This window comes from Alistipes sp. Marseille-P5061, assembly GCF_900290115.1.
Taxonomy (GTDB): domain Bacteria; phylum Bacteroidota; class Bacteroidia; order Bacteroidales; family Rikenellaceae; genus Alistipes; species Alistipes excrementigallinarum.
The window spans coordinates 483957-599299 of the sequence record NZ_LT985749.1 but is presented as its reverse complement, the minus strand read 5'-3'; the positions used below and the strand labels follow the sequence as shown (position 1 = coordinate 599299).

Sequence of the window (115343 nt, the reverse complement as noted above, 5' to 3'; positions counted from 1 at the left end):
ATTATTGGCTTGGAAGGAAAGTGGGGGTCTGGAAAATCTAATGTGGTAGAGAAGATAAAGAAAGACCTTGAAGGAGAAGGATATTATACTTTTACATATGATGCGTGGGGACATCAAGAAGATCTACAGCGTCGATCCATTCTGGAAACACTTACTAATGCCCTTATAGAGGATAAGGTTCTGGAAGGGAGGGTTGAAATAAGGATGAGAAATGGAAAGGAAAATAAAGCAGAGTGGAAAGATCAACTTTCATTATTACTATCAAATAAAACGACTATAATTACCAAACCTCAAGCGAGGCTTACAGGTTCGGCTATTTGGGGGATTGTTCTAATAGGCTTATTTACTGTACTGAATATAATTATTAATCAATTGATTGATAATAACTGTATCTCGTTATCATGGGGGTGGATGCTACTAGAATACTCTCCCATTATTGTGGGGCTTTGTGTGGCGGGCTATTATAGATGTAAAGATAAAAATTGGAAAAATGTTTTTACATTATTAACGCGAAAGAGTGATGATGTAATTAATGAGCAATTTACATCCAGCGAAGAGCCCTCTGTAATGGAGTTTAAGAATTGGATGCATGCCATTTCGTCTCATCTCGGTAACGCAAAGAGAAATGAGATAAAGAAAGTTATTATTGTTTTTGATAATATGGATAGACTGCCATCTGAAAAGGTGATGCAACTTTGGTCAGCCATATATACATTTTTTGCCGGTAGTGATTTTGAAAATATATGGACCATTATTCCATATGATTATATGCACTTATGTGACGCAATTTATGAAAGAGGAAATAATGGTGAAATTAAAGATAAATCAAAGTTCAAACGTTTCATCAATAAGACATTCCCCGTAGTATATACTGTTCCGCAACCTGTAATAACTGACTATAATAAGTTATTCAACAAATACTTTGAGGATGCCTTTGGCCCAGAAGAACATGACCAAAAACACATATGTCAGGTATTTATGCTGTTTCATGTTAATCCTAATCCTCGGACTGTGATATCATTTATCAATGAGCTTGTAGCTATGCGTTTACAGTGGCCTGCCACTGAATACAGATTACAAAATATAGCTCTATTTGTCCTTAAAAAAGATGAGCTCCTATATGGGAAAAATACTTTAGAAGAGAATTTGCTAAGTGATGCTTTGTTTAAAGATGTATCTTCTTTTTATCCAGACCAAGATTCTGTTAGAACTCAACTATGTCAGTTTGCTTATGGGCTGCACGATAAATCATTGGCCGGAGAGCTGCCTTTAAGAAGATTGCTATCCACTGCTATCAAATCGGGTGATTCGTTGGCCCGCTTTGTTGACAAACCTCATTTTATATCTGTTTTGGTAGATATTCTTGCAAAAGAAGTGACGGCAGAGTCACTAGATAAAGCCGTAAAAAGTTTGTCGACATTGGATATTAGTGGCTTGTCTGAAGACGATAAAGAGGAAATTCAGAAGAAATGGGACATGTTGGCAAATCTGAGATCTGAAGCCACATGCGATAGTATGCGATTCGATGATGCTCTTGGAACAATCATATATCATGCGTCTAGCTTGCGTGTGAGAAATATGTGTAAATCATATATTAAAACCATTCAAGAGTGTAAGATTGAAACTGGTTCTGCCTATTTCATTGTCTTAAACAAACTGAAGACATGTTTGACTGATTCAGAAAAGGGTGTTAAGTTTGAGGAAGTTATAAAGTCTATTAAGCTCGAACCTAAACATTTTGTTGAGTTTGTGGTTGCTGCTGGAAAGGAGTATAGTATATATAAAGTGGGGGCTGATAATGCGAATCTCAACGAGTATGTATTCTCAGAAATAGAGAAAGAATCAGAGGGTATAGAGGAATTTGTAGAATTGGTATATCAAGATGTTGCATACGATTTCTCAAGTTTAAAAAACAATGTCTCTAATTATATAAAAGCTGAAACTAATATTGAAGAGCCTAGAATTGTATCTTATGTAAATAGACTGCTTGATAATGGTGATGGTAGAATTACAACCCGCTTTACAAGTAGTTTTATTTCTCAGACTATTCAGAAAATAGATGCAAGTACAGAGAAACTAGGTGTTGAGGACTTATTTGCCATGTCTTTGGCTGATGGCCATGATATTGCCAATATAAATGAAACAATAATACCTCGAATAGCTAGTTGTTTTGAGAAATATATGGATTATGACTATCTGCTTAAACAGGCTGGTAGCCAGCATTCTGCATGTAGATTACTGAATGTGTACATCATAAAAAATAAATTAGGAAAAACACTGGATGTTAAATATGCTGCTCAAAATATCAAGGCAATTAAACAGAATTTTGGTTTAGATTATCCCGAAATATTTTCGCAATTTAATAGGTGGGCACCAGAATGGAGTGACTCTGACGAAACATCGTATACTTCATATTGTTCGCAAGATTTGTTCGATACTTATAAAAAATATCCGGGTCTATTTACAAATGGTATAATAACTTGAGTTCAACTTATAAATGCAACTTTTTGGGTGCGGATAATAAGCAATAAAAACATTTATTTTTCAGAGAGGAAAGAGAGACAATGTCCCCCTTTCTCTCACTCTGAATGGATAAAGTTTGCTATCTTTGCTTTAATTGTCCGTCCAAAGAAAAAAAAGTTGCAGATGAGCAAACATATAACCGAGGAACAAAGGTATGCAATTTCTATGATGTTGCAAATACCGATGAGCAAAAAAGCAATAGCGGAAGCTATCGGAGTAGATAAAAGCACTGTTTACAGGGAGATAAAGCGCAATTGCGACGCCCGAAGTGGTAGCTATAGCATGGAGCTTGCCCAGCGAAAAGCAGACAGGCGCAAGCAGCAAAAACATCGCAAGGAAGTGCTTACACCGGCAATGAGAAAACGGATAATAAAGCTGTTGAAGAAAGGATTCAGCCCGGAGCAGATTGTCGGCAGGAGCCGCTTGGAGGGAATTGCGATGGTATCTCACGAAACGATATATCGCTGGATTTGGGAGGATAAGCGGCGGGGTGGCAAACTGCACAAATATCTTCGCAGACAAGGTCGCAGGTATGCCAAACGTGGTTCTAAAAATGCAGGGCGAGGATTTATCCCAGGCAGGGTGGATATTGATGAGCGTCCCGAGATAGTGGAACTGAAGGAGAGATTTGGTGATTTAGAGATAGATACAATTATTGGTAAGAACCACAAAGGTGCCATTCTTACCATTAACGACAGAGCAACAAGCAGGGTCTGGATACGCAAGTTGTCGGGAAAAGAAGCCATCCCGGTAGCTAAGATTGCAGTATGGGCACTGCGGAAAGTGAAAAACTTAATACACACAATTACGGCTGACAATGGAAAGGAGTTTGCAAAGCACGAGGAAATTGCGCAAAAATTGGAAATAAAATTCTATTTTTGCAAACCATACCACTCATGGGAACGTGGTGCCAATGAAAACACCAACGGGCTTATCAGGCAGTATATCCCAAAGGGTAAGGACTTTAGTGAAGTAACCAACAAACAGATTAAGTGGATTGAAAATAAACTCAATAATCGACCTCGTAAAAGACTTGGATACCTCACGCCAAACGAAAAATTTAAACAAATTATTAATCAGAATTCTGTTGCATTTGCAAGTTGAATTCAGCTAAATTTAGGGGTAAAGGTATTAAAGAAGCAGCCCAAAGGTTTTTTATATAGTCCTAATAACAGTCCTAATACTTATTGGAGCCGGTTTGTTCAATCATTTTTAGGAACTAGTTTTTTGCCCGAATTAACGGATAACTTATATGGAGAGCTGGAAAGCCTTTTAGATCGAGTTATAACTGCCAATGGTGTTGAATATCCAGACTTATTGAATAAATTATTATCTGTATCTAGCAAGTCGTCATTGATTGAATATTTAAATAATAAGTTAGATTACTTTGCCAAACAACGGTGTCAAGTTAATGTATTTAAGGTGTTTGGTACGTTGTTACCATGTCTGGGTAATAGTATGGATAATCATACGGCAAGAGGACTTATGTCAAATTTTATTAAGCCTGTTGTGAATGATTCCGAATGTGCACAGATTATTGTTGACAACAAAGATTTTTACTTAGGTGTAATGGTGCATTGCAAGGAGATGTCCCAGGATATTCTAAAAACCATGAAAACCAATGCCAATGTGAAAGATATTTATTCTACTATTATGGCAGATATTGACCGATTGATTATTTCTGATGGAGAGGAAAATGAAGAGTAAAGAAATATTAACTATATAATTAGATACGCAGTCTTTATGATATTAAACGATGATCTGGTATGTACAATTTTATAATATGCGGAATGGATATATATTAACGAGAAAGGTGTTGTAATGAACTAATTTTATGCGTGTCGTACTACTCGTGGTATTGTAAAAAAGCGCATGATACTGTTCCAAAGAGTGTGTCTGTGGAATAAATAGAAAAGTCTACGGATTTTTTAGATTTGAGAGGCAAACTAACAAAAAACTAAAAAAGGAGTAGACTTATGGTGGTGACAAAGGAACAACTATCCGAATTAATATGCAAACATTCGGAGCGAGAAAACGGCCTTTAGAATCTGTTGGAGATTTTGCTGGAGAGTATGATGGTCTCGGAACGCCGGGAATATTTCCGGGAAAACACCGCGTCAGGGAACAAATGCAACGGCTTCCGACCGGGTCATAGTTACGGTCATGACCGTACGCTGACGTTCCGGATACCCCGTAATCGCTATGGGAATTTTCATCCACGGATCCTGGCGATCTTGCGTCATCGGGAGGATGAATGTAAGCGCCTTGCCGGAACGCTTTATACGAAAGATCTTACATAGAAACAAGTTGGCGAGGTATCCAGGATATCTATGGCGAGCGCTACAGCAAGGCGAGCATTTCGCGCCTGCTGAAGTCCCTTCGTGAAGATGTTTCGCAATGGCTCACGCGCTCTCTGGAGTCTTATTACCCGATTGTCTTCATCGATTGCATACACATGAAGATCCACCGCAAGCAGGGCGTGGAGACCGAAGCTTTTTACGTGGTGCTCGCCGTGCGTGAAGACAAGCGGCGTGAAGTGCTTGGAATTTTCAACAAGTCTACGGAGAGAGCCCTGGGCTGGAGCGAGATGCTCGCAGAGCTACAGGAACAAGGTGTGCAGAAGATTTGTTTGGTGTGTGCCGACGGGCTGAAGGGTCTGGAGAATGTCATCAGTGCGGTCCTCCCCGGAACCCACTGCAACGCTGTACGACACACCTGAAACGCAATCTACTGGGCAGCGAGCACAACGGCGACAAGGAAGAGCTGGGCGAGGAGCTGCGGCAAGCCTTTCGTACGGGAGACCGCAGCTATACGGTAGAGAGAGCCTGGAAACAATGGCAGGCACTCTGTGAGAAATTTGGGGCAAGATTATCGTAGGGACAGTCGTTTAATTCCGTCATTATGAGTCAATCGGCAGACTGTCCCGGTAATTTTTCCGATCGAACTCATCTTTTTATATTTTCGGCTCCGTTTCGGAGCCCCTTTTTTCATTTTTGGACCCAACTGGAGCCAATACTCCAGTGAAAGGGCCGTTTCTCACTCACCTCGAACATCAGGCAGCCTGAGCAATTTCGTTGACTTCCCGCCGGACGAGCTGTACTGCATTCGCCGTGTGGATGCCAAAGAAGATGTACAGGATTTCGGTCAACTTCGTCCTTGCCTTGATGCGTTTCAGGCCATAGTGTTCCTTCTGCGTTCCGAACGAGCCTTCCATCCTCGTTGCCCTCACCCTCGCCAGCTCGTTGCGGATGATGTCGTTCTCTTTCTTTTCCAAGGACGGACGGCCACGCTTGACGAATGACGTCTGTATTCCTCTATCCTTGCAGTACCCCCTGTTGGCGCTGCCGGCATAGCCTGCATCTCCTCCGACCTTCTTCGCCTCCACACCGAAGAGCTTTCGGTGCATCTTCAGGCAGTGCGTAAGCCTGGTTCCCTCGTTGAAGGCATTGAATGACAGCTTCTCGATGAATGAGAGTCCGTCAACCTGGATGTTGTTGCACTTCGCACCAAACTCTACGCTCTTCACTTCCTTGCCTCTCACGATCGGCATCACATACGGCTTGCTGATGCTCACTATCCTGTCCTTGACACTCTCGCGAGGATTGTTGTTCTCGAAGTGGGCCTTCTGCTGGCGGTACACTCTTGTGATGATTTCAATATCGCTCTTCTGTCTGGCTGTCAGCAATTTCTCCGCGCCTGCATTCTCCCTCTCCAGTGTGCGGGTCTGCTTCAGTATCTTCCCCAAAAGGTTGAGCAGGCGTCTGGTCAGTTTCCTGGTCTGGACTTTCGTATGCCTGCGCCGCTTCCTGTACGACAGGTTGGCCTTCTCTACGTCTACGTACTTCGTCCTCGGACGGTGCACATTCAGCTTGGCACTCAGAGTGCACATTATCTCATATGACTTCTCTATTCCTTCCCACAGAAGCTTCGCATCCGTAGGATAGCGCATCTCGCTCTCGTAGCAGGTCGCATCCGTATACATCGTGTCCAGGTCCTTCATGTACGGTTTCCAGGCTCTTGCCAGTATCTCCTGCAGCTGTTGGATCTTCAGCCCGCGGGCCAGCTCCGAAAACACGTCGTCCAGAAGTTTGTAGTTCGTCAGAGGATGCATCGGGTCTATTCTCACATCGCAGAAGAGCTGATAGTGGACGTTGCCGTTAAGATGCTCCATCAACCTCGGGCTGCTCAGACCTGTGTACATCTTCAGGAACATCAGCGCAACCTTGCCCTCCGGGGTGAAGTATGTTTTTCGCCCTTTCTTCGCTCTCATGCTCTTGCTTATCAGTCCAAAGTTCTCTGCCATCTCACCAAGCGGCAGCCTCTTCCTGATTTTTCCCAGCTCGCTAGTCTCGAACGTCCGCCTATACAATTCATAAAAATCGAACTCCGTGAAAGGAAGATTGGGTGATATTTCAGAGAAATTTTGTACCTTAGCCATGCAGATTAATTTTTGCGATACCTCCAAATTTGGCTTTTCTAGGGCAATTGGAGGTATTCTTTTATCTTTAGCTAAGATACAAATTTTATATTACATTGGCAATCAATTCGTTATAAAGTTTTATTCTTTTTACGACAGTCCCTATCGTAGTTTTCGACGGGTCACACGCATACGGAGAGCCATGCCCAGCGAGGAGTCAGTTCTGCTGCTGATTGGTAAAATGGCCCTGGATAAGAAATCCTACCTGAGGCCGGTGCGGCGAATCGATCTGGAGCGAGAATTGCTCCCCGATTGAAAGTGAAAAAGAAAGATAACATCAGATCAATCTGTCATGGCAGGTTGATTTGAAAGCCGAAATCGCTATATTTACATATCTGAAGAAAAGGTCCAGTTAATCTGCATGAAACAGAAGAAAACTGCGTTTCGGAGGAAGCATCCAGCGGTACGTTGTCAATGGAACAAATGCATTGATGATTGTGCGGCGTTGCACTCGATGAGGAGGGTGTATGTCCGAAGTGCGGGTATCGCAAGAAGAAGTAGCCGTCACACTCTGTGGATAGGGTAGTCGGGTTCCGAAAATCGGGGCCCGACTTTTTTATTCTATTGGGAACCTCTAAATGATATATTTTGCGCAATATAGATTGCTATTCGAATAAAAAATAGTAAATTGCATTAGAGCAATATTATGGAACGTGGCTTTGTGTGATCGAGGCCTCTCCTTGGGCGATAAGACGATCATTGGGATGGTCTTTGAAAAATCGGGTTTTTCAGAGATCTATTCGCCGGTCAAATACGTAATAGTGAAAGTAAATAGAGTCAATCTCAGAGTTGTAAATGTATGGATGTCCTGACGCATTTTAGGAGCATAGAGGAGTTGACCAAAACGCTCTCACGTGAGCAAGGGTTGCTCAGTGAGATGTTTGAGAAACGGAAACTCATGAGGTTCCCGGTCGCACTTGCTATTGATCTTGTCGGAGGAAATGAAGCCAGGCTGCGGAAGTTGATTGACTATGGTGTGCTGGTGGAAGCTGGCAACATGGTAGAGATTGAGAGTGACTACCTGAACTTTTTCGAAGAGGTACTGAATGTCAACGAGGAGATCAACGTGCTGAGTGTACAGGAGTGTATCAATACGTTGAAGGAGAATATCGGCTATTTTCTGCAGGAGACCAATCCCAGCCGTAAAGCGGGGTATCAGGATAATGTCCGGCAGCTTCTCAAGAAGACCGGCTTCAGAACCTTGAAAAATGTGGTGGATTTGAAGCGTAATATGGATCATGCCTATAAGCAGGAGCCAAATTATGTCATCAAAAAGAAGAAACTGCAGAATCTGGACGAGAAGAGTCATAGCATTCGCGCCATGATACGCGAGTGTGAAAAGCTGATGGATAATGAGCATGCTTTTTTCATCATGGCCAATGACCCGCACATGGCCAAGACCTGTAGCGATGTGAAGCATGATTTTGTTGAGGCCTACCATGCGCTGATGGAGATTGACCGGCAGATCATCTCTTACATCAATCAGATAGACCAGCAGAATGAACTCTACAGAAAGATCCGGAAGCTGAAATATTTGCAAGATCAGCTGCTTATCAAGAGTGAAACGAACCTCTCGAAGGTGCTGGAAGAGCGGAATCCGGTTTGGATGGAGTCCCGTCAATACAGCCGGATCCGCCTCTCCCTGGAGATGTTGCGGGGAAACAATCAGATTATCAAGCTGCTGAAGCGTGTCGCCGAGCGTAATGGAATCCAGAAAACGGCAAGAACCGCAGCCGAGCCTTTGACGGATGATGATTTGCAGGACCATGTCCAACTATTGAAGGAGGTGAATCTTGCCGAAATATGGAATGCGTTCCTGGCATCAAGCTATAATCTGTTCGATTTCATCCTGAGGTACGACTATAAGGTAAAACATAATATTGAGGAGTATGCCGCAATCTTCTGTCAGCTGGTTATCCTGCATCCTGATGAATGCCGGATGACCGGAGAATATGCCATCTACCAAAACATTGAATATCCGATCATTTATGCGAAATAATACCCAAAGAATATACGAGCGTTTAAGCCGGGGCGAATTCCTCTCGGTCGACAGCATCGACACCTCTACCCGCCATCTGTATGAGGATATAGAGGAGAACCTGGAGGATTACACGGATTATTTTCGGGAGATTGGACTGCAACTCGAAGCGGGGAATGGTTACTTCTATTTTTCCCGAATAGGAGAGAGTAAACAGTCCATTGAGCAGAAGTTGGACAGCTTCTCCAAATGGCTGGACTATCTGGACTTTCTGAAGTGTTATAATCAGTCCTTTACGGCCGGGTATCAGTTCCGTAAGAGTCATTTGATGGAGCAGATCAGCCTGGATATCGAAATGAAGGAGAAGGCGAACCATCTTTTCAAGAAATACGGCGCGGGGTCTCTTGTCGAGATTGTGAACAAGCTGCTTCTGGAGATGCAGAGTATGGGCTTTGCGGAGTGTGTCAATGAGCTTGACGAGACCTATAAGGTCACTTCGGCATTCCGCTATGTAGAGGAGTTGGTGGACATCATTCAAATTGCAAACGAAGATGAAGTACCTGAATAAAGTCATTTTTATAAATAGCGCGAATATCCCCTATGCCGAGATCGCTGTAGACGGGAATGTGCATTTTACGGGAACGCAGGGTGTGGGTAAAAGCACCGTGTTGAGAGCGCTCTTGTTTTTCTACAATGCCGACAAGCATCGTTTGGGCATTCAGCAGGGGCAGAAGCCATTTGATGAATTCTATTTCCGCCAGTCGAACTCGTATATACTTTATGAAGTAATGCGTGAGAATGGTGCATATACAATCCTTGTCGGTCGCTACCAGGGACGAGCTTCGTGGCGGTTTATTGATGCACCGTATAAGCGGGAATGGCTGATTACCGAGGACAAGCAGGTGTTGAGCGACTGGATTCGGATTCGGGAACGCATCGACAAGAATGTGGCTGTCTCCGCAAGAATCGAATCCGGTGCCATGTTCAAGGATATTATCTTCGGTAATGCCCGCGATTCCAAATACGCGCGTTATGCCCTGGTGCAGAGTTCGCATTATCAGAATATTCCACGAAGCATCCAGAATGTTTTTCTGAATACGAAGCTGGATGCCGACTTTGTGAAGAACACCTTGATACAATCCATGACAGAGGAGGATCTGCCGATTGACTTGCAGACCTACAGAAGACTTGTTACGGACTTCGAACGGGAGTATGATGAGATAGACTGCTGGTTCCGTCAGTCCCGTGATGGTAGTTTCCCTGTGCGCCAGCAAGCGATGAAGATTGCAGACCAGGGGCGCAAGATTATCGCGCTCAATCAGCAATTGCTGGACGTGTGGCATATGCTGAATGAAGCGGTTGCATATAGTGAACAACAGATTCCGCTTCTGGAAGATAAGGCAAAGGAGGTAAAGAGCAGCATTGAGAAAGAAAGGACTCGGGAGCGGGAATTGACGGCAGACTACGACAAGGAGAAAGCCCTGCTCAATCAGGATCTTGGTGCCAAAAAGGGTAAATTGGCAGATATAGCGAAGGCTAGAAAAGAGTTTGATGCACTGGGTATTGGCCCGATCCTCGCTCTTGCCGACCGGGAGACTGCTATTCGGCAGGAGAGGACGGATAAACAGACGTTGTTGGATGGTTTACTGAGGACCCATGCATCGATAGAGGAGAAATACAAGGTATTAAAGGGGAATCTGGAGAATGCCCGACAAGCATTTGAGAACTCCCAGAAAGAGGCATATTATAACAAGCAGGCCGAACTTCAGCAGCAGCGCGTTAAGCTGGATGAGGACCGCACCCAAAAACGAAACCGGGTCATTGAGGTTTCCAACAGCTGGAGGCATGACTCGGACGAGCGGTGGCAAATGTTGCTGGCGGACCAGAATCGGGCAGAAGCTGCGCTGCGAGAGGTCCGTCAGTGGCATCCTATGGCTGATGCAATCAAGCAGGTGGATGAACGACTCCTGCAATTGAATCTGAAAGAGAGCGAGAATTCCGCCCAGCAGCGTGCGGTGAAAAGTCAGATTGAGCAGCTCGCCGCCGAGTACAAGATGCAAGAAGCGGACGTAAAGCAGACCTTTCAACGTGAGCAGGAGCATCTAGAGGCGGATTGTTCCAAAATCCGTGAACAAGTCGCAAGGATTGATGGCTTGCTTGCTCACCTGGACGGCTCTCTTTACAAGTGGCTTTGTGAAAATACGGAAGGCTGGGAGAATACGATTGGTAAGGTCGTTGATGAGGAGCGGGTTTTATACGCAGAAGGGCTTGAGCCTCGGCTGTCCGGTGCCAGCGATGGGCTGTTTGGCATCCAGTTAAACCTGGATAATATCGACTCGGTCCATCGTACTCCCGACGAGTACAGGGCGGAGAAGAAGCGATTGGAAGAACTGGTGCAGCAGTTAGAGCGTCAGTTGGCACAGTTGCTTGCTACTCATGAGGATGAAATAGGAAAACTCCGTAAGAAATATGCCGCGCTGATAAATCCTCTTCGTCAAAGTGCAACCTTATTGAAGGTGGAGGAGGAACAGCTCCCCGGCAAACGTCAGGAATTGCAAATCCAGCGGCATAAACTGGAGATGGAGGAGCAGGAAGAGATTGCTCGGGAGACCGAAGTCCGTCAACGTGCTTGCAACGAGGCAGTTTTGAAGGTACAATCGGAGAAAGAGGCCCGTGAGAAGAATGAACTGAAGAACAAGAAAGATTTGAAGGACCTTGATTCGGCATTCGACAAGGCTTCCAAAGCTCTTGATGCGGAGTTACGTGTCTTCAAAGCGTCACAAAACGTGGAGACCGCCGCGCGCAATCAGGAGTTTGCCGATCAGAAGAAGCAACTTGACAAACAGCAGAACGAGGAGCTTGCCGGAAAAGGCGTTGACACGCATCTGCTTGAGCAATATCGTAAGGAGCTGGAAGATTTGCAGGGACTGTTAAAAAGGATTGATAAAGAACGACCGATTGTTATCAGATATCGGGATGCCGAAAAAAATCTCTTTGCCGTGGAACCGGAAATCAAAGAGAGCATGAAAGCTATTGAACGGCAGCTCTCCTCGATCCGGCAGCACTATGATGACAAACGGGAGCGTATTTTGAGGCGGTGCGCGGAGCTGGATGAGAGCCAGAAAAAACTCCTAAAGGAGCTGGAGCATAGGCGTGAGGGGTTGGAGCGTTATCATCAGATGCGCAATAACGAGCATCTGGTGCCGGATACTTATCTCACGGATGATAGAACGATGAAGACACAGCAGGATTGTCAGCAGCTCTTGAGCCAATTGCGGGGAGTTGTCAATCAAAAACGGGAATCAATCGAGAAATTGAAATCCGTCGTTGTCAGCTTCAATCGGAACTTCAAGCCTCAGAATGCTTTCCACTTCAACACAATGCCGGTGACGGATGCTGACTATATGCAAATTGCGGTCGATTTGCAGGACTTCATGGATAATAACAAAATCGAGGAGTTTCGCCGACGGACCAGCGAGCATTACAAAGATATCATGGGGCGTATCTCGGCCGAAATCGGGTCCCTCATGAAACGAAGGTCGGATGTGAATGAAGTGATACAGGATATCAACCGGGATTTCGTGGAGAAGAATTTTGCCGGAGTCATCAAGAGTATTGAGCTCCGGGCCGATGCATCGAGCGACAAGCTCATGCAGTTGCTAATCTCTATTCACGATTATACGATGGATAATGCGCTCACCATTGGCGAACTGAATCTTTTCTCGGACAATAACCAGGATGAAGTGAACCGTAAGGTTGTCGATTATCTGAAGAGTCTGTCGCATCAGTTGCAGAACGAGCCCAATCGTGCGACGGTATCCTTGGGAGATGCCTTCCGGCTACAGTTCCGTGTCAAAGAGAATGACAACGACACGGGCTGGGTGGAACGTATCAATAACGTCGGATCGGATGGTACGGATATTCTTGTGAAGGCGATGGTCAATATCATGCTCATCAATGTCTTTAAGAAAAAGGCGGCCAAAAAGAGTGGTGATTTCATCGTCCACTGCATGATGGATGAGATTGGGCGTCTGCATCCCAACAATATAAAGGGGATTCTGCAGTTCGCCAACTCACGCAATATCTATCTTATCAATAGTTCGCCTACGTCGTACAATCCTTACGACTATCGCTATACATACCTCCTCAGTAAACATGGCGTGAAGACGAGGGTCGAAAAATTGTTGCAACGAATCAATTAGTCGGATGATATGGCGATAAATGCATCTATACAGGCATTGTTGGCCGGTGAACAAGTTGCAGGTTCGAAGCTAAACAGTCGGCTGCTTGACGAGCTGCTGGCGGAAGGTCTGCTATTGGTCCTGTCTCGCGGCTCAAGAAAATCGTATCGGGCTCGTGACCCGGAGGCTCTTAAACGGTTTCTCATAGACCGGGATGAAAGCTATCGAATCCTCGAAGTGGATCAACCGAATTCCCGTGCTTCGATGGCTGCGGAAACCGGGAACTCCAAACTCGTTATGGTTCGTTCCTGCCCGGGGTTCCCGGTGAACAGCTATGAACCGATTGCGTGTCTTCTTGACGGGAAGCCTTTCGTGGTGAATCCGCCGGAGGGGAGCTTCCTCTTTGTCGCCGATTGGGGGCGTTTTACAATCCCGGAGGATGTGGTGGTGATTGGTGTCGAGAATATGGAGAACTTCCGGATGATTCGTCAGCAACGAATATTCTTTGAACAATATCTTCAGGCGCATGATCTCTCAACCCGGGTGCTCTTTGTTTCCCGATATCCGCAATCCACAGATTTAAGGAGATGGCTATGCACTATCCCGAATCATTATCTGCATTTTGGCGATTTTGATCTGGCAGGGATAAATATATTCCTGGTTGATTTTCAGCAGTATTTGGGGAAAGAACGCTCTTCGTATCTGATCCCCGACGATGTGGAATCGCGCCTGAAATCGGGCTCCAGGAAAAGATATGATGAACAGTATAACCGATTTAAGAATATTAAATCCGAAGTGCCTGAATTGCAGCACTTGATAGATTTAATCCATCGCGAGCGAAAGGCTTATGATCAAGAGGGGTACATCTGTGAGAATTAACCCTCTTAATCTCTGACAATAGGTCTTTTGTTTGAAGATTGACTTCAAATCGAAAAACGTCCCGTCGCTCAGTGCTATTCCTCGTGTTCGCAACGGGCTCGGAGGTTGCTCAATAGCTCGCCTTTATAGGTGAAATACTTTGCTCCTTGATATGCCCCCGAAGTATTGCGGCGCTCTTCGGGCATAAAGGTCCCGACGAAGGGCGAGAGTTTGTAGAGGCGGCCTTCGTATTCGATGTGGTCGTCGTCCGCGACCGTTACTTCAATTCCGGTCGGCACGAAAACCAGAGTTGCGCCAATCGGAATGTGAACCATGCTGAACTTGAAGCGAGCTCGTTTCTTCCCGTTCTCGGTGGGCTCCTCCGGCTCCGCTTTCTTATTCCTAAGATGAACTTCATCAATCTCGGCATCGTCGAGCGTGGTCGATATGTCGCGCAGGATGTCCAACGCTTTAGCAGGAGGCACGTTGAAGAATTCCCGATTCTGACGAATCCGCAAATCGGTCAGCCGGTCGATGGTCTTGTGAATCAACTTCTCGACCTCTTCGTATTTCGAGGTTTTGAGTGTCGCATAAATCTCGAACGGCATAGGTACGGCCGTATTGTCCAACTCTTTCGAGCGAACATCTACCGGGCGGGAACTCTTGCCGATTTTCACCCAATCCTCCTTAAAGCTCGGATTGGTCAGAATGTATACGTATCCTGCTTCTTTTTTCATTGGGAGCGTGTTAATATGCAAAGATAGTAATTTCGAATGGATTGGACGGATTTTTAGCCATAAATTCCTCCAGCAGCTATCTCTGTAAGAGTTCGGTTAATTGCGTGTGGATCTTGGCCTCCTCGTCGGTGCCCGTGGTCGAGAGGCGCAGCAGCGGTAGGCCGTAGCGATCGAGGATGCAATCCTTCATCCGGTCGCGTTCGGATTGGCGGGTTCCTTGTTTGTGGAACTGGTAGCCGTCGGTCTCGATAGCCAGGATGGGCCGTTTGCCCACCCGGTTGTAGATCAGGAAGTCGAGGTGCGTGGCTCCGTTCGAGGCATAGCGGCGCTCTTCGTCATTGAGAAGCGTCCAGTCGCGGATCAGTTGTCGCAGCGGTTGGTGGCAGAGGACGCCCAGATGCCGGAATGCCGGGTCCGCCTCCAGCACCCGTTCCAGCAGGGTATAGGTCAGATTCTCGGAGTCGAACTCCGAGATCCGGCGGTGCCGCTTGAGAAACTCCCGTCGCGCCTCGGCGTAGGGTTCGTAGAGCAGGTCGAAAACCGAATGGATGGCGCTCTCCGTGATCTTGCAGCCGTTGTAGTCGATGTAGGCCAGCAGGTCAGCGATGTTGCGGCTGTTGGGCTGTTCGTTGCTCGAGGTGACGAGCGTGAATTGCCGCTTGGCCCGCGATACGGCAACGTTCAACAGATTGGGATCATCCGTGAAGACGGTAATCTGATCGTCGACGGTCGACAGGATGATGGCCTCCTTCTCCCGCCCCTGGAACTTGTGGACCGTAGCCACATCAACGCTTCCGCCCAGTTCGCGGTGGAGCGCATTGACCTGCTCGTTGTAGGGGGAGATAATGCCAATCTCGGCCGGCTCGCAGGGGAGTGACGGCAGCACCTCGCGCCGGATCGTCTCGATCTCGCGGGGATTGAACGCTCCCCGCGCGTGATGCCCCGGGGCAGTCCGCCACGCTGTGATGACGTCGGGTTCGCCGCGATCCTCGGTCATGATCAGCAGGCGCCCGCCGTAGAAGCGCTGGTTGCAGAAGTTGATAATCTTCGGATGGCAGCGGTAGTGTTCGCGCAGCAGCGTCTGCGGCGCTTCGGGAAAGACCCGACAGACGGACTCCAGAAAACTCAGCGCGGCGCAGTCGTAGCGGGGATCGATCGCGTGTTTGGCGGCGATGGCCTGCATGCGGAGCCGGTCGGCGTCTGTAATGACGTTGGGCAGCTGCATCGAATCGCCGACAATCACTGCATTGCGGGCGCACATCAATGCCAGCGTCCCTGTTTCGGACGACACCTGCGAGGCTTCGTCCATAATCACGTAGTCGAACAACGTCTCTGCCCGGAAATTCGATCGTGAGGAGAAGGTCGTGCTCAATACGACGGGGTACTCCTTGAGCAGCTCGGGGGTGATGTGCTGGAAAATGGGCCGTTTGTGTCCCTTGCCATAGCGGGCGGCCAGTCGGCTGCGAAGGTAGCGCATCGAGTCGTCGCTCAGACGGGCCACCATCGCCGGAGCATCCGACGTGGCAAGTTGCTTTTCAATTTGGTCGATCTCCGCCGCGAGCTCCTCTTGCCGGACCTGGTAGTAGCTGCGCTGGAGGAGGGGGATCAACCGCTGGAGATCCTGCCGCTCCGGGTGGCGGGGCAACCCGTCGAACAGACGGCGGATCCGGCGTTTGAGCAGAAACCATCGGACTGCTTCGCTCCATCTGTCGAAGAGCCCGTTCGGCTGCCACTCGACAGCGGCCTGCAATTCGTTCCACAGCATCAGCAGACGGGCCGATGACATCTGCCGACGAAGCGTCACGGAGGGATCAATCGTTGTCTCCTGCTCGAAATGGAGCTGTTCGGTTTGCAGCCCCGTCAACTCCTGTCGGGCACGAGCCAGCCGCTCCTGTCGTTCGAAAACCGTCTGCAACGATTCGGCCTCGGACTGAATGGCGCGGAGAAACTCCGGAGAGTCGGTTTCGGCCGAATACCACGAGTCGATCTCGGCCGGAATGGACTTCTCGATAGCCTGTGTTTCGACGAAGGCTGTCTTTCGCTCACGGCTGCCCAGCAGGGCGGTGAGAAATCCCAGCCTTTGCTTCGCCAGCTTCTCGACCACATTTTCGATGGCCGAGTTGTTGTTCGAGACGACCAGCACGGTCTTCTCCTGCACCACAAGGTTGGCCACGATGTTGAGGATCGTCTGCGTCTTGCCGGTTCCCGGAGGGCCTTGGATGATGCTGATCTGATTCCCGAAGGCTGCCTGGATAGCTCTCTGCTGGCTGGCGTTGCACCCGAAGGGGTAGATGAGCTGCGGCACCGGGAATTGTCGGGGCGAGTCCTTGCCGGGATTCAGGTAGAGGGCCGCTGCCGAACGGTCGGAGACGAAGTCGATCTTCTGGTACTGCATCAACAGTAGTTTCTGTCCGTCGTCGGTCTCCAGTGGGTTGAGCTCCGCTACGTCGCGCAGATAGGCAAAGCGATCTTGTGCGGGTGGTTCCTCCAGGCACGACCGAACCAGTTCAACCTCCGATCCCTTGTAGTGGGCTCCGGTGCCGTTGGCGTATTCCACATACCAGAATCGCCGCGAGCCTTGTTGGAAAGCGGCGATGTAGGAGAGAGGCTCTATCCGGCGGCCTTTGTGAAGCAGGTGGCAATGTTGCGGATCAAATACTACGGGATCCTTCAGCCATAACACTTTGCTCGGGACATAGGAGTAGGTCTTCGGAAAATGGCAGAAAATAACATGGCAGCGGTTGGGCCTTGAGGTGTACCAACAGCGTTCGACGGAGTCGGTTTTGTCCTCTCCGTCGATGATAATCCGATTTTCCCGAGGGTCGTACATCCTGAATAGCGACGGGTCTTACTATTTTAGTTTCTTGCCGCAGGAGAAAGCCTTGTCGACCGTAGCCCCCAATTCGATATATTCGAGATGGATGGGGTCGAAGCTGATCGGGCGCAACTTGCGCAGGTCGATTTGCCCGTCGGTCAGAATGCTTTCGTCGGCCGAGATGTTGACGATACGTCCTGTCAGATGGCAGCTTGCGGGATCATAGGATAGTAGTTCGCACTCGAGCGTCATGGGCAGTTCGTCGATCATCGGGGCATTGACGTGCGCCGAAGGAGTAGCATGAAATCCTGCCCGGGCGAATTTGTCGGGGACTTTATTCCCGGAGACGGTACCCACATAGTCGCAGGCTGCCACTTGATTGACCGTGGCCATGCTGACGGTGAAGGCACGTGTTGCAAGGATATTTTTCGTGGTTTTATGCCCGGCGGAGAGACAGATTCCGATTGTCTCATCGGTAAATATGCCACCCCAGGCGGCATTCATGATATTGGGCACACCTTGCTCGTCGTAGGCTGCCACAATCAGTACGGGCATCGGGTAGAGCCAACTCTTCAATCCAAAGTCTTTCTTCATATTGCTTTGTGAAATTAATCCGTAAATTTTACGAAAATTACAAGAATTTAACGACTCATCAAAATTCGAATCTTAATTTGAAATGGATCTCGCGACGTAATTTTCTTGAAAACAGGCGACTCATGGATATTGTTGGCAGATTTATATAAAAAAGAGAAAATGGTTAAAATTATGTTGCCAAGGTCATTGTCTCACTTTTCTGATATAATCAGTTTATATTGATGATTACAAGTGTTTTATCATTTTAATTGATGCGAATTGTTTTTTACAACAATACGAATAGTACTTATAAATACATCTTGTTGGCAATCATCACTTTTGGTATATGTTCTGTGCTTATTCTGATAAGAACTAAATTGAGGTGGCTAATATCGAATTATTACTATATTTACATAATAACAATACTTAGTTAATTTTTAGTTTAGAGACTCATTTATAATATATTACGTCATATATACAGCACCTCTGACAGGAACTTGTACACCTGTCAGACAACCATAAACAACGAATCTTAAAATAGATGNTGAAACAATGTAACAATACTTAGTTAATTTTTAGTTTAGAGACTCATTTATAATATATTACGTCATATATACAGCACCTCTGACAGGAACTTGTACACCTGTCAGACAACCATAAACAACGAATCTTAAAATAGATGGGAATAATAGCCTGAAAGACTGAAAATAAGCGTCTAAAAAAATTGGCCAAGTCGCTAAAAATTAGTAAATTAGCAGTTGCCAGACAAACCAATTTGCTAATGGAAATTCAGCCACTTGACCAGCTCACCAAGATCATCAATGATGCCCTTGATGGCACTGCAAAGTTACGCAAAAGTTTTAAAACTTTCTTCGTCATTACTTCAATTCTTTTCCTAAGCATGACGAAACGTAAGAACTTCACCCAAATGGCGCTGTCCAGCGACTGCTGCGAGAGCCGTTTCAGACAGAACTTCCGGAAGAAGTTTGACTGGGTGGGATATAACCTTGCGTACTGCAGGGAGAAACTCCAGCACAGGATTGCCATCGCCATCGACCCGAGCTACATTCCCAAGTCGGGAAAGCACACTCCCGGCACGGGATACTTCTGGAGTGGATGCGCATCTGCCGCGAAATGGGGGCTTGAGATTCTGGGCATAGCGCTTGTTGATGCCGATGAGCGTGATGCCGTACATCTCAGGGCTGTGCAGACGGTGGACATCGTGTCCAGAGGCCGTCCTCCCAAGTACCTTGCGGGAATGGATGATCCAAATTCACTGCTGGCATGGTATCTTAAGGTCATTGCCTCTCAGAAAGATGCACTTTGGAAAGTCTGCAAGACGGTAGTTGCTGATGCCTATTTCTCGAAGAAACCTTTTGTGGATGGTCTCATTGCTTTGGGATTCAACCTTATAAGCAGATTCAGGAGCGATGTAAGACTGCGTTATCTTTATGATGGTCCCAAGACCGGCAAGCGTGGAAGACCTAAGGTCTATGGTGACAGGGTGGACATCAGGAATCTCGACATGAATGCGTTTGTGAGTGAAGACATCACCTCGGATGACAAGGTGGTAACACTCTATTCTGCGGTTGTCTGGTCGGCAGGTCTCAAGCGCAAGGTCAAGGTGGTCATTGTTGACTGCCTCGAGCCAGGCAGGAAGACTCAGGAGAGGAAGGTGTTCTTCTCTACAGACACCTCGATGTCTGCCAGAGACATCATGGACATCTACCGAACCCGATTCCAGATTGAGTACCTTTACCGCGATGCAAAGCAGTTTACCGGACTCGCCCACTGCCAGTCACGGAAGAGGGAATCACTGGACTTTGCGTTCAACATGTCGCTCTCCTCTGTCAACGTGGCAAGGGCTTTTGCCCGGAGTTGCGGCGTGCATCTTTCTGTCTCCAATGTAAAGACGCTGATTCATAATGCGGATATGATACAGAGATTTATTCGTATGTCTGGAAAGCACCCACACAGGCTATTAAATACCAACGATTTCAAAGAACTCTTATATTATGGCGTCTCGGACGCTGCGTGATTATCCAAAATTTAACGAACTATTGATAATAACTGATTTAATTACATTGATACTGATTTTTATGAGATTTTTAATCCCCCAAAAACTATAAATTACCAAATTCTCAAATTCTCAAAAAACATACGATTAGTGGATTATATGAATTAATTGTGCTTTTTTTGTGAAAACAAAATTTAATAGTTATGATAATCGGACGAAAAGCAGAGCAGAAAATACAGTTTTCATCGGTACAATTGGGGTACTGAATTGATAACAATTATGGCCGTTGACGTGTATGTAGGTCATATCTTATGCGTGCCTTCTACTATAAGTTTATATTTCAGCATACAGGTTTGGCCAATGTCAAGGCCAAGACCAAGCCCCGCTGTTCAGTTTTGCAATTTCACTTTGTGATGTCGATTGCGATGATTGTCCGATACAGCAGTTGAGACTAGAGGCATTTAGTCTATTATTTCTTTTTTGAAGAACTTGACTGGTGAGAAGAGAAATAACATTGAGTTTGAATAAGTAACTATAATTTTATTATCTAATAAAAAGTCTAACATGGAATTAAGTGATGAACAAATCTTAGAAGCTATCAGAGGACAGTATAAATTGTCTTTCATGCAGATAGAATTGTCCTTCCCTATTAAATACAATTTAGCAACTGATGAAAGCGATGAGTATTCGGACAAAGATTTTGCGACCTTTGTGCATGAGTATATTCATTATTTGCAAAATATATCTACACCTTGGGGGTTGTATAATTCAATGATAAAGTATGAAAAAATAAGCTATGATTTTGCTTATTTACAAACAAGGAAAGAGTGCAGGCCCCCAATTAAAGTGACTTATCCTGATTCATTGAATAGGAAAAATATAAGACAACTTATATCTCTTGGCAGATGGTGCAGGTTTGACAATAAAATTGTTGTTGATGAATCTCAATTAATTACGATCTCAGAAAAATTAATCTCCTACCAAGGCATTAGAATGCCTATGAAGATCATATCTTTCACTGATCAAGAAGGCATACAATATCAGGTGCCGCTTGGTGCTTGGGTAATAATGGAAACAATGGCTGCTATATTTCAAGAATTTATAGATCCATCTTCAAAGAATAACCACTCAGATGTCCCGTATAATATTGTTAGTAAATTTGTAAAAAAGAATTATCCCGATATCTTCAAAGAGAAGGGTAAACTTGTTGCACTATTGTATTCCTCATTATTCTCTACAAATCCTGGAATATTGTTTGTTGACAGATTGGAGTATGCAAATTCGAACCAAAGTCGTACTGCAGCACAACTGTTTGATGACTTGGTAAATATGGCTTCTATCCATACAGAAACAGAAGATATGAATGTACACACATTCTATAACAATATAGAAAAGAAATTCAGCAATATCTTGCAAAAATTATTAATGATTAACTTGGATTACGTTGCTGAAATACTAAAAAGGGTTAATATTAACAACGGTTTTGTCCCTATTGTTACAATAATATCAGATGGAATCTTTGACAGAGAAAGAGCAAAGAGTTTAGTATCATATTTAGGCATCCCTTATGTATATTCTAAACTAGGAGGCGTTCTGTATCCAGATTCTATAAAACAACCGGGAAAGGCTGCCGATGATATTATAGCGCTAATTGGAGCAAGAGCTTTATCATATATTATGAATAATGGCAAATGCGAATTATCGTTCAGTTGTGATAAAGGCGAAAATACAAAACCTGAATGTAAAACTATACCATGGAAAGGTGCAGAGTGCCCAATTACAGCGTTTTATAAAATAATTAATGGTGAAACAATAGAGTAGCAAGTTCATAATATGAGAATAAGAACAGACATCCCGATCTGATCATGTCTCTTTGATTTTACTCTTAAAAGGCTAATATCTCAAATGCAAGAAATGTCTAGATAAGATTGATAGCAGGCAGGGCTGTAAATTGGATATTGATCTAGCCTTTTATGCGGTAGTAATTATGTAGGGCTTTGTTGTTGTTTTGTGCGGTGAAACTAGTGTCATGCAGATACTCCCAGATTGTCTAGTATTGTTGCAGGTCACAATCATATAATATTTTCAACTTAATGATGAACAGTACGATCCATTCACCAGACGTCCATTGAATATAGGTTTGCTGCTTATGCGGATGCTTGTTCTAGGTAGTGTCTCAAAAAGTGTATAGAAAAAGACGCCATCAGCTTTCTCTGACAGATAGATTATTACTTTCTGATCAACACGCCATAGCGTGGTTAATCTTATTTTCTTTTTTCTTCTTTCTCACATTCAATCGATAATTCCCGTTCTAGGTCGGACCGAGAGATAGACCTCAAATACGATTTCTTATTCATGACTGTTTGCCCACCCACAGCAGAACCGACTCTTCGTTGGGGCATGGCTCTTGTAACTCGCCGAAGATCTTTCTGCTGCCGTTCGATCCAGTTTGTCGTGTTGATCATCGGCTGAAGCCGTACCTCGTAGTTCAAATAGGTGAAGAAGGTCTTGTAGACCGGATCTTCGCCCCGTCGTTGAAAATTGTGATAATCCTGGCCCCATTTCTCACAGAGTGCCTGTACCGTATAACTGCGATTTCCTGTGCGGAATACCTGCCGCAAATTCTCAGTCTATCCTCACTTGTCTCCGTTACGCATGCTGCCCAGCAGATGGCGTTTCAGGTGCGTTGTGCCAGGGGAAACGCACTGATGACCTCCAGACACTTCAGTCCGTCAGCGCAGACTTGGACGATTCCCCGTACGTCTCGTTCTTGCAGTTCTACAAGCATTTTGCTACAGCCCAGGGCGCTCTCCGTGGGCTGTGGCAAGATCCCCATCACCTCACAGCGCTTGTCTTCATGCACGGATACTGTTCCAAATAGTGTGTCTAGGGAGGAATAAATAAAAAAGTCTACAGATTTTTTAGATTTGTAGAGGCAAACCAACAAAAACTAAAAAAGGAGTAGACTTATGGTATTGACAAAGGAACAACTTTCCGNTGCGGATACTGTTCCAAATAGTGTGTCTAGGGAGGAATAAATAAAAAAGTCTACAGATTTTTTAGATTTGTAGAGGCAAACCAACAAAAACTAAAAAAGGAGTAGACTTATGGTATTGACAAAGGAACAACTTTCCGAATTAATATGCAAACATTCGGAGCGAGAAAATGGCCTTCAGGATCTGTTGGAGATCTTATTGGAGAGTATGATGCTTTCGGAACGCCGGGAATATCTTCGAGAAAACGCTACGTCAGGGAACAAATGCAACGGCTTCCGACCGGGACATAGTTACGGTCATGGCCGTACGCTGACGTTCCGGATACCTCGAGATCGCTACGGGAATTTTCATCCCCGGATTCTGGCGATCTTGCGCCATCAGGAAGACGAATGCGAACGCCTTGCCGGAACACTGTATACGAAAGGACTTACGCAGGAACAGGTTGGCGAGGTATTCCAGGATATCTACGGCGAGCACTACAGCAAGGCGAGTATTTCGCGGATGCTGGACTATCTTCGCGAGGATGTCTCTCAATGGCTCACGCGCTCTCTGGAGGCGTATTACCCAATCGTCTTCATCGATTGCGTACACATGAAGATCCACCGCAGGCGGAGCGTAGAAACAGAAGCTTTTTATGTGGTACTTGCCGTGCGTGAAGACAAGCGGCGTGAAGTGCTGGGGATCTTCAACAAGCCCACGGAGAGTGCCTTGGGTTGGGGCGAGATGCTCACAGAACTGCAGGAACGAGGTGTTCGGAAGATTGGCCTGGTGTGTGCCGATGGGCTGAAGGGTCTGGAGGACGTCATCAGTGCGGTTTTCCCCGGAACCCCGCTGCAACGCTGTACAACGCACCTGAAACGCAATCTGCTGAGTTGCGTGCGCAACGGCGACAAGGGAGATCTGGCCGGGGATCTGCGGCAGGTCTTCCGTACAGGGGATCGCAGCTATACGGTGGAGAGAGCTTGGGAACAATGGCAGGCGCTCTGTGAGAAATGGGGGCAGGATTACCGCAGTTTTCGACGACGGGCGGAGGATCCGGCCTACAAAGCCTACTTCACCTATCTGAACTACGAGGCAAGGATTCAGTCAATGATCTACACGACGAACTGGATTGAGCGTCTGCAGAAGGATTTTCGACGGGTTACACGCATGCGGGGAGCCATGCCCAGCGAGGAGTCGGTACTGCTGCTGATGGGTAAAACGGCCATGGATAAGAAATCCTACCTGAGACCGGTGCCGCGGATCGACTTGGATCGGGAATTATTCCCCGAGTGAAGACTATAACACAAAAATTAGATCCACACGCCGCGGCGTGTGGATCTAAAAACAAGAATTGTTATATTTGCATATCTGAAGAATCTGAAGGCTCCTTCTCAGACACACTTTTTGAAACACTACCCATGCAACGGCAAGCATTGTGTAAAAAAGATTCAGTTTTTACGCTCCGCTTGCGGTGGATCTTCATTTGTATGCAATGAAGATGATTAGGTAATAATATGTGAAGGCCTGGACGGAATGCTTTAGCTTTACGCAGGAACAGGCGAGTGAGGTTATCCAAGATATCTACAATGAATCCTACAACAGCAAGGCTAGTATCTTAGCATGCCAGATACCTTTGTGAAGATGTTTCATAATGGCTCACATGATCTCTGGAGGCATATCCTTCTGATTGAGCAAGATCGTTAGGATTCGTGGATGAAAATACCTGTAGCGATCTCAAGGAATTCGAACATCAGTGTCCGTCTATGGCCGAACCAGCGGTCCGGACGACCCTGTTGCATTTATTCCCAGACGCGGAGCCCCCCCCAAGGATATCTCCGTCGCCCCGAGAATGTCTCTACCCAATTCTCAGTAAATCCTGAAAATCGTGCTTTAGCCCTGAATACGAACATGTCGAATTTAAGAGAGGAGCAGTCTCTCCTCTCTTAAAATTATGATCTTTTATTTTTTTGTTTTTTTCTCTTTGATTTCTGTTTCGTTTTGGTAGTGGTGATATTTTTGATAACCCGTATTTTATTTTCTCTATTAGCTTTCTCCAGCCTGCTAATTTTCTCATTAAGAGCTGCAATAAGAATCTCTTGCTCTGATATCTGAACATCTTTCGCTTCTATAGTCTTCTGTGCTGTTAACAAATCATTAGCAAATGTGTAGCCTCGCTCTGTTAATCGTTGAGCCTCAACTACCTTTTCTTTTAGCGTTTCACAGGTAAGTATTCTATCAATATTAGCATCAACATCTATGCGTAATCTATGAATCTCTTTATATTTTAATTGTGCCCCAGCCTCCAGCAAAGGCTTTACTTGTGGCCAAAGAAGTTCTGCAGTATATGTTAAGAATGGATTCTCAAATAAATTTATAAGGTCAAATTTCGAGTTCTCGATTAATCCGATTTCTTGCAATATCGGAGCTAATGCAAGAGGGTTACATATGATATTCTTATCATATATCTTTAATTTTTTTGCGCATTCAATTGTTTTTCTGGTTGTTGTCAGCAAATATGCTTTTCGACTAAGAGGTTTATTATTCCCGTCGCCGTCTCGATTTAATTTCTGTATAGTTAAATATAATAGCGCGTCAGTTTCTGCAATTTGGGCGTTCTTCTCTGAATCTCGTTTAACCCCTTTAGCAGACATTATTGTCAGGCTCTCAATTTCATCAGCAAGTGCGGTTTTTATTTCATCATTTATAGGGACCATTTCATCTTTGTCCATGATATGGAGATTTTGGCCACAAACTGCTTTTAACTTATTAATTAATAGTTGAGGATTGTTGTCATCAGAAAGGTTATCAATATATGTCTGAAATCGCAAATCCTTTTTTCCACTTCTAAGCAATTTGACATAGTCCTCAACAAAGACATTTCCGTCTTGAGTTTCTAGAACGTCATCCGGGATAAAAGGCCATTGAGTCCCATTATACGAATAACGTTTTTTTGCTGCATTAATGTGATCCTGAATTTCATCAATAACAGTACTCGGAATCGATATTGTGCAATTTGCCTTATTAAGAGATTTTATCATCTCTCGATATATTACACTATATTTTGCCTTATTAGCCAATGCATTTAACGCTACATCGGTATCGATAATAAAAGTCTTCGTACAAAGTTTTGTAAGCTTAAAATTTCGTAAAGAAGGATCTAAATTTAATACTTCCATAGCGACATATGCGCGAGCCCATTTTTCTAAGATCTCTTTTTCTTGTTTATTCGGATTATTAATGACGTCAGCCAGCGCTCCAACTAATGCTTGCCCTAATTTAGTTGACAATCCTTTACGAGCTACATCTACTGCATTAGGGATGTCAACATCTTCTTCTTGCTTTAATCCCCAAAAGGAGTATCCATATAATTGAAAATATATTGATAGTGCATTTCTGATATTTTTTTTAACTTTAGGAGTCTCGCCTGAAATATCAAAATGCCCAATTTCTGTTATTCGAGCTATAATCCCATTGATTAACTTCTCTGTTTCTGTTTCAATATTCGTAAAGAAGTCTTTACCGGATGAACTGCAGTCTTTATATTTGTTATTCTCTATGGGTACAATATATTTTTGAGCTATCAGCTGGCTAATGTGCGGTAGTATATCTTTAGTCGTATAATCTAAAGCAAATCGTTCCCTCAGTATTTCCAGGATATTCTCAATGGTATACTCGCCTCCTCCGTAAATTAGGGACAGTCGTTTAATTCCGTCATTATGAGTCAATCGGCAGACTGTCCCGGTAATTTTTCCGATCGAACTCATCTTTTTATATTTTCGGCTCCGTTTCGGAGCCCCTTTTTTCATTTTTGGACCCAACTGGAGCCAATACTCCAGTGAAAGGGCCGTTTCTCACTCACCTCGAACATCAGGCAGCCTGGGCAATTTCGTTGACTTCCCGCCGGACGAGCTGTACTGCATTCGCCGTGTGGATGCCAAAGAAGATGTACAGGATTTCGGTCAACTTCGTCCTTGCCTTGATGCGTTTCAGGCCATAGTGTTCCTTCTGCGTTCCGAACGAGCCTTCCATCCTCGTTGCCCTCACCCTCGCCAGCTCGTTGCGGATGATGTCGTTCTCTTTCTTTTCCAAGGACGGACGGCCACGCTTGACGAATGACGTCTGTATTCCTCTATCCTTGCAGTACCCCCTGTTGGCGCTGCCGGCATAGCCTGCATCTCCTCCGACCTTCTTCGCGTCCACACCGAAGAGCTTTCGGTGCATCTTCAGGCAGTGCGTAAGCCTGGTTCCCTCGTTGAAGGCATTGAATGACAGCTTCTCGATGAATGAGAGTCCGTCAACCTGGATGTTGTTGCACTTCGCACCGAACTCTACGCTCTTCACTTCCTTGCCTCTCACGATCGGCCTCACATACGGCTTGCTGATGCTCACTATCCTGTCCTTGACACTCTCGCGAGGATTGTTGTTCTCGAAGTGGGCCTTCTGCTGGCGGTACACTCTTGTGATGATTTCAATATCGCTCTTCTGTCTGGCTGTCAGCAATTTCTCCGCGCCTGCATTCTCCCTCTCCAGTGTGCGGGTCTGCTTCAGTATCTTCCCCAAAAGGTTGAGCAGGCGTCTGGTCAGTTTCCTGGTCTGGACTTTCGTATGCCTGCGCCGCTTCCTGTACGACAGGTTGGCCTTCTCTACGTCTACGTACTTCGTCCTCGGACGGTGCACATTCAGCTTGGCACTCAGAGTGCACATTATCTCATATGACTTCTCTATTCCTTCCCACAGAAGCTTCGCATCCGTAGGATAGCGCATCTCGCTCTCGTAACAGGTTGCATCCGTATACATCGTATCCAGGTCCTTCATGTACGGTTTCCAGGCTCTTGCCAGTATCTCCTGCTGCTGTTGGATCTTCAGCCCGCGGGCCAGCTCCGAAAACACGTCGTCCAGAAGTTTGTAGTTCGTCAGAGGATGCATCGGGTCTATTCTCACATCGCAGAAGAGCTGATAGTGGACGTTGCCGTTAAGATGCTCCATCAACCTCGGGCTGCTCAGACCTGTGTACATCTTCAGGAACATCAGCGCAACCTTGCCCTCCGGGGTGAAGTATGTTTTTCGCCCTTTCTTCGCTCTCATGCTCTTGCTTATCAGTCCAAAGTTCTCTGCCATCTCACCAAGCGGCAGCCTCTTCCTGATTTTTCCCAGCTCGCTAGTCTCGAACGTCCGCCTATACAATTCATAAAAATCGAACTCCGTGAAAGGAAGATCGGGTGATATTTCAGAGAAATTTTGTACCTTAGCCATGCAGATTAATTTTTGCGATACCTCCAAATTTGGCTTTTCTAGGGCAATTGGAGGTATTCTTTTATCTTTAGCTAAGATACAAATTTTATATTACATTGGCAATCAATTCATTATAAAGTTTTATTCTTTTTACGACAGTCCCTATAGTAGTCTTGGGTGAACGTGACCACCGTGATACGGTACAATACGACTTCATTCACGACATCCTGGCCGACCCTCGTTTTGCCGAACAGATAGGATACGTCTATACCGAAGTCGGCTCGTACAACATGAACGATGATGTAAACCGCCTGCTGCAAGGCAGTTATCCAACGGATGCGGCCTTCATGGACAGCCTGTATGCCTATTATAGAAAGTCGGAGACCTTCTATCCGATTTGGGAGAAATACAACCGCATTAAATTTCTGAAAGGTATATATGAAATAAACCGTACTTCTCCAAGGAAAATCGAGCTCGGACTGACCGACCGCGAGTTCTCATGGGACGAGATTCGTACTGTAGAAGACTACAAGAAATTTTGGGAATCTCGCACAGTGAACTATCGCGACAGTTTAATGGCTGCCCATATTTCGGAAATGTTTGCCCGCCAGATACCCTTGAATGGGAAACGCAAGGCCTTGGTGATAACCAGTCAGCCACATGCCATCAACGATTCGATGATTCTCAAAAAGATAAATACTGTTTATGGGACACAGGGCTGGTGGATGAAGAAAATCTTTGGAGAAGAAAAAGTCAAAATCGTGGTACTGAACTGGTTTGATTACAACCTGTTTAACGGAAGTAATTTCCCGATGACTGGAGAAGGACATTGGGATGCTGCCTTTGAACTGATGGAATGCCGCCCGTTCGCTATTGATTTGAAAAATACACCTTACGGAGAAACAGCTTACAACGGTCTCGTCGGAGGTACCACGATTAATGTAAAGAACAAGAGTTGGCAAGATGTGGCCGATGGGCTTATCTACTATGTACCGCTCTATGATCATGTTGCTGCATGGGGTATTGAAGGACTCGTAACCAAAGAGTTTGAACCTGAGATAAAGCGCCGTCTGACTATATTCTTCCAGGCAACACAACCAGGCGCAGAAATACCCATGGAGGCTGCCATCGATGAATATAATGTTTTTCACACTTATCCGGCCGCTATTAAAAGTAGAAATGAGGTAAAACAGTTGATTCAGCAGGTGCTGGAAACGACTCGATAGTGAATATTCTAAAAACAAGGCGCTCCTCCGAAGCGCCTTGTTCGTTTTTGAGCCGATATAGCTCTTATTTGCCAATACAAAATTTTGAGAAGATATTTCCAAGAATCTCGTCCGTGGTGATTTGACCCGTGATGGTGCCCAGATGGAAGATGACCTGGCGAATCTCCTCGCTCAGCAGGTCGGCCGTGAGCATCGCGTCGCAGCCCCGCAGCGCCTCCTCGAGCGCTCGCTCGGCCGCCGTCAGCGCCTCGTAGTGGCGGCCGTTCGAGACCACCGTGTCGCCCTGTTCGAGTGCCGCCGTGTCGACCTGCTCCCGCAGCCTGTGGCGCAGAAGGTCGATGCCCTCGCCCCGCTTGGCCGAGATGCCGATGACCCCCTCGGGCAGCGTCACCCCGGGGCGCATGTCGAGCTTGTTGACCACCGTGAGCAGCCGCTGTTCGGGCCGCAGCGTGAACTCGGGCTCGGGAAGCCGCAGCGTGGCCCCGTCTTCGTGTGCGTCACGGGCGGTGGCGGCTGTCGTTCCTTCGGGTGCGGTCTGGCTCCCCGCCGCAGGGGCATTGTGTGTGTCGGAGATGGCGGCTGTCGCGATGTTGTCCGCCGCAGCATTGACATGGGTGCCGGCGGCTGCCGTGTTGTCGCCGGCCGCGGTGGCTGAATGTGTGTGGGGAGGATTGGCCGCAGCCTCTGTCCGGGCGGAGTCGGCCGGTGCCAGTGTGGTGGCGTCGACAAGCCGCACGACGATGCGGGCGCGGGCGATGCCGGCACGGGTGCGTTCGATGCCCATCCGTTCGAGCCGGTCGTCCGTCGCGCGGATGCCCGCCGTGTCGATGAAGCGGAAGCGGACGCCGTCGATGACGGTCTGCTCCTCAATCAGGTCGCGTGTCGTTCCGGCAATCTCGGAGACCATCGCCCTGTCCTCGTTCAGCAGCCGGTTGAGCAGCGTGCTCTTGCCGACGTTCGGCGCGCCGACAATCGCCACCGGAATGCCCTCTTTCAGGGCGCTTCCCAGCGCGAAGGAGCCCCTCAGACGAAGAATCTCAGACAGAATCTCCTCCATCGTGCAGCGCAGCTTCCGCCGGTCGGCGAACTCCACATCCTCCTCCGAGAAGTCGAGCTCCAGTTCGAGCAGCGAGGCGAGGTGCAGTAGCTCCCCGCGCAGATGGTCGAGCCGCTTCGAGAAACCGCCCCGCAGCTGCCCTGCGGCGAGCGTATGGGCGGCCCTCGACGAGGAGGCAATCAGGTCGACGACCGCCTCGGCCTGCGCCAGGTCGAGCTTGCCGGCCAGGAAGGCCCGCAGCGTGAACTCCCCGGGCGTGGCCATGCGGGCCCCGGCGTCGAGCAGCAGCCGCAGAATCTCCGAGACGACGTAGGCCGAGCCGTGGCACGAAATCTCGACCGAGTCCTCGCCCGTGTAGGAGTGCGGGGCGCGGAAGAGCGAGACCAGCACGTCGTCGATGAGCCGTGCGCCGTCGCTGATGGTGCCGCGGTGGAGCGTATAGCCGGCCGCCTCGCTCAGCGGGCGGCGTCCCCGGAAGATGCGCTCCACCGTCTCGATGGCCCCGCTGCCGCTTACGCGGACGACGGCAATCGCTCCGCCGGTCGGGGTGGCCGGAGCGACAATGGTATCGTGGTCGTGAAGCATGGTGTTACCTCCCTTCGATGCGGAGCCGCTGGCCGATGCGCAGCTTGTGGGCATTTCGGATGCCGTTCCAGCGCATCAGCTGGGCCGTGGTGACGCGGTAGCGGCGGGCGATGGCCCCCAGCGTGTCGCCCCGCTTGACGACGTAGACCGTGCCGGTGCGCTGCTGGCGCTTCTTGTCGAGGTTTGCCGGATTGATGTACTCCTTCAGATAGGCCGAATCCTTGGCGAAAATCTCCTGCTCGTGGGCGATGTAGTCGGCCACGCTGCGCTGGGGCAGCGTGAGCGTGTAGCTCTTGGTCGTGGCCGGGATGATGTCGAGCTTGTACTGCGGGTTGAGCTCGCGCAGCGTCTCGAGCGGGATGTCGATGGTCGAGGCAATCTGCCCCAGGTGGAGGATGCGGTTGACGTGGAGCGTGTCGGTGGCCAGCGGCAGCGGCGTCTCGGCCGGTTCGATGCCGTGCTGGCGGTGGTAGGCGTAGCCGTAGGTCGCGCCGATGAAGGCCGGAACGTAGCCGCGCGTCTCGCGGGGCAGATAGTTGTAGATGTCCCAGAAGGTCTTGCCGCCCGAGCGGGCGATGGCCTTGTTGACGTTGCCCGGGCCGCAGTTGTAGGCCGCGATGGCGAGCGTCCAGTCGTGGTAGATGTTGTAGAGGTCCTTCAGATAGCGGCAGGCGGCGCGGGTGGCCAGCAGCGGGTCGCGCCGCTCGTCGACGAGCGAGTTGACCTCCAGTCCGTAGCTCTTGCCCGTCGTGGGCATGAACTGCCACAGTCCGACGGCCCCCATGGGCGATACGGCCGTCGTCGAGAGGGCCGACTCGATAATCGGCAGCGCGCGCAGCTCGATGGGGAGCCCTTCGCGCAGCAGCTCGTCCTCGATGAGCGGAAAGTAGTAGCGCGACATGGCCAGGATGCGGCTCATCGTGCCGTACTGCGAGCTGGTATAGCGGTTGATGTAGCCCTTGACGATGGCGTTGAAGGGGAGCTCGATGGGTGAGGCCAACGCCCGCAGCCGCTCGACGTAGAGCGAGTCGCCCGGCGCCTCTTCGCCTGCCGGCACGTCGGCGACGAACTCCCGGAAGAAGCTCTCGAAGGCCTCCAGCCGCCGCTGCTCCTGCCATACGGCCGCCAGCGAGTCGATTTGCTGCGGGGTGAGGTCGCGCGATGCCGTCGTGTCGCACCACGTGCGCGGGGTGCGCTTTGCCAGGGACGAATCTTCGGGTTCGGGCTCCGCGGGGGCAGGGGCGGCCGGCCGGCTCTCCTGGGCGGGCTGCGGGGTGGTCTGCTCGGTTTTCGTGGAGCGTTTTCTGCGGGGTTTGCGGTCGAGGGTGTTTGCGGTTGCGGTCCCGGCCAGCAGGCCCAGCAGCGTCAGTGTTGCGAAGATTCTCATGGATTAGAAATTCAGGCTCAGGTTGAATCCGAAGACGGGGCGGTGGCCGCTTGCCGTCGGAACGTATGTATAGTCGACCATCGGCTCGAGGTTCATCGAGAGGTCGTCCGAAATGTCGTAGTCCTTCAGGTGGGCATCCACGTGCGCGTCGATAATCTGGAGCACGTAGAGACCCGCCGTGATGATGATGCAGAGGTCGCGGTTGCGGCGGTAGCTGTCCTTGAGGTTCTTGAGGAAGGTTGCCGAGTAGCGGCCGCCGAACTCGTCGGTCGAGCCGTTGGGGTAGGCCTCGGGGTGGTTGTCGTAGTCGGCGCGCAGGCTGTAGGCCTTCTTGAAGCGCTGGTAGCCGCGGTTGTTCCAGTCGATGCAGTAAATCAGCGTGGCGAATCCGCCCACCACGAAGGGCACCTTCCAGTAGCTCTTGTTGTAAATCTGGCCGGCACCCGGACAGATGCAGGCCAGCGTGGTCGCCTTCTTGACGTTCGAGACCTCGTTGGTCGAGTAGTTCACCGCCGCGTCGCCGATGAAGTAGATGTAGGAGGCAATCGTGATGCCGAGGTAGAGCTGCCGGCGTGTGTTGCTCCGTATCATCTTCTGCTGCAGTGCGTTGAGCTCCGGCGTGCGGACCATGCTCACGTCGGTGATGGCGTCGAACTTGCGGCGCAGGGGCTTGTAGGTGCGGCTCTCGTTGATGTAGAGCGCCAGACCGCCGCCCACCAGTCCGTAGAGAATCGGCAGCTTCCAGTACTGCTTGTTGTAGATTTGGCCGTATCCGGGCAGCACGGTCGAGAGCCAGCAGACCTTCGAGAGCGACATTGAGTCGCTCATCAGCCAGCCGCGACGGCGTGTCGAGTCGGCGGCCAGCAGCGAGCGGCGGCCCGAGAGCGAGTCGCGCAGCAGCGAGTCGGTGCGGGCGATGTCGTCGGTGCGCAGCGCCGTGACCACGAGCGAGTCGGCCGTGAAGTCGGCGGCCAGCATCGAGTCGATTTCGCGGGCCAGAGCCGCCCGGGCGAGCGAATCGGCGCGCAGCTGCAGCGAATCGGCGCGTTGGAACATGCCACCGCGCACGATGGTGCGGGGGCCGCGCTTGCTTCGCAGCGGCGATTGGGCCGCGGCCGTCGAGCCGAGCAGGAGTGCGAGAAGCGCCAGCAGCGCCGTTTTGAACCGAAGTGCCGCCATGGGGTCTCAGGAGCGTTTGCCGAAGCGTTCGAGGAAGTTTTCGATGTCGCGGTCGTCGGCAAAGCCGATGACGATTTTGCCGCCGCCGTTTTTCGAGCGTTTGATGCTGATGTCCTCCGTGAAGAGCTTCTCGAGCTGCTCGACCAGACGCGAGTAGCTCTCGGGATACTCCTCCTCGTCGGCCGCCGGCTCCTTGCTGCGCGATGCCTCGTCGCAGAGCGTGCGCACGAGCTCCTCGACCTGGCGCACCGAGAGCCCCTTCTTGACGCAGCGCTTCAGCACGCGCAGCTGCTCTTCGGCCGGCGCCCCGGCGATGGCCTTGGCGTGGCCCATCGAGATGAGCCCCTCCTTGAGGGCGAGCTGCACCTCGTCGGGGAGCTTGAGCAGGCGCAGGTAGTTCGACACCGAGGAGCGCTTCTTGCCCACCTTCTCCGAGAGGGCGTCCTGCGTGAGGTGGCACTCGTCGATGAGGCGCTGCATGCCCAGCGCGATTTCAATGGCGTTGAGGTCCTGGCGCTGGATGTTCTCCACCAGGGCCATGGCGTGGAGGTTCTCGTCGTCCACCTCGCGGATGTAGGCCGGCAGGGTGGCAATGTCGGCACGCTGGGCCGCACGCCAGCGGCGCTCGCCGCTGATGAGGATGTATTTGCCTCCCTCGGCGCGCTTGACCGTCACGGGCTGGATGACGCCCAGCTGGCGAATCGAGTCGGCCAGTTCGTCGAGCGCCTCCTCGTCGAACTGCGTGCGGGGCTGCGTGGGGTTGGGAATGATGTCCGCGACGGCGATTTCGGCCATCTCGGTCATCGGTTTGAGTTTGACGTCGAGCTTTTCGGCGCCGAAGATGGCGTCCAGCCCGCGTCCTAATCCCTTCTGTGGTTTCATTATCGTCTGTTTTCTGTATTCGGTACTTCTTGCGGCGGTACGGCGCCTCTGTACGGGCGGTGCGGCCTTATCCGGTGCGCGGCCCTCTCTGCGGTGGGCGTCTTCCGGCTCCGGCTTTCCTCTCTGCGCGGGAGGTTCCCGCCTCCGGGCTCCGGCCCCTTCCGGGCGGGCTATTGCTGCTGCGCGGCCTCCTCGCCGGATGGCTCCGTGGCAGCCTCCTGAGCCGGACGGTTGCGCTTGAGGAACTCGCGCGCCAGCGTCAGGTAGTTCTCCGACCCCGTGGCGCTCGCGTCGTAGAGCATGACGGGCTTGCCGTGCGAGGGGGCTTCTCCCAAACGGATATTGCGCTGGATTATTGTGTCGTAGGCCAAATCGCCGAAGTGCTGCCGCACCTCGTTCACCACCTGGTTGTTCAGCCGGTTGCGCATGTACATCGTCAGCAGGAAGCCCTCGATTTCGAGCCCGGGGTTGAGCCCGCTCTTCACCTTCTTGAGCGTGTTGAGCAGTTTGGAGAGCCCCTCGAGCGCGAGGTATTCGCACTGCACGGGGATGAGCACCGAGTCGGCGGCCGTCAGGATGTTGACCGTCGTGTAGCCCAGCGAGGGCGAGCAGTCGATGAAGATGTAGTCGAAGCGGTCGCGCACCTCGTCGACCACCCGCTTCATCACGTGGTGGGCATTCTCCATCTTCGGCAGCTCGGTGTCGGCCGCCACCAGGTCAATCGACGAGGGGAGCAGCCACAGCCGCTTGATGTCGGGGCTCTGGAGGATGACCTCCGAGGCCTTGCGCGAGCCGGTGATGCACTCGTAGATGCCTTCGAGGTCGATGTCGAAGCCCAGCCCCGAGGTGGCGTTCGCCTGCGGGTCGGCATCCAGCAGCAGGACGTTCTTGCCCAGCAGGGCCAGCGAGGCCGCGAGGTTGATGGCCGTGGTCGTCTTGCCCACGCCGCCTTTCTGATTGGCCAAAGCGATTACCTTTCCCATGTTTCCGTTCACAATTACAATCGGGCAAATTTAGTGATTTTCCGCGGAATTCCATCACCGTGCCGTAAAAATGCGTCGCACGCCGGCTCCAATACGCTGAGAATCATCCGCGAGCCCGGAGCGACCCCGCTCCCGGCGGGGCGCGACGTCTTCGGCGGCTCTCCCGGAGGCGTGCCGCTGCGCCCCTGCGCCGGGGACGCTGCACCCTCTGTGCCGGGCATGCCGCCGGGCTGCTGCCGGTGTTCCGAGCGGGGTGTCCCGCCGGGACTCTGCACCCCACTGCGCCGGGGACGCTGCACCCTCTGTGCCGGGCGTGCCGCCGGGCTGCTGCCGGAGTTCCGCGCCGGACGTGCCGTTGGGGTTCCGCGCCAGGCGGCTTGTGGCGCGCCCCGACACCACCGACGGTGCGGTACGAGATGCCGCAAATTGAGAAAAGTGCTTGCTTTTGCCCGCGACTTGCATTATCTTTACCCGAAAAATTCCATACAACCATGGCAAAAACCGAGCACGGGGCTCCGGCAGGCGAGCCGCAGAACCCCCGGACGACGACCCGCTCCGACGCCGCCCCGCAGACCTCCGTTCCGAATACCGGCGCCGCGCAATCAGCCGCGCCGGCCCCCGCATCCGGTCGCCGTTCGACCTTCCCCACGGTGGTCGACCTGCTGGTCTTCTTCGGCATCTTCTTCATCGCCCAGGCCGTGGCGCTCGGCGTGGCGCTGCTGGCCGGTGTGCCGATGCCCGACACCTCGCTGCTCGACTCGCCCGACGAGGCGGTGCGCGTGGGCGAGCAGATTACCGTCTCGCATTTCAACGCCCTGACCTACGGCGTGGCAATGGCCTTCACGCTGGTCGCCTTCCTCATCTACCGCGCCCGCCGGGGCGGTCCGCGCATCGTGGCGCGCTTCTCGCTGCGGGGGCTGGACCCCGTGCTGCTGCTCTGGGGCGTGCTCTTCGTCTTCGCCACCTCGCTGGTCATCGAGCCCCTGCTCGAGCTGCTGCCCGCCGTGCCCAACGTCTACGGCCGCGGCGTATGGTCGCTGCTGACGCTGGTGGTGATGGCGCCGCTCTTCGAGGAGGTGATTTTCCGCGGCGTGCTGCTCGAATCGGCCCGCGCCCGCTACGGCGTGGTGGCCGGCTGGCTCATCTCGTCGCTCATCTTCGGCGTGGTGCACATCTACCCGGCCGTCATGGTCAACGCCATCATCATGGGCCTCATCCTCGGATTCGTCTACATCCGCACCGCCTCGCTCTGGCCCGCCATCATCCTCCACGCCTTCAACAACGGCGTGGCCTACCTCATGCTGGCCATGGGACGCGAAAACCAGATGCTCTCCGACATGATTGGCAACCGCACGGTCTATGCGCTGCTCTACACCCTGGCGCTGCTTGTCTTCCTCGTCTCGGGTTTCATGGTCTGCCGGACCCTGTCGATGCTCTCGCGCGAAGAGAAAGAGGAGCGTGCGGAGAAAAAACGGAATGCGGCGTAATAATCTGTGCGGCGCGTGCGTTAGTTACGGGTAAAAACCGTATCTTTGCCTTCTCGATGAAACGTTTGACCGTCAGAACGGCGCTTTGTGCGCTTCTTGTTGTCTTCGTCGCGGGCTGTCAGGAGACCCCCGGGGTCTTCAACCGCGATGCCGTGCTTGCCCGTGCCGGCGAGCACGAACTGCGTATGCGCGAAGCCGTTGCGAATCTTCCCCAGGGAGTTTCGGGCGACGACAGCGTGGCGTTCATGAAGCTCTTCATCGACCGCTGGGTCAAGCAGCAGCTCAAGCTGGACGAGGCCGAGGTGCTCTTCTCCGACTCGGTGGGGGGCATCGAGAAACAGGTGGAGGCCTACCGCCAGGCGCTGCTCATCCGCAAGCTCGAGCAGCACTACGTCGACCGCAACCTCGACACGGCCTTCACCCCCGAGGAGATAGCTGCCTACTACAACGCCCACAAGGGTGACTTCCGGCTCGACCGTACGCTGGTACGCGGCCGGATTGTCCGCTTCCCGACGGGCTACCGCCAGGCGCAGAAGCTGCGCAGCCTCATGTCGTCGAGCGGTCCGGCCCAGCAGCAGGACTTCCGCGACATCTGCGCGAAGAACGAGTTCGAGGTGACCGACTTCAAGGGCGATTGGGTTGACTACCAGGAGTTCCTGAGCCATCTGCCGACGCTCCGCACGCAGAACTACGATGCGCTGCTCTCCTCGAACGGCGTGCAGGAGATGCGCGACAACCGTTCGCGCTACTACTTCCAGCTCGAGGGGGTCTGCCGCGCGGGCGAGACTTCGCCGCTGGAGCGTGTCCGCGCTACCATCCGCCGGATTCTCTTCACGCAGCGGCAGGGTGAAATCATCCGCCGCCACGAGGAGGAGCTCTACAAGCGCGCCTCGGAGGAGGGCGAACTGCACCTGCCCGAAGCGGCGGCGGACGAGTGACCCGCTCCCGGGGGGCCTGAGGGAAAGGAACACCGGTGAGGACCGAATGCCGCGGCAAAGCGTTTGAGGACGGGGCTGCGGTAGGGGCAACCCGGACGAAATGGCGGGAGGCCCGGTGCAACCCGGACGAAATGAAGAACGAAAAAATGTACATGCAACATATGGTGAAAAAGGTTTTCTTGCTGACGGTCATGCTCTTTGCCGCAGCCGGGCTCAGGGCCCAGAAACAGCAGGTCATGCTCGACAAGGTGGTGGCCGTGGTGGGCAGCTCGTCGATTCTCTATTCCGAGGTCGACGAATATGCGCGCAACATGGTCGCCCAGCGTCTGGCCGAAGGCTACACGACCGACCGCGACCCCCACAACGAGGCGCTTGAGGCGCTGCTCACCCAGAAACTGCTCTACAACCAGGCGCTCATCGACTCGGTGGACATCAGCGCCGCCGACATCCAGACGCGCGTCGAGGAGCAGCTGCAGAACATGATTGACGAGGAGGGCTCGATTCCCAAACTCGAGGCCAAGCACCACATGCCCATCTTCAACCTGCGCGAGATTCTACGCCAGCGCTACGAGGAGCAGGCCTACGCCAGCAGCATGCAGGCCGAGGTGGTCAACAAGGTGTCCATCATCCCGGGCGAGGTGGAGCGCTACTACAAGCACATCGACAAGGACAGCCTTCCGCTCATCGCCGACCAGTATGTCTATGCGCAGATTACCCGCTTCCCCCGCACGATGACCGAGGCCAAGCAGCGTACGCGTGAACGGCTGCTCGACCTGCGCGAGCGCGTCATCACCGGGCAGGCCAAGTTCGAGAACCTGGCCCGCATGTATTCGCAGGACCCCGGTACGGCCATGCGCGGCGGCGAGATGGAGCCCACGCCGCTGGCCAGCCTCGACCAGGCCTTTGCCGACGCGCTGGCCGAGCTCAAGCCGGGCCAGATATCGGAGGTGGTCGAGACCCAGTACGGCTTCCACATCATCCAGTCCCTTGAGAAGCGTGGCAACATCTACCGGTTCCGCCACATCCTGCTGCGTCCGGTCTATACGACTGACGAGCTCTCCACGGAGCTCAACTTCCTCGACAGCCTGGTGACGGAGATTCGCCGCGACTCCATCACCTTCGAACAGGCCGCGCTGCGCTACTCGGACGACGCCTCGTCGAAGATGAACGGCGGTATCGTCTCGAACCACGACGTGCTGGAGCGCTTCAACGCCTTCGACGCCAAGCTCACCGTGACGAAGTTCCTCAAGGAGGACTTCGGCCGCTACAAGAGCCTCGACGACTACAACGCCCTGAGCCGCCTGCACGTGGGCGAGATTTCGGACGCCTACCTCACGGAGGACATGATGGGCAACCAGATGGCCAAGGTGGTCAAGCTGGTGCAGATTATCCCGACGCACGTCGCCTCGCTCAACGAGGACTACCTGCGGCTGGAGGAGATGGCCCTCACGGCCAAGCAGGAGAAGGCCTTCCGCGAGTGGCTGACCAAGAAAATCGACGGCATGTACGTCTACATCGACCCCGAGTTCCGCGGCGGGGCCTTCGAGAACAAACACTGGGTAAAATAACTTCGCGACCGTGCGCACGTTTCTCTCCATAGCAGCGGCGGTCGCCGTCGTGGGACTCCTCTTCGCACAGGGGGGCGCTCCGTCGCAGCCCGCCCCGCAGGGCGAGATGAAAATCATCAACCTCAAGTCCGACGTCTCGGGTCCCGTCTCGCCGGGCGACTCGGTCATCTTCCTGGTGGGCAACTTCGCCGCGCAGCACAACGGCGCGGTCATCACCTGCGACAGCGCCGTGCGCTATTCGGACATGCGCATCGAGTTCTTCGGCAACGTCCTCATCAACAAGAACACGACCTACATCTACGGCGACCGCGCCCTCTACGACGGCGAGGTGAACGAGGCACAGGTCTTTTCGGACATCATCAAGGTGGTCGACGGCGACGCGACGCTCTATACCTACAGCTTCCTCTTCAACACGCTCGACAACGTGGGCGAATTCGACGGCGGCGGCGTGCTCGTCAACCGCGAGAATCAGCTCGAGGCCGAGCGCGGCTACTACTACGCCGACACGAAGGAGCTGGTCTGCGTCGACCGGGTCGAGATGCGCAACGACGAGTACGAGCTGCGCGGCGACTCGGTGGTCTACAACATGGCCACCGACAACGCCTACTTCTTCGACCGAACCCACATCTGGAACCGCGAGGGGGACTACCTCTACGCCGACCGGGGCCGCTACGAGCAGGCCGACACGCTCTATGCCGTCACGCGCAACGGCTACATCCTCACCGAGAAGCAGGAGGTCTGGAGCGACAGCATCGACTACTACCGTCCGCATGGCCACGCCATCCTGCGGCACGACATCCAGCTCGACGATACGGAGCACAAGAACCTCGCCTTCGGCGACTACGGCGAATACTGGAAGGAGCCGGGCAACGCCTTTCTGACGCGGCGCCCCGCGCTGGTCAACTACGACCTCTCGCAGGGCGACTCGCTCTTCATGCGCAGCGACTCCATCTACCTCTTCACCCGCACCCTTTCGCAGGATGCGGCCGACGCGGCTGCTGCCGCCGAGCGGGCGCGCCTCGATTCGCTCGCCGCGCTGCAGCAGGCTGCCGCTGCGGCCGACTCGATGCGTGCGGCCCGTCAGGGTTCGGTCAAACGCCGTACGGAGGCCCCCGATTCCCTCTCGACGGCTCCCGGCCGGGGCGGCTCGCGCCGCGAGCGCGCCGCTGCACAGGTCGAGGAGCAGCTCGGCGCCCTCCGCGATTCGACCGCCGCTGCGCCGGCTGCCGAGGTGACGGCTGCTTCGGAGACTGCTCCCGATGCGTCGGCCGCCGGGAACAAAGCCCCGGCCTCCGATTCGCTCGTCGCAGCGCCGGGTGCCGACTCGCTGACTGTCGACTCGCTGGTGACCGATTCGCTGGCGGCCGATAGCGTGCAGCTTACCCCCGAACAGCTGAAGGCGCAGCGCAAGGAGGAGGCCCGCAAGGAGCGCGAGGCGCGCAAGGCGGCCGCCGACGAGGCCAAGCAGAAGATTCTGGACGAAATCGCCGCCAGGCGCAAGGCCAAGCGGGTCGAGATGGTCCGCGCCCAGGAGGAGAAGGAGCGCGAGCGGCTGCTCGCCCGCCGCGAGAAGGTCGAGAAGAAGCTGCGCGAACGTGTCGAGCGCGCCGCCCGCAAAGGACGTACGCCGCGCCTCGACTCGACGGAGCTGCTGCATCTTGACTCGCTGCTGGGCATCTTCGAGAAGAGCGTGGACTCAACGGGCGGCAGGGGGGCCGACTCGCTGCTGGTCGATTCGCTTCCGCACGGCAGGGAGGAGGGGCTGCCGGCCGATTCGCTCGCGTCGGAGGGCGCCGACTCGGTGGCCGTCGAGGTCGACAGCATGTACCGCCTGGTCAAGGCCTTCCACAACGTGAAGATTTACCGCACCGACTTCCAGTCGGTCTGCGACTCGCTTACCTCCATCAGCCGCGACTCGACCATCCACCTCTACCTCTCGCCCGTGCTCTGGAACGAGAACAACCAGGTGGTCTCCGACGTGATGGATGTCTATACGGCCAACCGGCAGCTTACGCGCGCCGAATTCATTGGCAGCCCCATGATGTCGAGCGAGCTCGACACGCTCCACTACAATCAGGTGGCGGGCAAGGAGATGACGGCCTTCTTCCGCGACAACCAGATTTACCGCAACGATGTCAACGGCAATGCCCAGACCATCTACTACATGCAGGATGGCGAGGGGGGCGAAATCACCGGCGTGATGGTGCTCGACAGCGGCAACATCTCCTTCTTCTTCGAAGAGAAGCAGGTGGTCAACATCATCTACCGCATCAACCCCGTCTGGACGCTCTACCCGCTGGACAAGGTGCCCGAGGAGCAGTCGCTCGAGCTCAAGGGCTTCAAGTGGGAGGGGGCGCGGCGGCCGACGCAGCGCGACGTCTTCGACCGGCACATCCGTCCGTCGCGGCGTGCGGCGTGCGGTGAGCTTCCGAAGCCCGACTTCCCCATCCACCGCGCCCTCGAGGAGCACAAGAGGCGCCTGATTGAGGAACGGCGGTGGATTGACCGCAACGACCACGTCGATTCGGAGACCGTCGACTGGATGCGCACGCTGGGTTACGAGGTGGGCCAGCCCCGCGAGTCGGGCCCCCGTCTGTAGTCCGCAGCGGCAGGGCTGTCGGCACGGATGCGCGCTCCGGCGTCGTGTTCGTGCCGTTCCCGTATCCGGCGGGGTGGGGGGGGAGAGAAGGAGAGAAAAAGCCGTCGGGTAGAGCGTGTACCCGGGAAGGTAAAAATAACCGTCGAGCCGTTTCCGGATTCGGCGGGGGAAGCGGAAAATAGCCGTCGAACGGAGCGTGTCCCCGGCGAGGTAAAAATTGCCGTCGAGTCGTTCCCGGGGGGCCGTGAAGAGGTGCTCCACCCGGCCGAGGCGGCGCGGTGGACGGGAGCCGGGCTCGGGTGCGGCGGCTGTGCTGCAGAGGCGCTGACGTTGCAACTGACGGCGGATACCCGGCGGGCGGTGTGGAGATAATAACCAGTAAAGACGATGAATACGAAGATTGATACGGACCTGAACCCGGAGGCGGAGCATGCGGCCCCGGGCGTTGCTGCACAGGCGGGTGACAACGGCGATGAGCTCTTCCCCGTGGTCGATGCCTCGGGGCGCGTCATCGGCTCGGCCCGGCGGCGCGAGTGCCACGGCGGCTCGATGCTGCTCCATCCGGTGGTCCACCTCCACCTGTTCGACGCCGACGGACGGCTCTACCTTCAGAAGCGCCCCGCCTGGAAGGATATCCAGCCCGGACGGTGGGATACGGCCGTGGGCGGCCATGTGGCCTACGGCGAGACAATCGACGAGGCGCTGCGGCGCGAGGCGCGCGAGGAGCTGGGGCTCGAGTCGTTCGAGGCGGAGTTCGTGCGGAGCTACGTCTTCCGCTCGGAGCGCGAGCAGGAGCTGGTCTACGTCCACCGCTGCCGCTACGACGGTGAGGTGCGGCCGAGCCGCGAGCTCGACGGCGGCCGCTTCTGGAGCCTCGACGAACTGCGTGCGGCGATGGGGCGGGGCATCCTGACGCCCAACTTCGAGTCGGAGGTTCCGCTGCTGCTCCCCTGCCTTGCGCAGCGGTAGCCCGACACGCCCGTGGACGGGGCGCCGCACGGCCGCGGGGCCGAGAAAAACATAGCCCGGTTTTTGCCGGGCGAGGGATAAACGAACAACTATGGAACATATCATCAAACGATGGGTCGACGCGCTGCTCGTCCGACTCGGATTCGCACCCGAAGCCGGGGCCGAACAGTGGGCCGCCTTCCTGCTGATGGTGGTGCTGGCGCTGCTCTTCTACCTGGTGTGCCGGCTGCTGCTGGTGGGCGGCGTGCGCCACATCGTCTCGCGCACGCGTGTCGAGTGGGACGACGTCCTCTTCAGCGGCCACGTCATGGGGCGCCTCTGCCAGCTTGCGGCCGTCATCCTGCTCTACAGCGTCACCCCGGCGGTGCTCATCGGCCACGACGCCGAGCGCCTGACGCTGCGCGTGCTGGAGATACTCATAGTGGTGGCCTTCTTCCGGCTGGTCAACGCGCTCATCGGAGCCGCCTTCCACATTGTCTCGCACCGCCCCGCCTGGCAGAACAAACCCATCAAGGGGCTTCGGCAGACGGCTCAGGGCATCGTCGCCATCATCTGCGTGATTCTCATCGTCTCAATCCTGCTTGACAAGTCGCCCGCCTTCCTGCTCACGGGACTGGGCGCCTCGGCGGCGGTCATCATGCTGATTTTCCGCGACAGCATCCTCGGTTTCGTCTCGGGCATCCAGCTCTCGGCCAACGACATGCTGCAGGTGGGCGACTGGATTGCCATGCCCAAATACGGGGCCGACGGCCGCGTGGAGGAGGTCTCGCTCACGACGGTCAAAATCCGTAACTGGGACAACACGATTGTCACGCTGCCGCCCTACCTGCTGGTGAGCGACTCGTTCCAGAACTGGCGCGGCATGCAGCAGTCGGGTGGCCGGCGTGTGATGCGCTCGGTCAACATCGACATGACGAGCGTGCGCTTCTGCACCCCCGAGATGCTGGCCCGCTACCGCGAAATCGACCTGCTGCGCGACTACATCGACTCCACGCAGCAGCGCGTCGAGGAGTACAACGCCGCACACGGCATCGCCCCCGGCTCATGGAAAATCAACGGCCTGCACCAGACCAACCTGGGGGTCTTCCGCGCCTATCTGGAGCGCTACCTGCGCGCCGAGGTCCCCGTCAACCGGGGCATGACGCTCATGGTGCGGCAGCTGCAGCCCACCGAGACGGGCCTCCCCATGCAGCTCTACTTCTTTACCGACACGGTCGAATGGGTCACCTACGAGCGGATTCAGTCCGACGTCTTCGACCATGTGCTGGCCGTTATTCCCGAATTCGGGCTGCGGGTCTTCCAGAGCCCGGCGGGCAGCGATATCGGGCGGCTCGGCGAGGAGGTCTCCCATGCTCGGGAGGAGTCTGCGGAGAACTCCCCCGCACCGGCCGGCGACGAATCGCTCGGCAGCTGACCCGGTCCCTCGGCCCGGGAGGCAGACACCATACGGCCCCGCTCCTCATGCAGGAAGCGGGGCCGTGCTGTATTCGTGTATGCCGGTCCGTCAGAGGAAGAGCATCAGGATGACCTGGGCGATAATCACGCGCAGGAACATGCAGACGGGGTAGACCGTGGCGTACGATACCGAGGGGTTGTCCCCCTCGATGGTGTCGTTGGCGTAGTTGAGCGCCATGGGGTTGGCCATGCTGCCGCAGAGCAGCCCCGAGATGGAGCCGAAGTCGAGCCGCTGCACGCGCAGCGAGAAGATGGCCACCAGAACCGTCGGCACGAAGGTGATGGCGAAGCCCAGCGCCAGCCACAGCGCCCCTTCGGGACGCATGACCGTCTCGAAGAAGTGGGCCCCGGCGTCGAGCCCCAGGCAGGCCAGATACATCGAGAGCCCCAGTGCGCGGAGCATCAGGTTGGCGCTCTGCGTGGTGTAGGTAATCATGTGGAGCCGCGGTCCGAAGGTGCTGACGAGGATGCCCACGATGATGGGGCCGCCGGCCAGACCCAGCTTCACGGGGATGCTGATGCCCGGGATGCTCACGGGGATGCTTCCCAGCACCAGACCGAGAATCAGTCCGATGAAGACGGCCGCCAGATTGGGCTCGTTGAGGCTCTTGACGGCGTTGCCGAGGATTTTCTCGACGTTATGGATGGCCGCCGCCTCGCCCACGACCGTCAGACGGTCGCCCAGCTGGAGCGTCAGGTCGGGGGTGGCCAGCAGCTGCACGCCCGAGCGGTAGACGCGGCTGATGTTGATGCCGTAGTTGTTGCGCAGCCGCAGCGAGGAGAGCTTCTTGCCGTTGATTTCGGGGCGCGTGACCAGAATGCGCTGCGAGATGAGCTGGCTGTCGATGGCGTTCCAGTCGATTTTGCCCGTATTCCAGTCCTTCTGCTCCTGCTCGCCGAAAATCATCCGCAGCGCATCGACGTCGGCCGGCGAGGTGACCACCAGGATGATGTCGTTCTGCTGGAGCGTCTTGTCCGAGGTGGGAATCGAGACCTTGCCCTCGCGCCAGATGCGCGAGATGACGAAGCGGTGGTGGCTGTGGGCCGCCACCTCGTGGACGCTCTTGCCGAAGATGGCGGGGTTGGTGACGTGGTAGCTGGCGATGAAGACATCCTTCTTGTGCTGAGCGTCGGGTTTGGGCAGGTCGGAGGGGCGCACGAAGAGCTTCCGCACGAAGACAATCGCCAGAATGACCCCCACGACGCCCAGCGGATAGGTCAGTGCGCAGCTCAGCGCCGCGCCGTTGGCGTCGAGCCCCAGCTGCTGGAGGGTCTGCTGCGCGGCGCCGAGTGCCGGGGTGTTGGTCGTCGCACCGCAGAGAATGCCCGACATGTCGGGCATCGAGACTCCGAAGGCGTAGCTCATCCCCACGGCCAGTGCCGTGCCCAGCAGCGCCAGTCCGACGGCCGGCAGCAGCAGCCGCATGCCGTCGGCGCGCAGCGAGCTGAAGAAGCCGGGGCCGACCTGCAGTCCGAGGGCGTAGACGAAGAGAATCAGTCCGAAGCTCTCGGCGTAGATGAGCATCGAGGGGTCGAGCGAGAGGCCGAGGTGGCCGGCCAGAATGCCGACGAAGAAGATGAAGGCCGTGCCGAGCGAGATGCCGCCGATGCGGATTTTGCCCAGTCCGATGCCGAGGACCGAGATGAGCGAAATCACGACGACGGCCTGCAGCGCCGAGTGTTCGACGAACAGATTAGTGAGCCATTCCATGCGTTGCGAATTTGTTGTCTGCCGCAAAAGTAGGGCAAATTTTCGGGAAAGTGGCGTTTTTTGGTCCGTTTTTCTGCGGACGGAACATTGCCTGTATGCCGGATTGCGCTCTGTGTCAATGCGTTGTTCTGCGTTCGGTCCTGCACGCAAGCACCGCTTCTTTTTTAGCCGCATGCGGGGCCAATAGGCATTTTGTGGGAGTGCCGGCGCCGCAAATACCCGATTGTGGGGATTGTCCGCCCCGGACGGGCGGCCTACTTTTGCACCCGGAATGGGAGCCGTGCATCCCTCCCGCATCACCCCGGCAGCCGAATCCGGACCGGGAGGCGCGGAGGCGGGTGGAGCTCCTCGCAACGTGTGCCTCATGAAACGGAACAGACTCTTGCCGATGCTCTTCGCCCTGCTGCTTCTGGCCCTCCGCCCCGCGGCGGCCGGGGCACAGCAGGTCGACCTCTCGGGTTGCGTCCGCTCGGCGGGCAGCGGCGAGCCCGTCGCCCAGGCGGTGGTCGAGCTGCCCGTCTGCGGGCTGTGGGCCGTGGCCGACAGCGAGGGGCGCTTCACGCTGCGGCGCGTCCCGGCGGGACTCCAGCGCTTCGCGCTCTCGTGCCTGGGCTACGTCGCCGTGCAGTACGACATCGAGGTGGGGGAGTCGACCCCCGAACTCGACCTGCGGATGGAGGAGGAGAGCCTGCGCCTCGAGAGCGTCGTGGTGACCGCCACGCAGGAGCAGGAGGCCGTCACCACCTCGCGCCGCATCGAGGGGAGCGCCATCGACCACCTCCAGATGATGAATGCCGCCGACGTGGCGGCGCTGCTGCCGGGCGGCAAGACGGTCAACCCCGACCTGACGCAGGACCTCCGCTTCTCGCTGCGCGACGGCGGCGTTTCGAGCGGCAACGCCGGCTTCGCGACGGCCGTCGAGGTCGACGGCCTCCGCCTCTCGACCAACTCGTCGTTCGACGGGATGGCGGGGGCGCCGACGCGCAACATCGCCTCGACCTCCATCGAGGCGGTTGAGGTCGTAACGGGCGTCCCGTCGGCCGAGTACGGCGACCTGGGGTCGGGTCTGGTGCGCATCACCACGCGCAAGGGGCTGACCCCCTGGATGCTGCTCCTCTCGTCCAATCCCCACACCAAGCAGATTGCCGCCTCGAAGGGCTTCGACCTCGGGGGCGAGCGGGGCGTGGTGAACGGCAGCGTCGAGTATACGCGCGCCACGAAGAACCCCGTCTCGCCCTATACGGCCTACTCGCGCACGGGCCTTTCGCTCTCCTTCCGCCGCACCTTCGCCGGGGTGCTGCGCCTCGACGCCGGAGTGACGGGCAACATCGGCGGCCTTGATACGAAGGACGACCCCGATGCCGAGATGGGCGAGTGGCAGCGGGCTCGCGAGAATGCCCTCAGGGCTACCGCCTCGCTGCGCTGGCTGCTCAACCGCCCGTGGTTGACCGACCTTGAGCTCTCGGCCTCGCTCGACTTCGAGGACCGCCTGGACCGGACGCACAGCTACGAGTCGAGCGCCACGCCGCAGCCGGCCGTCCACGCCACGCAGGAGGGGTACCACCTGGCCGTGATGCTCCCGACGAGCTACTACGCCACGCAGTGCGTCGACTCCAAGCAGCTCGACTACGCCGCCTCGCTCAAGGCGACGTGGGTCCGCCGCTGGGGACGGCTGCGGAGCCACGCCAAGGCGGGCCTCGCCTGGCGGGCCGACGGCAACGTGGGGCGCGGCCTCTATTACGCCGACGAGGCGCTCTCGGCGGCCGACTACCGCCCGTGGCCCTTCTCGGAGGTCCCCTACATGCACAACCTCGCGGCCTACGTTGAGGAGCTCCTCACCCTGCGGCTGGGCGAGCGCTCCTCGCTGCAGCTCATGGCGGGGCTGCGCGCCGAGAAGACGTGGGTCCGCACCTCGCGCTACGACCGTGCGCAGAGCCTTTCGCCGCGTCTGAACCTCACCTTCCGGCTGGACGACCGCCTGACGCTGCGCGCCGGCTGGGGCACGACCGAGAAGCTCCCCTCGTTCAACATCCTCTACCCGCAGCCCCAATACCTCGACACGCGCGTCTTCAGCGCCACCACCTCCGCCGGGCAGAACATCTACCTCTACCATACGCACCCCTATGCGGTACTCTACAACGAGTCGCTCCGCTGGCAGCGCAACCGCAACATCGAGCTGGGCGTCGACCTGCGTTTGGGGGCCACGCGGCTCTCGCTGGCCGGCTACTTCAACCGGACGAAGTACCCCTACGAGCTGGTGACGGGCTACGAGCCCTTCTCCTACCGGATGAGCACCCTCCCGGCCACCGATGCCGACGGCAACCCCTACACGCTGCCCGTCCATCCGCTCTTCAAGGTCGACGAGCAGACGGGCGAGCTCTTCGTCCGCGACGCCGACAACCCCGCGTCGGGGTGGGTCGCCATGCAGAGCTCCTCCGTGCGCCGCACCTTCGCCCGCACGCTCCGCCAGGAGAACCGCTCGCCGGTCGACCGTGCGGGGCTAGAACTGGTGGTCGACTTCCCGCAAATCAACCCCCTGCGCACGCAGCTGCGCCTCGACGGCGCCTACGTCCATACGCGCTATGTCGACGACCTCGAGGCGGCTTACTACCCTTCGGTTACCTCGGGCGGGGAGTTCTACCCCTACGTGGGCCTCTATGCCGGTACGGGCGGCTCGGCCGTGACGACCTGGAACGGCCGCGAGACCGACCGCCTCGACCTGAACCTGACGGCGACCACCCACATCCCCGCCATCCGGCTGGTGGTTACGCTGCGCCTCGAGGCGACGCTGATGCGCCGTTCGCAGAACCTCTCCGAGTACCTCGGCCGCGAGTACGCCTACAACGTCACCGAGGAGAAGAGCCCCACGGGTGGCTCCATCTACGACGGAGGGAGCTATACGGCCGTCCGCCCGATTTACTACCTCGACCTCGAGGGGCGGCGCCACCCCTTCACCGACGCCGAGGCCTCCGACCCCGCCTTTGCCAGCCTCATCCTCCGCTCGGCCAACACGCGGAGCTACGACGCGGACGGCTACGGCCCCTACTTCTCGGCCAATCTGAGCCTCACCAAGGAGATTGGCGACCACGTCTCGGTGTCGTTCTACGCCAACAATTTCACCAACTCCCGCCGCTATGTCACCTCGCGGGCCACAGGCGTGAAGTCCATCTTCACCCCCGAGTTCTACTACGGGCTGACGGTGCGGTTCAAATTCTGATGCTATGATACGACGCACTTCACTTCTTCTTCTGCTCTGCGGCCTGCTGCTTGCAGCCTGTACCGCCCTCGATGAGGCAAACCCCTACGAAGGGGTGCTGGGCCGGCTTACCGTGCGCCTCCGCTACCCCGGGGAGCATGCCTCCTGGTGCCGCGAGGGGGTCGAGGTGACGGCCACCGACCGGCAGTCGGGCAACCGCTACACGGCGCGGACCGATGCGCAGGGCGAGGCGAGCTTCCGCATGCCCAACGGCCTCTACGCGCTGGCGGTGAGCGACCGCGCCGACAGTCAGACGCTCTTCAACGGCGCCGTCGAGCAGCTGCGCCTGACGGCCGGCGGTGAGGCCGTCGCGGAGCTCGAGCTGCGCTGCGTGCGCCCCGGCGGCATCGTTATCCGCGAAATCTATACGGGCGGCTGCCCGGCAACCCCCGCCACGGGCTCCTACGTCTACGACAAGTACGTCATTCTGCACAACAACGACTCCGAGACCCGCTACCTCGACGGCCTCTGCCTGGGGATGGTCGACCCCTACAACTCGAAGGGCGCCTCGGGCAACTACTGGACGAGCCTCGCCCCCGACGGAGGCATCCTCTTCCGCGACTACGCCTCGGTTCCCGACGCCGTGTGGCAGTTCCCGGGCTCGGGCCGCGACTTCCCGCTTGCGCCGGGGGCCGATGCCGTGGTGGCGCTCAACGGGGCGGTCGACCATACGGCCACCTACCCCCTCTCGGTCAACCTCAACGGCGAGGGCTACTTCGTCTGCTACAACGAGACCTACTACCCCGACCCGCGCTCGCACCCCGTGCCGGGCGACCGCATCGACCCTGCGCGCCACCTCCGCCTGCTCAAGAAGACGGGGCTGGCCAAGGTCTACGTCATCTCGAACAACTCGCCGGCCGTCATCCTCTACCGCGCCCCCGAGGGGTTCGACCTCGAGGGCTACCTGGCCGACGATGGGCAGTCGCTCATCGTGCGGGGGAGCCTCTCCTATACCAAGATTCCGTGGGAGTGGCTCATCGACGGGGTCGAGGTCTTCGACGCCACGGGCACGACCAACGCCAAGCGCCTGCGCTCGGACATCGACGCCGGGGCGGTGACCTTCGTTGGCCTGCCGCTCGGGCGGACGCTCCACCGCCGGCTCGACGAGCAGGCCTCCGAGGCGGCCGGCTACGCCATCTATCAGGATACGAACAACTCGTCGGACGACTTCTACGAGCGTGCGACCCAATCGCTGCGTGACGAGCCATGAGACCGCTTCCGCTGCTTCTTCTGCTGCTCCTCCTCGCGGCCCTGCCTCCGGCCCGGGCCCAGATGCGCTACGGGGATTTCGAGCGCGACAGCCCCTGGCTCACGGGGGTCAACGCCGCCGGCGTGCGGTGCGACACGGTGAGCCGCTCGGTGGCCCGACTCCGTGTCGGGCACGAGTCGGGGGCGCTGGTCGACCGCTCGGGCTCGGACAACTGCTGGCAGGCGGGCGCCGCAACGCGCTCGGTGCGCCACCTCGAGCGCATCTCCTTCTTCGGCGGCTTCGGCTACGACTACTTCGACGGGCGCAACATGTCGGGCTCGATGTTCATCCGCCCGGGCTATTATCCCGTCGACCTGGTGGAGTTCACCCCCGGGCGCAAAATCCGTGAGTGCTACGACCTGACGGGGGGCGTGGCCGTCCCCGTGGGGGAGCGGTGGGTGGTCGGCCTGCGCGCCGACTTCACGGCGGCGAACTACGCCAAGCGCAAGGACCTGCGCCACAAGAACAAGCGCCTCGACGTGGAGGTGGCGCCCGGCATCCTCTACCGTGCGGGCCGCTTCGCCGCGGGTGCGGCGCTCCGCCTGGCCAAGAACAGCGAGCGCATCGAGGCCGAGGAGGTGGGCAGCTCGGCCGCCTCCTACGAGGTCTTCCTCGACAAGGGGCTCGCCTACGGCATCCGCACGCAGTGGGAGAGCGGCGATTTGCACCTCACCGAGGAGGGCATCTCGGGCTTTCCCGTGCGGGAGATGCTGCTCGGAGGCGCCCTGCAACTCAGCTACGGCGCCCTCTTCGTCGAGGGGGAGGCGGGCCGCTCGCGCGGCGAGACGGGCGAGAAGGGGGTCCTCTGGCACACCTTCGAGGGGGAGTGGATGAAGCTCCGCGCCGTGGTGCGGTTCGACCGCGGGGCGCACCGCCACCGCGTGCGGGCCTCGTTCGGCCGGCGGCTGCAGCTGAGCCGCGAGAACATCCTCGTCCGCGAGAGCGAGGGCAACATCACCACCACCCGCCTCTACGGCTCGATGCCTCTCTATGGCCGGCGGCTGCTCGAGGCGGGGCTCGAGTACGAGCTCTTCGCCCCGCGCACCGAGCTGCGCGCGACGCTCGGCTGGGAGGAGCTCTCCGAACGCTCGACGCTCATCTATCCCGAGGTGCGCCGGGAGCGCCTCCGCCGCCTCTCCCTCTCGCTGCGCGCTCTGCGGCGCTTCGGACGCTGGGAGCTGCTGGCGGCGGCCGACGTGAGCGGGGGCGACTCCTCGGCCGGGGAGCTCCGTCTGGAGAGCGACCTCGTCTCGGGGAGCTACCCCGACCGGCAGGAGGAGCTGCGCGCCTGGGAGGTCGAGTACCGCACCGCACCGCGGCTCGGTGTCGAGGCGGGGCTCCGCTGCAACATCGGCCGCTGCTACGTCGACCTCGCGGGGCGCTACGAGCGGGGCTTCGCGCTGCGGACCATCCCGCAGCCCTACCGCCTGCGCTGCGTTTTGAGCGGGGGCGTCAACTTCTGAACTGCGCATGTTTTGACAAATACCGAATATTGATTAACTTTAAAACGAATCCACATGATGAAACGGATTTACACCTTCGCGCTGCTGGCCGCACTGATGCTGGCCGGCTGCGAGCGGGAGGAGCAGCGAAGCGACTCCCCGAAACGGATGGTCATCGACCCCACGATGGTGGGCATGCCGCTCCCGACGTCGCGCGCCACCGAGACCGATTTCGAACAGGGCGACGCCATCGGCCTCAGCGTGACCACCTCCGGCGGCGAACGCTACGCCTCCAACGCGCGCTTCCTCTTCGACGCCTCGCAGGGACGCTTCCTTTCGGCCGACGGGCTGCTCTGGTACGAGGATGTCAACGCCACGTCGACGCTCTTTGCCTGCTATCCTTACCGTGAGGGCGATGCGCTCCCCGCTTCGTTCACGGTGGCCGAGGACCAGAACGGCGGGGGATACGCCGCGTCGGACCTGATGACGGCCCTCAAGAGTGACGTGCGGCCGACCGCATCGGCCGTCGGGATGACCTTCCGCCACCGCATGGCGCGGCTTATCGTCAACGTCGACAACCGGAGCGGGTCGCCCGTTGACGGGATTGTGGTGCGCAATGCCGTGGGGCGGGGTCTGCTCGACGCTGCGGACGACACCTTCCGCGTCGACCCCGACGGATCGGCCGTGGCGGTGAAGGCCCGCGAGCTGACGGCCGACGCGAAGTACTACGTGCTGCTGGTGCCCCAGTCGGTGCGGCTGGAGGTCGAGGTGACCACGGCCGAGGGGCCGCGCACCTATACGCTCGGCGAGGCCGAGCTGCAGGGGGGCAAGAACCATACGCTCAACGTCCGCATCCTGCCCGCCGAGATGGAGGTGGTGCTCGAGGATGAAATCACGGGCTGGGAGGATGGCGACGAGCTCTTCCCCGAAGAGAGCCTTCCCGGCGGCGACGACGGGGAGCAGGAGGGCTGGCTCGAATACGGCGGCGAGCGCTACCGCACGGCCACCCTCGCGGACGGCCGCACGTGGATGGCCGAGAACCTGCGCTACGTGCCCCAGGGGCGGAGCGTCTCGAGCGACCCGTCGGACGGCAGCGGCATCTGGTATCCGTGCGACCTGAACCGTACGGCCTCGCCCGGACTGGTGGCGCAGAACGGCCTGCTCTACAGCTATCCCGTGCTGCTGGGGCTCGATGGACCCCTCTCGGCCGAGAACTACAACCGCAGCGAGGGCGCCCGCGGCATCTGCCCCGAGGGGTGGCACATCCCGACGATGGCCGAGTGGCTGCGCCTGGCGGGTGCCGGCAGCGGACAGCTTTCGGACCCCGAATCGCCCTACTTCGACCAGTCGCAGGCCGGTGCGCCGCTCGATGCGCTCAACGCCGACGGCTTCAACCTGCAGAACTGCGGTGCCATCAACGCCGCCTCGGCCACGGCCAAGGCCGCCTACCTGGCCAGCGCCTCGGCGGCCGACCCGACGCAGTTCGGCATGGGCTACTTCGCCAGCTCGACGGGCTACAAGCTCTTTTACAACACGACCGACGACCCCTCGAGCGGGCTGAAGAACATCCAGTTCTACGCCGGCATGACGATGTGGAACACCACCTACAAGCGTCTGACGGTGGCCTACCAGGGGGGCTACGGCGCGGCGGCTGTCCGCTGCGTCAAGGACCTCTGACGGGGCGCCCGGCACACGACACACACCAACAACGATAACCGATGAAACGAAAACCCAACCTTCCCAAACTCCTGCTGCAGTGGGGCGTGCTGCTCGCCCTGGCGGGGACCATCCTCCGGGCGAAACTCTCGGGCGAAGGGGTGGATGTCGAGGCCTACTGCCCCTTCGGGGGGCTGCAGGCCTTCGGCTCCTATCTGGCCCGCGGCTCGCTGGCCTGCTCGATGTCGATGCTCCAGATTGCCATGGGGCTCGCGCTGGCCGCGGGGGTCGTGCTCCTTGCCAAGCTCTTCTGCGGCTACCTCTGCCCCGTGGGCACGGTCGTCGGATGGCTCGGAGGGTTGGGCCGGAGGCTCAGGCTGCGGCGCGAACTGCGGGCGGGGGGCGCTGCGGACCGGCTGCTGCGCGGGGTGAAGTATGCGCTGCTCTTCGTGGTCTTCTACTTCACGCTCTCGTCGAGCGAGCTCTTCTGCCACAAGCTGGACCCCTACTACGCCGTCGCCACGGGCTTCGAGGGTGAAATCGTCCTCTGGATGTCGCTCGTGATGCTCGTCGTGCTGCTTGCGGGGAGCCTCTGCGTCGGGATGTTCTGGTGCCGCTATCTTTGTCCGCTGGGGGCCGCCAGCAACCTCTTCCGCCGCTGGCCGCTGCTCCTCGCGGCGGCACTTGCGGCCTGGGCGCTCGGCGCCTGGGGCGTGCCGCGGGCATGGCTCTGGGTGCTCGTCCTCCTCTGCGGCGGCGGGGCGCTGTGGGAGATGGCCTCTCAGCACGACCGCCTTGTGCCGCTGCTCCACGTGCGCCGCGACGTGGCGCGCTGCAACGGCTGCGGCCGCTGCGAACGCCACTGCCCCTGCGGCATTGCGGTCTGCGCCGAGGCGAAGGTGCGGCACATCGACTGCACGATGTGCGGCGACTGTCTGGCGGCCTGCCCCGTGGGGGCGCTGAGCGTCGGAGGGCGCCGCTCGCTCAGGTGGCTGCCGGCCCTTGCGGCCGTGGCGCTCCTGCTGGCGGGGATGTGGGTCGGCGTGCGCTTCGAGCTGCCGACCATCGACGAGCAGTGGGGCAGCGCCGCGTCGGAGGCAACTCCGCTGCAGCGCTACGAGCTCGAGGGGCTCCGGAGCATCAAGTGCTACGGCTCGTCGAAGGCCTTTGCCGCCCGCATGCAGCGTGTCGAGGGGGTCTGCGGCGTAAGGACCTTCGTGCGGCGCCACGCCGTCGAGGTGACCTACGACCCGACGCGGACCGATACGGTGAAAATCCTCGAGGCCATCTTCACCCCCGTGCGGCAGAAGTTCGCCGCGCCCGCGCCCGGGGTCGGGGAGCTGGAGTGCTACCGGCTGGGGGTCGAGGGGCTCCACGACCGGACGGACATGGCGTGGTTCGGCCTGGCGCTCCGCCGCATCGGCGGGCTCTGCGGCTTCGAGTCGGAGTTCGCCTGCCCGGTGCGGGTGACCCTCTACGCGCTGCCCGGCACGGCCCTCACGCGGGAGCAGGTGCGCGAGGCGGTCGAGGCACGGGAGCTGGTGCTGACGACCCGCGACGGGGAGCGGCACATCCCGCTCGACTATGAGTTGCGCAGCTTCGAGCGTGCGGGCACGCTTCCGCGCGGCGAGTTCCTCGAGCGCATGTTCGACCAGGTGTCCCGCCTTTCGGGACCCTTCAGCGTCAACAGCGAGCGCTGGGGCGACGACCGGCGCTACCCCAAGGGCATCTACGAGTTCGCCTGCCCGGGGCTCGAGAAGCTCCCCCTGAGGCAGCAGATTCCCTACTTCCGGAGCTACCTCTCGTGTGCCGACGGCATCGTTGCGGTCGACTTCGCCCTGCGCGATACGCTGCCCGTCGTGCGGCTGCACTACGTGCGGGAGCTCTGGGACGACGGGCGGCTTTGGCGCGAACTGCTCCAAGCCCCCGAGTGGCGCGTGCGCATGAGCGACGGCAGCGAGCAGCGGATAGCTCCGCGGCTGCGCTTCACCCGCGAGGGGCGGAGCATCGACTCCGTGCCGGCCGCCGAACGATAATTGCGGACGGGGGCGGAGGCTCCCGCCCCGGCGAATGAAAACGAAATCTACCGAATGAAACGATGGTTTATATGCGTCGGCCTGCTGCTGGGGCTCTCCGCCCCGCTCCGGGCCGACGAAGGAATGTGGATGGTCCACGCGCTGGACGGAAGGCTCGCCGCACGGCTCGACTCGGCCGGGCTGCGGCTCGACGTGGGCGAGCTCTACGACGAAGGGCGCCCGTCGCTCTCCGATGCCGTGGTCGCCTTCGACGGCGGTGTGGGGAGCGGAAGCGTCATTTCAGACCGTGGACTGGTAATCACCAACCACCACGTCGCCTACGGCGACATCTGCGCCCTCTCGACCTCGGAGCGTGACCTGCTCCGCACGGGCTTCTGGGCCCGTACGGCCGAGGAGGAGCTTCCCGTCGAGGGGCGGAGCGTCTGGTTCCTGCGCCGTACGCTGGACGTGACGCGGCAGGCGCGGCAGCTCCGCGCGCGGATGGAGGCCGAGGGGCGCTGGGGTCCCATGTCGCTGCGCAGGCTCTATGCCGAGCTGGAGCGCCTCTACGGGGGCGACTCCACCCTGGAGGTGCGCTGCACGTCGCTCTGGGGCGGCGAGCGCTACCTGCTCCACTTCTACGAGGTCTACCGCGACGTGCGGCTGGTGGGCTGTCCGCCCGCCTCCGTCGGGGCCTTCGGCGGCGATGCCGACAACTGGAGCTGGCCGCAGCACAAGGGCGATTTCGCCCTCTACCGCGTCTATGCCGACTCGGCGGGCCGTCCGGCCGACTATTCGCCCCGCAACCGGCCGCTCAACCCCCGCCGCGTGCTGACGCTCTCGAGGCGCGGGGTGCGGGAGGGTGATTTCACCCTGGTGCTCGGTTACCCGGGCCGAACGGAGCGCTACGCCCCGTCGTATGCCGTGGCCGAGAAGCAGCAGGTGGAGAACCCCGTGGTGGTGGCCAACCGGCAGCTTCGGCGGCAGCTCCTTGCCCGGCGGATGGAGCGCAGCGGGGAGGTGCGGCGCGCCTATGCCGACGAATACTTCTCGCTGAGCAACTTCACCGACCTGGCGCGGTGGGAGAACCGCTGCCTGCAGCGCTTCGACGTGGTTGCACGCCGCGCGAAGGAGGAGCGGCGCCTTGCGGCGTGGCTCCGTGGCGACTCGGCGCGAAGGGCCGCCTGGGGTGATGTCTGCGCCGAACTGCAGCGCCTCTATGCGGCGCGGCGCACGGCGCAGCGGCAGCTGGTCAACATGCGCGAGTCGTGGTTCGGAGCCAGCCGCGCGTGGCTCGTGGCCAACCGTCTGGCGGCCCTCGCGGGGCGTCTGGAGCGGCAGGGGCGCGACTCGCTTCGTGCGGGGGATGCCGAGCTGCAGAGCCTGCACCGCATCGCCGCGCCGCTGCAGGGCGGATACGACGCCGCAACCGACCGTGCGCTGCTGAGCGCCATGACCGAACGCTTCACCGACAGCATCCCCCGCGCGTTGTGGGGCGAGGCGATGGCGGCACGCTTCGATGCAGCGGGGGGCGACGCCGCACGCATGGCGGCCGAGGCCTTCGACCGTTCGGTCTGCTCCGACGCCCGGCGCTTCGAGGCCTTCTTCGCAGGTGGACGCTCCCTTGCTGAGATTCGCCGGGATGCGCTGGTCGAACTCGTCGGCTCGGTCTCGGTTTCCCGCTTCACGGGGGCGGTACGCGAGGCCGAACGCCGCGCCGGGGGCGACCTGCACGAAGCCAGGGCGCGCTACGCGCGGGCCCTCTACGCCTTCCGCCGTGCCGAGGGGCGGCTCCAGTATCCCGATGCCAACTCGACGATGCGCCTGAGCTACGGCCGTGTCCGTTCGCTTGCCCCTTCGGACGGGGTGTCGCTCTCGTGGCGGAGCACGGCGGCGGGTCTTGTCGAGAAGTACGACCCGGGGGATGAGCGCTTCCGCCTCGATTCAACTCTGCGGCGGCTGCTCTCTGAGGGCGCGTGGGGTGCGTGGGGCGAAGAGGGGGTGCTGACGGTCAACTTCCTCACGGACAACGACATTACGGGCGGCAGCTCGGGCAGCCCGGTGCTCGACGCCCGGGGACGGCTCGTCGGTCTGGCCTTCGACGGCAACCGCGAATCGATGGCCGGAAACTTCTGGTACCATCCCGACCTGGCGCGCACGGTCTGCGTCGATATCCGCTTCGTGATGTGGACCATCGAACGCTATGCCGGCGCCGATTGGCTGCTGCGCGAACTGCGCTTCGAGTAGTGCGCCTTAAAACCGCGAGGGGGCCCTCCGACATCATCGGACGGCCCCCTCTGTTCTCTTCCGGAGTGCGTTCTGCAGGTCAGCGGCCGGTCAGCAGCCGGCTGAGCTCCCCGACGTCGGCGACGATATGACCGGCGCCTGCCGCCTCGAGCTCCTCGCGCGAGCCGTAGCCGTAGAGCACCCCAATCGATTCGATGCCCACCGAGGCGGCCCCCTCGATGTCGAAGCGGCGGTCGCCCACCATCACCGCCCGGGCGGGGTCCTGAACCCCCAGCCCCTCGACGGCCAGACGCAGCACCTCGCTCTTGGTCGTGCGCGAGCCGTCGAGCGTGCTCCCCTCGATGAGGTCGAAGTAGCGGTCGATGGCGAAGTGCTCCGCAATCTGTCGGGCGAAGGGCGAGGGCTTCGAGGTGGCCATCGCGATGCGGGCGCCCCCGTCGTGCAGCTCCTCCAGCAGCTCCGTGATGCCGGCGTAGAGCTCGTTCTCGAAGATGCCCTTCGGGGCGAAGTATTCGCGCGTGAGGGCGATGGCCTCTTCGGCTCGGGCGTCGTCCATGCCGTAGAACTCGCGGAAGGAGTCCTTGAGCGGCGGCCCGATGAAGGGGCAGAGTGTGCTCAGGTCGGTCACTTCGATGCCGAAGTGGCGCAGGGCGTACTGCACCGAGCGGGTGATGCCCAGCATGGGGTCGGTCAGCGTGCCGTCGAGGTCGAAGAAGATGTATCTCCAGTGCATGGCTCTCTTGTTTGTTCTCTGTTGTGCGGTGCAAAGATAGGAATCCGGCTCCGATTTTCGAAACCGGCTGAGTTTTTCCGGCAGACGGGCTTTCCTCCATCCCTTTTCCCGGCAGTCGGTCTCCCCTCCGTCCCTTTTCCGTCCGGCGGGCTTCCTCCGTAGGCCGGTCGGCGGCGCTTCCTCCGGCAACGGACCTTGCCGGAGGGGGTCGGCGGAGGGGTGTCCTCAGCGATTCAGCCTTCCCTCTCCTTCTTCTCGTGCGGCCCTCCGGAAAAAGAGTGGGGGAGCATCGGCCCGTATGGGGCGATGCTCCCTCCCTTCGTGGTTTGCGCGGGCGCGGAGCCTCCTGCCGTTCAACCCGTCCGTGCACACCGGACGCTCCGCAGTCCCGCTCAGTGCTTCAGCCGCAGGAACGAGTAGCCGTAACGCTCGGCCGCCGCCCGCTCCAGCTCCTCGCGCACCGAGGGGTGGGCGATGTCGATGAGCGCACGGGCGCGCTCGGCAAGGTTGCGGCCGCGCAGCTGCGCCACGCCGTACTCGGTGACGATGTTCTGCACCATGTGGCGCGTGGTGACCACACCGGCACCCGGCGTGAGCAGCGCCTTGATTTTCGAGGCCCCCTTGGGGGTGGTCGACGGAATGGCGATGAAGGTCTTGCCCCCTTCGGAGAGCGCGCCGCCGTACATGAAGTCGTGCTGCCCGCCGACGCCCGAGATGATGCGCGTGCCGACCGAATCGGCGCACACCTGACCGGTGAGGTCCACCTCGACGGCCGAGTTGATGGCCATCACCTTGGGGTTCTGACGGATGCGGAAGGGGTCGTTGGTCCAGGCCACATCCTTCATCACCAGCTCCTTGCAGTAGTCCATGTAGTCGTACAGACGCCGCGAACCCAGCGCCAGCGACGCCACGCTGATGCCCGGCATGACGCTCTTCTGCGAGTTGTCGATGACGCCGCTTTCGATGAGCGGCAGCACGCCGTCGGTCATCGCCTCGGTGTGCAGTCCGAGGTGCTTGTGCCCCTTGAGCGCCGCCAGCACGGCGTTGGGAATGCCTCCCACGCCAATCTGGAGCGTCGCTCCGTCGGGAATCATCTCGGCGATGTAGTTGCCGATGCGCCGTTCGGCATCGCTCGGCACGGCCGTCGGCACCTCGACCAGCGGGTCGTCGACCTCAACGGCGGCGGCCAGCTTCGAGATGTGAATCACGGCGTCGCCGTAGGAGAAGGGCATCGCCTTGTTGATTTGGCCGATGAGCGTGTGGGCGCACTCGGCGGCCGAGACGGCCAGGTCGGCCGAGACTCCGAACGAGCAGTAGCCCTCCTCGTTGGGCTGCGAGAGGTTGAGCAGCGCCACGTCGACCGGCAGCGTTCCGTCGCGGAACATGGCGGGAATCTCGCCCAGGAAGGCGGGGATGCTCTGTCCGTAGCCCTCGGCGAGCCAGCGGCGGATGTTGTTGGCCACGAAGAGGCTGTTGACCAGGAAGCTCTCCCGGTTCTCGGGCTTGCAGTAGGGGGCGTCGAAGGCACCCACGGCGAAGGCCGAGTAGACCTTCACGTCGGTGAGCTCCCCGGCGCGGTCGGCCATGGCGCGGACCAGCGTTTCGGGAATCGAGGTGCTTCCCTGGATGTAGACGCTGCTGTGGGATTGGATGAGGCGCACCGCCTCGGCGGCTGTCGTGTATTTCATGCGGATGGTTTTCTCTTGCTGTGTGTTATGGGAGTTGACGGCGGAGGCGGGGGCCCGGATGGACGGGGCTGCCCCGCCTCCGCGCGGTCGTTTTTATCGATGGTCGCGCTCGAAGAGGGCCAGACGCCGGTCGAGCTCCTCGAACTGGTCGGGTCGGTTCATCTGCGAGATGCAGACGCGGATGCCCGGCTGCTGGCTGCCCGTCGAGGTGAGCGAGATGGCGCAGACACCGTAGAGCAGCAGTTCGCTCAGCAGCTCGGCGCTCGACATCGAGCCGTAGCCGATGGTGTAGAAGAATCCGTCGCTCACCGGTTCGCCCAGGTCGTGGTCGTAGACGATGCGGAAGCCGTGGCGCGTGAAGGCCTCTTTGGTCAGGTGGGCGCGGCGGGCGTACTCCGAGGTCTCCTCGACGAAGTTGAGCCGGCCGTCGGCCGCCGCGCGGAACATGGCCGCCAGGGCGTGCTGCGCCGAGTGGCTCGTACCGGACGAGGCGGCGTAGAGGAACGTCAGCACGTAGGCGTCACCCAGCCGTGCGATGCCGTAGCGGCGGCGCAGCTCGGGGTATTCGCGGTGGAAGAGGCCGTCCGAGATGGCCGCGATGGCGATGCGCTGGCCGGCGTAGCTGAAGATTTTCGAAGCCGAGAGCATCAGGATGTAGTTCTTCGTATAGCGGGCCACCGTCGCCTGGAAGGGCGCCTGGAAGGGGTGTCCCAGCGGCTTGCGGAAGTCCATGCAGAGGTAGGCCAAATCCTCGATGACCACGGCGTCGTACTTCGTAGCCAGCTCTCCCACCGTGCGCAGCTCCTCCTCCGTGAGGCAAATCCACGCCGGGTTGTTGGGGTTCGAGTAGACGATGGCGGCGATGTTGCCCTCGCGCAGGAAGCTCTCGAGCTTGGGCCCCAGCTTCTCGGCACGGTAGTCGTAGATGTCGAACGAGACGCTCGGAATGCCCAGAATGCGCGTCTGACTGCGCTGCACGGGGAATCCGGGGTCGATGAAGAGAATCGTGTTCCGCTTGGGGTCGAGCTGCGAGCAGAGCTGGAAGAGGGTGAAGCTCCCCTGCATCGAACCGACGGTGGGGATGCAGCCGCGGGGGCTCACCTCGATGTCCAGGAAGGCGCGGATGAAGCGCGAAGCCTCCTCCTTGAGCGGCTCGATGCCGTACATGTTGGGATACTGCGACGCCACGCCGCGGTGCAGCGCCTCGCATTCGGCCTCGACGCCCACCTTCTCGGGCGGAAGCCCCGGTACGCCCATCTCGAGGTGGATGAACTCCGTTCCGGTGGCCTGCTCCATCAGGCGTGCGATGTCGCCCGACTGGCGGATGGTCGCCTGGGCGATGTCGGCGATGTCCATGCGCTCCAGCGCGGAGTCGAGCACGGAGTGTTCAAAGGGGATGTTCATCGCCGGGCCGTTTTGAGTGCGTGTTCGTATCCGGCGCGGAAGGCGGCGAGGTTCGTCTCGACCACCGCGTCGCCCTTGCGTGCGAAGATGTCGCGGATGCCCTGCTCGAGCTTCTCGGCCTCCAGACCGAGGAAGGGCGCGGCGGCGCCCAGCAGCACGATGTTGGCCGCACGGGGCGAAGCCGCCTGGCGGGCCAGTGCGTCGACGTCGAGTGCCACGACGTGGGGCAGACGCTTCAGTTCACCCTCCAGCGCCTCGTTCTCGGGGTAGTTCGGGATGTTGACGAAGGGGGTGGTGTTGGTGATGACCCAGCCGTCGGCCGAGAGCCAGGGCAGGTAGCGTAGCGCCTCCATCGGCTCGAGCGAGATGATGATGTCGGCCCCTCCCTGCGGAATGAGGTCCGAGGCGATGGGCTCGGAGCTGATGCGCAGATTCGACTGCACGTCGCCGCCGCGCTGGCTCATGCCGTGAACTTCGGCCTGCTTGATGCGGAGCCCTTCGTTGAGGGCCGCCTTGCCGATGATAGCGGCGATGGAGAGGATGCCCTGTCCGCCGACGCCCGAAAGTATGATGTCTTTTTTCATGGGATGCTCTTCGTTTTGTTCCGGGGAGCCGCACCGGATGGAGTTGCCGTCCGGTGCGCGCCTCTCCGGATGCGGTTTATTTCTTGGCGTTGTGACGTTTGGCCGTCTGGATGCACTCGCGGCGCGGGATGATGACCGACACGCCGGGGTAGGCAATCTCCTCGCGGATGATGCGTTTCATCTCCTCGCGGTTGCGCGGCAGGGGCACCACCACGCGGATGTGCTCGGGCTCGACGCCGATGCCGGCGCAAATCTGCTCGAGGCGTCCCGTGCCGGCCGAATCCTGACCGCCCGTCATGCCGGTGGTGAGGTTGTCGGAGATGATGATGGTGATGGGGCTCTTCTCGTTCACGGCGTCGAGCAGACCCGTCATGCCCGAGTGGGTGAAGGTCGAGTCGCCGATGACGGCGATGGAGGGGTGCTGTCCGGCGTCGGCGGCACCCTTGGCCATCGTAATCGAGGCGCCCATGTCGACGCAGGTGTCGATGGCGTGGAACGGGGCGAGCCAGCCGAGCGTGTAGCAGCCGATGTCGCTGAAGACCTTGGCATGGTCGAACTCCTCGACCACCTCCTTGAGTGCCGTGTACATGTCGCGGTGGCCGCAGCCTTGGCAGAGGGCGGGCGGACGCGGAACGACAATCTCACTGGCGGCGTGGGCCTCCAGCGGGGGCAGTCCGAGCGCTGCGCGTACGCAGTCGGGCGTCAGCTCGCCCGTGCGGGGCAGTTCGCCCGTCATGCGGCCGCGGATGGGCAGCGGTGCGGGCAGGATGCCGCGCAGCGACTCCTCGACCAGCGGCTGACCCTCCTCGATGACCAGGAGCGAGCGGCACTTCTCGGCCATGCGGCGGATTTGCTCCGCGGGCACGGGGTATTGCGAAATCTTGAGCACCGGATAGGGGCATCCGTCGGGGTAGTTCTCCATCAGGTAGTTGTAGCCGATGCCGCAGGCAATGATGCCCATCGAGGTGTCACTCCCCTCGGTGCAGGGGTTGAAGCGGCTCTCGACGGCTTCGCGCTCACAGGCCGCATACTCCTCGAGGAGCTTCTTGTAGCGGTTGCGCGAGTTGCCCGGCATGAGCACCCACTGCCGCGTCTGGGCGGGGTAGTGCAGTTCGTTCTGGGCCTTGGGCTCCCTCACCTCGACCACGGCGCGCGAGTGGGCCATGCGGGTGGTCAGGCGCATCAGTACGGGAATGCCGTGGCGCTCCGAGAATTCGAAGGCCTCCTGCACCATCTCGTAGGCCTCCTGCTGCGACGAGGGCTCGAAGACGGGGATGAACGAGAACTTGCCGTAGAAGCGCGAGTCCTGCTCGTTCTGCGAGGAGTGCATCGAGGGGTCGTCTGCCGCCACGACCACCAGGCCGCCGTTGGCGCCCGTCATGCCGGAGTTGACGAAGGCGTCGGCCGCCACGTTCATGCCCACGTGCTTCATGCAGACCAGCGCCCGCTTGCCGGCGAACGACATGCCGAGGGCCTCCTCCATGGCGGTCTTTTCGTTGGTCGACCAGAGGCAGTGGACGCCCCGCTCCTTGGCGAGGGCGCTGCCCTGGATGTATTCGGTGATTTCGGTCGAGGGGGTACCCGGGTAGGCGTAGACGCCCGACAGACCCGCGTGGAGGGCTCCCAGCGCGAGAGCTTCGTCTCCGAGTAGTAGTTCGCGATGTGTCATAGGTTGAGTTTTTAGCCAGATGCTACAAAATTAGCAATTTTTTGCAAAATGGCAACGTCCGATGACAAATTATTAGAAATAGACCCCGAATTGTTTAAAAGTAGCAGGAGCTCCGGCCTTATTCGTTAAAGGCGCCCGACGGATGCGATGGGGCGTGCGGCTCTTCATGGACGGTTTCCCGCCGCGGCGCCGCTCTTGCTTCTCGTTGCGCCGCATTCGCTCCGTGCCGTTGCCCGGCTCGATGGGATACAATAAAAAAAGTCACCACGAAACCGTGGTGACCACCCCCTGAATACAAGAAGGGAAACTTTTCATGAGCTCCCCTTCCTTGTGACGCCGACAGGACTCAAACCTGTAACCTTCTGATCCGTAGTCAGATGCTCTATTCAATTAAGCTACGGCGCCTTTCCTTTATTGCGAGTGCAAAGATAAGGCGGATTTTTATTCTGTGCAAATATTTGGTGAAAAAATATTGAAATTTTTGAATAAACCTTTTTCCCGGGCGTTTGTCCCGGCGAGGTGCTTCCGGCGCAATGTCTTGATTTACAATATTCAGCTGCTGGTTTCCGGTTGCAGCGGGCCGGTTCCCGGTTTTTTGCCCTGCAGGCGGGTCGTTTGGCCTTTTCGCGGTTTTTTGCGTGGCCGGCCGTCTCGAAGCAGCCTCGAAACCGCCTCGAACTTGCCCCGATGCCTCTTCGGGCTCCCTTTTGCTGCGCCATATCGCCGCCTTGTGTGACCCGCCCTTCGACGACCTGGCCGCAAGGGGGCCCGCCGGCTCTGCGGAGCGGCCCGCGCTCTGTGGAGCGGCTCCGGCGCTTCGCCCGTTCCGCGAACTGCCTGTCCGGTTGCTGTCGGCGCTATAATAATAAAAGGAAGGCGGCACCCGTGTGGGGCCGCCTCCCGAAGCGATGTGCCGACGCGGGCGCTATCGGATGACCTCGGCCAGCTTCTCGGCCAGCGCCTCGCCCCGCAGGTCGCGGGCGACGATTGTCCCCTCGGGCGAGAGGAGGAAGTTGGTCGGTATCGTGCGGATGCCGTACTGCTCGGCCGCCGGGCTGCTCTTGTCACCCTCGACGGCAATCACATTGGTCCAGGGCATGTCGTGCGTCGAGACGTAGTGCTTCCAGCGTGCCTGGTCGTTGTCGAGCGAGACGCCGTAGATTTCGAATCCGCGGTCGTGGTAGGCGGCGTAGGCCTCCGACAGATGGGGAATCTCCGCAATGCAGGGCGGGCACCACGTGGCCCAGAAGTCGATGAGCACCCACTTGCCCGGACCCACGAGGCTCGACAGCGAGCTCTGCTCGCCGGCCGTGTTGCGGAGCGTGAGCTCCATGTAGGGCTTGCCGATTTCGGTATTCTCGGCCGCCTCGATGCCGCGGAGCGCCTCCTGCATCATGGGGTGCGCCTGCATCGCCTCCGAGAAGCGGGCCATGCGCTCGCGCCCCTCGGCCGTCGTCAGCTTCGGCAGTTCGGCGTTGGTGAAGAGGTAGACGCCCAGCAGGTTGTCGAGGTTGGCATCGACGCTCTGGCTGACCAGCCGGTCGAGCCGCTGCTGCAGCGCGGCCGTCTGCACCGAGTCGGGCTGGGGCCCCAGGGCGAAGAACTCCTGCTGGAGGGCGGCCATCTGCTCGTTGAAGCTGTTGAAGCGGTCGTTCGAGGGGGTTCCCTCGGCGCGGTAGCCGGCCTGCGAGCGGGTGACGGTGATGTCGCCCGGCTCGACGAAGAGCATGAGCATCGGCGCGCGGAACTTGTTGGTCAGCATCGCTATGGCGGGCTCGGCCGCGCGATGGCGGATGGTGAAGCTGCTGTCCTGCTCCACGAGGGCGTAGCCCAGCTCCGTGCGGTCGCGGTCGGCCGCCACGAGGAAGAGCGAATCCCCCGGCGTGAGCTCCAGCTTGCCCGTGAGCGTGCAGGTGGAGCCTCCGCAGCTGCTCAGCAGCACGGCGGCCAGGAGTGCAAAAAGGGTCTGTTTCATCGTGATATCATTTTTGTGTTCTCGGTTCTCTACTTTACCTTGCGCTCGGGATGTTCGCGCAGAAACTGCTCCCAGCTCTCGGAGCCCCGCCGCGAGGCGGCCTTCTTGCCGCCGCCGAGCCCCTTGACCCGCTCGTCACCCATGGCTGCCAGCAGCGGGCTGGCCGAGGCGAAGTAGTGGCACAGGGCGACGGCCATGCCGTCGGTGGCGTCGAGCCGGCTGGGGATGGTGTCGAGCCGGAGCGTGCGCTGCACGATGGCTGCGACCTGCTCCTTGGTGGCCGAGCCGAGCCCCGTGATGCTCTGCTTGATGCGCGAGGGGGCATACTCGAAGACCTGCAGCCCGCGGCTCAGCGCGGCGGCCATCGCCACCCCCTGGGCCCGTCCCAGCTTGAGCATCGACTGCACGTTCTCGCCGAAGAAGGGCGACTCGAGCGCCACCTCGCGCGGGGCGTACTCGTCGGCCAGCGCCCCCACGCGCTCGAAGATGTAGCGCAGCTTGACGTAGGGGTCCTCCATCCGGTGCAGGTCGATGGCGCCCAGCACCACCGAACGCAGCTGCCGCCCCTCGACCTCGAGGATGCCGTAGCCCGTGTAGTTGGTTCCCGGGTCGATGCCCATGATGCGGTATTTCCCGACCGGCGGCATCGTCATTCGCCCTTTGCCTCGGCCGGGGCTTCGGTGGCGGCTGCTGCCGGCCCGTCGAACAGCTCGGCCAGCTTCTCGGCCAGCGCCTCGCCGCGCAGGTTGGTGGCAAGGATGGTGCCCTTCTTGTCGAGCAGGAAGTTCGAGGGGATGCCCTGCACGGCGTAGTCGCGTGCGGCGGGGTTGTCGAAGCCGTTGAGGTCGCTCACGTGTACCCAGTTCATCCCGTTGTCGCGGATGGCGTCGAGCCACTTCTGCTCGTTGTTGTCGAACGAGACGCCGTAGATTTCGAATCCGCGGTCGTGGTAGGCGGCATAGGCCTGCTTCAGATAGGGCACCTCACCCATGCAGGGACCGCACCACGAGGCCCAGAAGTCGACCAGTACGTAGCTGACCTCGGGACGCTCGAGCACCGACGAGAGCGAGACGATTTCGCGCTCGGGGTTGCACTGGATGATGTTGATGTAGGGCTGTCCGGGGTCGGTCTTCGACTTCTTGAGCGCCTGCTCGTGCAGCTTGACGAGCATCTCGGCCTGCTGCAGCGGCTGGGGGAAGGCGGCGATTTTCTCGAGCAGCTCGGCCCCCGTCAGGTCGTACTGCATGTCGTTGAGCAGCACCGCGCCGAAGAGGTTGTCGCCGTTGGCGGCGAAGCACTCGCGGTTCAGGGCGTCGTACTCCTGCTCGATGGCTGCGCGGCGCTCTTCGGCCGTGGCGGGGTTGCGGTACTCGTCGAGCAGCGCGCGCTGGCGGCCCGTGTAGGTGGCGTAGCCGTCGTTGGCCGGGGTGCCCGTGAAGAAGGGCGCCTCGGGCGTGCCGCCCAGGCGGATGTCACCCGGCTCGATGAAGAGCGGTGCGAGGAAGGTGGCCTGCGCCAGGTCGCGGTTGTCGGTCAGGTAGAGCGCCTGGGGCGTCGTGGCCTTGCCCTCGAAGCGGAAGGCCCCCTCCTTGACGGCCGTCGAGTCAACCACCGTCTCGCCGTTGCTCAGGTAGAGGTAGCCCTCGGCTCCCTCGATGTTGCCCTGGATGGTGTATTTGTCCGTGGAGCAGGCGCATGCAAGCAGTGCGGCTGCGAAGATGAGTGTTTTTTTCATGGCGTTTTTCGTGTTGTTTTTTCTTGGTTCGTGTTTGGGCGGAGCCGGGGTCAGTGCTGCCCCATGAGCTCCTCGAGCCGCCGCTCGAGCCGCTCGCCGCGCAGGTTCCTGTCGACGATTGTGCCGCTCTGCGTATCGATGAGCAGGTTCGACGGGATGCTCCGGATGGCGTAGTCGTGCGCCGCCGAGTTGTCGAAGTGTTTCAGTTCGCTCACCTGGAGCCACCGCAGGTCATGCTGCCGGATGGCCCCGAGCCAGGCGTCGCGGTCGCGGTCGAACGAGACGGCGTAGATTTCGAGCCCCAGCGGGCGGTAGCGCTCGTAGGCCTGCTTCAGATAGGGGACCTCCTTCATGCAGGGACCGCACCACGAGGCCCAGAACTCGACCAGCACGTAGCGGTTCGAGGGCTTTTGGACCGTTTCCCGCAAGCTGAGCGGCGTGCCGTCGGGCGCCGGCTGCACGATTTCGGTGTAGGGCTCGCCCGGCTCGCTCTTCAGCGCCTGGAGCGCCCGCTGCTTCAGCTCGGCGAGCAGCCGGTGCTGCTGCATCCGGGCGGGGAAGCGGTCGATGCAGGCGAGCACTTCGCGCGGCGAGAGCTCCTCGGCGATGTTGTAGCTCAGGAGCGTAGCCCCCAGCAGGTTGTCGCGGTTGGCCTCCATGCAGCGCCGTTCGAGGGCCCGGTAGGCCGAATCCTGCCGTTCGAAGGCGAGGTGCGAGATGAGCGTCACGCTGTCGCGCAGACGGCCGAGCGCCTCGTTGGCCGGCGTCCCCGCGGGGCGGATGCCCATCGGTTCCGAGGCCCGGCCGCTCAGCTCAATCGAGCCCGGCTCGAGGAAGAGCCGCGTGGCGAACCGTCCGTCGGCGGAGCGGAGCAGCGCCGGGGCCGCCTCGCTCAGCCGCCCCTCGAAGCGGAAGCGCCCCTTCGGGTCGACGCGGGCCGAATCGACCTCCGACGTGCAGAGGTTCGTCAGCAGAAGCACCCCTTCGGCCCCCTCCACCGAGCCGCTGAGCCGGTAGCGCTCTCCGTCGGCGCAGCCGCAGAGTGCCGCGGCCGCCAGCAGCAAGCAGAGCATGCGTTGCATGGCTACTCCTCCTTTCGGGTGAGCGCGGCGAGCTCCTTTTCGAGCGTGCGGACCCGGCTGTCGAGCTCGGGCAGACGCTTGAAGATGTTGGCCGCACGGTGGTACTGCATGCCCGGGAGGGCCGGGTAGCCGAAGCGGATTTCGTTGTCGGGCACGTTCTTGTCCAGACCGCTCTTCGAACCCACCTTGACGTTGTTGCCGATGGTGACGTGGTCGGCAATGCCCACCTGCCCGGCCAGGAAGCAGTTGCTGCCCACCTTCGAGGTGCCGGCGATGCCGGTCTGGGCCGACGATACGGTGTTCTCGCCGATTTGGACGTTGTGGCCGATTTGAATCAGGTTGTCGAGCTTCACGCCGCGGCGGATGATGGTCGAGTCGGTCTTGGCGCGGTCGATGCAGGTGTTGGCGCCAATCTCGACGTTGTCCTCGATGATGACGTTGCCCAGCTGCGGAATCTTGTCGAAGCCCCCCTCGGCGTTGGGCATGAAGCCGAAGCCGTCGGCGCCGATGACGGCACCGGCGTGGAGGATGCAGTTGCGTCCCACGACGCACCCCTCGTAGATTTTGACGCCCGGGTAGAGAATCGTCCCCTCGCCGATGCGGACGCCGTCGCCCAGGTAGACCTGGGGGTAAATCTGGCAGCCGGCGCCGATTTCCACGCCGCGCTCGACGACCGCGAAGTCGCCGATGTAGCACTTCTCGCCCACGCGTGCGCTCTCGGCGATGGAGGCCAGGCGGCTGATGCCCTCCTTGCGGGGCTTGGCGGCGTTGTACATCTCGAGCAGCTTCAGCACGCAGGCTCCGGCGTCGTCGACGCGGATGAGCGTGGCGGCGACGGGCTGCGAGGGGGTGAACGAGCGGTTCACCAGCACGATGCTGGCCTGGGTCGTGTAGAGGAAGGGCTCGTATTTGGGGTTGGTCAGGTAGGCGAGCGAACCGGCCTTGCCCTCCTCAATCGATGAGACGGTGTGCACGGTGGCCTGCTTGTCGCCCACGATGTCGCCTCCGAGGAAGCCGGCAATCATTTCGGCGGTAAATTCCATCATAGTCTATTTCGGTTTATTGGTTTTGCTGTTTTGTGTTTTGTGCTTTGTGCGGTTTGCGGCGCCTCCTGTGCGCCGGGTGCGCCTCCGGGGCCGGTGTTGCGGGGCGCGGCCGGTTGCCCGGGCCGCACCGCGGTGCTCAGAGGTAGTCGGCGATGTCGATTCCTTCGGGGAGGAACTCCTCGACCGAGCGGCCGAACGAGAGCACCTCGCGCACGGTCGACGAGGCGATGTCGGCCACGGGGGCCGGCGTAAAGAGCATCACGGTCGTCAGCGCGGGGTAGATGCGGTGGTTGGTCGCCTCCATCGTCCGCTCGTACTCGAAGTCGGTCGTGTTGCGGACGCCGCGGATGATGGCGCAGGCACCCACCTGCTCGGCGAATTCGCCCGTCAGTCCGGTGTAGATGCGCGCCTCGACGCGGTCGTTGCCGCGGTAGATGTCGTCGATGAGGCGCTTGCGGTTCTCGACCTTGAGCAGCCCCTGCTTGGCCGTGTTGTTCCCGATGCCGATGACGATGCGGTCGAAGAGGTTGAGGGCCGTCTCGACCAGCGCCGCATGGCCGCGGGTGAAGGGGTCGAAGGACCCCGGGAAAATCGCTGTCCGTTCCATATTCCGCAAATATACACAACAATATGGAAAGCGCAATGCCCGCCGGCCCCCGTGGCCGACATCGCCTCGTCGACCGTGCGCGAGGTGCTCTCGTTCGGCCGCTCGGTCGAGGAGTTCCTCCCCGAAGGAATCGACATCGCCGACTACCTCNTGGGTGTGTTGTTGGGCAAGCACGAGTCTGCCTACGATTTCTTGTACGAGCAGAAGACGGCATACGAGTGCTAGTACGGTCGCGTGGTCTCGGCGATGTGTATAAGAGAAAGGAATTGCAACCCCGGAAGGAGGCTTCCGGGTGTCGGTCCCCGGGCGTGTCTCCGGGAAGGCCGGGCCGGTGTGGGGTGGCGTGCGGAGCGGGTGCCGCGTTCGGCCTCCGGCGTGGAAGAGGCGGCGCGGCGGGCAACCCGGGGCTTCGGCTGCCGCGGCAAGACGGCAGGGTCGGGCTTGGGCTTGGGGGTTCGGGCGGCAGTTCCTCAGCGCTCGATGCGGACCTGCTCGGTGTAGACAATCCGCGTGTGGGGGTTCGACGAGACAATCTCCTGCCGCAGCGCCTTCGTACCCCAGCGGATGAAGAGGAAGCGGCGGGGGATGCGGTGGACGACCTGCCGCAGCGTGTCGACGCTCTCGACGCGGCAGGCGACCGAGTCGTCGCGGAGCATCCCCTCGACCGTCACCCAGGCGTCGCGCCAGCGGAAGAGGCGCACGGTGTCGCGCACGACGAGCGTGTCGCGCAGGGCGACGCGCACCGTCTCGCGCAGCGGGGCGTGGAGCTCCAGCCGCGTTGCGGTGACGCTCTTCGAGGCGGCCTCGAGGCGGCGGATGCGGATGCCCATCTGGCGGATGCGCTCGGCATCGGCGGCGCGCAGCTCCTCGAATTCGGCGGCGCGCAGCCGCAGCACCTGGGCCGAGGCGGCCTCCTCGTCGAGCCGCGTGCGGTAGTGGCCCACCTGGCTCGCCAGGGCACTCTGATTCTGGGTCAGGCGGCGGATTTCGGCCCGCTGGCGGGGCCACAACAGGAGTACGAGCCCCGTCAGCACCAGGGCGTAGAGCAGCAGATAACGATTCATGGAGGGTTGGTTTTCCGCAAAGGTAGGGTCGCCGGCGCCGCTTCGGTTTCCACTTTTTTCAGAAAAAATGAAGGTGCCGTGCCAGGCGTACGGCGGCATGTGGCGGCCCGGGATGGGATGGTCCGGGATGGCCCGGGGCTGCGGAAATTTCCTCCCGGGCCGGGAAGATGTCCGCCCGGGACGGCGGGTGCAGATGTGCCGGCGGGTCGCCGGACTACATGGGATAGCGGGCCTCCATCGCCTCGGCGATGCGTTCGGACAGGAGCGTCATGAAGGGCTCTCCGTCGCAGTGGGCAAGCGAGGTCACGCCGCGCCAGTCGACGTAGAAGAGCTCGTCGAACATCGGCAGCATGCGGCGCGGCAGCGGCTCCTCTACCACCTCGAAGCCCGCCCTCCGGGCGGCATCGAGTGCCGTCTGCCGCTCGACGCTCTGCGGCGCGGGTGCCGTGACGAGCGTATGGCCGCGCAGGGCGAAGAGCGGCGCATCGTCGGCCGTGAGCGCCCGGTCGGCCTCGTCGCAGCGCACGGCCACCTGCGCACCGGCCGCCTGCGCCTGCTGACGGGCCAGCGCCGCGGCCGCCTCGCGGGCCGAGGTGGGCCCCTCGCCGAAGGGAAGCGCATAGCGCAGCGTCACGGCGTCGGGCGTGATGCTGCGGTGGGCGTAGCCGCGGTAGAGCGAGATGCCGCGGAACGAACAGTCGACCTCGCCGCTGTCGTCCACCGCCAGACGGACGAAGAGCGAGCGGTCGCACCCCGCGGGGGCGTTGCGCCGGGCCTCCTCGCAGAGCATCCGCCGGGCCTGCTCCTCGTCGAGCGGCACACTGAAGCCGAAGAGGCTCCGCGCCCAGCCGTCGAGCAGGGCCAGATGTTCCGCGAGGTTGCGGCAGAAGCCGTCGAGCAGGTGGATGGTCTGGTAGAGGTATACGTCGGTCACAGCAGGAAGATTTTGAGCAGCAGTTCGCGCAGCAGTTCGCCGTCCGGCGCGCCGCCCGTGTTGATGCCCTTGCTTTTGGCGTCGTATTCGCGCAGCAGCCCCAGGATGCGGAAGACCTTGCGGTTGTCCCACGCGGCGGAGAACTGCTTGATTTCGTTCACGGCGTAGACGTTGCTCTTGCGCAGCGTCCGCATCAGCTCCGCATCCGACGGGAAGGGCTGCCCGCGGCGTCGGCTGAGCCAGCGCAGGTAGTTGACCGTGAAGTAGTCACGGAACTGCCCGAAGAGTGCCATGACGGTCAGCAGCAGCGGGTGCTCCTTGGGGTTGCGGGCGAAGTTGTCGGCAATCATCAGCGCCCGGGCCATGTCGCGCGAGGCGACCGCCTTGCAGAGTTCGAAGTTGTTGAATTCCTTCGAGATGCCGATGTTGGCCTCGATGTCGGCGTCGGTGATGCGGCGCGTCCCCTCGGGCAGCGAGACCACCAGCTTGTGCAGCTCGTTGGCGATTTTCGTGATGTCGGTGCCCAGATGGTCGGTCAGCATCGAGAGCGCCTTGGGGTCGATGGCGAGCCCCCGTGCGGCGATGAACTGCTGGAGCCACGGCCCGATTTCGTAGTCGCGCGGGCGGACCGATTCGAGCACCGCACCGTTGGCCGCGCAGCTCTTGTAGAGGGCCGAGCGCTTGTCGACGCTCTTCTCCTTGTGGCAGATGACCAGAACGGTCGTCGGCGAGGGCTTCTGCGTGTAGAGCGCCAGCTTGTCGAGCCCGCGGAGCTGCTGCGCCTCGCGGACGATGACCACCTCGCAGGCCCCCATCATCGGCATCTGGCGGCAGAGCGTCACCACCTGCCCCGCATCGGTGTCGCGGCCGTAGACCGTAATCTGGTTGAACGAGCGCTGGGCCTCGTCGAGAATCGTCGTTGCGAGCTGCTCGCACAGCGCGTCGATGAAGTAGCTCTCCTCGCCCATGAGCAGGTATACGGGGGCGAAGCGGCGGGCGGCCACCTGGGCCGTCAGCCGTTCGAACTCGGTGGCCGAGTCGCGGAATTTGATAGCACCCTTGGCCATGTTCAGACAATTTCCTTGGTAATGCGCAGCACGTTCTCCGTCTCGCGCGTGAGGCGGTAGCGGTCGTCGATGCGGCGCCCCACCACCCAGACGATATCGTCGCCCGAGAGCAGCACGAACTGCCGCCCCTTCTCGGCCACTGAGACCTTGGCGTCCTTCAGGAAGTCGCTCAGCTTCTTGCGGCCGGTCATGCCGAAGGGGATGAACCAGTCGCCCTCACGCCAGCGGCGCAGCGTGAGCGGGAAGCGGAGCTTGTCGACGTCGACCTGGGCAATGTGCTCCGGCACGCCGAAGTTCTCGATGGTGTCGATGTCGCAGTATTCGAAGTAGAGCACCGAATTGCCGCAGTAGCTGCGCGGCGCCCCCCGCTCGACGGTGGTCATGCAGTCGTCGCCGGCCGGGATGGGCCCCACGACGATGTTGCCGCGGTCGGTGCAGGCGACATATTCGCGCGAGTAGAAGCGGCGCCCCGTCGTCCCGTGGTCCAGGGCGTGGCAGAGCGAGTCGATGACGTCGCCCTTGAAGCCGTAGGCCGAGCTGAGCAGCTCGTAGACCACGAAGTTGCGCGGGAAGGCCGGGTCGATGCGGTCGAGAAGAATCGTGTCGAGCCCGTCGGCCGAGGTGACCGCCACGGCGCGGATGCGCTCGATGCCGTGGTTGATGAAGAGCTGCGCGTCGGTCAGACGGGCGATGTTGCTCCGCATCAGGCTCGTGAACTTGGGGTTGATTTCCCGGATGCGGGGGATGAGCCCCAGCCGGATTTTGTTGCGCAGGTATTTGGTCGAGCGGTTCGACGAATCCTCGCGGAAGGGGATGTGCTCCGCTACGGCGAACTCGAGAATCTCCTTGCGCGAGGCGAAGAGCAGCGGGCGGATGACGCGGCCGATTTGGGTCGAGATGCCCGTCAGCCCGCGCAGCCCCGTACCGCGCAGCAGGTTGATGAAGAAGGTCTCAATCGAGTCGTCGGCATGGTGCGCCACGGCGATGGCCGGATAGTTGTACTGACGGCTCAGCTCGTCGAACCAGGCGTAGCGCAGGCGGCGGGCCGCCATCTCCATCGATTCGCCCGTACGCTCCATCTCGGCGGCCGTGTCGAAGCGGCGGTTGTAGCAGGGGACGCCGTAGCGGGCGGCCTGCCGGGCTACGAGCACCTCATCCTCGTCGCTTTCGGTGCCGCGCAGCTGGAAGTTGCAGTGGGCGACCCCCACCTCGTAGCCGCTGCGGATGAAGAGCGTGAGCATGACCATCGAATCCACGCCGCCCGAGACGGTCAGCAGCACGCGTCCGCCCGGGGGAAGCAGTTCGTTTACGGCGATGTAGCGTTGAAAGGAGTCCAGAAGATGTGCCATAGGCAAAAGGGTTCGGTTGCAGGTGTGTGGCGCGGAGCCTCGGCGCCGCGTCGGGATTCGGTAGTGGGGCGGGCCGCCGGGGCGGCCCCGCCCGGTGTCTTGCTCAGAGGATGTTCACCTCGGTGTCGATGGCCACGCCGAACTTCTCGTGGACCTTGGCCTGCACCTTGCGGGCGAAGGCGAGCACCTCGCCGCCCGTGGCGCCGCCCAGATTGACGAGCACCAGCGCCTGGCGGTCGTGCACGCCGACGCGCCCCTCGTGGTACCCCTTCAGCCCGGTGCGGTCGATGAGCCAGCCGGCCGCCAGCTTCACCTTCGTCGGGTCGGCGGCGGGGTAGAGCGGCATGTCGGGATAGCTCTCGCGCAGCCGTTCGGCCACGGGCTTCTCCACGACGGGGTTCTTGAAGAAGCTGCCGGCGTTGCCCGTCACGGCCGGGTCGGGGAGCTTCGAGCGGCGGATGGTGCAGACCGCCTCGCGGATGTGCTCGAGCGTGGGTCCGCCCAGCGCCTCGACCTCACGCTGCAGGTCGCCGTATTCGAGCCGCGGACGCGGCGTGCGGCTCAGGCGCAGCGTGATGGCCGTGATGATGACCTTGCCGCGCAGCGCATGCTTGAAGAGGCTCTCGCGGTAGCCGAAGCCGCAGTGCGCGGCATCCATCACCAGCATGTTGCCCGTCTCGACGCAGAACATCTCGACGCTCTCGAGCGCATCCTTCACCTCGCAGCCGTAGGCCCCGATGTTCTGCACCGGCGCGGCCCCCGCCTTGCCGGGAATGAGCGAGAGGTTCTCCAGGCCCCAGAGCCCCCGTTCGACGCTCCAGGCCACCAGCACGTCCCACTCGACGCCCGCCTCGACGCGCAGCCGGACCGTGCCGCCCTGCTCGCCGAGCGTCGTGATGCCCTCGCCCACAGGGCAGAAGAGCACCCCCTCGTAGTCACGCGTGAAGAGTATGTTGTTGCCGCCGCCGAGGACGTACCACTGACGCGGCGCGCCGGCGGAGAAGAGTTCGCGCAGCTCGTCCGGCGTCTCGAATTCAACCAGACGGGCAGCCGTTTGCGCGACGTGGAAACTGTTGCGGTCGCGCAGGTCGATATGCTCAAATTCTCGAATCATGATGTGCAAAGTTAGGAATTATTTTATAACTTTGATACACGGAACCCGATGACCGGTCCCCAAACACCGAAAACGAAAACCAAAACCCATAAACCCATGTTTACCTCCGAAGACCTGCTTCAAATACAGCAACACGGACTCACGACCGAGGCCGTGGAACAGCAACTCGAAAATTTCCGCCGGGGATTCCCCTTTCTGAAGGTCGTCCGCGCCGCCTCGCCCGGGGACGGCGTGCGCGTGCTCTCCCGTGAGGAGGCTCAGGCTGCGGCCGAACGCTACGACCGCGCGGCCGAAGGCCTCGGCGTGGTGAAGTTCGTGCCGGCGTCGGGCGCCGCGACGCGCATGTTCAAGGAGCTCTTCGAGTTCATCAACGAGGACAAGCGCGGCAAGGGCATCGACACGCTGCTCGACAACATCGAGAAGTTCGCCTTCTGGCCCGAACTGAAGGCCGTGCTGCCGGCCGGCGCCGACGACAAGACCATCGTCCGCTGCATCGTCGGCGAGGGGCTCGGCTACGGCTCGAAGCCCAAGGGGCTGGTCACCTTCCACGCCTATCCCGAAGGGGCGCGCAAGGCGGCCGAAGAGCATCTGGTCGAGGGGGCCGCATACGCCTCGTCGCACGGCGTGGCGCGCATCCACTTCACCGTCTCGCCCGAACACATGGAGGAGTTCAAGTCGCTGCTTGCGGCGCGGATTCCCGCCTACGAGAAGCGTTTCGGCATCCGCTACGACATCTCCTACTCGGTCCAGAAGCCCTCGACCGACACCATCGCCGTCAACCCCGACAACACCCCCTTCCGTCAGGAGGACGGCTCGCTGCTCTTCCGTCCGGCGGGCCACGGCGCGCTGATTGAGAACCTGAACGACATCGACGCCGACCTCATCTTCATCAAGAACATCGACAACGTGACCACCGACGCCCGCCGCGGCGACACGGTCCTTTATAAGAAAGTGCTGGCCGGCCTGCTGCTCGAACTGCAGCAGGAGACCTTCGCTCACCTGCGGGCGCTCGATGCCGGCACGGCCGACCTCACCGCCGTAGCCGGCTTCATCGAGCAGCGCCTCTGCGTGAAGTTGCCCGCCGAATACGATGCGGCGCTGCTGCGTGCGGTGCTCGACCGCCCCATCCGCCTTTGCGGCATGGTCCGCAACGAGGGCGAGCCGGGCGGCGGCCCCTTCTGGGTGGGCAACCCCGACGGCACGCAGTCGCTGCAGATTGCCGAGTCGAGCCAGATTTCGCCCGACGACATGCCGCTCATGAAGCAGGCCACGCACTTCAACCCCGTGGACCTGGTCTGCGGCGTGCGCAACGTCTCGGGCGGGAAGTTCGACCTGAGGCGCTACACCGACCCCTCGACGGGCTTCATCTCGTCGAAGTCGAGCGGCGGCCGTCCGCTGCGCGCCCAGGAGCTGCCGGGCCTCTGGAACGGAGCCATGGCGCGCTGGAACACCATCTTCGTCGACGTGCCCATCACCACCTTCTCGCCCGTGAAGGTGGTCCAGGACCTGCTGCGCCCCCAGCATCAGCAGTGACGGGACGGCGTGCGGCTGCCGGAGAGGTATCCCCGTAACGCTCCGGTGCTCCTCGTCTGCACCTTGTGCGGAGCTCCGCGCGAGGCCTCCCGGAAAATACCCGGGTAATATCTCGGACCGCATGAAGTTCGGGCGGCGGAAGTTGCTTCCGCCGCCTTTTTCGTCCCCTGCAGGCCGCTCCGTCTTGCGGTTCGACAGCTTCTGTGACCGAATTTTGTCGATTTGCAGACGATATTGTTCCTTTGGAGAATAAATTGTTACATTCGGATGCGGTTTGTGGAGAAACTTTTCTATATTTGTGTGCGCAAAATGAAAATCGACGATTAAACTGTATAACAAAATGGAAAACAAACTTCAACAATTGACCCAGAAACTCTACGACGAGGGGCTGGAGAAAGGTCGCGCCGAAGCGGAACGTCTGGTCGCCGAAGCCAAGACACAGGCTGCCGCCATCGTGGAAGAGGCCCGCAATCAGGCGGCCGGCATCGTCAAGCAGGCCGAGGCCAAGGCTGAGGATGTCGCCAAGAACACGCTCACCGAGATTTCGCTCGCCGGCAAGCAGGCCGTCTCGAAAATCAAGGCCGAGCTGAGCGGCGCGATTGTCGCCCGGAGCATCTCGAAAGGGGTGAAGCAGAGCGTAGCGGACCCCGCCTTCCTCAAGGAGATGCTGCTGGCCGTAGCCCGCAACTGGAACGGAGCCGACGCTGGCAAGGTGGAGCTCCGCGCCCTGCTGCCCGAGGCTCAGCGCAAGGAGTTCGATGCCGCCTTCGCCGCAAGCGTCAAGGAGCTGCTGGCCGCCGGCATCGAGGTGGGTTATTCGAAGGATGTGAAGAGCGGATTCAAGGTGGCGGCCAAGGACGGCGGCTACTACATCTCGTTCTCCGACGCGGATTTCGACGCGCTGCTGGGCGAGTACCTCCGCGACAAGGTGTCGGAACTTCTCTTTAAGGCCGAATAGTCATGTCCTCGCGGAACTATTACAGTCTGGTCGCCGGACTGCGCGAGTATGCGCTCGACGCCGACACCAAGGGCTTTGATGCGAAGGGCATCGTCGAGGAGATTCTCGACGGGGTCTGCGCGTCGGACGCCTCGGAGGTGCGTCTGCTCTACGGCTACTACGACTGCGAAAACATCCTCGCGCTGCGGGCGGGCCGCTCGGCCCACAACCCGCTGGGCAACCTCTCGCGCGAGGAGCTCGAGCAGGAGCTCAAGGCGCCGTCGCGTCTGCCGCAGGGCATCGCCCGCGTGGTGAAGGCCTACGCCGACCCCGAAGGCGAGGAGGCCGAGGAGGTCGATACGTCGCGCCGCTTCGAGACGACGCTCTTCGCCGCCTACTACTCCGCCTGCCGCCGCTCGCGGAGCCGCTTCCTGCGTGCCTGGTCCGAATTCGACCGCACGCTGCGCAACGTTATGGCCGCACTGGCCGCCCGCGCCGCCTCGCGCCCGGTCGAGGAGGTGGTCGTGGGGGGAGGCGACGTGGCCGAACAGCTGCAGCGCAGCTCGGCCGCCGATTTCGGCCTGCGGGGCGAACTTCCCTTCATCGACTCGGTCATCGCGGCGATGACCGACGAGGCCAACCTCATGGAGAAGGAGCGCAAAATCGACCTGGTCCGCTGGGAGGAGGCCTCCGAGCTGGCGACGTTCGACTATTTCAATATAAACGCCATACTCTCGTATCTGGTCCGCATCAACATCGTGGCCCGCTGGGCGCGGCTCGATGCGGCGCGCGGTCGCGAGATGTTCAACCGGCTGCTGGCCGAGCTGGACGGCAAGGAGTTGATAAATAAGTAAAAACAATCATACGATGAAAACTACAGGACGTGTAAACGGTATCATCTCCAATATCGTGATTGTCAAGGCCGACGGACCCGTGGGCCAGAACGAAATCTGTCACGTGTACGTCGGAGATACCAGAATGATGGCCGAGGTCATCAAGGTCGTGGGCGACAACGCCTATGTGCAGGTGTTCGACAGCACCCGCGGCCTCAAAATCGGCGACAAGGTCGAATTCGAAGGCCACATGCTCGAGGTGACGCTCGCCCCGGGCATGCTTTCGCGCAACTACGACGGTCTGCAGAACGACCTCGAGAAGATGGACGGTCTGTTCATCGCCCGCGGTTCGATTACCGACCCGGTCGACTTCGAGGCGCTGTGGGAGTTCAAGCCGCTGGCCAAGGCCGGCGACAAGGTCTCGGCCGCATCGTGGCTCGGCGAGGTGCAGGAGCAGTGGGTGGCCCACAAGATTATGGTCCCCTTCACGATGACCGAAACCTATACGGTCAAGAGCGTGGCGGCTCCCGGCAAGTACAAGGTGACCGACACGGTGGCCGTGGTGACCGATGCCGAAGGGCATGACCACGACATCACGATGGTCCAGAAGTGGCCCGTCAAGCAGGCAATCCGCTGCTATACGGAGAAGCCGCGCCCCTCGCGCGTGATGGAGACGGGCGTGCGCGCCATCGACACCTTCAACCCCATGGCCGAGGGCGGTACGGGCTTCATCCCGGGCCCGTTCGGCGCCGGCAAGACGGTGCTTCAGCACGCCATTTCGAAGCAGGCCGAGGCCGACATCATCATCATGGTGGCGTGCGGCGAGCGTGCCAACGAGGTGGTCGAGATTTTCAAGGAGTTCCCCGAGCTGGTCGACCCCCGTACGGGCCACAAGCTCATGGAGCGCACCATCATCATCTGCAATACGTCGAACATGCCCGTCGCCGCGCGTGAGGCGTCGGTCTATACGGGTATGACCATCGGCGAGTACTACCGCTCGATGGGTCTCAAGGTGCTGGTCATGGCCGACTCGACGTCGCGCTGGGCCCAGGCGCTGCGTGAGATGTCGAACCGTCTGGAGGAGCTTCCCGGTCAGGACGCCTTCCCGATGGACCTCTCGGCCATCATCTCCAACTTCTATGCACGTGCCGGTCTGGTGAAGCTCTACAACGGCCAGACGGGTTCGGTAACCTTCCTCGGTACGGTGTCGCCTGCCGGCGGTAACCTCAAGGAGCCGGTGACCGAGTCGACCAAGAAGGCGGCGCGCTGCTTCTACGCCCTCTCGCAGGGCCGCGCCGACTCGAAGCGCTACCCGGCCATCGACCCGCTGGACTCCTACTCGAAGTATCTGGAGTATCCCGAAATCCGCGAGTACCTCGACGAGCACATCGGCAAGAACTGGGTCGACATGGTCTATGCCGGCAAGACGATTGTCCAGCGCGGCAAGGAGGCCAACGACCAAATCAACATCCTGGGTGACGACGGCGTGCCCGTGGAGTACCACGAGCGCTTCTGGAAGTCGGAGCTGCTCGACTTCGTCATCCTGCAGCAGGACGCCTTCGACGACATCGACGCCAACTGCCCCATCGAACGTCAGAAGATGATGTACGAGATGGTGCTTGACATCTGCCGTAAGGACTTCGGCTTCGCCGATTTCGAGCAGTGCTCGCAGTTCTTCAAGGGACTCATCAACCTCTTCCGCCAGATGAACTACTCGGAGTGGAAGTCGGAGAAGTTCGAGAACTACCGCAAGCAAATCGTGGAGTATGTGAGTGAACAATCCAAATAAAGCGGAAGAATATGACAACACGTGCATTTCAGAAGATATATACCAAAATCGACAACATCACCAAGGCCACGGTGACGCTCAAGGCGTCGGGCGTCGGCAACGACGAGCTGGCCACCGTCGGCGGCAAGCTGGCTCAGGTGGTGAAAATCATGGGTGAGAACGTCACCCTGCAGGTGTTCGCCGGCACGGAGGGCATCGCCACCGACTCGGAGGTGATTTTCCACGGCGAGCCCCCGAAGCTCCGCGTCTCGGACAACCTCGCCGGCCGCTTCTTCAATGCCTACGGCGAACCGCTCGAGGGCGGCGAGCAGCTGGAGGGCGAGGCGCGCGAAATCGGCGGCCCGACGGTCAACCCCTTCAAGCGTATCCAGCCTTCGGAGCTCATCGCCACGGGTATCGCTGGCATCGACCTGAACAACACCATCGTGACGGGTCAGAAGATTCCCTTCTTCGCCGACCCCGACCAGCCCTACAACGCCGTGATGGCCAACGTGGCGCTGCGTGCCAAGGCCGACAAGATTATCCTGGGCGGCATGGGTCTTACCAACGACGACTTCCTCTACTTCAAGGCGGTCTTCGAGAACGCCGGTGCGCTTGACCGCATCGTTTCGTTCGTCAACACGACCGAGAACCCGCCCGTCGAGCGACTGCTCGTGCCCGACATGGCGCTGACGGCCGCCGAATACTTCGCCGTGGACAAGGGCGAGAAGGTGCTGGTGCTGCTCACCGACATGACGCTCTACGCCGACGCGCTGGCCATCGTCTCGAACCGTATGGACCAGATTCCCTCGAAGGACTCGATGCCCGGTTCGCTCTATTCGGACCTGGCGAAAATCTACGAGAAGGCCGTGCAGCTGCCCAACGGCGGTTCGATTACGATTATCGCCGTGACGACCCTCTCGGGCGGCGACATCACCCACGCCGTGCCCGACAACACGGGTTACATCACCGAGGGTCAGCTCTTCCTGCGCAACGACTCCGATACGGGCAAGGTCATCGTCGACCCGTTCCGTTCGCTGTCGCGACTCAAGCAGCTGGTTATCGGCAAGAAGACGCGTGAGGACCACCCCCAGGTGATGAACGCCTGCGTGCGCCTCTACGCCGATGCGGCCAACGCCAAGACGAAGCTCGAGAACGGTTTCGACCTCTCGGACTACGACGAGCGTACGCTGCGCTTCGCCCACGACTACTCCGAGAAGCTGCTGGCCATCGACGTGAACATCAGCATCACCGAGATGCTCGATACGGCCTGGACGCTCTTCGCCAAGTACTTCTCGCGTGAGGAGGTGGCCATCAAGGAGGAGCTCATCAAGAAATACTGGAAAGCATAAGCTACGGAGCAATGGCAATCAAGTTTCAATACAACAAGACTTCGCTCGGCGAACTCGGCAAGCAGCTGAAGATGCGGCAGAAGGCGCTCCCTACCATCAAGAGCAAGGAGTCGGCCCTGCGCTCCGAGGTCAAGAAGGCGAAGGACTCCGCCGGCGACTACCAGCGGCAGTTGGAGGCGCTCAAGCAGCGCTACGACTACATGGTGTCGCTGTGGGGAGAGTTCGATACGGACTTGTTGCGCATTGCGGACATCGAACTTTCGGTTCAGAAGATTGCGGGCGTCCGTACGCCGCAGCTCTCCGAGGTGAAGTTCGAACAGAAGCCCTACGACCTCTTCTCCTCGCCGGTGTGGTATGCCGACGGAGTGGAGATTCTCAAGAGCCTGGCACGTCTGGGCATCGAGTACGAGGTCTACAACCGCAAGATGGAGCTTCTGGATTTCGCACGTCGCAAAACCACTCAGAAGGTGAACTTGTACGAAAAGGTGCAGATACCGGGGTACGAGGACGCCATACGTAAAATCAAACGCTTCATGGAGGATGAGGAGAACCTCTCGAAATCCGCCCAGAAGATTGTGAAGACCAAACAGCAGCAGGCCGGGGAGGGCTCGATGTTATGATAGCGAAAATGTCGAAATACGACTTTGTGCTCTATGCGGCACAGAGCGAGGACTTTATCGAACGGCTGCGTGAACTGGGTCTGGTCGACATCACCACGACGGGCTGGGAGCCCTCGGAGGAGGACCGCCAGTTGCTGCTCGACATCGAAGGCCACGCCAAGGCGGCCGACTTCCTGCGGACGTTCCGCGAGGAGAAGGAGCGCTTCAAGGCCGACGCCGAACCCTTCTCCACGGGCGAGGAGGCCTACCGCCACTATGCGGCCGCCTCGAAGCAGGCTGCGGCGCTCAATGCCGAAATCGCCCGCCTCGAGAAGAGCGCCGACGAGCTGCGCCCCTGGGGCGAGTTCTCGGTCGAGAGCCTGCGCCGCCTCTCGGAGCAGGGCATCGTGCTGCGTTACTTCTCGGCACCCGCCTCGGCCTACGACAAGTATGCCGCCGAGTGGGCCGAAGAGTATACGCTCGAGCTCATCCACCGCGGTGAGTCGACGGCCTACTTTGTAGTGGTCGCCGCTCCGGGCCAGGAGGTGAACCTCGACGCTCAGGAGATGAAGGCCCCGACGATGGACATCCGCGAGGCGGAGCGCCGCATCGCCGAGACGCGGGCACGGCTTGAGGCCCTCGACGCCGAATTCTCGCGCGTCGCCGCCTCGGAGCAGCTGCTCGCCGAGCATGCCGCGTCGCTCAAGGAGCGTCTGCAGTCGCTCCGCGTGACGGAGACGGCCCGTCAGGAGGCCGACGGCACGCTGCTCGTTCTGGAGGGATGGGCCGAAAAGGCAACCTCCGAGCGGGTGGACGCCCTGCTGGAGCAGTATCCCAACGTGGTCTACATCAAGTCGGACCCCACGCCCGAGGACAACACCCCCGTGCAGCTGCGCAACGGTTGGTTCGCCCGCATCTTCGAGATGGTGGGCGACATGTACGCCCGTCCGAAGTACGGCACCATCGACCTGACGCCCTACTTCGCCCCCTTCTACATGCTCTTCTTCGGCATCTGCCTCAACGACGCCGGCTACGGCCTGGTGCTGCTGGCCATGGGCCTCTGGATGCTTCACAAGAACCGCAAGCCGGGCATGATGCGCCGCGCCGCATGGTTCGCCACGATGTGCGCCATCGCCACGGTGCTCTTCGGCGGCTTCTGCGGGTCGTTCTTCGGCGTAAGCATGCAGAGCTGGGTGCCGACGGGTGCCGACGGTGAACCGCTGTTCCGCTTCTACGACTTCCAGAACAACTTCTTCTCCGTGGCACTGGCCATCGGCATGGTGCAGATTCTTTTCGGCATGCTCATCAGCATCGTCACCACGACGCGCACCTTCGGCATCAGCCACGCGCTCGGCTCGCTGGGATGGTTCCTCATCCTGCTGGGCGGTTCGGTAGCCGGAGGTCTTCCGATGCTCAACGAGGCGTGGGTCATTCCGGGCTTCACCACCTCGTCGCCGGCCTTCTACGCCGTGCTCGGCATCGGTGTGTTCCTCATGCTCTTCCTCAATTCGCCGGGCCGCAACCCGCTGCTGAACCTCGGAGCAGGTGTCTGGAACTTCTACAACAACGTGACGGGTCTCCTGAGCGACGTGCTGTCGTACATCCGCCTCTTCGCCATCGGCCTCTCGGGCGGTGTGCTGGCGCTGGTCTTCAACTCGCTGGCCGAGGGCTTCGTGCCCGACGATGCAGGCATTGTGGGCCGGATTCTCATCATGCTGCCGATTCTGCTCATCGGTCACGGCATCAACCTCTTCATGTCCACCATCTCGTCGTTCGTCCACCCGATGCGTCTGACGTTTGTGGAGTTTTACAAGAATGCAGGCTTCGAAATGGGCCCCCGCTCGTTCGACCCGCTGCGCAAAATGGATAAGTAAAAAACAACAATAACAACAAAACTCATTCTAAAACTATGGAAACAACAGCTTTGGTATTGGCCTACGTCGGTGTGGCCTTGATGGTAGGTCTGGCAGGTATCGGTTCTGCCATCGGTACTTCGATTTGCGGCCAGGCGGCGGTCGGAGCCATGAAAAAGAACAACTCGGCTTTCGGTAGCTACATGATTCTTTCGGCGCTTCCCGGTTCGCAGGGCCTTTACGGATTCGTCTGCTTCTTCATGGTACAGGGCTTCCTTTCGAGCCCCTCGATGGTTCAGGCCTGCGCCGTTCTGGGTGCCGGTATTCTGGTCGGCATCGTGAACTTCGCCGCTGCCATCTATCAGGGCAAGGTCTGCGCCAACGGTATTGCAGCCGTGGGTAACGGTCACGACGTGATGGGTAAGACGCTGATTCTGGCCGCCTTCCCGGAGCTCTACGCCATTCTGACGGTGGCTGCCACCTTCCTGATTGCCAACATCGTACGCTAATCGCACGACGCGGCCTGACGGCCGGAACCCGCTTGGGGTTCCGGCCGTTTTTTTTGTGCCGCTGTTGCCGCCGTTTTTTGTGCCCGTCGCTGCGCCGCTGTCCATTGCTCATTTTGCTTCCGTCGGTTTCACCCCTTTTACTACCGGTGTCCCCGGTTCCTTGAGCTCGTCATTCCTGGTCCTTTTTGCCGGCGTTTTCGGTTCCTTGAGCTCGCTGTTTTCGGTTCCTTTTGTCAACGTTCTCGACCCCTTGAGCTCGCCGTTCCCAGTCCCTTGTGCCGGCGTTTTCCGGCCCTGTCTCCCGTCTGCCGCTTCTTGACCCAGCCGTTCGTCGGCTTTTGTTCCTGCCTCCTGACTCTCTTGACCTCTGTTCGCCGCTGCACTGTCCATTCTTAGGATTCCCGCCTCAGCGTCGCCTGTCTCCCTTGGTTTGGGGCCCGCCGCATCCATCTCCTCCGACCATCTCCTCCGCCCATCCCTTCCGCTCATCCCCTTCGCTCATCCCCTTCGTCCATCTCCTTTGCCCATCCCTCTTGCCCATCCTCTCCGTCCATCCTCTCCGTCCATCTCCTTTGTCCATCCCCTTTGCCCATCCTCCCCGTCCATCTCCTCCGCCCCCCCCTCACCATGCTATTCGTTGCCTTGCACTGGTTGAGCCGGCAGCATGGAGGTGTTAGTCCATATTGGTCGAGAGTCTGTGTGGGGGGCGGGGCAGTTGAGGACGGGGTGCACTGCCGGGAAACGGGCAGGACGCCGATGCCGAAGTCGGCCGGTTGGAGGAGCTAGGTGAGGGGAGAAAAGTGGAGGAGAGAAAAGTGGAGGAGAAAGGTGAGGAAAGGAGAGGAAAAGGAGGAAGAAAGGTGAAGGGGGAGGTGAGAAAGAAAGGTCGGGGAGAAAGGTGAGGAAAAAGTGAGGGGAAGAGAAAGGTGAGCCGGCATTCGCTCTCCTCCGCCGGGAGCGTAAGGAGGGGCTAATCGCCCGGATAATATACCGCGGGGAGTGGGGCCTGCGCGTGGTCAACGGAGACAAAAAAGAGAGGAGCGGCAATCCGTGAAGGATTGTCGCTCCTCTTTGATTCGTTGAACGCGGCGTTGCGCCTCATTTGTAATAGTCAAGACTTGTTCTGACATTTTCTATACTATCGGACAAAAAAAGTGTCTGCGGGTGAGCATGCGGCTCGGGGACATTGTCTGACCTGAATTAGTCAAGACTTAATCTGACAGTTACGCATAAAAAGAGTAGATTTGTAACATAAAAGCAGATTAAGCGACAAAGTAGGCCTTACCCTTGTCAGGGTTACCGATGGCATTCTTGTCAATTGATATCTTGATGCAACCCTTGACATCCTTGCCGCCATCGTGGGCAAGCTGGCTTCCCTCGACATAGAAGTCGGTGGGACCGTTCCACTCGCCCTCATCGGCGATGAGGCTGTAGGTCTTGGCGTTCATGTCGATGTTGTACTTGGTCTCCTGACCGTCGCAGGTCAGCGTAACGATGCCGTCGGAGATGGTGTAGGTACCCTCCTTCGTGCCAATCTTGCCGCCGCCGAAGCCGTCGAGTACCAGCTCGTCACCCGAGCCGCTTGCAGGCTTATAGCTGCCGGCCTCCTTGCCCTTCTCGATGAGGTTCGTCGTGCTGCCGTCATAGGTGTACTGGAGCAGCTTCTCGCCCTCCTTCATAACGAAGCCCGTTGCCGAAGCGTCGCCGAGCGATTCTCCGTTGGTGAACTCCATGTCAACCTTGGTGAGCTGGTAGCCCTCGCGCTCGAAGAGGTAGTATGCGGTGCCCGTCGACGTCTTGACCTCGAGCAGGTACTTGCTGCCGCCTGCGTTGCCGGCCGAGATGAAGCTCGAAAGGTCGTTCTTGCTCATGATGTAGAAGCGGACGTTGTCCGGCATATCCTCGAGCAGGTTGCTTACCCATGCGACGGTCATCTCATCGTCGTAACGGCCCGACAGACCGTAGAACTCGCACGATGCTGCGTCGTATGCGAACTGCTTGGTCGACTCGTCGTAGCTAATCATGCCCTGGAAGTCGAACTTGTTTGCGTCGGTGGTTTTCACCGAGAATGCGGTGTTCGACTTAATCTCGGCCTCGAGTGTCGTGGCGTCGTAGCGCTCCAGCTTGCCGAGCTGGGTCGTGTTGATGAAGAAGCCCTTGTAGTTGCCGACCAGTGCCTTGCCTACGAAGTCGTTCTTCTCGCTCGATTTGATGGTCATGGTGAGGGGCTCGGCCGGCATGACGAGCGTCCAGTAGCTGTTGAAGTCCCAGCCGTTGTCCTCGAAAATCGTCTGGTCTTCGTAGTGGGTGCCGGTGCGCTTGCCGACGATGGTTACCGAGTAGTTGTAGCCCAGGTCGACCTCATAGGTGAACTGTACGACCTGATTGTAGAAACCGCGGTACATCTTGTTGCCGTCCTCGTCGAGCACGGGGTCGCCGTTGTCGTCCTTTACCAGGGCGTTGAGCATGTTGATGTAGGCGTGATCGTCGCCTTCAAGCGTGATGTCGTTGTACTCGGTAGCGGTGGTAACGTCCAGAGATACGTCGTGAGCCGGCATCGTGAACTTGAAGGTGTACTGCTTGTAGTCGGGCTGCAGCTTCACGTCGCCCTCCTGCTTGCAGAACTCGCCCAGCTCCGAACCGTAGGCTATGCTGGTGATACCGAGCGAAAGGTCCGTGACGTTGACGTAGAAGGTAATCTCGGTTCCCGAAACGGCCGACTGGGGAACGTTCACGAAGTTGAAGGTGTCGGAGTTGTCGTAGTAAATCGAATACTCGGTCGGGGCCATTTCACGCACCTCGATGTTGAGCGTCACGTCGCTGGCCGGCATCGTGAAGGTGTAGTTGAAGGTGTTGGTCTCGGCATCCGAGGAGACGAACGTGCAGGGCTCCTCGTTATAGTGGACCGTAACGATTTCCATGCCTTCGGCCGGAACAATGCTCAGGGGAACTTCGTCGCCGGCTTTGGCCGATTCAGCCACGGTGACCTGATAGTTTTCGGACGTCGGAACCGTGATGGCGAAGCTTGGTGCCGCACCTTAGGTGTTGTCCTCCGAGCATCCTGCTGCGCCTGCGAGCAGGGCGCCCATCAGCAGAAACTTGAGAAATGGGTTTTTCATAAAAGGTACTTAAGGGGGTTAAACAATTGCGGAGGATTAAATGGCCCCTCGTTCGGCCATTATCGTTGGGTTACTCTATGCTGGTTGGTTTATAAAACGAAACCCGCTCCTGCGAAACGGGGGAGGGGGCGTCGGCTCTCTCCGGGGCGGTATACGCCTGACCGACCCGGTCTTCAAACAACACGGCCGCAATAATATTACGAAATTTTTTTCAAAACGGCAATCCCGAATTTTATCTTTTTTGACTGAAAACTTTTTTTCTCAATACAGTGCGTGTCGATGGACGCTTTTGTGTATGTTGACCGATTTCGGATATTGGCGCAGGCGGAGTGTAAGGAACGGTTGCCCTGATTTTGAATAACTTTCGAATAGCTTTCGAATTCGACCGTGTCGGAACTCCCGGCCGGTGCGGGAGCGGTGCAGACAAAGCGGGCGGGAATCCGTATGTGCCGGATTCCCGCCCGTTGCCGAACCCCGTGGTCCCTGGCGCAGAGCCGCTTTGCCGTCGGGGTGTATGGTTATAAATAAGGTATGCGCTCAGTGTCTGCGGTGCGGACGGCGTCCGTGTGAAGCCGGAGCCTGGTGCTCGTCCGAAGGCGACGGCCCGCCCGGAGCGGCCTTCGGTGCCGCATCGGGCAGCACCAGCTCGAAGTCGAGCTGACGCTTGCGCAGGTCGGCGCTCTTGACGCGGATGCGCACGGCGTCGCCCAGCGTGAAGCGGCGGCCCGTCGAGCGCCCCACAATCTCGTAGCGCTGCTCGTCGAAGGCGTAGTAGTCGCCCGGGATGTCGCGCAGGAAGGACATACCCTCGATGTGCGTCTCGTCCAGTTCGACATAGACGCCCCACTCGGTCAGCCCCGAGATGTGTCCGTCGAACTCCTGCCCGATGCGCTCCTTCATGAACTCCACCATCTTGTACTTGATGGAGGCTCGTTCGGCCTCGGCGGCTATCACCTCGCGCTCCGAGGCATGCACGCAGAGCTTCTCGAGCGTCTCCTTGTCGGCCGAGCGGCCCCCTTCGAGGTAGCGGGCCAGCAGCCGGTGGACCATCATGTCGGGATAGCGGCGGATGGGCGAGGTGAAGTGCGTGTAGTAGGGGAAGGCGAGGCCGTAGTGGCCGATGTTGTCGGTCGAGTAGTAGGCCTTGGCCATCGAGCGGACGGCCATCGTCGTCACGGCGTTCTCCTCGGTCGTGCCCTTGATTTGGGCGAAGAGCTTGTTGAGCTCCTTGGCTACGGCGCGCCCCTTGGTCGCCTTGAAGATGTGGCCGAAGCGGAGGATGAACTGGCGGAAGCGGTCGAGCTTCTCCTCGCTCGGCGTGTCGTGGACGCGGTAGACCATCGTACGCTCGACATGGCGCCCCTTTTCGGTCTTGCGGCGGCCGCAGAACTCGGCCACGCGGCGGTTGGCCAGCAGCATGAACTCCTCAATCATCTGGTTCGACTCCTTCTGCTCCTTGATGTAGACCCCCAGCGGCTTGCCCGACTCGTCGAGGCGGAACTTCACCTCCTCGCGGTCGAACGAGATGGCGCCGTGCTTGAAGCGTTCGCGGCGCAGCGCCTGGGCCAGCCGGTTGAGCGTCAGAATCTCCTCGGCATAGTCGCCCTTGCCGGTCTCGATGACCTCCTGCGCCTCGGCGTAGGTGAAGCGGCGGTCCGAATAGATGACCGTGCGGCCGAACCACTCGTCGAGCAGCTCGAGGTTCTCGTTGATGGTGAAGACGGCCGAGAAGCAGAGGCTCGCCTCGTGGGGCCGCAGCGAGCAGAGCTCGTTCGAGAGGCGCTCGGGAAGCATCGGAACGGTGCGGTCGACCAGATAGACCGACGTGCCGCGCTCCTCGGCCTCGGTGTCAATCGTGTCGTGGGGATGGACGTAGTGCGTCACGTCGGCGATGTGGACGCCCACCTCCCATACGCCGTCGCTGATGCGGCGGATTGAGAGCGCGTCGTCGAAGTCCTTGGCGTCGGCCGGGTCTACGGTGAAGGTGGTCACGCGGCGGAAGTCGCGTCGGCGGTCAATCTCCTGCTGCGTGATGCGGCCGTCGATGGCCTGGGCCGCCTCCTCGATTTCGGGCTCGAAGCGGTAGGGGAGGTCGTATTCGGCCAGGATGGCGTGCATCTCCGTGTCGTTGTTGCCCGCAAGGCCCAGCACGTCGACCAGCTCGCCCACGGGGCTCTTGCTGCCGAGTGCCCACTCGGCGATGCGGACCACCACCTTCTCGCCGTCCTTGACCTGGGGATACTTCTTCTTGGGCAGGAAGATGTCCATGGGCATCTTGCGCGAGTCGGGCTTGACGAAAATCTGGTGGGCCCCCACCTCCGCAACGCCGACATAGGGCTTGCGGCTCCGCTCGACGATGCGCGTCACCTCGCCCTCCATCTTGCCGTCGCGCGACTTGTGGAGGACGGCCACCTCCACGCGGTCGCCGTCCAGGGCGTTGGCCGCATGGCGCTGGTTGACGAAGATATCCTCCTCGAGCCCCTCGACGCGGATGTAGAGCGAGCCGCTCGAGGTCATGTCGGCGATGCCTTCGTAGTGGGGCAGGTGGGAGTTCGTCAGGCGGTACTTGCCGCGCGAGCACTCCTCGACGATGCCCTGGTCGAAGAGCCGCTCGAGGATGTCGAACGTCTCGCGGCACCCCTCCTTCGAGGCGCCTCCCGAGACCGAAGCCAGGTGCTTGAGCGTGAACTTATTGTTGGGAAACTCCCGGAAGAGGCCCAGAATGACGGCCTCGCGGTCTTGCTTTCCGCCACCCTTGGCGGAGCGGGTTTTCGTCTTTCGTGTCATCAGTTTTCGAATATTTGCAGGGCGAGACGTTTCATGAAGTCGATGCCCGCGGGAATCGCCCGTTCGTCGGGGCAGAAGGTGCCCGTATGGGGACGTCCCGCATCGGGACCGACGCCCAGCCGGTAGAAAATCGCCGGATACTTCGTGCAGTAGAAGCCGAAGTCCTCGGCCGTGGTGCGCAGCGGGAGCATCTCGACCCGGAAGTCGGGCTTGGCCGCCAGCACGGCCAGCCGCGTGAGCACCTCGTCGTTGACCACGCAGGGGTAGCCGCGGTTGATGTCGACCCCGGTGCTCACGCCGTGGCGGGCATCGATGTCGGCGGCGATGTTGCGCAGCCGCTGCTGGATGATGGTGCGCTCGCGCTCGTCGAAGGTGCGCAGCGTCCCCTCCATGTAGACCTTGTCGGGGACGATGTTGGTGGCGCCGTCGGCCTCGACGCGGCCAATCGACAGCACGCACTCCTCGCTGTTGAGCGCCAGCAGCCGCGTCACCAGCTCGGCGGCCGCCGCCACGGGGTCCTTGAGCTGCTGCCGCATGGCGCCGTGGCCGCCCGTGCCGTGGAGCGTGAAGCGCAGCTCGTCGCTGGCGGCCATGTACTTCCCGGCGCGGAAGCCGAGCGTGCCGACCGGCATGCGCGCCTCGACGTGTTCGCCGATGAAGGCGCGCACGTCATACCCCTCGAAGGGGTTCTCGGCCAGCACGAGCGATGCGCCGCCCGGGTTGCACTCCTCGCCGGGCTGGAAGAGCCCGAAGAGGGTACCTTCGAAGTCGGGCGCGGCGGCTAGCTGCTGCAGCACGCCGAAGAGTACGGCGGCGTGCACGTCGTGGCCGCAGGCGTGCATCACGCCGGGGTGCTGCGAACGCCACGCCACGTCGCACTGCTCGTCGATGGGCAGTGCATCGATATCGGCGCGCAGCACGACGGCGCGCCGCAGGTTGCCGTGCCCCTCGATGCGGGCCAGAACGCCCGTACGGGCGATGGGCCGGTGCTCGATGCCCAGCTTCGTGAGCTCCTCGGAGATGAAGCGGGCGGTCTGGCGCTCTTCGAACGAGAGTTCGGGTTGCGCATGCAGGTGACGGCGAAATTCGACGGGGGTCATGTCTCTGTTGTTGAAATCGGCTTGAAATACAAAATGTTTGTGCGCTGCGGAGCCTCTCCGGCGCAGATGCATCCGCGGCGCAGAGGGGGTCGTTGCGACCGCCGCCGTGCCGAAGGTTGCGTAAAGATAGGGATTGTTTCCGAATTAAGGAAACATCCCGCGGCTCTTTTTTCGGGGCGGATGGGGCCGCAACCGCCTCCGGGCAGCGTTTCCGAGGTCTTTGGGGTGGCGCTGCCGGAACTCCGGGGACGACAAGGTCGGGGTCTTCGGGTGGCGGCGTTGCCGGGGGCTCCGGGACGGTGGGGTCGGGCCCTTTCGGGCGTCCGGCTGCGGCGGCCCGTCGTCAGAAGATGGTCCGGGCTATCTCGATGATGTTCTCGGCCTTGCCCATCGGGTAGTAGTGGAGCACGGGGACGCCCGCCTGCTTCAGCTCGCGGCTCTGGGCGATGGCCCACTCGGTGCCGATGCGCCGCACGGCCTTCGCATCGTCGCGGTGGGCGAGCACCTCGCGCTCGAGCTCCCACGGAATGTGGCAGCCGAAGGTCTGGGGCAGCAGCGTGAGGTGGCGTACGGTCGACAGGGGCTTGATGCCGGGGATAATCGGCACGGTGATGCCCGCCTGGCGGCAGCGCTGCACGAAGTCGAAGAAACGGGCGTTGTCGTAGAAGAGCTGCGTGACGACGTACGAGGCGCCGGCGTCGACCTTGGCCTTCAGGAAGGCGATGTCGCTCTCGGGCGAGGCGGCCTCCTGATGGGTCTCGGGGTAGCCCGCCACGCCGATGGAGAACTTCGAGTGGTGGCAGACCTCCACCTCGCCGTCGACGAACTCGCCGCGGTTCATCGCCGCAATCTGGCGGACGAGGTCCACGGCGTGGGCGTGGCCCTGTGGGTGGGGCATGAAGTGACGCTCGTTCTGCGACTTGTCGCCGCGCAGCACCAGCACGTTGTGCAGCCCCAGGAAGTCCATGTCGATGAGCGCATCCTCGATGTCGTACTTCGAGAGCCCGCCGCAGATGAGGTGGGGGACCGTCGTCACGCCGTAGCGCTTCTCGATAGCGGCCGAGATGCCCACCGTTCCGGGACGGCGCCGCACGACGTGCCATTCGATGCCGCCGTCGGGGCGCTGCGTCTGCTTGATGCCCTCGCGGTGGAAGGTGATGTTGATGTAGGCCGGGTCGAACTCCATGAGCGGGTCGATGGCCCCGAAGACGCCCCCCATGCCGTCGCCCTTGAGGGGAGGCAGCAGCTCGAAGGCAAAACGGGTCTTCCGCTCTTCGAGCGCCCGGTTGATGATGTCGGTAACGTTCATTTCTGCTTGTTGTCTGTCTTGTCGTGTCGGCCGGCGGCTCAGAGGTTGTTGGGCAGCAGCCGGCGGAGCGTCTCCTCGTCCAGGCCGCGGCGTGCGGCGTAGTCGCGCAGCTGCTCCTGGTCGATGTGCCCCACCGAGAAGTACTCGGCATCGGCGAAGAGGAGTCCGCAGAGCGCCTCGCCGGGGTCAATCATCCAGTTCTCGGTCAGCCGCATGCCCGTCGTGCGCTCGACGGCCAGCAGGTCGAACGCCTCGCGCTTGAGCGAGTGGTCGGGCGAGGCGGGGTAGCCGAAGGCCATGCGCCGTCCGCGGTAATGGCCGGCAATCACCTCCTCGGGCGAGGGCTGCTCGCCGCCCTCGTAGCCCCACATCCGGCGCCGTACGAAGAGGTGCACCACCTCGGCGAAGGCCTCGGTCAGACGGTCGGCCAGCAGCTTGGCCATGATGGCCGAGTAGTCGTCGCCCGCGGCGCGGAACTTCTCGGTGAGCTCCTTGAGGCCGATGCCGGCCGTCACCGCAAAGCAGCCGAGCCAGTCCCCCTCGGGGGCGATGAAGTCGGCCAGCGAGCGGTTCTGCTCGCCGCGCGTCTGGTTGCGCAGCATGGCGAAGCGGTAGTTGCGCCCCTTGGCGTCGGTGGCGACGATGTCGTCGCCCTCCCTGTGGGCGGGGAAGATGCCGACGACGGCCTGGAGCGTCAGCAGATGCTCCTCGGCGATGCGGTGCAGCAGTGCCTGCGCGTCGTCGAAGAGCTTGCGCGCCTCGGCGCCCTTCTCGGGGTGGTCGAGGATGGCGGGGTAGCGCCCCGCAAGCCCCCAGGCCGGGAAGAAGAAGTTCCAGTCGATGTAGGGGGCGGCGTCGGCGACGTCGAAGTCGGGGAAGACCATCCGCCCCGGGTGGAGCGGCTCGACGGGCCGGTGCGGCTCCTCCTCGAGCGCCCGGCGCTTCACCTCGGCGTAGGGGAGCAGCCGGCGGGCCGCCTCGGTGCGGCGGTATTCGGCGCGCAGCTGCTCCTGGCGGCGCTTCACCTCCCCGGCGTAGGCTTCGCGGTCGGGACCGAGCAGGCGGGAGAGGATGAGGCTATTGCGGCTGGCGTTGAGCGAGTGTGCGACCACGCCCGAGTAGAGCGGCGCAATCTTCACGGCCGTGTGGAGCTCCGAGGTGGTGGCCCCGCCGATGATGACCGGGATGCGCAGTCCGCGCCGCTCGAGCTCCTCGCAGACGTGCGCCATCTCGTCGAGCGACGGGGTGATGAGTCCGCTCAGGCAGATGCAGTCGGCCGGCCAGGCCTGCGCCTCGTCGACGATGCGCGACGGCTCGACCATCACCCCCAGGTCGCGGATTTCGTAGCCGTTGCAGGCCATCACCACCGAGACGATGTTCTTGCCGATGTCGTGCACGTCGCCCTTGACCGTGGCAATCAGCACGCGCCCCGCCTTGGCCGAGGACTGCTCGCCGCTGCGTTCGATGTAGGGGGTCAGCACCGCCACGGCGCGCTTCATGACGCGGGCGCTCTTGACCACCTGGGGCAGGAACATCTTGCCCGCGCCGAAGAGCGTGCCCACCTGCTCCATGGCCGGCATGAGCAGCGTGTCGATGACCGCCATGGGGCTGCCCAGCGTCCTTAGCCCCTCGAGCGCATCCTCCTCGATGTGCTCCGTGATGCCCTTGCGCAGCGCATGGGCGATGCGTTCGGCCAGCGGCTCCGCGCGCCAGGCGTCGTCGGGGGCCTGCTGCCCCTGCCCGGCCGTCTGGTGCACCTGCTGCGCATACTCCGAGAGCCGCTCCGAGGCGTCGGGACGGCGGCAGAGAATCACATCCTCGACCCGTTCGAGCAGCTCGGGCTCGATTTCATCGTAGAGGCGCAGCATCTGCGGGTTGACGATGCCCATGTCCATCCCGGCGCGGATGGCGTGGTAGAGGAAGACCGAGTGCATCGCCTCGCGCACGGCATTGTTGCCGCGGAAGGCGAACGAGAGGTTCGAGACGCCGCCCGAAACCTTGGCGTAAGGCAGGTGAGCCTTAATCCAGCGCACCGCCTCGATGAAGTCCAGCGCATAGCGGTCGTGCTCGGCGATGCCTGTCGCCACGGCCAGGATGTTGGGGTCGAAGATGATGTCCTCGGGCGGGAATCCCGCCTCGGTCAGCAGCCGGTAGGCCCGCGCCGCCACCTCGATTTTGCGCTCGTAGGTGTCGGCCTGCCCCCGCTCGTCGAAGAGCATCACCACCACGGCGGCGCCGTAGCGGTGGATTTCGCGGGCGCGCCGCAGGAAGGACTCCTCGCCCTCCTTGAGCGAGATGGAGTTGACCACGGACTTGCCCTGCGTCACCTCGAGCCCCGTGCGGAGCACCTCCCACTTCGACGAGTCAATCATCGTCGGCACGCGGGCGATTTCGGGCTCCGAGGCCATCAGGTTGAGGAACGTGCGCATGGCCTCCACGCCGTCAATCAGACCGTCGTCCATGCAGACGTCGACAATCTGCGCTCCGGCCTCGACCTGGGCGCGGGCCACCGAAAGGGCCTCCTCGTAGTTGTGTTCGCGGATGAGCCGCGCGAAGCGTGCCGAGCCGGCCACGTTGGTCCGCTCGCCCACGTTGATGAAGTTCGCCTCGGGGACAATCCGCAGCGGCTCCAGACCGCTCAGCACCGTCTCGTGGCGCGGCGCGGGGAGCGGACGCGGGGCGTAGCGGCCCACAATCTTCGAGAGCTCGAAGATGTGCTCGGGCGTGGTGCCGCAGCAGCCTCCCACGATGTTGAGCAGACCGCGGCGCAGGTACTCCTCCACGTCGGCGGCGAACATCTCGGGGGTCTCGTCGTAGCCCCCCATGACGTTGGGAAGTCCGGCATTGGGGTGGGCCGAGACGCGCACCTCGGCCACCGCCGCCAGCCGCTCCAGATAGGGGAGCATCTGACGCGCGCCGTAGGCGCAGTTGAGCCCCACGGAGAGGAGTCGCGCATGCGACACCGAGACCCAGAAGGCCTCGACGGTCTGCCCCGAGAGGGTGCGGCCGCTGGCGTCGGCCAGCGTCCCCGAGACCATCACCGGAAGCTGCCGCCCGAGCTCCTCGCCCAGACGGTCGACGGCATAGAGCGCCGCCTTGGCGTTGAGCGTGTCGAAGACCGTCTCGATGAGTAGCACGTCGGCGCCCCCTTCGACCAGTCCGCGGGCCTGCTCGCCGTAGGCCTCGGCCAGCTGCGAGAAGGTCACCTCGCGCGCGGCGGGGTCGCTCACGTCGGCCGACATCGAGGCCGTGCGGTTGGTCGGCCCCATCGAGCCCGCGACGAAGCGGGGCTTCGAGGGGTTGCGCTGCGTATACTCGTCGGCCGCCGCACGGGCGATGGAGGCCGCCGCGCGGGCAATCTCTCTCGCGAGGTCGCTTATGCCGTAGTCGGTCAACGAGATGGCGTTGGCGTTGAACGAGTTGGTGGTTATCAGGTCGGCGCCGGCCTGGAGGTAGCGCGTATGGATTTCGCGGATGATGTCGGGCCGCGTCAGGTTGAGCAGGTCGTTGCAGCCGCGCAGCTGTCCGGGCAGCTCACGGAACCGCTCGCCGCGGTAGTCCGCCTCGGAGAGCCCGTAGCGCTGGACCATCGTGCCGAAGCCGCCGTCGAGCAGCAGGATGCGCTCCTGCAGGGCGTCGTTGAGTCTGTTGTGCGTCATCTTACCGTTCGTGAATCTCTATTTCGAAGATTTTGTCCCAGTTCTTGCCCGTGACGAAGATGCGTCCGCCCGCCTGGTCGTAGGCGATGCCGTTCAGTACGTCGGTCTCGGGCCCCACCTCCTCCTCCGGAAGCAGCCCCGTGAGGTCGACGACCCCCTCGACAACCCCCGTTGCGGGGTTGATGATGACAATCTGGTCCGTCACGTAGACGTTGGCCCAGATGCGGCCGTCAATCCACTCCAGCTCGTTGAGCATCCCGACGGGGGCTCCCGCGAGGGTCACGGCCGTGCTCTTGAGCCGCTTGAAATTCTCCGGGTCAACCGTGTGGATGTACTCCGAGCCGTCGCTCATGTAGAGCATCTTCCCGTCGGTGGTGAGCCCCCACCCCTCGCCCGGGTAGCGGTACTCGCGCAGCTTGGCGCCCGTGGAGGCATCCCAGACGTAGGCCTTGTTCGACTGCCAGGTGAGCTGGTAGACCTTGCCGTCGAGCAGCGTGATGCCCTCGCCGAACTCCGAGCGCGGAAGCCGCGCGACGACCTGCGAGCGGTCGGTCGCGAGCTCCGTGCGGCGCAGCAGCGACTGCCCGAGCTGGCCGGTCCCCTCCCACAATTCGCCGTCGGCGAACTGCAGCCCCTGCGTGTAGCTTTGGGTCGAGTGGGGGTAGGTGTTGCGGACCGTGTAGGTGTAGTGCTTCGGCTCGGGGGGCGTCTCGACCTGCTGCGCGCTGCGCGTGCGGCCTCCGCAGCCGCCCAGGAGCGCCGCTGCGAGCAGAAGTTCGGCTATTGCTTTCATCGTGTGTCGGTTTTGTCTCGTTACAGCCCCGACGCGGAGCCGGGGTAAATTGTGCACAAAGGTACGAAAAAGCGCGCATATTCCGGTTCTTTTTTCTCGGCTTTTCGGCTTCCGGCAGCGGCCCGGCAGCCGGTCGGTTGGTGACGGCACGGGGTGCGATGCGCCCCGCCACGCGGGCCATACATCTTTTTATTGTGAAAAAGCTATTGCTTTGTTTCAGATTTTCACTATCTTTGCAACCCGATTTCGACAAACGGAAAACGAATACAGAAACCATATCAGTATGAAAATCGTAAGAGAACAACGCGAGCAGAATACGTCGCTCATCCGGGTGACGGTGGGCCAGGAGGATTACCGCGAGGAGGTCGAGAAGGCCCTGCGCGAGTACAAACGCAAGGCCAACATTCCGGGCTTCCGTCCCGGCATGGTCCCCATGGGCATCATCAAGAAGATGTACGGCAAGGGCGTCCTGGCCGAGCAGTCCTACCGCAAGGCGTCGAACTCGGTATTCGAGTACCTCCAGAAGGAGAACATCGACTACCTGGGCGACGTGATTCCGTCGGAGGAGCAGGGTGCCTTCGACTTCGACGGCGGCACCGAATTCGAATTCGTCTTCGAAATCGGCGAGGCTCCCGAGCTGAAGCTCGACCTCTCGGAGAAGGACAAGCTGACCTACTACAAAATCAAGATTGACAAGAAGATGCACGAGGACTTCCGCTCGAACTACCTGCGTCGCTACGGCCGTCTGGTCGACGCCGACGCGGTGACTTCGGACGAGGCGCTGTCGGTTACGCTCGACAACGGCGAGATGAAGGTCGAGGATGCCTACGTGGGTCTGATTTCGATGCCCGAGGAGGAGCGCAAGCCCTTCATCGGCAAGAAGGTGGGCGACAAGATGACGGTCAACGTCAACGAGCTCTACCGCACCCCCTCGCAGCGCGCCGCCGTGCTGCAGGTCAAGGAGGGCGAGCTGGAGCACATCAAGCCCGAATTCGAGCTGGAGATTACCCGCATCCGCAAGTTCGCCGAGCCGGAGCTCAACGAGGAGTTCTTCAAGATGGCCTTCCCCGCCGGCAACGTGACGACGGCCGAGCAGTTCGAGGCCTTCATCGACGAGCAGATTGCATCGGAGCTCCGCCGCGAGAGCGACTACCTCTTCACGCTCGAGGTGCGTGACTACCTGGTCAAGAAGGCCGACCTGAAGATGCCCGAGGCATTCCTCAAGCGCTGGCTCTACACCATCAACGAGGGCAAGTTCACGATGGAGGAGATTGAGAAGGACTTCGACCAGTTCCTCAAGATGTTCACCTGGAACTACATCCAGAAGCAGATTATCAAGCAGGAGAACATCACCGTCTCGGCCGACGAGGCTACTGCCGAGGCCAAGGCCTTCGCACAGGCTCAGTTCGCACAGTACGGCATGCCTTCGGCTCCCGACGACATGCTGGCCGGCTACGCCAAGCAGATTCTCGAGAACAAGGAGCAGGGCCAGAAGATTTACGAGAAGCTCTACGAGACGAAGGTCGTAGAGGCTGTCAAGGCGAAAATCAAGGTGAGCGAGAAGAGCGTCTCGGCCGAGGAATTCGCCAAATTGGCCAAGGAACTTTAGGAATTGCCGAAAAATCCTTATCTTTGAACTTTGCAGGCGTGATGTTTGCAAAGTTCTTTTTTTTGAAACGCCCGCGCGGGGAGACTCCGACCGAAGAGGCTCCGGCCGGTGCGCGGAAAAGGTGGGAGGAGGCCCCTCCGGCACTCCGGCGCGGGGTGCGTCGTCCGTCGTGCGCCTGCGGGACACGACGGAGGTGGTTGCGCCGGGACGCGGGGTGCAGGCCGGGGAAATTCTCCCGAAACGAGCATCAAAACTTATGTCAGAATTTGAAAAATACGCCCGGAAACAGTGCGGCATCAGCTCGCTGAAGCTGCACGACTTCCAGTCGGTGAGCGCCGCCTACGTCTCGCCGACCATCATCGAGGAGCGGCAGCTCAACGTCGCCACGATGGATGTCTTCTCGCGCCTGATGATGGACCGCATCATCTTCCTCGGCGCCCCCATCTACGACGATGCCGCCAACATCATCCAGGCGCAGCTGCTCTTTCTCGAGTCGGTCGACCCCGAGAAGGATATCCAGATTTACATCAACTCGCCCGGCGGCTCCGTCTCGGCCGGACTCGGCATCTACGACACGATGCAGCTGGTGAGCCCCGACGTGGCCACCATCTGCACGGGACTGGCCGCCTCGATGGGCGCCGTGTTGCTCACGGCCGGCGCCCGGGGCAAGCGCTCGGCGCTGCCCCATTCGCGGGTGATGATTCACCAGCCGCTGGGCGGTGCCCAGGGGCAGGCCTCCGACATCGAAATCACGGCCCGTGAAATCCTCAAGACCAAACGCGAGCTCTACGAAATCCTCTCGGCGCACTCGGGGGTCTCGCTCAAGAAAATCGAACGCGACGCCGACCGCGACTACTGGCTCACGGCCGCCGAGGCCCGCGAGTACGGCCTCATCGACGAGGTGCTGGCCAAACGAGAGAAGAAATAGAACGATGGCTCAAGGAAAAAACAATAACCCGCATACTCCCAAGGGGGGAGACCGCTGCTCGTTCTGCGGCGCCTCCCGCGAGGAGGTGGAGATTCTCTTTCAGGGCGCCGACGGCGCCAACATCTGCAACCGCTGCATCGAGAACGGCTACCGGATTCTCACCGAAAACGAGGTGGAAGGCAGCCGCCAGCAGGCCGCTCCGCTCAAGGCCGAAGACCTGCTCAAACCTGCCCAAATCAAGGAGTTCCTCGACCAGTACGTCATCGGTCAGGAGGAGGCGAAGCGCTACCTGTCGGTGGCCGTCTACAACCACTACAAGCGGCTGCTCTGCGCCGCGAAGGGGGCCTCGAAGGAGGACGACGTCGAAATCGACAAGTCGAACGTGGTGCTCGTCGGCCCCACCGGTACGGGCAAGACGCTGATGGCCCGCACGATTGCCCGTCTGCTGAAGGTTCCCTTCACGATTGTCGATGCCACGGTGCTCACCGAGGCCGGCTACGTGGGCGAGGATGTCGAGAGCATCCTCTCGCGGCTGCTCCAGGTGGCCGACTACAACGTCGAACTGGCGCAGCGGGGCATCGTCTTCATCGACGAAATCGACAAAATCGCCCGCAAGGGCGACAACCCCTCCATCACGCGTGACGTCTCGGGTGAAGGGGTGCAGCAGGCGCTGCTGAAGATTCTCGAGGGTACGGTGGTCAACGTTCCGCCCCAGGGCGGGCGCAAGCACCCCGAGCAGAAGTTCATCCAGGTCGACACGCGCAACATCCTCTTCATCTGCGGAGGCGCATTCGACGGCATCGAGAAGAAAATCGCCCAGCGGCTCAACACGCGCGCCATCGGCTACGGACAGTCGGGCGCCGGCCATATCGACCGCAGCAACCTGATGCAGTACGTCACGCCGCAGGACCTCAAGTCCTTCGGTCTGATTCCCGAGCTGGTGGGACGTCTGCCGGTGCTCACCTACATGCAGCCGCTCGGCCGCGACGCCCTGCGCTCGATTCTCACCGAGCCCAAGAATGCCATCATCCGCCAGTACAAGCGGCTCTTCGAGATGGACGGCATCGAGCTGGAGTTCGAACCCGCGGCGCTCGACTACATTGTCGACAAGGCGGTCGAGTTCAAGCTCGGCGCACGCGGCCTGCGCTCCATCTGCGAGGCGGTGATGATGGATACGATGTTCGAGCTCCCCTCGTCGGGCGAGCGCAAGTTCACTGTGACGGCCGACTACGCCGCCGCGAAGCTCGAGAAGGCGAAGAGCCTCGCCCAGATGAAGGAGTCCTGAGCACCGCAACGTACCCTCCGGAAAACGAAAACCTTAAATCTTTGAGATAATATGTCTACCAATTCCAAACTTTCGCGAGTAGCCGACAACATCCGGATTCTGTCGGCCGCGATGGTCGAAAAATCGAAATCGGGCCACCCGGGCGGCGCCATGGGCGGCGCGGACTTCATCACGGTGCTCTACGCCGAGTTCCTGCGCTACGACCCCTCGAACATGCGCTATCCGTTCCGTGACCGCTTCTTCCTCGACCCGGGACACATGTCGCCGATGCTCTACTCGACGCTCTCGCTGGCGGGCTTCTATACGACGGAGGACCTCCAGTCGCTGCGCCAGTGGGGCAGCATCACGCCGGGCCATCCCGAGGTGGATGTCCTCCACGGCGTGGAGAATACCTCGGGCCCGCTGGGCCAGGGCCATGCCATGGCACTCGGTGCAGCCATTGCCGAGCGTTTCCTGGTAGCGCGCTTCGGCGAGTGGATGGCCCACAAGACCTATGCCTACATCTCCGACGGCGGCGTTGAGGAGGAGATATCGCAGGGCGTGGGCCGCATCGCCGGCCATCTGGGTCTGAGCAACTTCATCATGTACTACGACGCCAACAACGTGCAGCTCTCGACCAAGGTCGACGAGGTCGACACGGAGAACGTGGCGATGAAATACGAGGCGTGGGGCTGGAACGTGCTCACCATCGACGGCAACAACATCAACGAGATTCGCGAGGCGCTCGTGGCGGCCAACTCCGAGACCGAGCGTCCGACGCTCATCATCGGCCGTACGGTGATGGGCAAGGGTGCCGTGGCAGCCGACGGCAGCAGCTTCGAGGACCGCGTCTCGACGCACGGACAGCCCCTTTCGGCCGCCGGCGCCGACTTCGCCGCCACGGTCAAGCATCTGGGCGGTGACCCCGAGCACCCCTTCGCCGTCTTCGAGGAGAGCCGCGAGGTCTTTGCCGAGCGGCGCGCCAAGCTGACGGAGTGGGCCGCCTCGCAGGCCGAGGCGGAGCGCTCGTGGCGCAAGGAGAACAAGGAGCTCTCCCTGAAGCTCGACCGCTTCCTCTCGGGCGAACTTCCCGACATCGACTACAAGAGCATCGAGGTGAAGACCGACTGCGCAACGCGTGCCGCCTCGTCGTCCGTACTGGCACACTTCGCCGGCCGAATTGAGAACATGGTGGTCGCTTCGGCCGACCTCTCCAATTCGGACAAGACCGACGGCTTCCTCAAGAAGACCAAGGCCTTCACGCGCGGCGACTTCTCGGGCAACTTCTTCCAGCCCGGCGTGGCCGAGCTGACGATGGCCTGCATCATGAACGGCATGGCGCTCCACGGCGGTGTGATTCCCGTCTGCGGCACCTTCTTCGTCTTCTCGGACTACATGAAGCCGGCCGTACGTCTGGCGGCGCTCATGCGTCTGCACGTGATTTACGTCTGGAGCCACGACTCGTTCCGCGTGGGCGAGGACGGTCCGACGCACCAGCCCGTCGAGCACGAGGCTCAGATTCGTCTGATGGAGCACCTGCACAACCACCGCGGCGAGCGCTCGATGGTGGTGCTGCGCCCGGCCGACGGCGACGAGACGGTGATGGCCTGGAAGCAGGCCGTCGAGGAGCAGCGCCCCGTGGCACTCATCCTCTCGCGCCAGAACATCAAGACGCTCCCGGCGCTGGGCAGCGGCAGCCGCCGTGAGGAGGCCGCACAGGTTGCCAAGGGCGGATACGTGGTCTACGACTCGGCCAAACCGGTGGTGGTGATGCTCGCCACGGGCTCCGAGGTGGCCACCCTCATCGAGGGCGCCGAGCTGCTGGCCGCCGAGGGCATTCCCGTCCGCGTGGTCAACATGCCGAGCGAGGGTCTCTTCCGCGACCAGCCCCGCTCCTACCAGGAGAGCGTCCTGCCGCAGGGCGTCATGCGCTACGGCATGACCTCGGGTCTGCCCGTCAACCTGCTGGGTCTGGTGGGCGACGAGAGCCACATCCACGGTCTGAACCACTTCGGCTTCTCGGCACCCTACAAGGTGCTCGACGAGAAGTTCGGCTACAACGGCGCCACCGTGGCCGCCGAGGTCAAGAAGCTCCTCGGCCGGTAGTCCCCGGACTGCATTCCGACACAAAAAAACCTCCGACACCGCAGTGTCGGAGGTTTTTTTGTTGAGGTGTTTGCTGCGGCGCGCGGCGCTCCGGACCGCGGGCCCGGGCCGACGCCCGCCGGCTCAGAGTCCGAACTCCTTGCGGATGAGCTCCACCGCGTCGAGCTTCTCCCAGCCGAAGAACTCGATTTCGCGCTCCACCTCGCGGCCGTTCTCCCACAGCTTCTCGACCCGCTTGAAGGGGCGGTTGCCGAAGTGTCCGTAGGAGGCTGTCGCCTCGAAGATGGGGTTCTTCAGTCCGAAACGCTTGACGATGGCGGCCGGGCGCAGGTCGAAGAGCTTGCCGATGCGGCGGGCAATCTCGCCGTCGGTCATGCCGGCCAGCGCGGCCGGACGCTCCGAGCGGTAGGTGTCGACGTAAATCGAGAGCGGCTCGGCGATGCCGATGGCATACGAGAGCTCGACGAGCACCTCGTCGGCAACGCCCGCAGCCACCAGGTTCTTGGCGATGTAGCGTGCGGCATAGGCGGCCGAACGGTCCACCTTCGAGGAGTCCTTGCCCGAGAAGGCGCCGCCTCCGTGGGCGCCGCGCCCTCCGTAGGTGTCGACGATAATCTTGCGGCCGGTCAGTCCGCTGTCCCCGTGAGGGCCGCCGATGACGAACTTGCCCGTGGGGTTGACGTGGAGGATGTAGTCGTCGCCGATGAGGTCGGCGAGCTTGTCCCCGGCACGCTCCAGACGCGCCTTGACGCGCGGGATGAGAATCGTGCGCACATCTTCGCGAATCTGCTCCTGCATCAGACGCTCGGCCTGCTTCTCGCTGCGGCCCTCGCCCGGGAGGATGAATTCGTCGTGCTGCGTCGAGACGACAATCGTGTGGACGCGCAGCGGCTTGTTGGTCTGCTCGTCGTACTCGATGGTCACCTGCGACTTGGAGTCGGGACGCAGATAGGTCATCACCTTGCCTTCGCGGCGGATGGCGGCCAGCTCCTTCAGGATGACGTGCGAGAGGATGAGCGTCGCGGGCATATACTCGCGCGTCTCGTTGCAGGCGTAACCGAACATGATGCCCTGGTCGCCGGCGCCCTGCTCCTCCTCTTCGGCGCGGACTACGCCCTGGTTGATGTCGGACGACTGCTCGTGGATGGCCGAGAGTACGCCGCACGAGTTGCCGTCGAACTGGTATTCGCTCTTGGTGTACCCGATGCGGTTGATGACGCGGCGTGCAACGCCCTGTACGTCGACGTAGGCGTCCGAGCGCACTTCGCCGGCCACAACGACCAGACCCGTGGTGCAGAGCGTCTCGCAGGCGACCTTCGAGTTGGGGTCGTGGCGCAGAAATTCATCGAGGATAGCGTCGGAAATCTGGTCCGCCACCTTGTCGGGATGTCCTTCGGATACCGATTCCGAGGTAAATAAAAAGCCCATTTTGATACATTTTTAATGGTTAAACGTATAAAATGGGAAAAATCGGCTGATGGAATAAAAAAGCTGTTTTAGCGATTTTTTATTGTGGTTGCAATCAGTCAAATCTTTCCACATTCTCCGCTTTTCATCGAAGCGGACCGCAAATATACGCAATATTTCCGGTTCGGCAAATTTTTTTGGCGAAAATTGCTTCCGGCCGAAGCGTCAGGGTTCGTACGGGACCGGAAAGGTGGAGCAGAGACAGCGGCCTTCGGCACAGAGCTGAAGGCCGCTGCCGTTCCCGGAGGGACTTTCCGGGGTATCACTCAGGGACGCAATACGAAGACAATCCGGTATTCGCCCTCGTGCTCGAGCACCGGGCCAATCTGCTCGGCCCATAGCGCGATGCTTCCCCGGTCGTTCCGGATGACGAAGGCCTCGCTGCCGTCGGCAAGACGTTCCCAGCTGCCCGCGCCGCAGCGGTCGGCGATTGCCTCACAGCGGCGGAGGAGCTCCCCGCGCAGAGCCTCCCTGGTGGGGTAGCAGTCGGTGAAGCAGCCGCTGACGGTGTGGACGGTCCCGCCCGGCGTTGCGGTGTGGAGCGTGATTTCGCAGGGCGCCCCGTCGAGCCGTCCGCTCATCGTCACCTGGATGTCGGCCGCTCCCAGGGCTCCGCCCAGTGCGGCGTTGTATTCGTCCCAGACCTGGTCGACCGCGGCGTCGGCCAGCTCGACGAAGCCGTGCCGGTCGAGCACCTCGAAGGCCTCCTGGAGCGAAGCCCCGAGGGGAATATCCTCCGGCAGGATTCCGACCGACGGCTCAGGTTGGGGAAGGTATTCGTCGATGTCAAACGCCACCAGCGTCACGAAGTTCACCCGTCCGGTTCCCTGCTCGACGCAGGGGAGGTCGTCCGTCCGGTAGAGCACCGCGAAGGTGAGGTCGTGCGTGGTCCAGAGCGTCATCCGTACTCCGTCGGTATGCTCGCCCGAGTGTTGGTATTTGGTCCCGACATAATCCGGCTCCACGCCAATTGTCGCGCGGGTCTCCTCTCCGGGGCAGGTCTCGAGGGGCGTGTCGCCCGCCCGCATGAAGCAGGGCTGGCTGAAGCCGAGGTGTTCGTATTGGCGGTCCTGCTCGGAGAGTCCGTAGCAGAGCGTGAGCCACCAGTTCAGTTCGGCGATGGCTTGGGCGCGGGTGTAGCGCATGGTGGATTTTCTGTCTGGCGAGACGCCGTAGAAGAAGCGGCCGCCCGGCCGCTTCTGGAAGATGATGTTGCCGTCGTCGAGCCGGAGCAGTACCCAAACGTCGGCACCCTTCCAGGCGGCTTGTGCTACGTTGAGTTCTCCGCGGGAGTCGAGTGCGTCGGCCAGGTCGAGGTAATAATGTACGCGCGGAGAGTGAAGGTCGAGCTTCACTTCGCGGTTCTGCGCTGCCAGTTGGGCCGTGAGGAGCAGCATCAGGGCGGTAAGGATGCGTTTCATGGGAAGATTTTTTTAGGGTATCTTTCGGCGCTGCGGCTCCGGACGGGACTTTTGGCCCGAACCGGACCGGGGCTATACAAATATAGCGATTTGCAGCGCATATCCGTCCTGTTTGAGATTGATTTCTATCGTTTGCGGCTCCTTCCCCCCGGATGGACAAACCGATTCGGTGCACCGTTTTGCGGAGCCGGCGGCCGGCATTCGGCCCCCGGAGTGCGGTTGCGGCCTGTTTTTCTCTACGGCCAACGTCTCCGTAAGGGGCCGAAACAGCGCGCTACAGCCGTTTTGCACGGTAGATGTTTCGGCGATATTTCGTAACTTTGGATGTTTCGGCGATATTTCGTAACTTTGTAGGTGCAGCCCCGTCTGGAGCACTCCGGAGCAGGGTTGACGAAGCCGCTTCGGCGGCCTGTTCCTGCGGCGCTGCCTCCCCCGGGCGTGCGGCGACATTGCCGAAGCCCGTAAGCCGAGACCCCGACGCGCGGAAGCCGATACCTTTGATACTTTTACCTGTTTACCAACCAAAACCTACCTATGAAGAGACTACTCTTGCCCGCCTTGCTGCTCTTTGCACTTGGCCCGACGGGCGCCAGGGGGCAGCAGACTGCTCCGCTCTACCTGCAGCAGGATGCCCCCATCGAGGAGCGCGTCGAGGATGCCCTGCAGCGCCTCACGCTTGAGGAAAAGGTGGCCCTGTGCCACGCCCAGTCGAAATTCTCCTCGCCGGGTGTCGCCCGGCTCGGCATTCCCGAACTGAAGATGAGCGACGGCCCCCACGGCGTGCGCGCCGAGATTGAGTGGAACAGCTGGCGCCACGCCGGCTGGACCAACGACTCGATTACGGCCTTCCCGGCGCTGACGGCCCTCGCCGCCACGTGGAATCCCCGGATGGCCGCCCTCTACGGCCGTGCCATCGGCGAGGAGGCCCGCTACCGCGGCAAGGATGTCCTGCTGGGTCCCGGAGTCAACATCTACCGCACGCCGCTCAACGGCCGCAACTTCGAGTACATGGGCGAGGACCCCTGCCTGGCCGGCGCAATGGCCGTTCCCTACATCCGGGCGCTTCAGAAGAACGGTGTGGCTGCCTGCGTCAAGCACTTTGCCCTGAACAACCAGGAGCAGTGGCGCACGTCGGTCGACGTCGTTGTGAGCGAGCGCGCCCTGCGCGAACTCTACCTGCCGGCCTTCCACCGTGCGGTGGTCGACGGCGGTGTGTGGAGCATCATGGGCTCCTACAACCGCTATCTGGGGCAGCACTGCTGCCACAACAGCGCGCTGCTCAACGATATTCTGCGCGGTGAGTGGGGCTTCGACGGCTGCGTCATCTCCGACTGGGGCGGAACGCATGACACGCGCGAGGCGGCGCTCAACGGGCTTGACATCGAGATGGGCACCCATACCGACGGCCTGACCACGGAGAGCCGCTCGGGTTACGACGCCTACTACCTGGCTCAGCCCTATCTGGAGTTGCTGCGCAGCGGCGAGCTGCCCCTTGAGACCGTCGACGAGAAGGCCCGCCGCATCCTGCGGCTGATTTTCCGCACCGCGATGAATCCCCGCCGTCCGTGGGGTTCGCTCTGCTCCGAGGAGCACTACGCCGCGGCAAAGGCCATCGGCGACGAGTCGATAGTCCTGCTCAGAAACAACGGCATCCTGCCCCTCGAGACCGACCGCTACGAGCGGATTCTGGTCGTGGGCGACAACGCCACGCGGCGTCTGACCGATGGCGGCGGGTCGTCGGAGCTCAAGACCAAACGGACCATCTCGCCGCTTGAGGCCCTCAAGACGCTCTACGGAGACAAAATCCGCTATGCGCAGGGGTACACCTGCGGCAATCCGCTCTATGGCAAGGTTGAGGAGGTGCCGGCCGCCACGATGGATTCGCTCCGGAGCGAGGCTGTTGCGCTGGCCCGCACGGCCGACGTCGTCATCTACGTCGGCGGACTGAACAAGAATGCCTACCAGGACTGCGAGTCGACCGACCGTCGGTCGTACGACCTCCCCTTCGGGCAGAATGAGCTCATCGAGGCGCTGGCGGAGGCCAATCCCAACCTCGTCGTCGTGAACATCACCGGCAATGCCTACGCCATGCCGTGGGTCGACCGTGTGCCGGCCATTCTGCACGCCTCCTACCTGGGCAGCATGGGCGGGCTGTCGATTGCCGACGTCCTCAGCGGCCGGGTCAACCCCTCGGGCAAGCTGCCCTATTCGATTCCCGTCCGTCTGTCGGACTGCGCGGCGCACGCCTCGGGCGATGCGTCCAACTATCCGGGCATCAAGCCCGAAGGCATCTCCATGAAGAAGGCTCCCGACGCTCCTGCCGACAGCAGGGCCTATCCGCAGGTGACCTACGCCGAGGATATTCTGGTCGGCTATCGCTGGCACGACACCCGGAGAATCCCGGCGCTCTTCCCCTTCGGCCACGGTCTGAGCTATACGACCTTCTCCTACGGGCGGCCCGAGGTGTCGGCCGCGAAGATGGGCCCCGGCGAGCGTCTGGAGATTCGCGTCCCGGTCACCAACGAGGGCTCGCGGGACGGCATGGAGGTGGTGCAGCTCTACGTCGGCGACGACAAGTGTTCGGTTCTGCGCCCGCTTAAGGAGCTCAAGCATTTCCGGAAACTCTTCATCGAGGCCGGCGGGAGTGCCGAGGCGGAGTTTACCCTGACGGAGGATGACCTGAAGTTCTTCGACGAGCAGTCGCACGGCTGGGTAGCCGAAGAGGGCACCTTCACGCTCTACATCGGCTCTTCGTCGACGGATATCCGCCAGAAGGTGAAGTTCCGGTATACGGATTGACGGGCTTCCGCCCGGGAGGCCTTTGCCCGGGATGCAGTCCCATTCGGGTTTTGCCCCTGCTCCGAACGCACCTTTCGCAACGCTCCGCCCTTTTCGGGCTGCACTTCTGCCCCGAACGCTCTTTCCGCAACGCTTCGCCGCTGCTGCAACGGTCTGCCGCCCAGAGGGGCGGCAGACCGTTTTTTTGTGCGAGGGCGGAAGGGTAGGGCGGTGGGACTGTGTTGTGGCGTAGACTATTTCGGAAAAACTGGGCCGGGACGGCACGCCTTCTTACTCCATTCCGTCACCTGTCTTCGGGGACGTTGCGTTTGTCAGTGCCTCTGCTTTGGCGCGCATGGCTTTGGCCTTCCCGGCCTTGCCGGCACGTTGGTAGAGCCGTGCCATGCACCGGTAGGTCGTGATGCTTAACCGGGTTTGCCGCGGAGTGAGCTGCTGCCGGCCTGTGACCTGTTCGAATACGGGCCATATCCGGCTCGTCATCATTTTCAGTGCAGCCTTGGGCTCTGTGCGGGAGCGTTTCTCGGCCAGTAAGGTTCCCGTACGGATGTACCATTCGGAGTATTCGGCCTCGCCGGTCGTTTCGCTCAGCTGTTCGAAGAGCGCTTGCAGGTCGTTGAGTCCGGCTTCCGCCGATGATGCAAACCGGGAGCGAGTCTCTGCGGCGATGAACCGCAGGTGGGCCGATGCGGGCGAAAGCGCTCCGTTTTCGAGTCGGGAGGCCTGTTCCGCAATTCCGAGCAGTGCGTCGCGCCAGGGTGCAAACGACTCGTCGTAAACCGCATCACTGCAGGGCGTGCCGATGTCGGGAAGTTTGGCCAGCAGTTGTTCGGCAAGTGCGACATACTCCGTTGGATATTCGAGCGGCAGCGGCCCGTTGAGCAGGTAGTCAAGCCGTGCCGCGACGGTCGGATTGTCGACGAATGCCGTATATACCGTATCACGAAGCCGATGGAGCTGCTCGGTGAAGGCCCCTTTGTCGGCCTCCATTCCCCACGTGAGGTATTCGTTTGCACGCGAGGGGTCGACCTTCAGGGCTGCACGGTAGAGCAGAAAAGCCATTGCCGGGTTACTTTTGGCGCAGTGGACTGCTGCCTCGTTTTCTGCAAAGAGGATGAGCAGTTCGTCGTAACGCGCTGCGTCGCTCAGCAGCGATGCCGTGGTGTGGAGAAGCCCGGAACGGCTGAGCCGGAAGGGCTTCGGATGCTTTTGTGCGGTGCGTATCGCCTCCATGAAGAGCGTGCCGGCTGCAGTGGTATCTCCACTCACCAGACGCAGCATTCCTTGCGAAAGGAGCCGGTTCCCGCTCTTATACCGTTCGTTAAGACGGGTGAGAATCCGAAGATTTTCAAGTCCTCTTGATGTGGTGTCGGGCGTTGTCCAATAGGGTTGGAGCCAGTATTCGGAGGTGTATTCGACCATCGGGCGGGCATATTCCCTGCATGTTGGCATCATCGAGTCGACGACGTAGGCGAGCAGTCGGGGTGAAGGATGATAGCACATGAAACGTTTCACGCAGTCGGCAGCCACGCTGTCGAGCCCGAGCAGGGCAGCCTGATCTCCCACCCATATCCATCGCTGGGGCGTACGAGTCGGTTTCCGCTGCTCCATCTCGGAGCAGAGTTGCCGATAGTCGTCCAGTACCCTCTTTTGGAGGGTTCTGTGAAATTGCCCCTGCAGCGGCTTGAGACGGGGCAGGGGGGTGCGGCTGCTGTCCGGTACAAGGTCGATGTGAACGGGCATCGGTTTGAGAAGCTTCGGGTCGATGTTCCGCTCAATGGGAGGTACGGGCGGGTTTTGGACAGCATGGTAGCTTTCGAAAAGTATCTTGCCGGCTATCGCCGATTTCCTTGCCTTGGGTTGGGCCTGGCCGGCCGGGACTCCGGTGAGGAGTGAAAGCAAAAGCCCGATTGTCAGAATCTGTTTCATGGGAGCCTGTCGGATTTGATGCATGTCTTTATTCGACTTGCCGGGTGTCCTTCATCTGGAGGGCGTCCCTCATACCGGATTGTCCCGGTTCCCCGGCGGACTGCAGGCACGCTTCCCATTCGTGCGAAGCGGTTGAGGAGTCGTGCCGTGCTGAACAAAAATACACAAAAATGGATAAATCCGTCCAACTTGGCCGCTTTTTTGTCGGGCCCCGTATCCGGAGGAGTGCAAAGATAAAGCAAAACCCCGTCGAACGTATGTTCAACGGGGTTTCAGTGCCCAGGACAGGAATCGAACCTGCACGCCTTGCGGCACACGCACCTGAAACGTGCGCGTCTACCTATTCCGCCACCTGGGCCTTTCGGTTTTGTGGTTGCAAAGGTAATGCTTTATTCCGTATCTGCAAATTTTTTCGCCGAAAAAAATTACTTGCTGATGAACTTGTACTGGAATACAAGCAGATAGACTGCGGCCAACGAGATGTATACATCCGCCAGATTGAAAATCGCCCCGAAGAAGTAGTTGTTGCTATCGACCAGGAAGCGCAGAAATCCCGGGCAGCTGTTCCACTGGAAGAGCGGGAAGTAGAACATGTCGACCACCTTGCCCATCATCAGCCCGGCGTAGTGGCCGCCGAAGTGGGCCACCGTCCAGGGGGTCGATTCCGAGAAAATCAACCCGTAGAAGGCGCTGTCGATGATGTTGCCCACGGCGCCGGCCAGAATCAGCGCCAGTCCGACGAGCACCCCCTTGGGGGTGTTCTCCCGCTTGGAGAGGCGCCAGATAAGCCACCCCACCAGACACGACAGGGCAATGCGGAAGATGCCCAGCAGCAGTTTTCCCCAGTCGAAGGCCCCCGACGAGGCAATGTGCATGCCGTAGGCCGCACCCTTGTTCTCGATGAAGCGCAGCTGGAACCAGTCCGGGAATACGATGATGGCTTCGTCGAGCTGCATGTGGGTCTTGACCCAGATTTTGAGTGCCTGGTCGGCAACCAGCAACACTATTATTAATAAGGTGAGGTTTTTCAGCTTCATGGTGCCTCGTTTTAGAATTTGGTGCAAATGTAGTGAAAAATCTCTTTTTTGCCGGGTTCCGTAGATTTTTTGAGCCGCTTTTCTTTTTTTTGCAAAAAAAACATATCTTTGAAAATCTAAATTTCCGCAAAATTATGAAGAAAACGTTACTTCTTTTCAGTGCTTTGGCGCTGTTCGCTTGTGCGAATGACCCGACGGAGGAGGCCTCGGGGGGCGTTTCGTCCAGCAACCAGGCCGTTATCGTGGGCTCGTCAGAGCATGCGGTTGTCGGCCGTATCAATCTGAAAGTCACTCCGGAGATTGCCGACGCCATCGAGGCTGTCGCCAAGACCCGCGGTCCGCAAACCCGCACGGGAGTCGATGATATCGACCTTATCTTCAACGAAATCGGCGTGGAGCATCTCGAGCGCATCTTCCCCTACAGCGAGCGTTATGAGGAGCGTCACCGTCAGTACGGTCTGCACCAGTGGTATACGGTTTCCTTCGATACGGAGGCCCAACTCGCCGAGGTGGCTCAGCGCCTGAGCCTCTGCCCCGAGGTTTCGGTCGTTGAGTACAACTACCGGACCCGTGCCCTGAAGGAGGGTCCGGCCGTCCCCTTCAACAAGGCGGAACTTGCACCCGAGGCCGCTCAGACGCGTGTCAGCATGATGCCGATGAACGACCCCAAGCTGGAGCATCAGTGGCATTACGACAATACGGGCCCGACGACCACCTTCCCCAAGAAGAGCAAGGGTGCCGATGTCAATGTCTTTGATGCATGGAATCTCTGCACGGGTGACGGCGCCGCAACGGATATCATCGTAGCGGTGATTGACGAGCCGGTGCAGTATACGCACCCCGACCTGGAGGCCAACATGTGGACCAACCCCAATACGTCGGAGAATGCGCCTCACGGATACAACTTCTGGAACCAGTCCGGAGAGCTTGACTGGAAGAGCTCCTCCTACTCGCCGCAGTACGGTTACGAGTATTCCGACCACGGTTCGCACGTAGCCGGTACGATTGCCGCAGTCAACAACAACGGAATCGGCGTGTGCGGTATTGCCGGCGGCAGCGGCAACGGTGGCAGCGTGAAAATCATGTCGTGCCAGACGATGGGCCATTCGAACACCAACATCAACTACAACGCCCCGCAGCAGGCCTTTACCTGGGCTGCCGACCACGGAGCCGTCATCGCCCAGAACAGCTGGGGATACTCCGACTCGATGACCGGCGGCGAGCTCTCCGAGGGCGCGTGGAATGCCGGTTACGGTTCGTTGCGTTCGGCAATTACCTACTTCATCTCGACGGCTGGTACGGACAATCCCAATTCGCCGATTTCGGGCGGTCTGGTGATTTTCGCAGCCGGCAACTCGGGTGATGTCAACGGCGATGTCAAGACGTGGCCCGCAGCCTACGCTCCGGTGATTGCCGTCAGCTCGATGAGTTGGGACTTCTGCCCCGCCTACTATACCAACTACGGTACGTGGAGCGACATTACGGCTCCGGGTGGTGATGCCTACGACGCTCCCTCCGGCGGCAGGTATTATGCGGATGCACAGGTGCTGAGCACCATTCTTCAGGATGCATCGATGAACTTCCAGGATGGTCGTACCGGTGACGGTACGGGCTACATGCAGGGTACCTCGATGGCTTGCCCCCACGTATCGGGTGTTGCAGCACTTGGTCTGGTCTATGCATCGAAGATTGGCAAGAAGTTCACGGCCGAGGAGTACACCGCTCTGCTGCTCTCCTCTACCAACGACATCAATCCCTACCTGACCGGCGTGAAGAGCCATCCTGCGGGAAATATCACGCTCTCGGACTACCAGTACAAGATGGGCCGCGGTTATGTGGATGCCTACAAGCTGCTGCTCGCCATCAAGGGTACGCCTGTTCTGCAGGTTGCTCCGGGCGTCGAGACGAGTGTCGATCTGGTTCGCTACTTCGGCGGCCCCTCGGGACGTCTTACCGTCTCGGGTCTCGAAATCAGCTCGACGGATCGCCAGAAGCTTGGCATGACCTCGCTCCCGACGGTTGCCAATGGCATTATGAAGCTGACCTGCCAGAATGTTGGTTCGGGCATGTGCACCATTACGGCTACGATGGGCGGCATGACCGTCAAGCGTGAGTTCGCCATCCTCTCGCGTGAGATGGCTGACAATGGCGGCTGGCTCTGATTTGGCTTCTACCTAGCAACGTACCGGCGCCCGATGAGGGCGCCGGTTTTTTTGTGTCCATGCATCTCGTTATAAACATCTGAAGCCGCCGACGAACAAAGAGGGGGAGGGTGCGCGGGGAGGGGGAGCGCCAAAAAAAAAGACAGTGTTCGTACGCTAAGG

Annotated in this window: 75 protein-coding genes, 2 tRNA genes and 2 pseudogenes (1 of these 79 only partly in view); 39 read left to right on the top strand and 40 right to left on the bottom strand. The window is 59.8% G+C overall.

The annotated features are described in order from the left end of the window. The 4 genes and pseudogenes from C8267_RS06280 to C8267_RS11165 all read left to right on the top strand — a co-directional run. Positions 1 to 2484, top strand: the 3' portion of a protein-coding gene (locus C8267_RS06280; protein WP_106634055.1) for a P-loop NTPase fold protein. It extends 222 nt beyond the left edge of the window; only the last 2484 of its 2706 coding nucleotides appear in the window; the start codon falls outside the window, past its left edge; its stop codon occupies positions 2482 to 2484. 162 nt (positions 2485 to 2646) lie between these two features. Beyond that, positions 2647 to 3627, top strand: coding sequence for an IS30-like element IS4351 family transposase (locus C8267_RS06275; protein WP_005794072.1), 981 nt, complete (start codon positions 2647 to 2649; stop codon positions 3625 to 3627). Positions 3628 to 3750: 123 nt separating this feature from the next. After that, positions 3751 to 4230, top strand: a complete 480-nt coding sequence (locus C8267_RS10930; protein ID WP_158699733.1) for a hypothetical protein — start codon at positions 3751 to 3753, stop codon at positions 4228 to 4230. A gap of 269 nt (positions 4231 to 4499) precedes the next feature. Then, positions 4500 to 5385: pseudogene (locus C8267_RS11165) on the top strand (IS256 family transposase); the annotation flags it as partial. A gap of 190 nt (positions 5386 to 5575) precedes the next feature. Here C8267_RS11165 and C8267_RS06265 read toward each other — a convergent pair. Beyond that, positions 5576 to 6961, bottom strand: a complete 1386-nt coding sequence (locus C8267_RS06265; protein ID WP_199792084.1) for a transposase — start codon at positions 6959 to 6961, stop codon at positions 5576 to 5578. A gap of 148 nt (positions 6962 to 7109) precedes the next feature. On the opposite strand from C8267_RS06265, the pseudogene C8267_RS11160 reads away from it, so the two are divergent. From C8267_RS11160 to C8267_RS06240, 5 genes and pseudogenes are all read left to right on the top strand, one after another. Then, positions 7110 to 7256: pseudogene (locus tag C8267_RS11160) on the top strand (IS256 family transposase); the annotation flags it as partial. Positions 7257 to 7799: 543 nt separating this feature from the next. Next, positions 7800 to 8999, top strand: coding sequence for a hypothetical protein (locus C8267_RS06255; RefSeq protein ID WP_106634054.1), 1200 nt, complete (start codon positions 7800 to 7802; stop codon positions 8997 to 8999). Next, entirely contained in the window at positions 8989 to 9546 is a 558-nt protein-coding gene (locus C8267_RS06250) for a condensin complex protein MksE (protein ID WP_106634053.1), read from the top strand. The genes C8267_RS06255 and C8267_RS06250 overlap by 11 nt, the downstream gene beginning before the upstream one ends. Further along, complete coding sequence (locus C8267_RS06245) at positions 9530 to 13180, top strand: ATP-binding protein (RefSeq protein ID WP_106634052.1); 3651 nt, start codon at positions 9530 to 9532, stop codon at positions 13178 to 13180. The genes C8267_RS06250 and C8267_RS06245 overlap by 17 nt, the downstream gene beginning before the upstream one ends. A gap of 9 nt (positions 13181 to 13189) precedes the next feature. Further along, positions 13190 to 14038: a DUF7281 domain-containing protein gene (locus tag C8267_RS06240; RefSeq protein WP_106634051.1), complete on the top strand. Its 849-nt coding sequence runs from the start codon at positions 13190 to 13192 to the stop codon at positions 14036 to 14038. Positions 14039 to 14112: 74 nt separating this feature from the next. Here the strand turns inward: C8267_RS06240 and C8267_RS06235 are convergent, their stop codons facing one another. The 3 genes from C8267_RS06235 to C8267_RS06225 form a co-directional block, all read right to left on the bottom strand. Next, entirely contained in the window at positions 14113 to 14754 is a 642-nt protein-coding gene (locus C8267_RS06235; RefSeq protein WP_106634050.1) for a GIY-YIG nuclease family protein, read from the bottom strand. 76 nt (positions 14755 to 14830) lie between these two features. Continuing rightward, complete coding sequence (locus C8267_RS06230) at positions 14831 to 17584, bottom strand: AAA domain-containing protein (RefSeq protein ID WP_106634049.1); 2754 nt, start codon at positions 17582 to 17584, stop codon at positions 14831 to 14833. Between the two features lie 21 nt (positions 17585 to 17605). Continuing rightward, positions 17606 to 18163, bottom strand: coding sequence for a flavin reductase family protein (locus C8267_RS06225; protein WP_106634048.1), 558 nt, complete (start codon positions 18161 to 18163; stop codon positions 17606 to 17608). Between the two features lie 760 nt (positions 18164 to 18923). Between C8267_RS06225 and C8267_RS06220 the strand changes: the two genes are divergently transcribed. From C8267_RS06220 to C8267_RS06215, 3 genes are all read left to right on the top strand, one after another. Further along, a complete protein-coding gene (locus C8267_RS06220; protein ID WP_071149385.1) occupies positions 18924 to 20180 on the top strand; it encodes a transposase in 1257 nt (418 codons plus the stop codon). Between the two features lie 543 nt (positions 20181 to 20723). Then, complete coding sequence (locus tag C8267_RS10925) at positions 20724 to 21980, top strand: hypothetical protein (protein WP_158699732.1); 1257 nt, start codon at positions 20724 to 20726, stop codon at positions 21978 to 21980. A gap of 1286 nt (positions 21981 to 23266) precedes the next feature. Next, on the top strand, positions 23267 to 24430 hold the full coding sequence (locus C8267_RS06215; protein WP_106634047.1) for an IS256 family transposase: 1164 nt from the start codon (positions 23267 to 23269) through the stop codon (positions 24428 to 24430). Between the two features lie 656 nt (positions 24431 to 25086). Here C8267_RS06215 and C8267_RS10920 read toward each other — a convergent pair. Continuing rightward, entirely contained in the window at positions 25087 to 26901 is a 1815-nt protein-coding gene (locus tag C8267_RS10920; RefSeq protein WP_158699731.1) for a hypothetical protein, read from the bottom strand. Between the two features lie 103 nt (positions 26902 to 27004). After that, positions 27005 to 28390 carry a transposase gene (locus C8267_RS06210; protein WP_199792066.1) on the bottom strand — a complete coding sequence of 462 codons (1386 nt, stop codon included), beginning with the start codon at positions 28388 to 28390 and terminating at the stop codon, positions 27005 to 27007. A 152-nt stretch (positions 28391 to 28542) separates the two neighbouring features. On the opposite strand from C8267_RS06210, the gene C8267_RS06205 reads away from it, so the two are divergent. Beyond that, positions 28543 to 29595 carry a hypothetical protein gene (locus C8267_RS06205; protein ID WP_234025708.1) on the top strand — a complete coding sequence of 351 codons (1053 nt, stop codon included), beginning with the start codon at positions 28543 to 28545 and terminating at the stop codon, positions 29593 to 29595. Between the two features lie 64 nt (positions 29596 to 29659). Here the strand turns inward: C8267_RS06205 and mnmE are convergent, their stop codons facing one another. The 5 genes from mnmE to C8267_RS06180 all read right to left on the bottom strand — a co-directional run bounded on the left by mnmE (position 29660) and on the right by C8267_RS06180 (position 35668). Further along, entirely contained in the window at positions 29660 to 31237 is a 1578-nt protein-coding gene (gene mnmE / locus C8267_RS06200; RefSeq protein ID WP_106634045.1) for a tRNA uridine-5-carboxymethylaminomethyl(34) synthesis GTPase MnmE, read from the bottom strand. Positions 31238 to 31241: 4 nt separating this feature from the next. Further along, entirely contained in the window at positions 31242 to 32624 is a 1383-nt protein-coding gene (locus C8267_RS06195) for a lytic transglycosylase domain-containing protein (RefSeq protein ID WP_106634044.1), read from the bottom strand. Between the two features lie 3 nt (positions 32625 to 32627). After that, a complete protein-coding gene (locus C8267_RS06190) occupies positions 32628 to 33803 on the bottom strand; it encodes a DUF5683 domain-containing protein (protein WP_106634043.1) in 1176 nt (391 codons plus the stop codon). Positions 33804 to 33809: 6 nt separating this feature from the next. Then, positions 33810 to 34685 (bottom strand): ParB/RepB/Spo0J family partition protein, encoded by an 876-nt coding sequence (locus tag C8267_RS06185; protein WP_087362296.1) that lies wholly within the window; start codon positions 34683 to 34685, stop codon positions 33810 to 33812. 170 nt (positions 34686 to 34855) lie between these two features. After that, on the bottom strand, positions 34856 to 35668 hold the full coding sequence (locus tag C8267_RS06180) for a ParA family protein (RefSeq protein WP_087362295.1): 813 nt from the start codon (positions 35666 to 35668) through the stop codon (positions 34856 to 34858). Between the two features lie 491 nt (positions 35669 to 36159). Here C8267_RS06180 and C8267_RS06175 point away from each other — a divergent pair, with 491 nt between their 5' ends. From C8267_RS06175 to C8267_RS06150, 6 genes are all read left to right on the top strand, one after another. Then, on the top strand, positions 36160 to 37155 hold the full coding sequence (locus C8267_RS06175) for a CPBP family intramembrane glutamic endopeptidase (RefSeq protein ID WP_106634042.1): 996 nt from the start codon (positions 36160 to 36162) through the stop codon (positions 37153 to 37155). 56 nt (positions 37156 to 37211) lie between these two features. Further along, positions 37212 to 38093, top strand: a complete 882-nt coding sequence (locus C8267_RS06170) for a hypothetical protein (RefSeq protein ID WP_087362293.1) — start codon at positions 37212 to 37214, stop codon at positions 38091 to 38093. A 161-nt stretch (positions 38094 to 38254) separates the two neighbouring features. Next, a complete protein-coding gene (locus C8267_RS06165; RefSeq protein ID WP_106634041.1) occupies positions 38255 to 39661 on the top strand; it encodes a peptidylprolyl isomerase in 1407 nt (468 codons plus the stop codon). A 10-nt stretch (positions 39662 to 39671) separates the two neighbouring features. After that, positions 39672 to 42260, top strand: coding sequence for an OstA-like protein (locus tag C8267_RS06160; RefSeq protein WP_106634040.1), 2589 nt, complete (start codon positions 39672 to 39674; stop codon positions 42258 to 42260). Positions 42261 to 42647: 387 nt separating this feature from the next. Further along, positions 42648 to 43229 (top strand): NUDIX hydrolase, encoded by a 582-nt coding sequence (locus C8267_RS06155; protein WP_106634039.1) that lies wholly within the window; start codon positions 42648 to 42650, stop codon positions 43227 to 43229. Positions 43230 to 43320: 91 nt separating this feature from the next. Then, entirely contained in the window at positions 43321 to 44643 is a 1323-nt protein-coding gene (locus C8267_RS06150; protein WP_106634038.1) for a mechanosensitive ion channel family protein, read from the top strand. 90 nt (positions 44644 to 44733) lie between these two features. Here the strand turns inward: C8267_RS06150 and C8267_RS06145 are convergent, their stop codons facing one another. Then, positions 44734 to 46395, bottom strand: a complete 1662-nt coding sequence (locus C8267_RS06145) for a putative transporter (protein ID WP_106634037.1) — start codon at positions 46393 to 46395, stop codon at positions 44734 to 44736. A 364-nt stretch (positions 46396 to 46759) separates the two neighbouring features. Between C8267_RS06145 and C8267_RS06140 the strand changes: the two genes are divergently transcribed. From C8267_RS06140 to C8267_RS06115, 6 genes are read left to right on the top strand one after another with little or no spacing between them, the layout of a single operon-like run. Then, entirely contained in the window at positions 46760 to 49612 is a 2853-nt protein-coding gene (locus C8267_RS06140) for a TonB-dependent receptor (protein ID WP_106634036.1), read from the top strand. Between the two features lie 4 nt (positions 49613 to 49616). After that, a complete protein-coding gene (locus C8267_RS06135) occupies positions 49617 to 50861 on the top strand; it encodes a DUF4876 domain-containing protein (protein ID WP_106634035.1) in 1245 nt (414 codons plus the stop codon). Beyond that, a complete protein-coding gene (locus tag C8267_RS06130) occupies positions 50858 to 52363 on the top strand; it encodes a DUF6850 family outer membrane beta-barrel protein (RefSeq protein WP_106634034.1) in 1506 nt (501 codons plus the stop codon). The genes C8267_RS06135 and C8267_RS06130 overlap by 4 nt, the downstream gene beginning before the upstream one ends. 54 nt (positions 52364 to 52417) lie before the next feature. Then, positions 52418 to 54019 (top strand): fimbrillin family protein, encoded by a 1602-nt coding sequence (locus C8267_RS06125; protein WP_106634033.1) that lies wholly within the window; start codon positions 52418 to 52420, stop codon positions 54017 to 54019. 41 nt (positions 54020 to 54060) lie between these two features. Further along, positions 54061 to 56034, top strand: coding sequence for a 4Fe-4S binding protein (locus C8267_RS06120; protein WP_106634032.1), 1974 nt, complete (start codon positions 54061 to 54063; stop codon positions 56032 to 56034). Positions 56035 to 56088: 54 nt separating this feature from the next. After that, positions 56089 to 58260, top strand: coding sequence for a S46 family peptidase (locus C8267_RS06115; RefSeq protein ID WP_106634031.1), 2172 nt, complete (start codon positions 56089 to 56091; stop codon positions 58258 to 58260). 79 nt (positions 58261 to 58339) lie between these two features. Here the strand turns inward: C8267_RS06115 and C8267_RS06110 are convergent, their stop codons facing one another. From C8267_RS06110 to murB, 17 genes are all read right to left on the bottom strand, one after another. Then, positions 58340 to 58993: an HAD family hydrolase gene (locus C8267_RS06110; RefSeq protein ID WP_106634030.1), complete on the bottom strand. Its 654-nt coding sequence runs from the start codon at positions 58991 to 58993 to the stop codon at positions 58340 to 58342. A gap of 392 nt (positions 58994 to 59385) precedes the next feature. Continuing rightward, complete coding sequence (locus C8267_RS06105; RefSeq protein ID WP_087362281.1) at positions 59386 to 60681, bottom strand: acetyl-CoA hydrolase/transferase family protein; 1296 nt, start codon at positions 60679 to 60681, stop codon at positions 59386 to 59388. A 93-nt stretch (positions 60682 to 60774) separates the two neighbouring features. Then, positions 60775 to 62085, bottom strand: a complete 1311-nt coding sequence (locus C8267_RS06100; RefSeq protein WP_106634029.1) for an aminotransferase class I/II-fold pyridoxal phosphate-dependent enzyme — start codon at positions 62083 to 62085, stop codon at positions 60775 to 60777. Then, complete coding sequence (locus C8267_RS06095) at positions 62082 to 62669, bottom strand: indolepyruvate oxidoreductase subunit beta (protein WP_087362279.1); 588 nt, start codon at positions 62667 to 62669, stop codon at positions 62082 to 62084. The genes C8267_RS06100 and C8267_RS06095 overlap by 4 nt, the downstream gene beginning before the upstream one ends. 76 nt (positions 62670 to 62745) lie before the next feature. Beyond that, positions 62746 to 64338 (bottom strand): thiamine pyrophosphate-dependent enzyme, encoded by a 1593-nt coding sequence (locus C8267_RS06090; RefSeq protein ID WP_087362278.1) that lies wholly within the window; start codon positions 64336 to 64338, stop codon positions 62746 to 62748. Positions 64339 to 64669: 331 nt separating this feature from the next. Further along, positions 64670 to 64743: transfer RNA gene (locus C8267_RS06085), tRNA-Arg, on the bottom strand. 520 nt (positions 64744 to 65263) lie between these two features. Next, the gene (locus C8267_RS06080) at positions 65264 to 66313 is read right to left on the bottom strand and encodes a TlpA disulfide reductase family protein (protein WP_106634028.1); all 1050 of its coding nucleotides are present in this window, start codon (positions 66311 to 66313) and stop codon (positions 65264 to 65266) included. A gap of 29 nt (positions 66314 to 66342) precedes the next feature. After that, entirely contained in the window at positions 66343 to 66960 is a 618-nt protein-coding gene (gene ruvC, locus C8267_RS06075; RefSeq protein ID WP_374045527.1) for a crossover junction endodeoxyribonuclease RuvC, read from the bottom strand. Positions 66961 to 66962: 2 nt separating this feature from the next. Then, entirely contained in the window at positions 66963 to 68048 is a 1086-nt protein-coding gene (locus C8267_RS06070; RefSeq protein WP_106634027.1) for a TlpA disulfide reductase family protein, read from the bottom strand. Between the two features lie 50 nt (positions 68049 to 68098). Beyond that, complete coding sequence (locus C8267_RS06065) at positions 68099 to 69130, bottom strand: thioredoxin-like domain-containing protein (RefSeq protein ID WP_106634026.1); 1032 nt, start codon at positions 69128 to 69130, stop codon at positions 68099 to 68101. A 2-nt stretch (positions 69131 to 69132) separates the two neighbouring features. After that, positions 69133 to 70176 carry a UDP-3-O-(3-hydroxymyristoyl)glucosamine N-acyltransferase gene (gene lpxD / locus C8267_RS06060; RefSeq protein ID WP_106634025.1) on the bottom strand — a complete coding sequence of 348 codons (1044 nt, stop codon included), beginning with the start codon at positions 70174 to 70176 and terminating at the stop codon, positions 69133 to 69135. A 136-nt stretch (positions 70177 to 70312) separates the two neighbouring features. Further along, entirely contained in the window at positions 70313 to 70783 is a 471-nt protein-coding gene (coaD, locus tag C8267_RS06055) for a pantetheine-phosphate adenylyltransferase (RefSeq protein ID WP_087362273.1), read from the bottom strand. A gap of 470 nt (positions 70784 to 71253) precedes the next feature. Next, the gene (locus tag C8267_RS06045; protein WP_106634024.1) at positions 71254 to 71847 is read right to left on the bottom strand and encodes a DUF6549 family protein; all 594 of its coding nucleotides are present in this window, start codon (positions 71845 to 71847) and stop codon (positions 71254 to 71256) included. Positions 71848 to 72061: 214 nt separating this feature from the next. Beyond that, positions 72062 to 72781, bottom strand: a complete 720-nt coding sequence (locus C8267_RS06040) for an aminotransferase class IV (RefSeq protein ID WP_106634023.1) — start codon at positions 72779 to 72781, stop codon at positions 72062 to 72064. Continuing rightward, positions 72778 to 73848: a DNA polymerase III subunit delta gene (holA, locus tag C8267_RS06035; RefSeq protein ID WP_106634022.1), complete on the bottom strand. Its 1071-nt coding sequence runs from the start codon at positions 73846 to 73848 to the stop codon at positions 72778 to 72780. Before holA ends, C8267_RS06040 begins: the two co-directional genes overlap by 4 nt. Before the next feature lie 2 nt (positions 73849 to 73850). Next, positions 73851 to 75197 carry a tRNA lysidine(34) synthetase TilS gene (gene tilS / locus C8267_RS06030; protein ID WP_106634021.1) on the bottom strand — a complete coding sequence of 449 codons (1347 nt, stop codon included), beginning with the start codon at positions 75195 to 75197 and terminating at the stop codon, positions 73851 to 73853. Between the two features lie 103 nt (positions 75198 to 75300). Further along, positions 75301 to 76311: a UDP-N-acetylmuramate dehydrogenase gene (gene murB / locus C8267_RS06025; protein ID WP_199792083.1), complete on the bottom strand. Its 1011-nt coding sequence runs from the start codon at positions 76309 to 76311 to the stop codon at positions 75301 to 75303. A gap of 96 nt (positions 76312 to 76407) precedes the next feature. Here murB and C8267_RS06020 point away from each other — a divergent pair, with 96 nt between their 5' ends. The 8 genes from C8267_RS06020 to C8267_RS05985 all read left to right on the top strand — a co-directional run bounded on the left by C8267_RS06020 (position 76408) and on the right by C8267_RS05985 (position 85695). Next, the gene (locus C8267_RS06020; protein ID WP_087362267.1) at positions 76408 to 77844 is read left to right on the top strand and encodes a DUF4301 family protein; all 1437 of its coding nucleotides are present in this window, start codon (positions 76408 to 76410) and stop codon (positions 77842 to 77844) included. Between the two features lie 340 nt (positions 77845 to 78184). Further along, a complete protein-coding gene (locus C8267_RS06015; protein ID WP_106634019.1) occupies positions 78185 to 78802 on the top strand; it encodes a hypothetical protein in 618 nt (205 codons plus the stop codon). A gap of 2 nt (positions 78803 to 78804) precedes the next feature. Beyond that, entirely contained in the window at positions 78805 to 79635 is an 831-nt protein-coding gene (locus tag C8267_RS06010) for a DUF2764 family protein (RefSeq protein ID WP_106634018.1), read from the top strand. Between the two features lie 13 nt (positions 79636 to 79648). Next, positions 79649 to 81403, top strand: a complete 1755-nt coding sequence (locus C8267_RS06005) for a V-type ATP synthase subunit A (RefSeq protein WP_106634017.1) — start codon at positions 79649 to 79651, stop codon at positions 81401 to 81403. An 11-nt stretch (positions 81404 to 81414) separates the two neighbouring features. Then, on the top strand, positions 81415 to 82734 hold the full coding sequence (locus C8267_RS06000) for a V-type ATP synthase subunit B (RefSeq protein ID WP_087362263.1): 1320 nt from the start codon (positions 81415 to 81417) through the stop codon (positions 82732 to 82734). A gap of 11 nt (positions 82735 to 82745) precedes the next feature. Continuing rightward, positions 82746 to 83354, top strand: coding sequence for a V-type ATP synthase subunit D (locus tag C8267_RS05995; protein ID WP_106634016.1), 609 nt, complete (start codon positions 82746 to 82748; stop codon positions 83352 to 83354). Next, a complete protein-coding gene (locus C8267_RS05990) occupies positions 83351 to 85207 on the top strand; it encodes a V-type ATP synthase subunit I (RefSeq protein WP_234025707.1) in 1857 nt (618 codons plus the stop codon). The genes C8267_RS05995 and C8267_RS05990 overlap by 4 nt, the downstream gene beginning before the upstream one ends. Before the next feature lie 35 nt (positions 85208 to 85242). Continuing rightward, entirely contained in the window at positions 85243 to 85695 is a 453-nt protein-coding gene (locus tag C8267_RS05985; protein WP_087362260.1) for an ATPase, read from the top strand. Between the two features lie 1262 nt (positions 85696 to 86957). Here the strand turns inward: C8267_RS05985 and C8267_RS05975 are convergent. The 6 genes from C8267_RS05975 to C8267_RS05950 all read right to left on the bottom strand — a co-directional run bounded on the left by C8267_RS05975 (position 86958) and on the right by C8267_RS05950 (position 98462). After that, complete coding sequence (locus tag C8267_RS05975; RefSeq protein ID WP_106634014.1) at positions 86958 to 88676, bottom strand: hypothetical protein; 1719 nt, start codon at positions 88674 to 88676, stop codon at positions 86958 to 86960. Between the two features lie 675 nt (positions 88677 to 89351). Beyond that, on the bottom strand, positions 89352 to 91601 hold the full coding sequence (gene rnr / locus C8267_RS05970) for a ribonuclease R (RefSeq protein ID WP_106634013.1): 2250 nt from the start codon (positions 91599 to 91601) through the stop codon (positions 89352 to 89354). Further along, on the bottom strand, positions 91601 to 92701 hold the full coding sequence (locus tag C8267_RS05965) for a M20 metallopeptidase family protein (protein ID WP_106634012.1): 1101 nt from the start codon (positions 92699 to 92701) through the stop codon (positions 91601 to 91603). The genes rnr and C8267_RS05965 overlap by 1 nt, the downstream gene beginning before the upstream one ends. Positions 92702 to 93044: 343 nt before the next feature. After that, positions 93045 to 94010, bottom strand: coding sequence for a methylenetetrahydrofolate reductase (locus tag C8267_RS05960; RefSeq protein ID WP_106634011.1), 966 nt, complete (start codon positions 94008 to 94010; stop codon positions 93045 to 93047). 38 nt (positions 94011 to 94048) lie between these two features. Next, positions 94049 to 97669 carry a methionine synthase gene (gene metH / locus C8267_RS05955; RefSeq protein WP_106634010.1) on the bottom strand — a complete coding sequence of 1207 codons (3621 nt, stop codon included), beginning with the start codon at positions 97667 to 97669 and terminating at the stop codon, positions 94049 to 94051. 1 nt (position 97670) lies between these two features. Then, complete coding sequence (locus C8267_RS05950; RefSeq protein WP_106634009.1) at positions 97671 to 98462, bottom strand: glutaminyl-peptide cyclotransferase; 792 nt, start codon at positions 98460 to 98462, stop codon at positions 97671 to 97673. A 283-nt stretch (positions 98463 to 98745) separates the two neighbouring features. Here C8267_RS05950 and tig point away from each other — a divergent pair, with 283 nt between their 5' ends. From tig to C8267_RS05930, 4 genes are all read left to right on the top strand, one after another. Next, positions 98746 to 100071: a trigger factor gene (gene tig / locus C8267_RS05945; RefSeq protein WP_106634008.1), complete on the top strand. Its 1326-nt coding sequence runs from the start codon at positions 98746 to 98748 to the stop codon at positions 100069 to 100071. Positions 100072 to 100327: 256 nt separating this feature from the next. Then, the gene (gene clpP / locus C8267_RS05940) at positions 100328 to 100999 is read left to right on the top strand and encodes an ATP-dependent Clp endopeptidase proteolytic subunit ClpP (RefSeq protein ID WP_087362252.1); all 672 of its coding nucleotides are present in this window, start codon (positions 100328 to 100330) and stop codon (positions 100997 to 100999) included. A gap of 4 nt (positions 101000 to 101003) precedes the next feature. Continuing rightward, positions 101004 to 102284: an ATP-dependent Clp protease ATP-binding subunit ClpX gene (gene clpX / locus C8267_RS05935; RefSeq protein ID WP_087362251.1), complete on the top strand. Its 1281-nt coding sequence runs from the start codon at positions 101004 to 101006 to the stop codon at positions 102282 to 102284. 51 nt (positions 102285 to 102335) lie between these two features. Next, complete coding sequence (locus tag C8267_RS05930; RefSeq protein ID WP_106634007.1) at positions 102336 to 104369, top strand: transketolase family protein; 2034 nt, start codon at positions 102336 to 102338, stop codon at positions 104367 to 104369. Positions 104370 to 104492: 123 nt separating this feature from the next. Here C8267_RS05930 and metK read toward each other — a convergent pair whose 3' ends face one another. Together metK and C8267_RS05920 are read right to left on the bottom strand one after the other, a co-directional pair. Beyond that, complete coding sequence (gene metK, locus C8267_RS05925) at positions 104493 to 105797, bottom strand: methionine adenosyltransferase (RefSeq protein ID WP_087362249.1); 1305 nt, start codon at positions 105795 to 105797, stop codon at positions 104493 to 104495. A 305-nt stretch (positions 105798 to 106102) separates the two neighbouring features. Beyond that, the gene (locus C8267_RS05920) at positions 106103 to 107257 is read right to left on the bottom strand and encodes a hypothetical protein (RefSeq protein ID WP_106634006.1); all 1155 of its coding nucleotides are present in this window, start codon (positions 107255 to 107257) and stop codon (positions 106103 to 106105) included. A 534-nt stretch (positions 107258 to 107791) separates the two neighbouring features. On the opposite strand from C8267_RS05920, the gene C8267_RS05915 reads away from it, so the two are divergent. Next, the gene (locus C8267_RS05915; RefSeq protein WP_106634005.1) at positions 107792 to 110056 is read left to right on the top strand and encodes a glycoside hydrolase family 3 C-terminal domain-containing protein; all 2265 of its coding nucleotides are present in this window, start codon (positions 107792 to 107794) and stop codon (positions 110054 to 110056) included. A 270-nt stretch (positions 110057 to 110326) separates the two neighbouring features. Here the strand turns inward: C8267_RS05915 and C8267_RS05910 are convergent, their stop codons facing one another. The 3 genes from C8267_RS05910 to C8267_RS05900 all read right to left on the bottom strand — a co-directional run bounded on the left by C8267_RS05910 (position 110327) and on the right by C8267_RS05900 (position 113019). Next, positions 110327 to 111982 (bottom strand): hypothetical protein, encoded by a 1656-nt coding sequence (locus C8267_RS05910; RefSeq protein ID WP_106634004.1) that lies wholly within the window; start codon positions 111980 to 111982, stop codon positions 110327 to 110329. A 276-nt stretch (positions 111983 to 112258) separates the two neighbouring features. Continuing rightward, positions 112259 to 112340: transfer RNA gene (locus C8267_RS05905), tRNA-Leu, on the bottom strand. A gap of 67 nt (positions 112341 to 112407) precedes the next feature. Beyond that, complete coding sequence (locus C8267_RS05900; protein WP_087362245.1) at positions 112408 to 113019, bottom strand: signal peptidase II; 612 nt, start codon at positions 113017 to 113019, stop codon at positions 112408 to 112410. 134 nt (positions 113020 to 113153) lie between these two features. On the opposite strand from C8267_RS05900, the gene C8267_RS05895 reads away from it, so the two are divergent. Further along, positions 113154 to 115181: a S8 family peptidase gene (locus tag C8267_RS05895; RefSeq protein WP_106634003.1), complete on the top strand. Its 2028-nt coding sequence runs from the start codon at positions 113154 to 113156 to the stop codon at positions 115179 to 115181. Positions 115182 to 115343 lie beyond the last annotated feature (162 nt).

Bases quoted from the DNA above. Each gene is read 5' to 3' on its own strand.
- C8267_RS06275 (WP_005794072.1), top strand. From the start codon at position 2,647: ATGAGCAAACATATAACCGAGGAACAAAGGTATGCAATTTCTATGATG.
- C8267_RS06265 (WP_199792084.1), bottom strand. From the start codon at position 6,961: ATGGCTAAGGTACAAAATTTCTCTGAAATATCACCCAATCTTCCTTTC.
- C8267_RS06255 (WP_106634054.1), top strand. From the start codon at position 7,800: ATGGATGTCCTGACGCATTTTAGGAGCATAGAGGAGTTGACCAAAACG.
- C8267_RS06250 (WP_106634053.1), top strand. From the start codon at position 8,989: ATGCGAAATAATACCCAAAGAATATACGAGCGTTTAAGCCGGGGCGAA.
- C8267_RS06245 (WP_106634052.1), top strand. From the start codon at position 9,530: ATGAAGTACCTGAATAAAGTCATTTTTATAAATAGCGCGAATATCCCC.
- C8267_RS06240 (WP_106634051.1), top strand. From the start codon at position 13,190: ATGGCGATAAATGCATCTATACAGGCATTGTTGGCCGGTGAACAAGTT.
- C8267_RS06235 (WP_106634050.1), bottom strand. From the start codon at position 14,754: ATGAAAAAAGAAGCAGGATACGTATACATTCTGACCAATCCGAGCTTT.
- C8267_RS06230 (WP_106634049.1), bottom strand. From the start codon at position 17,584: ATGTACGACCCTCGGGAAAATCGGATTATCATCGACGGAGAGGACAAA.
- C8267_RS06225 (WP_106634048.1), bottom strand. From the start codon at position 18,163: ATGAAGAAAGACTTTGGATTGAAGAGTTGGCTCTACCCGATGCCCGTA.
- C8267_RS06220 (WP_071149385.1), top strand. From the start codon at position 18,924: ATGGAAATTCAGCCACTTGACCAGCTCACCAAGATCATCAATGATGCC.
- C8267_RS10925 (WP_158699732.1), top strand. From the start codon at position 20,724: ATGGAATTAAGTGATGAACAAATCTTAGAAGCTATCAGAGGACAGTAT.
- C8267_RS06215 (WP_106634047.1), top strand. From the start codon at position 23,267: ATGGTATTGACAAAGGAACAACTTTCCGAATTAATATGCAAACATTCG.
- C8267_RS10920 (WP_158699731.1), bottom strand. From the start codon at position 26,901: ATGAGTTCGATCGGAAAAATTACCGGGACAGTCTGCCGATTGACTCAT.
- C8267_RS06210 (WP_199792066.1), bottom strand. From the start codon at position 28,390: ATGGCTAAGGTACAAAATTTCTCTGAAATATCACCCGATCTTCCTTTC.
- mnmE (WP_106634045.1), bottom strand. From the start codon at position 31,237: ATGCTTCACGACCACGATACCATTGTCGCTCCGGCCACCCCGACCGGC.
- C8267_RS06195 (WP_106634044.1), bottom strand. From the start codon at position 32,624: ATGAGAATCTTCGCAACACTGACGCTGCTGGGCCTGCTGGCCGGGACC.
- C8267_RS06190 (WP_106634043.1), bottom strand. From the start codon at position 33,803: ATGGCGGCACTTCGGTTCAAAACGGCGCTGCTGGCGCTTCTCGCACTC.
- C8267_RS06185 (WP_087362296.1), bottom strand. From the start codon at position 34,685: ATGAAACCACAGAAGGGATTAGGACGCGGGCTGGACGCCATCTTCGGC.
- C8267_RS06180 (WP_087362295.1), bottom strand. From the start codon at position 35,668: ATGGGAAAGGTAATCGCTTTGGCCAATCAGAAAGGCGGCGTGGGCAAG.
- C8267_RS06175 (WP_106634042.1), top strand. From the start codon at position 36,160: ATGGCAAAAACCGAGCACGGGGCTCCGGCAGGCGAGCCGCAGAACCCC.
- C8267_RS06170 (WP_087362293.1), top strand. From the start codon at position 37,212: ATGAAACGTTTGACCGTCAGAACGGCGCTTTGTGCGCTTCTTGTTGTC.
- C8267_RS06165 (WP_106634041.1), top strand. From the start codon at position 38,255: ATGGTGAAAAAGGTTTTCTTGCTGACGGTCATGCTCTTTGCCGCAGCC.
- C8267_RS06155 (WP_106634039.1), top strand. From the start codon at position 42,648: ATGAATACGAAGATTGATACGGACCTGAACCCGGAGGCGGAGCATGCG.
- C8267_RS06150 (WP_106634038.1), top strand. From the start codon at position 43,321: ATGGAACATATCATCAAACGATGGGTCGACGCGCTGCTCGTCCGACTC.
- C8267_RS06145 (WP_106634037.1), bottom strand. From the start codon at position 46,395: ATGGAATGGCTCACTAATCTGTTCGTCGAACACTCGGCGCTGCAGGCC.
- C8267_RS06140 (WP_106634036.1), top strand. From the start codon at position 46,760: ATGAAACGGAACAGACTCTTGCCGATGCTCTTCGCCCTGCTGCTTCTG.
- C8267_RS06135 (WP_106634035.1), top strand. From the start codon at position 49,617: ATGATACGACGCACTTCACTTCTTCTTCTGCTCTGCGGCCTGCTGCTT.
- C8267_RS06130 (WP_106634034.1), top strand. From the start codon at position 50,858: ATGAGACCGCTTCCGCTGCTTCTTCTGCTGCTCCTCCTCGCGGCCCTG.
- C8267_RS06125 (WP_106634033.1), top strand. From the start codon at position 52,418: ATGATGAAACGGATTTACACCTTCGCGCTGCTGGCCGCACTGATGCTG.
- C8267_RS06120 (WP_106634032.1), top strand. From the start codon at position 54,061: ATGAAACGAAAACCCAACCTTCCCAAACTCCTGCTGCAGTGGGGCGTG.
- C8267_RS06115 (WP_106634031.1), top strand. From the start codon at position 56,089: ATGAAACGATGGTTTATATGCGTCGGCCTGCTGCTGGGGCTCTCCGCC.
- C8267_RS06110 (WP_106634030.1), bottom strand. From the start codon at position 58,993: ATGCACTGGAGATACATCTTCTTCGACCTCGACGGCACGCTGACCGAC.
- C8267_RS06105 (WP_087362281.1), bottom strand. From the start codon at position 60,681: ATGAAATACACGACAGCCGCCGAGGCGGTGCGCCTCATCCAATCCCAC.
- C8267_RS06100 (WP_106634029.1), bottom strand. From the start codon at position 62,085: ATGAACATCCCCTTTGAACACTCCGTGCTCGACTCCGCGCTGGAGCGC.
- C8267_RS06095 (WP_087362279.1), bottom strand. From the start codon at position 62,669: ATGAAAAAAGACATCATACTTTCGGGCGTCGGCGGACAGGGCATCCTC.
- C8267_RS06090 (WP_087362278.1), bottom strand. From the start codon at position 64,338: ATGACACATCGCGAACTACTACTCGGAGACGAAGCTCTCGCGCTGGGA.
- C8267_RS06080 (WP_106634028.1), bottom strand. From the start codon at position 66,313: ATGAAACAGACCCTTTTTGCACTCCTGGCCGCCGTGCTGCTGAGCAGC.
- ruvC (WP_374045527.1), bottom strand. From the start codon at position 66,960: ATGCCGCCGGTCGGGAAATACCGCATCATGGGCATCGACCCGGGAACC.
- C8267_RS06070 (WP_106634027.1), bottom strand. From the start codon at position 68,048: ATGAAAAAAACACTCATCTTCGCAGCCGCACTGCTTGCATGCGCCTGC.
- C8267_RS06065 (WP_106634026.1), bottom strand. From the start codon at position 69,130: ATGCAACGCATGCTCTGCTTGCTGCTGGCGGCCGCGGCACTCTGCGGC.
- lpxD (WP_106634025.1), bottom strand. From the start codon at position 70,176: ATGATGGAATTTACCGCCGAAATGATTGCCGGCTTCCTCGGAGGCGAC.
- coaD (WP_087362273.1), bottom strand. From the start codon at position 70,783: ATGGAACGGACAGCGATTTTCCCGGGGTCCTTCGACCCCTTCACCCGC.
- C8267_RS06045 (WP_106634024.1), bottom strand. From the start codon at position 71,847: ATGAATCGTTATCTGCTGCTCTACGCCCTGGTGCTGACGGGGCTCGTA.
- holA (WP_106634022.1), bottom strand. From the start codon at position 73,848: ATGGCCAAGGGTGCTATCAAATTCCGCGACTCGGCCACCGAGTTCGAA.
- tilS (WP_106634021.1), bottom strand. From the start codon at position 75,197: ATGGCACATCTTCTGGACTCCTTTCAACGCTACATCGCCGTAAACGAA.
- murB (WP_199792083.1), bottom strand. From the start codon at position 76,311: ATGATTCGAGAATTTGAGCATATCGACCTGCGCGACCGCAACAGTTTC.
- C8267_RS06020 (WP_087362267.1), top strand. From the start codon at position 76,408: ATGTTTACCTCCGAAGACCTGCTTCAAATACAGCAACACGGACTCACG.
- C8267_RS06015 (WP_106634019.1), top strand. From the start codon at position 78,185: ATGGAAAACAAACTTCAACAATTGACCCAGAAACTCTACGACGAGGGG.
- C8267_RS06010 (WP_106634018.1), top strand. From the start codon at position 78,805: ATGTCCTCGCGGAACTATTACAGTCTGGTCGCCGGACTGCGCGAGTAT.
- C8267_RS06005 (WP_106634017.1), top strand. From the start codon at position 79,649: ATGAAAACTACAGGACGTGTAAACGGTATCATCTCCAATATCGTGATT.
- C8267_RS06000 (WP_087362263.1), top strand. From the start codon at position 81,415: ATGACAACACGTGCATTTCAGAAGATATATACCAAAATCGACAACATC.
- C8267_RS05995 (WP_106634016.1), top strand. From the start codon at position 82,746: ATGGCAATCAAGTTTCAATACAACAAGACTTCGCTCGGCGAACTCGGC.
- C8267_RS05990 (WP_234025707.1), top strand. From the start codon at position 83,351: ATGATAGCGAAAATGTCGAAATACGACTTTGTGCTCTATGCGGCACAG.
- C8267_RS05985 (WP_087362260.1), top strand. From the start codon at position 85,243: ATGGAAACAACAGCTTTGGTATTGGCCTACGTCGGTGTGGCCTTGATG.
- rnr (WP_106634013.1), bottom strand. From the start codon at position 91,601: ATGACACGAAAGACGAAAACCCGCTCCGCCAAGGGTGGCGGAAAGCAA.
- C8267_RS05965 (WP_106634012.1), bottom strand. From the start codon at position 92,701: ATGACCCCCGTCGAATTTCGCCGTCACCTGCATGCGCAACCCGAACTC.
- C8267_RS05960 (WP_106634011.1), bottom strand. From the start codon at position 94,010: ATGAACGTTACCGACATCATCAACCGGGCGCTCGAAGAGCGGAAGACC.
- metH (WP_106634010.1), bottom strand. From the start codon at position 97,669: ATGACGCACAACAGACTCAACGACGCCCTGCAGGAGCGCATCCTGCTG.
- C8267_RS05950 (WP_106634009.1), bottom strand. From the start codon at position 98,462: ATGAAAGCAATAGCCGAACTTCTGCTCGCAGCGGCGCTCCTGGGCGGC.
- tig (WP_106634008.1), top strand. From the start codon at position 98,746: ATGAAAATCGTAAGAGAACAACGCGAGCAGAATACGTCGCTCATCCGG.
- clpP (WP_087362252.1), top strand. From the start codon at position 100,328: ATGTCAGAATTTGAAAAATACGCCCGGAAACAGTGCGGCATCAGCTCG.
- clpX (WP_087362251.1), top strand. From the start codon at position 101,004: ATGGCTCAAGGAAAAAACAATAACCCGCATACTCCCAAGGGGGGAGAC.
- C8267_RS05930 (WP_106634007.1), top strand. From the start codon at position 102,336: ATGTCTACCAATTCCAAACTTTCGCGAGTAGCCGACAACATCCGGATT.
- metK (WP_087362249.1), bottom strand. From the start codon at position 105,797: ATGGGCTTTTTATTTACCTCGGAATCGGTATCCGAAGGACATCCCGAC.
- C8267_RS05920 (WP_106634006.1), bottom strand. From the start codon at position 107,257: ATGAAACGCATCCTTACCGCCCTGATGCTGCTCCTCACGGCCCAACTG.
- C8267_RS05915 (WP_106634005.1), top strand. From the start codon at position 107,792: ATGAAGAGACTACTCTTGCCCGCCTTGCTGCTCTTTGCACTTGGCCCG.
- C8267_RS05910 (WP_106634004.1), bottom strand. From the start codon at position 111,982: ATGAAACAGATTCTGACAATCGGGCTTTTGCTTTCACTCCTCACCGGA.
- C8267_RS05900 (WP_087362245.1), bottom strand. From the start codon at position 113,019: ATGAAGCTGAAAAACCTCACCTTATTAATAATAGTGTTGCTGGTTGCC.
- C8267_RS05895 (WP_106634003.1), top strand. From the start codon at position 113,154: ATGAAGAAAACGTTACTTCTTTTCAGTGCTTTGGCGCTGTTCGCTTGT.